Source organism: Microbacterium sp. ACRRU, from assembly GCF_022346945.1.
GTDB classification, from domain to species: domain Bacteria; phylum Actinomycetota; class Actinomycetes; order Actinomycetales; family Microbacteriaceae; genus Microbacterium; species Microbacterium mcarthurae.
Window position 1 is genome coordinate 1 of sequence record NZ_JAKRNI010000006.1, and the last position, 112,765, is coordinate 112,765.

Sequence of the window (112,765 nt, forward strand, 5' to 3'; positions counted from 1 at the left end):
GTGGGAACGGGGCGGGCGGCGGGAGAGGATGGGGGAATGACCTCCGATGTCGCCGGTCCCCCCGCTCCGGCATCCCCCCAGCCCCTTCTCTCCGTCCGCGACCTCGCGGTCGACTTCGCCACCATGGACGGTCCCGTGCGCGCCGTGGACGGCGTCGACCTCGACATCCACGCCGGCGAGACCATCGCGATCGTCGGCGAATCCGGCTCCGGCAAGTCGACGACCGCGATGGCGATCATCGGTCTTCTGGCATCCGGAGGTCGAGTCGCGCGTGGACAGATCCTGCTCGACGGCGACGACCTGACGACGTTCAGCGAAGCGCGCATGCGCCAGGTGCGCGGGCGGCAGATCGGGCTCGTGCCGCAGGATCCGATGTCGAACCTCAACCCGGTCGCCAAGATCGGCACCCAGGTCGCCGAGACGCTCCTCGCGCACGGGCTGGCCGAACGCGGCAACGTCTCGGACCGCGTCGTGGAGGCGCTCGAGGCCGCCGGACTCCCGGATGCCAAGAAGCGGGCGAAACAGTACCCGCACGAGTTCTCGGGCGGCATGCGTCAGCGTGCGCTCATCGCGATCGGTCTCGCGTGCCGTCCGCGCCTGCTCATCGCCGACGAGCCGACGAGCGCGCTGGACGTCACCGTGCAGCAGACGATCCTCGACCAGATCGACACGCAGACGAAGGAGCTCGGCGCGGCCGTGCTCCTCATCACCCACGACCTCGGACTCGCCGCCGAACGCGCCTCCCGCGTGGTGGTCATGCACCGTGGGCGGGTGGTCGAGCAGGGCCCCGCCCGCCAGATCCTCGAGAATCCCCAGCACGCCTATACGAAGTCGCTCGTCGCCGCCGCACCGTCGGTCGCCGCCGTTCGCCTGCGCCCCGAGGACTTCCGCGGCGAGCGCGACACGGCCGCCCCGCGCGATCACATCGTCGAGATCTCGAACCTCACCAAGGTGTACGCGTCCCGCGGAAAGGCCGAGGACTTCCGCGCCGTCGACGACGTGTCGCTGTCGATCCCTCGCGGCGAGACCGTCGCGATCGTCGGGGAGTCCGGCTCGGGGAAGACCACGACCGCACGCATGCTGCTGAAGGTGGTCGAGCCCACGAGCGGCTCGATCCTCTTCGACGGTCAGGACGTCGCCGCCCTCAAGGGCGACGCCCTGCGGGAGTTCCGGCAGAAGGTGCAACCGATCTTCCAGGACCCCTACTCGAGCCTGAACCCCATGTTCACGGTCGAGCGGATCATCGAGGAGCCGCTCTCCTTCTACAAGCGCGGCTCGCGCGCCGACCGCCAGAAGCGGGTGCGGAAACTCCTCGACGACGTGGCCCTGCCGGCATCCATGCTCCGCCGCTATCCGTCCGAGCTGTCGGGCGGGCAGCGGCAGCGCGTCGCGATCGCGCGGGCCCTCGCGCTGTCGCCCGAGCTCATCGTGTGCGACGAGCCGGTGTCGGCGCTCGACGTGCTCGTGCAGGCGCAGATCCTGCAGCTCCTCGGCGACCTGCAGCGCGAGTACGGCCTCAGCTACCTCTTCATCTCTCACGACCTCGCCGTCGTGCGCCTCATCAGCGACTACGTGTGCGTCATGAAGGACGGGCGGCTGGTCGAGGCGGCATCCAGCGAAGAGGTCTTCACGAACCCCCGCGATCCGTACACGCGCCGGTTGCTGGCATCCATTCCCGGCAACGAGCTCGGGCTGGCCGGGTAAGCGCGGCGCGGGGGCGCCGCTGTGCGGCAAGCGCCGCGGTGCGGGGAGCGCGGGGAGCGGTGCGGCATGTCGCCAGAACAGGGGATGCCACCACAACAGGCCCATCCGCGGCGAAACGGCCTGTACCCAGCGCATCGTCGGTTCTCGCGACCGGCACCGCACAGTCAACCCTCCGCGCCCCCTCTGCCTCCACCGGCCACCGGAGCAGGGATGCCACCGCAACAGGGGATGCCACCACAACAGGGGATGCCACTAGAACAGGGGATGCCACCACAACAGGCCCATCCGCGGCGAAACGGCCTGCACCCGCCGCATCCCCTGTTCTCGCGGCGATGAAGACGCCGCGACCCACGCGAGCCGCCGAACCCACGCGAGCCACCGAACCCGTGCGAGCCACCGAACCCACGCGAGCCACCGAACCCACGCGAGCCGCCCGCGGGGCGCGGGCTACCGCGCGCGGGTGCGGGGGTCCATCGCCTCGCGCAGCGACTCGCCCAGGAGCGTGAAGCCCAGCGCCGTCACGGCGATGCAGATGCCGGGGAGGAACGCCAGCCATGGCGCGATCGCCAGCTCGGCCTGCGCGTAGGTGAGCATGCGACCCCACTCGGCGGTCTGCGGGAGCCCGCCGCCGAGGCCGAGGAACGACAGCGCCGCCGCGTCGATGACGGCGGTGGCGAGGGTCAGCGTGCCCTGCACGATGACCGGCCCGACGCTGTTGGGCAGCACGTGCGTCATCGTGATCGTGCGGCGGCTGAGGCCGAGGGTCTGCGCCGAGAGCACGTAGTCGGCGCCGCGCTGCTGCAGCATCGACGCGCGCAACAGGCGCGCGAACACCGGAACCTGCGACGCCCCGATCGCGATCATGATCGCGAGCTGGCTCTGGCCGAGGATCGCCGCGATCGACACCGCGAGCAGCAGGTTCGGCACCGACAGCAGGATGTCGACGAAGCGCATGACGACCACGTCGACCCAGCCGCCGAACATCCCGGCGAGAAGGCCCAGCGCCATTCCGCCGAGGAGCCCCATCGCCGTGGAGATCACACCGATCTGCAACGACGCCTGGGTGCCCCAGATGAGCTTGGACAGCACGTCGCCGCCGAAGCGGTCGAGACCGAGCGGGAACTCCGGCAGCTCACCGGGACCCGGGATGTCGGTCGGGGTGATGAAGCGCTGACCGGGGAGCGACTCGGCCGGGTACGGCGCGAGCAGCGGCGCCAGCGCCGCGACGAGCAGGAACGCCACGACGATGATCGCGCCGATCCACGCGACGGGGCTGCGGCGCAGCCGCTGGAACACGTCGTGCCAGAAGCCGCCGCGCGTTTTCGCCGACAGCAGCTGACTGTCGACCACGGCGTTGTCGTCGACGGGACCGCCGCTGGGGGCGGGAGGGAGGATGCCGGAACTCAACTGACTCTCACTCTCGGGTCGATGACGCTGTACGACAGGTCGACGAGCAGGTTGATCAGGGCGTACGCGATCGCGATGAAGATGATGAAGCCCTGCAGCACCGGGAAGTCGCGCGTGAAGATCGCGCGCGCGAGGAACTGCCCGATGCCCGGGAAGGCGAACACCGTCTCGGTGAGCACCGCCCCCGCGATCAGCAGACCCGCCTGCAGCCCGACGGTCGTGATGACGGGGAGCATCGCGTTGCGCAGGATGAACCGGTTGCGCAACGTCGACTGCGCGATGCCCTTCGCGCGGCCCGTGCGCACGTAGTCGGCGTTCTGCACCTCGAGGACGGACGCGCGCGTGATGCGCACGATGATCGCGAGGGGGATCGTGCCCAGCGCGATGGCCGGCAGCACCAGGTGCAGCACGGCATCCCACGCGGCGTCGAACTCCCCCGTCATGATGCCGTCGAGCACGTACAGGTTCGTGTAGTGCGTCGCGTCGATGCGCGGGTTCTGCCGCCCGTCGGAGGGCAGCCACCCGAGCTGCACGGCGAACACGTACTTCAGGATGAACGCGAGGAAGAACACCGGGATCGTAATGCCGATGAGGCTCAGCACCACGGCGATGTGGTCCCACGCCTTGCCGTGGCGGCGTGCGGCCCAGTAGCCGAGGGGGATGCCGATGCCCACCGCCACGATCAGGGCGCCGATCGACAGTTCGAGGGTCGCGGGGAACCGGCGCCAGAACTCCTCCAGCACCGGCCGGCCGGTCTGGATGGAGGAGCCGAAGTCACCCGAGAGCAGACGGCCGAGCCACGTGAAGTACTGCACGTAGAGCGGCTCGTTGAACCCGTACAGCTCGTTGATGCGGGCGACGGCCTCGGGGGTCGCCCGCTCGCCGAGCAGCGCGACGGCGGGTCCGCCCGGCAGCGCGCGGACCCAGAGGAACAGAAGGACGGAAAGCCCGAACAGAGTCGGGACGAGCAGGAGCAGACGCCTGCCGATGGTGCGGAGCACGGGTTCTCACAGGGCTCGGGGTCGGGGGGACGCGGGAGACCGCGGGCCGACGACGACAGGGACGTCGGCCCGCGGCATCCGGATCACTCGGTGAGTTCGATCTCGTTGTAGACCTCGTCCTGCACCGGGCTGGCCGGGTAGGACTTCACGCGCGGAGCAAATGCGAGCGTCGGTACGGGGTTGGCCAGCGGCACACCGGGCAGGAACTGCGCGATCTGCTCGTTGACGTCCTGGTAGGCCGGCTCCTGCTCGTCCTCGGTCGCAAGGCCGCGGGCCGAGGTGAGGGCCGAGAACAGCTCGGCATTGTCGAAGCCCCACTCGTTCGAGGCGCCGCCGAAGAACGTGCCCACGAAGTTGTCGGGGTCGTTGTAGTCGCCGGTCCAGCCGAGGAGGTGGATGCCGTGCTGCGGACCGCCCTGGATGAGGTCGAGGTACTCGCCCCACTCGTTCGACACCGGGTTCACGACGATGCCCACGGCCTGCAGCTGCGACTGCAGGTTGGTGAAGATCTGCTCGGGGTTCGGCATGTACGGACGCGAGATGTTGACGGGGTAGTTGAACGTCAGGTTCAGCGGGGCGGCCTCGGTGAATCCGGCTTCCGCGAGCAGCGCAGTGGCGGCCTCGGGGTCGAAGTCGTACGTGGTCACGTCCGGGTTGAAGCCGATGACGCTCTCGGGCATGAACTGGGATGCCACGGTCGTGCCCTCGGGCAGCACCTGGGTGACCAGCTGCTCCTTGTCGATGGCGTGGGCGATCGCCTGGCGGACGCGCGGGTCGGCCAGCGCCGGGTCGGCCTGGTTCATGCCGAGGTAGAGGATGTTGAACGGATCGCGGTTGACGAGCATGTAGCCCGCGCTCTCGAGCGCACCGAGGTCGGCGGGAGCGACGAGGTCGTACCCGTCGATCGAGCCGGACTCGAGCGCCTGGCGGCGGGCCGTGGTGTCGCCGATCACACGGAAGATGACCTGCTGCACCTGGCCCTGCTCGCCCCAGTAGCCGTCGTACGCGCTCACGGTCGCTTCGGCGCCGGGCTCCCACGAGTCGAACTGGAAGGGTCCGGTGCCCGTCGGGTGGCCCTGCGCGTACTCGCTGAGCGTGGGGGCCTCGGAGGTGCCGCCCACGTCGTCCGCGCCGTACTCCTCGAGCGCCGTCGGGCTCTGGATCGCGAAAGCCGGAAGCGAGAGGGCGGGGATGAAGCCGGCGAACGGCTCGGTGAGGGTGATCGTGACCTCGGTGGGGCTCGCGGCGTCGCAGCCGCCGTAGATCGACGTGCCGGTGTCGGCGTAGCCGCGCATGATCTTGCCCCAGTAGTACGACAGGCTCTCGGACTGCGCGATACCGGTGAAGTTGTTCTGGCGGTCGAAGTTGAAGCACACCGCGTCGGCGTTGAACTCGGTGCCGTCGTGGAAGGTGACGCCCTCCTTGAGCTGGAAGGTGTACGACAGTCCGTCCTCGGACTGCTCCCAGCTCTCGGCGAGCATCGGGGCGGGGTCGGCCGTTCCCGGCTCCACGCCGACGAGACCCTCGAAGATCTGGCGTGAGATGCGGAACGACTCCCCGTCGCTCGCGAACGCCGGGTCGAGGCTGGACGGATCGCCCGAGGCGCCGAACACGAACGTCGAGTCGACGTCTCCGGCCGCGTCGCCGCCACCGTTGTCGTCACGCTGGCTCGTGCAGGCCGACAGGGCCAGAGCGCCGATGGCGAGCGCCGATCCGCCGATGAGCAGGCGTCGTCGAAGAGAACCTTGCATTTTCTGTTGCCTTCCGGGGGGAGAAAGGAGGAGGTCGACGGCGCTGTCCACAACGTCGTGCCGCGCTCCGTGTTGCTGTTCCCCCGACCGTACATGCAGACGCGCTTCGAGCCCATTGCCCGCGCGTATCGATCGTGTTTCGGCCGAAGCCCCGCGCGTGAGTCGCCAAGAATTGTCGCCTGGGGCGTCCCCCAGGCGACAATTCTTGGCGACTCACGCCCCAGGGTGCGGGCTAGCGTGGAGGGATGGCACGCATGCGGGTGGAACCGGACGACGCACCCACGGCGCGCCTGTCCGACGGGGCGATCGCGCGGGTCACCGCCTCGACGTACGTGTCGGGGTCGGAGCTCGTCGTCGACGGGACCCCGCAGTCGCACGTCGACCTCGACGATCCGACGCACCTGCACTTCGAGTACGTCGCGCGCATGGGTGCGGTGATCGACCGACTCCGGATGCCAGGGCAACCCCTCACCGCGGTCCACCTGGGCGCGGGGGCCCTGACGCTCCCCCGGTACGTCGAGGCCACGCGACCGGGCTCACGGCAGCAGGTCATCGAGCTGGAACCGGCGCTGTGGGACCTCGTGCGCGAGAACATCCCGCTCCCCCGCGGCGCCGCGATCCGTGTCCGCATCGGTGACGCCCGCGCGGGCCTCGGCCGGCTTCCATCGGGTCTGCACGGCGCCGTCGACCTCCTGGTCAGCGACGTCTACTCGGGCGCCCAGACGCCGGCGCACCTGACCACGGTGGAGTTCTATCGCGAGGCCGCGGCGCTGCTCGCGCCCGACGGCGTGCTGCTGGTCAACGTCTCGGACGGGCCCGGGCTGGCGTTCGCGCGCCGCCAGGTCGCGACGGTTCGCGAGGTGCTGCCCGAGGTCATCGTGCTCGCCGAAGTGCAAGTGCTCAAGGGCCGCCGGTTCGGCAACCTCGTCGTCGCCGCGTCGTCCGCGCCGCTCCCCGTCGAGTGGCTCCCGCGCCTCATGGCCGCCGGCCCCCACCCCGCGAAAGTGGCTCAGGGAGCCGAGATCGACGAATTCATCCGCGGCGCACGCCCCGCGACGGATGCCGACGCGACACCGTCGCCGAAACCCTCGGCATCCATCTTCGACCGCTGACGAGCAAGGTCCGGGAGCCGTATCGAACGTGATCCGCGGCACGCCGGTGTGGCGAGACAGAGCATCGGGCACCGGCACCGCAGACTGGAAGGCATCGGCCATTCGAGAGGAGCGACGGTGAGCTACATCCACGGGTACGACCCCGACACGTTGCGCGAGATCACCGACTCTCGCGAGTGCGCGGAGCGGCTCGAGGAGATCGGCTCGCAGCGCAGCCTCCCCGCCCTGCTCGAACGCACGTGGCTGCTGAAGGTCCTCGACCGCTTCGACGAGGCCCTGACGGTGTCGGAGCAGTCGGTGCGTGTCGCGCGCATGGCCGGAACCCGCCGCGACCTGCTGCGCGCCCGCATCCTGCACGCCACGATCCAGCAGTGCCGGGGCGCGTTCGCCGCCGCCGAGCAGGAGCTGACGACGTGTGCGGAGGAGGCCGAAGGACAGGGCTGGGCCGGGATCGCCGCCTTCGCCCTGCAGCACCGGGGCAAGGTGCACTACGACGAGGGCGACTACGAGGCCGCGCGCACCGACTTCAAGCGCGCGCTGTTCCTGCGCCAGAATGCCGGCGCCACGGATGCCGAGCTGGAGTCCACGCTCCTCGCGATCGACGCGGCGGACCGACGGCGCACCCGCGCCGTCGTCGCGAGCTGACGTCGGAGCCCCTCCCTACAGTTGCCGTCATGTCGGATCTGCAGCGCGTGCGTACGTGGGCGGAGGCATTGATCGCCCTGCACCTCGACGAGTCGTGGTCGTTCTCCTTCGACAACGCCAAGCGCCGCGCGGGGCTCTGCGATTACGGTCGACGCCGCATCAGCGTCTCGCGCTACCTCGCCGCGCGGTACGACGACGACACCAACCACCAGACCCTCCTGCACGAGGTCGCGCACGCGCTCGCGGGCGCGCCCGCGGGGCACGGGCCGGTGTGGAAGCGCGCGGCCCGCGAACTCGGCTACGTCGGCGGCACCACGCATGCGGGCGAAACCGCCAACGAGCTGGCGCCGTGGGTCGGAACCTGCCCGGCCGGACACGTCGCCTATCGGCATCGCCGCGCGACGCGGCCGACGTCGTGCGCGAAGTGCGCACCGTCCTTCGATCCGCGATTCGCCCTCACGTGGGTGCGTCGCGAGATCACCCCCGCGACGCGACTGGCGGCGGCGACGCCGCGCTGACGGCGGGGCCGGGCTGGCTACCGCGTCACGCGCGGACGAAGGTCCCGTCACGGAGCACGGGGACGACGGATGCCGCGTCGCGCTCGGCGGCGGCGAGCACGAGGTCGCGTTCGCCCGCGTCGGCCCGGAGGCGCCCGGTTCCGCTCGCGGTGAGGAGGTGCCGCACCGCGCCGCGCAGCGCGCGGAACCCCTCCCCGGCCACGGCGGCGTCGGGCGAGGCGTGGTCGATGCCGAGGTCGCCCAGGGCCGCGACGACGGCGCCCGCGCCCAGGAGATCCTCGACGGCGAACCGGGGAGCCGCCCCCTCCGCGGCGTCCGCGTCGCCCGCCGCGACGACGGCGATGCTGGTCCGGTCGCCGCGCGAACGCTGCACGTCGAGGACGTGCGCGGCCACGGCGGCGGCGTTGCGGATTCCCGCGACCACGACATGCGCCCCCGCACGTTCGGCGGCGAGCGCGATGCGCGCGGCCGGATCGCTCGACGAGGCGGTCACGCTGCCGTCGCTTTCGACGGCCGCGAGCACGCGGGCGGTCAGCCCGAGCGTCTGCACCACGACGACGACGTGCGCGGGCGCCAGTCGGCGCAGCCCCGCGTCGCCCCACTCGAGACGCACCTGGTAGTTCGCCTGCGCGAGAGCATCGGAGGTGTTCGGCATCCCTCGAGCCTACGACGAGCGGGGCGCTCCTCGTGGCCCGTCAACCCGACGGCATTCCCGCCGGGAATTGGCACAATGCGAGCATGCGCATTCTGCTGAAGTTCGAGATCGACTGCGATCCGGATGCCGCCTGGCGAGCCCTGCACTCCCCCCGTGCGGTCGCGGAACTGTACGGCCCGCTGCTCGACGTCGAGCCCCTCGAGGAGGCTCCGACGGCGTTCGAGTCCGGCGATGACGTGCCCGTGCAGATGCGCGCCGCGGGGATTCTCCCCGTGGGGCGCCAGCTGATCTCGGTCGCCGATCGCGAGACGACGGATGGGCACGGGCGCGTGCGGGTGTTCCGGGATTGGGGTGTGCCCCTGACCGGGCCGCTCGCGGCACTGGACGTGTGGGACCACCAGATGGCGGTGTCCGCGGTGCCCGGGGACCCGACCCGGACGCTGTGGCGCGAACGCCTCACGATCGGCGGCGCGGCGGCTCCCGCGCTGTGGCCGGGCCTGTGGGTGACGTGGCAGTGGCGCGCCGCGCGCATCCGCGCGCTCGCCCCCACGTGGGCGCACGACCCGGAGCTCCACCACCCGGATGCCGACGCCGCGGACTGAGCGGCGCGGTCAGACCAGGCCGTGGCGGTAGGCGAAGACCACGAGCTGCACCCGGTCGCGGAGGGACAGCTTCGTGAGGATGCGACTGACGTGCGTCTTGACCGTCGCCTCGGAGAGGAATTCGCGCGCGGCGATCTCGGCGTTGCTGAGCCCTGCGGCGGCGAGCGCGAAGATCTCCCGTTCGCGATCGGTGAGGGCCGCGTAGCTCGGCGGGACCGGCTCGCTCGCGCCCGCCTCGGCGATGTGCGCGAACAGGTCGCGCGTCGCCTGCGCGGCGATCACGGCGGATCCCGCGTGCACGGTGCGCACCGCCGACAGCAGGAACTCCGGGTCGGAGTCCTTGAGGAGGAAGCCGCTCGCCCCGTGCTGGATGGCTCGTGCGGCCGCCTCGTCGAGATCGAAGGTCGTGAGCACCACGACGCGCGGAGCACCCGGGTCGCGCAGGATCTCGGCGGTCGCGGCGAGCCCGTCCATGACCGGCATCCGAACGTCCATCAGCACGATGTCGGGGCGGGTCGCGCGGACGACCTCGATCCCTTCGCGCCCATCGGATGCCTCACCGACGACCTCGAGGTCGGGCTGCGAGTCCAGCACCATCCGGATGCCGGCGCGGAACAGCGCCTGGTCGTCGACGAGCACCACGCGGATCGGTGAGGTCATGACAGCGGCTCCTTTCGAGGCGCGGGGCGGTGTGGCATCCATGGTGACGGGTGAGGGCGCGACACTCGCCGTCCGGGACTCACGACGCGGCTCCGATCGGGAGGGTCGCCCGGACCACGAAGTCGGTTCCCTCGGGGGTCGCCGCCAGAGAACCCCCGGCGAGTTGCGCGCGTTCGCGCATGCCGATCAGACCGTGTCCGCCCGGGGCGGGCGCGGTGCCGTCCCCCCGGCGGTTGCCCACCGTGAGGTCGACCCGATCCGGATGCCACGCGAAGCGCACCCACGCCCGACGATCGGCACCGTGCCGTAGGGCGTTGGTGAGGGCCTCCTGCAGGATGCGATACAGCGCCAGCTGCACGGCGGCGGGCGGCTCTCCGGCGGGCGCCGGGTCGACGGTGGTCGTGAGTTCCATGCCGGCCGCGCGCACCTGCGCGTACAGCCCGTCGACGTCGGCGAGTGTCGGTTGCGGGCCGTCGGCCTGGCTGTGACGAAGTTGTGTGAGCAGCAGGCGCACATCGGCCAGGGCGAGGCGCGCGGTGGTCGAGATGGTCTGCAGCGCCCGAGTGGCGGCCTCGGGGTCCTGCGCGGCGGCGTAGCGCGCCCCGTCGGCCTGAGCGATCACGACCGCCAGCGAGTGCGCGACGACGTCGTGCATGTCGCGGGCGATGCGCACACGCTCTTGCTCGGCGATCGTCGCTTCTTCGGCTTCGCGCTGGGCGCGCGCGTTCTCGGACGCCCGACGCGCCGTGCGCACGAGCGCGCCCGTGACCCACGAGAGAAGGAACGCGAAACCCGAGCTCAGCAGCAGGGCGACGACGGCGAAGCCGTTGTCGGGGAAGAACACCGATGCCCCGCCGCGCAGGACGAGGTATCCGGTGACCACGACGGCACCCCCGACCGCGGAGGCCAGCCCCGCCCAGAACACCCGGCGGGTTCCGTACGCAGCCGTGCCGTAGAGCACCGCGAAGATGACGACGTCGGTGGGGGTGGGTGAACGGAGGAAGGCCATCTGGACGGCGGCCCCGGCCCACGCCAGCGTCAGCGCGAGCCCGGGCTGGAGACGACGGAACGCGAAGGCCGCCGTGAGCAGTGCCACGAAGAGCACCGCACCGAGGTTGCCGCCCACGTCACCGGTCTGCAGCTCCAGGACCACCGCGGTCAGCCCGAAGAGGCCGGCGACGACGAGGTCCACGACCAGCTGGTACCGGTGCAGGGGACGCAGGGTGATGCGCATTCGTCTCACGGTACGCGGCGGGCCGGCGTACGGCATCCGTCGGCAGATGTATCCGCGCGGTGTCAGGCCGGGAAGTCGGCCGGCTCGATCGGGCGCGCCTCGAAGAAGGTCTGCAGCACGATCGTGGTGCGCGTGTTGACCTGCGCGGCGGCCCGGATGTCTCGGATGAGCGTCTCGAGGTCGCGCGGCGTGGGGACACGGACGAACAGCATGTAGGCCGCATCGCCGGCGATCGAATGGCACGCCTCGATCGCGCTGAGGTGGGCGAGCAGCTCCGGGGCGTTGTCGGGCTGCGCAGGATCGAGCGGCGTGATCTCGACGAACGCCGCGAGCGGGCGGCCGAGCGCTTCGGCATCGAGCACCGGGCGGTACCCGCGGACGATCCCGCGCGCCTCCAGACGCCGCAGCCGTGACTGCACGGCCGATACCGACAGTCCGACCTTCTCGGACAGGTGCGCGAGGGTCGCGCGGGCATCGCGGGAGATCTCGCGCACGATGGCGGCGTCGACGGTGTCGTCGAGCCGCGCGCGGCGAACGGGGCCGTCGGACATGCGCCCGACAGTAGCAGGACCCGGGTGAGGCGCCCTGGCGGCATCCGTAAGTTTTCCGTTAGCATTCCTGTTTGACAGGAACTTTTCCCGTAGAGCCGATCGGAGGCCACCATGACCCTCGTCACACCTTCGCGTTCTGTCCACGACCTGCTCGACGGGCACACGGTCGACACGGTCGAGCACTCGCCCGCGTGGGCCCTGCTCAAGGGCGCCGCGACCGAAGTGCAGGGCCTTCAGGCCCAGGACGGCTCGGTCCCCGATCCTGCCCACCACGGGAGGGCCGCCGCGCTCGTCACCGACATCGTGGATGCCGTGACGGCGCTGACCCCTCTGTTCCCCCACGACGAGGCGTACCTGCGCGCGGTGGTCGTCGACGCCGCACGCTGGCGGGACACCGGCTTCGGCGTGCCCGACTTCCTCGATTCTCTGCAGCAGTTCCAGCCGCAGCAGCACCGCGTGGACGGCATCCGTCACCTCGTCGTGTTTCCGATGTACACGCAGAACGGCTCGCGCGACCGCCACGTCGAAGCCCTCCTCGTCGAGGTGATCTGGCCCGAGTTCATCGCCCGCCTCGAGACCGAGTACACCAACGGCCTCTTCGTCTCGTTGCGCCTGGTCGACTTCACGTCCGGGTACGACACGAACTCCGCGGTGCTCTTCCCCGAGACCGTCGCGATGCGCGAGGTGCCGACGTTCACCTGGGGCGCGATCTTCCAGGACCGCGAAGCGGCGCGCTACCGTCGCGTGACGCGCGCGGCGGCCGAGATCACCAAGCTCGACCTGCCCGAGGCCGCGGCTCGCATGCTCGACGATCAGTCGCTCACCGAGCAGACGTTCGTGATGTGGGACATCATCCACGACCGCACCCACATGCGCGGCGACCTCCCGTTCGACCCGTTCATGATCAAGCAGCGGATGCCGTACTTCCTCTACTCCCTCGAGGAACTGCGGTGCGACCTCACGGCGTTCCGGGAGTGCGTCGAGATCCAGAAGCGCCTGTCGGCGCGCGACGACCTCGACGACGCCGAGCGGGCCATGCTCGAGCACGCCGAGCTCGTGCAGTACGCCGTGATCTTCGACCGCATCTTCCGCTTCGCCATCACCGGCTCGCGCGTCCGCAACTATGACGGCCTGGGTGGCCAGCTGCTGTTCGCGTGGCTGCACCAGCGTCGCGTGCTGCACTGGACCGACACGTCGCTCGCGTTCGACTGGGACGAGGTGCCCGGTGCGGTGGTCGCCCTCGCCGACGCCATCGACGACCTGTACTGGCGCTCGATCGACCGCCCCAAGACCGCGCACTGGCTCGCCGCTTACGACCTCGTCCGCTCGGTCGTGACCCCGCACCCCGCGTCGGTGTGGGCGCGCGGGCTGCCCGACGACGTTCTCGCGGGGCTCCCCAAGGGATACACCGACGCGGTGCTCGACGACGAGTTCCCGCTGTCGATGTTCTTCGAGGCGCTCGAGAAGAAGATGCGCCCCGTGATCGCCTCCACCGAGGGCATCACCGGCCGCCAGGACGCGGACGGAGGGGCGCGGTAGGGCGCCTCACCCGATCGTGACGATCCCCGCCTGCACAGCGCGGATCAGAGCCTGAACGCGATCACGAACGCCCCACTTCGCCATCACCTGCCCGAGGTGCGCTTTCACGGTCGCCTCCGACAGGAAGAGCGCTTTGGCGATCTCCGCGTTGGACTTGCCCTGCGCGAGCAACTCCACGACGTCCCTCTCCCGGGGCGTCAACTGCTCGGACGCCCCCAGCTGCACGGAGGTCAGCGGTGGCGACTCCAGGACCGAGGACACGAGCTGGGACGTCACCCGACGAGACAGCACGTACTCGCCGTCGCGCGCCTGCCGAACGGCCTCGACGATGTCGTCGGGGTCGGTGTCCTTCACCAGAAACCCCGAGGCCCCGGCACGCAGCATCGGAATCAGGGCGCTCTCCGACGAGAACGTGGTGAGCGCGATGACATGGACCGCGGGGAAGCGCGCCTTCAGCTTCGTGGTGGCCTCGACGCCGTTCATGCGGGGCATCTGCACATCCATCAGCACGACGTCCGGGCGTGACCCCTCGATGAGCTGGAGCGCGTCGTCGCCGTCGGACGCCTCCCCCACGACGACGATGTCGTCCGCGCCCTGCAGGAAGACGCGAAGCGCGGAGCGCACCAACGCCTCATCGTCGACAATGAGCGCGCGCACCGGTGATGTCCCCATCGCGCCATCATACGAAGGTCGAAGGGCACCACGATCGAAAGTCGATCCCCTCTCCGCCCCGAGCCGGATGCGGCCCGACGCGCGGAGGAGCAGACTCTTCTCAGCAAGGAAGCCGTCGAACGACCGGCCCACTGTGATGGGGGGGACATGATGACCGTATGGACGTGGCTCTGCCAGCAACTCGGCGTGTGCTCGAACTGAGCATCGTCTCGCGCAACGGCGCCGCGGACGTCTTCCGCCCCGGCGCCGTTGCGCCTCGCCCAGGACCCCTCCGGTGCCCGGCATCGCCGGGGAGACGGGGATAATCGTTCGATGACCCCCGCGGAGACGACCTCACGTTGGCACGCGAGGGCACACGTGGAGCCCCTCGGCCGTTCCGCCCGGGTCTGGCTCCTCGTTCTCGTCTTCGCCGTCCTGGTCGCCGACTCCGTCGTGCGGGCCGTTTCCCCTTCGGATCAGTCGGTGCTGCGCGCAGCGCTGGGCACTTTCCTCACGCTTTCCGCAGGGCTGTTCGCCTGGCGGCCGCTCGTCGCCACCGCGATGCTGAGCTTCGGCATCGTGGCGGCCACCGCGGTCGGCGGAACGATCGAGTCCCTCATCGCGGGCGCCACGGTGCTCGGCCTGGTCGCCGTCACCTGCAGCGGCTCGGTGGTGACCGCCTACTCCGCCGTCATCCTCGCGTGCCTCATCACCGAACTCGTCCGCTCCCCCTCCGGACTGGATGCCGGCGGCGCCGCCGTCATCGCCCTCGTCGCCTTGACCTCCTACGTGGTCGGCGTCGGGGTGCGCGAACAGCGCGAACGCTCGCGCTCGCTCGCACGACGGCTGCACGCCGATTCCGAAGCGCTCCAGAACCAGCTCAAGGCGGAGCGGCGACGCATCGCCGACGAACTGCACGACATCGTCGCGCACGAGCTGACCATCGTGGCCATGCACGCCCGGGTCCTCGACCGCACCACCGACCCCGAGGTGCGCCACCGGTCGCAGAAGGCCATCACCGACGCGTCCACCCAGGCGCTGGCCGACATCCGCCGCATGCTCGGCGTCGCACGAGACCAGCCGAGCGACGACGACCCGTCTTCTCCGCTCACCCAGTCCTTCGAGTCGGCACTGGCGACGACGACGCGCGACCTCGAGGACGCCGGGATCTCGGTGCGCGTCGAACGCCCCGCCGATCTGGAGTTGTCGCGCAGCGTCGCCGTCGCGTTGGCCCACGTCGTCCGCGAGAGCAGCGTCAACGTCCTCAAGCACGCCACCGGCGCGCGCACCGTCACCATCTCCCTGTCCGTTCAGGGCGAAGGCGTCGTCCTCACCGTCCACGACGACTCTCCGCCCGCCCGGTCCGCCGGTCTTCCCCCCTCCGGCTACGGGCTGCGACGCATGGAGGAAAGGCTGCGGGCGCTCGCCGGCTCGCTTCGCGCCGAGCGTCGCGACGACGGCTGGTGGGTCGTCGCCTCGCTCCCGACCCAACGCTGACCCCCGCCCCGACCCCGACCGAAGTGTCGACGAAAGTCGAACGCGGGGTCCACCTTCCTCCGTACCGCCGGGCGCGACGGCATCCGAGCCTGGATGCAGCGAAGTGCACGAGCACGGCCGGAGTCTTCCGGCCACGCTCCCGAGGGCGAGGACGACAGCATGACGAGCAGCGACGACGGTGGACTCGGTCGGAACCCGGGCGCGCGGGCGCGTCTGATGACCTGGGCTTCCGGGCGCCGCCCCACGACTCTCGCCGCACGGCAGAGCGTCGTGTGTGCGAGCCCGCGCGTCGTCGACGCCATCCACGACCGCCCCGCCGTCCATCCGGACGCACTCGTCTTCGCCCCGATCGGATCCGACGCGAACGTCCGCTACAGCGGTGCGCTGTCGGAAGCGGGCGTCGAGCTCACGATCGGCGACAACTTCCTCCTGCAGACGCAGGGGTACGCCATCAGCGAGTACGTCTCGGTGATCGGGCCGACCCTCATCCGGATCAGCGACGAGGAAGACCTGCGCGCGCTCGCTGAGGACGGCCGGGCCGCGTACGAGACGGGGATGTTCCCGGAGTTCCTCACCAACCCGATCATTCAGCTCGCTGACGTCCCCGCGCTCGGCCTCCGGGGGCTCGGGAGCGGGCCGCACGACCGTCTGTGGGTGGACGAGGACGGAACGGTCTCCGTCTCTCCGGCCGGTCTTCCCCTGGGCGATCTCGACACCGACGTCGATTCTCTGCACGCGACGTGGGAGGCCGAAGGCACCGCGCACCAGGACCCGGATGCCATTGGCCGCAGCGTGCCGCGTGACGTCGTGCAGACGGTCGGCGACGGTCACCCGTTCCTCCCGCGCTTCGTCGCGGCACTGGACGGCCAGCGCAACCTCCGTGCGCGAGGCGTCGCGCTGCCGCGTGTCTCCGGGTTCGGAGGATTCCTGCGACCTGAGCTCGCGCAGATCCCGACGGAGGATCCGTCCCCCGACGCGCCGTTCGTCATGTGGAGCGAGGACCGCCACTTCCTCGTCTCCGGGGACGGGAGTCGCGTCTTCGAGGTGTCTCGGACGGCAGCGCAGGCGTTCGAGACGGTCATCGTCCACGGCGACGACCACGGCGCCGCGGACGACTCGCTCGGGGTGGATGCCGCCTCAACCGCACGGCGCGTCCTGGACGAGTCCGGCCTGAGCGCGGCGGCGCCCCGCGCGCTGATGTCGTGACGGCCACGCTCGAGGACGTGCAGCTCGGGCCCCGCGCGCGGGCGTCCGTCGCGTCCTTCTCCCACCTGGTCGTGGACGACCTCTACGGCCCCGACGGCGCCGACGCCTACGAAGCCATCGCCGGCCGCGACGCCACCGAAGTGCGCGAGATCGTCGCACACACCTCTCGGACGACGGGCGCCATCCTCGATCTGGCCGCCGGGTCCGGCCGTCTGACGCTGCCGCTGCTCACGCTGCGGCGCCCCGTTGTCGCACTCGACCTCTCTCCCGCGATGCTGGACATCCTCGACAAGAAGCTCGCGCGACGGGATTCCGCGCGGCGCCTGTGCCGGACCGTCCACGCGGACATGACCCGGTTCTCGCTCGAGGAACGCTTCGGATGCATCGTCGTCGGGACGACATCGATCTCCCTCCTCCCCGACGCCGCCGCCCGCGCTCGCCTCCTCGACTGCGTGCGCACCCACCTCGCCCCCGGCGGCACCCTCGTGCTCACGACCGTCGGCGTGTCCGGCGATCGCCGCAGCGACGAGGAGCAGGTCACAGAAGTGGCGACGGATGCCGGTGCCTACTCGGTGTTCGAGTGGCTCCCCGCCGGTTCGGACCGACGATTCATCTCGGTGGTGACGGTCACAGGGACGACGGCGCGGCTCTTCACCTCCTCGATCGCGGTACTCGATCCCGAGGATCTTCGCGCGGAGCTCGAGCGCGCGGGGTTCGAGGTGCGCGAGACCGCGCCACTCGGCCCCCCGGACGGACGCTACCGCGACACGCTTATGGTCGCGACCCTCTCTCGTCCTGCGGGGAGCAGCTGATGTCCACGGCCCTCTCCGCCGCGACGACCGCCATGCAGGCGGCGGTGACGGCGAGCGGACTCGACCGGGCCACGTCGGCGCTCTGGCCGGCGCTGCTGCCGCCGTCCGCCCACGGGGACGACGAGATCTGCATCGCGAGCGCACACGGCGTCCGAGTGCACTTCACGGACGGCTCCGACGCCGTCTGCGGAACGAGCGGTCTGTGGAACGTCCCCCTCGGATACGGGGACGAGGAGATCGCCGTCGCGATCACCGAAGCGAACGTCCGCGCGTCCTACGCCGGTGTGTTCCGCTTCGAGAACGTCGACGCCCGGCGCGCCGCGGCCGACCTCATCGACCTGACCGGAGGGCGTTTCGAGAAGGTGATCTTCACCACGTCGGGCGGATCCGCCAACGACGCCGTCCTGAAGATCGCTCGCCAGTACTGGGCCCTCGAGGGACACCCCCAGCGCAAGACGGTCCTCGGGCTCGCCGAATCCTTCCACGGTCTGACCTATGGCGCCTTCAGCGTGACCGGCGAGGATCTCGGACAAACGATGTACGGAGCCGACCGACGTCTCGTTCGGCACGTCCCCGTCAACGACCGAGAGGCGCTCCTCGCTGTCGCTCAGCAAACCGGACGCAGCCTCGCGGCGATCGTGATCGAGCCCGTCCTGGGCACCGGCACGGTTCCCCTCGACGACGCCTACCTCGCGGCCATCGCCGCGGTCGTCCGGCAGACGGGCGCGCTTCTCGTCGTCGATGAGGTGGCAACCGGATTCGGGCGGACGGGGCCCATGTTCGCCAGCGAGGACTGGCCCATCGTGCCCGACATCCTTGTCAGCTCAAAAGGTCTCACCAACGGCACGAGCGCGACGGCCGCGGTGCTCGTCGGCGCACGGATCGCCGACGCGTTCGCGGATGCCGACGCCGTTCTCTCCCACGCGGAGACGCAGGCGGGCTCGGCGGCGGGATGCGCCGCGGTGTCGGCGACGATCCGGCGCTTCCGGGAACTCGACGCGCTGGCTCGCGGGCGCGCGGTCGCCGACATGCTGAGCGACGGCTTGCAGAGCTGGATGCGGGATGACGCACGCGTCGTCCGACGGCGCGGGCGCGGATGCTTCCAATCGGTCAGCATCCTCGATGACTCGGGCGCGCCGATCGATTCCCGCACCGTCGCGCGGCTCGTCACCGCGACGCGTCGTGCCGGCGCTCTGGTGCACCCCGGACCCGGCGGAGTGCAGTTCGTGCCCCCTCTGGTGTCCACGGCCGACGACATCGACGCGCTGTTCGCCGCGGTACGGCAGGGCCTGCGCGCGGTGAGATCGTCATGACCTCCCTGGCGCCCGGCTTGTGGCTCGACGCGCGGGTCGTGGCATCCGTCCGTCCGAACGAATCGACAGACTGCCTCGTCGTCGTCGACGAGGCGCTGACCGATGCCCCCGTCCTCCACCGGCTCGAAGACGCCCTGTTCGCCGCGGGCCGATCGACGCGCACCCTGCCTCTCCCTCCCCGAGCCACGATCGAACAAGCACTGCTCCTGGCGGACGTCTTGGCCTCCACCCCGCTGGTGGTCGCCGTCGGCGGCGGGTCCGTCATCGATCTCGTCGCCATCGCGCGGGCCGCGACGAACGACGATCTGCGGCGCCGGATCACCTCGCCCCAGCGGTCGGGCGCCGTGATGCTGCCCGCCAGCGCGACACCCGCGCCGCGCTTCATCGCCGTCCCGACCACCGTCGGAACCGGGGCGGAATCCAGCGGGATCGCCACCGTCGTCGTCGACGGGCGCCGCCGCCTGGTGATCGGGCCCTGCATGCGGCCCGACGCTGCCGTCATCGACCCGCTCGCCACGGCATCCGAGCCCGCTCCCGTCCGTCGCGGGGGGATCCTCGAGATCTACCTCCGCCTCGCCGGCCCTTACCTCGCCTCCCGAGACGGAGACGCCGTCTCCGACCCCCTCCGGATCGCCTCGGCCCGCGCTCTGCTCGCCCTCGACCCGGCCCGGCCGGAGTCCGCCATCGACATCGCCCGCATCTCCGCCCTCAGCCACTCCCCGCTCCTGGCACTTCGGGACGCCCCCTTCGGAGTCCGGACCTGGTTCCTGTGCACCGACCTCGCTCAGGCCCTCGGGGTACCCAAGACCACCGTCCTCGGCGCCATCGCTCCCGCGATCTGGGCACGGATCGCCGACGGAGACGAGCGGTGGGGGAACGCGCAACGGTTGAGGGAGTTCTGGTCACGCACCGCGGGGTCGAGCGAGGGGGACGACCCCGCCGACGGCCTGCGCACCCTCGCCGTGCAATGGGGCGTCGCCTCGATCCCCGCATCGCTTGCGAAGGACCTCGACATCGACGCTCTCGCCGAGTCGACGGCACGCGCCTGGGGATGGGGCCTCCCGATGCTCCGTTCGCTTCGCCCGCGTGACATCGCCGACGTCTACCGCGACGTCCTCGATCCCCGGCATCGTGCGCACCCCGCCGCCGCGGGAGCGCGCGCGGACCTCAGACCTGTCGCCCACGGGGTGGACAGCTGGACCCGGACAACGGAGAGGGGGGAAGACGAATGACGCAGAACAGTCCCGTTCTCGAGCTCGCAATGCAGGAGCTCGAGCCGATGGAGGCTCCCGGTTGGTGGACAGCCGCCGGCGTAGCCGCCGGCGTGATCGCCAGCGCGAGCGCCGCGTACGGAAGCTATGTGCTGACCGCGGCCGCATACGCCAGCGCGATCACCTGATCACTCACTCTCGACGAAAGGAGGACGAACATGATTCAGACACCACCGACCATCGCACCGCTCGAACTCGGGCTCCAGGAGCTCGAGGCTCTCGAGGCGCCGGGGTTCTGGACCGGTTTCGGAATCGGCGTCGGCGTCGCGACCGCGGGAATCGGCGGCGCAGCCGTCTACACCGCGATCTCCGCGATCGCCGCGACCTGAACACCCCGGGGCGGGGCGAAATACCCCGCCCCGGCTTTCGTCGAGGCCTCCGCCCTGAAAGGACAATCATGCACAACCTGCGCTTCTTCCTCGGAGCACTGCTCGTCGCCGTCGTCGCCATCGTGGCCTTCGTCCTCGCGCTGACGCTCCCCGATCCCGTCAGGATCATCGCCCTCATCATCGCCGTGGTGGCCGTCGCCGGCGCGGCCGGCTTCCTCGGTATCGGGATGAAAGCCGCTCGCCGTGAGTGACGCGGTCATCTCGGTTCGCGGGCTTCGGAAAACGTTCGGCCCCACCGTCGCCGTCGACGACGTCTCGTTCGACATCCCCGGTGGCCGCATCGTGGGCCTCCTCGGTCGCAACGGCGCGGGGAAGACCACCACGATCCGGTCGATCCTGGGAATGACCCGGCCCGACGCCGGAGAGACGCGGGTGCTCGGCCAGCCCTACGCCGAGCGCCCCGACGCCGCCGCCCGCGTGGGCGTGAGCCTCGACGAGCTGGCCCTCCTGCGTTGGCTCCCCGTCGGCACCGAACTCCGCGTGTGGGCGTCCTACCTCCGCATCGCCGACGCGCGCGTCGAGGAGATCCTCGACGTCGTCGGCTTGCGCGAAGCGGCGCGCAAACCTGCGCGCGCCCTGTCCACGGGTATGCAGAAACGGCTCTCGCTGGGGATCGCCCTCCTCGCGTCGCCGGAGATCCTCATCCTCGACGAGCCGCTGAACGGCCTCGACCCGGACGGCATCCGCTGGATCCGCGGCCTCCTTCGCGCGCACGCCGACCAGGGCGGAACCGTGCTGCTGTCGAGTCACCTGCTCGCGGAGATGCAGGAGACCGTCGACGAGGTGATCGTCATGCAGCAGTCCGTGCGGTACCACGGTTCGCTCGCCGACATCACGGCCAACGGCACCGCCTCACTCGAAGACCGCTTCTTCGAGATCGTCGACCACTGACCGGAAGGACGCGACCATGTCGACAGCCGCCCCCACCCGACCCGCCTTCGCCGGAATCGTCCGCGCGGAAGCACTCAAGGCCGCCCGCAGCCGATCGCTCGTGCTCCTCGCGTGGTTCTCCCTCGTCCTGTGCGCTCTGACGGCATTCGGGTACGCTCAGCTGGGTGCCGACGACGCCGCGAGGACGACGGATGACGTGATCCGCGCCTGGATGATGACCACGCTGTTCGCCGCCCTCTTCGGCGCGATCCTGGTCGGACGGGAGTTCGACTCCCGTGTGATCTCCCGCGCGGTCCTGCTCTCCGGCACGAGGGAGCGCCTTCTCACCGCGAAGATCCTCGTCGTCGTGGGAAGCGGAATCGCTTTCGGACTGCTCGCCGTCGTCGGCGCGGTCGTCAGCGCTGTCCTCATGCCGTCGTGGACGGGAGGCGAGACGCTGTGGACGGCAGAGGCCACGGCCACGACCGTGGGCGTCTTCGTGTCCACGGTCCTCGCGGCAGCCTGGGGTGGCGCCATCGCCCTCGTCGTGCGCCACCAGCTCGGCGCCGCCCTCATCGTCGTCGGGTTCACGTTGCTGATCGACCCCGTCGTGCAACGGATCTGGCCGGAAGGGGCGAACGCCCTCTTCACGATCTCCCTGTCGTCTCTGTACCGCGATCCCAAACCCGAGCTGCTCGCCGCGCCCTGGGCGGCGCTCGTCGCCCTCGCGTGGATCGCCGTGCTCTTCGTCGCCGGTCGAGCCCTCTACCAGCGCCGGGACCTGCCGTGACCGGTCTCCCCCTCGCGGAGCGCCGCGCGAGAAAGCGCCGCACCGCCCCGGAGGTGCGCGACCTCCCCCTGGATCCCCCGGAACTCGCGCCCGACGTCCGCGTGCATCCTCCGACCAGCGAGGACCAGCCCTGGTTCCTCCAGCGCGGCACCAACCACTACTACCGGCTGACGGCCGACCTCGCTCGTCTGGTCGCCCTTCTGGATGGCACGCGACCGGTAAGGGCCATGCCGCAACGGTTGGGGGCGCCCTGGACGGAGGAGGACATCCGTCGAGCACTGGCCTTCCTGTCGGACGCCGAGCTGCTCCGCACGGCCTCCGACGCACACCGACGGCGGGCGAGCGGGCGTCTCCGACTCGTGCCCCCGTTGACCGTGCAGCTCACCCTCTTCGACCCCAGCCGCATGCTCGCCGCGGCAGCCCGCGTCACGCGATTCGCGGCGACCGGAGCGTCGGTCTGGACCGCACTGGCGATCATCGGCGCGGGGCTGCTGGCCCTGGTGATCTCCGCGGGCGACCTGCGGGCCGCGCTCGGCGAGCCCGTGCCCTACCTGACCGCGGTCGCCGTGGTCATCGGCACCCTGGCGGCCACCGGTCTGCACGAGCTCGGCCACGGACTGGTCCTCGCCTCGTACGGGGGACGGCCCCAGCGCATCGGCGTCATGCTCTTCTACCTCACGCCAGCATTCTTCTGCGACGTCTCCGACGGCTGGAGGCTCCCCTCGCACCGGCAGCGCGCCCACGTCGCACTCGCCGGGATCCTCGTCCAGGGCGCCATCGGCGGGACCCTCGCGCTCGCCGCGCTGCTGCCTCTGCCCCGCGACGTGCGACTCACGCTGCTGCTGCTGGCCGTCGTCACCCTGATCGCCTGCCTGGTGAACACGATTCCGTTCGTCAAGCTGGACGGCTACATCGCGCTCATGAGCTGGCTCGACGTCACGCACCTCCGTGACAAGGCGATGGCCGACGCCCGCAGCACCCTCTCGCACGCCCTCTTCGGCACCGAGCGCGAACGTCGCCTGCCGCAGTACGGCTGGGCCGTGCCCTTCGGATTCGCGTGCATGCTGTTTCCTCTCTTCCTCGTGGGGAACGCTCTCCTGCTGTGGTCGGACACCCTGAGTCGCCTCGGCCTCGTCGGTTCCCTCGCGACGGTCGCGATCGTCACCGTGGCCCTCTCCGGGCTCGTCCGCGAGATCGTCCGTCTGTTCCGCGAAGCGCGGGCGCAGCGCGCGGGTGCGCTTCGACGGTGGACGGTCGGTTTCGTCGGCATCGCCCTCGTCGCCGGGGCCGCGTTCGTCCCCGTGCCGCACACGATGGCCGGTGGCTTCATCGTCACGGACCGCGGTACCGAGATGATGCTGCCCACGAGCGTGGACTCCCAGCGTCTCGCCCCCGGGACGCCCGTGGAGCTCAAGCGGGGAGGACTCGTGCTGGACGAGCGCGTCGGCACGGCCGTCGTGAGCGAGACTCCCGCGCGCGAGGCATCCGCACCTCTGTCGGCGCTCTTCCCCGTCCGCGAGACCGAGCCCCTGATCCCCGTCCGCGCGATCGGTCTGCGAGAGGTCGACCTCGTCGGCGCCGCCCCGGGGATCGCCGTCGTGGACCTGGGAACGCAACCCCTTTGGCTGTGGCTGACCAGTCGCGCGGCCGATGCCTTCACCCCCTGAGAGGACACACCGTCATGGGACTGGACTACCTCGCCTACTGTGCTCCCGGCTCGCCCTTCTACGACGCACCCTCCCCCGGCGATGACGACCTCGTCGCTCACGCGGGCACCGCGCCGGAGGGGTGGCGCACCGAGATGAACGAGCAGTGGCACTCCTGGCATCCGCCCGGGGTGAACCTGCCCGGGCAGGGGTGGAAGATCCACGTCTCGGCGACGGCGTCGAACTGCCGGAGCATCCTGGACCGTGTCCTCGGCTACTGCCGCGACAACGCGGTGCCGGTGAAGTTCCTCCGGAGCACCGCGGTCCTGGCCTCCCGCAACAGCAAGTACGGCGACCGCGGCTCGAGCGGGAAGTTCATCACCGTCTACCCCCCGGAGGCATCGCGGCTGGGCCCGATCCTGAACGACCTCGACGACCTCGTGGGCGGCGAGGACGGCCCGTCGATCCTGTCCGACCTGCGTTGGCGTCGCGGTCCCGTCTACGTTCGCTACGGCGGCTTCACCCTCGTGTACGGACGTGACGCGCACGGACGCCACGTGCCCTGCATCACCGCGCCGGACGGGTCGCTCGTCCCCGACGAGCGCCGCCCTGGCTTTCACCCTCCCGCGTGGGTGGAGCTTCCGTCGGTCGTCCAGGAGGCGATGCGGTCACGCGAGAGCGGTGTGCTCGTCGATTTTCCGTTCACGGTGGATTCCGCCCTCCACTTCTCCAACGGCGGCGGCGTGTACCGGGCGACCGATACCCGCACCGGCGACACGGTGCTGCTCAAGGAGGGCCGCCCGCATGCCGGCCTCGACGAGACGGGATCGGACGCGGTAGCCCGGCTGGCGACGGAGCGGGACATGCTGCGGCGGTTGGAGGGCGCACCGGGGGTGCCTCGGGTCATCGAGGACCGCCGAGGCCACGAGCACCAGTTCCTCATCCGGGACTTCGTCGAGGGCGTGCCCCTCGTCCAGGAGATCCACCGCCGCAACCCCGCGCTTCCCGGCGCTGAATCGATGGACCCCGACGCCTACACCGACTGGGCGAGCTCGGTCCTGCGTCAGGTGCAGGCGGGGGTGGATGCCATGCACGAACGCGGAGTCGTCTTCGGCGACCTGCACCCCGGCAACATCATCGTGTCGTCCGACGGAGCCGTCGGCTTCATCGATTTCGAATCCGCCAGCCTCGCCGACGACGACCGCGCGCAGAGTATCGGCGCGCCGGGCTTCCGCGCCCCGCTCGGCTGGTCGGGGCGGTCGGTCGACGACTTCGCTCTGGCCAATCTGCGACTCGCCCTCTTCCTGCCCCTCACCGAGACACTGGCGTGGGCTCCGCACCTGCCGGAAGCGCTGGCACGGTCCATCGAGTCGATCTTCCCTCGGGCGGGCGCCCTGATCGAGCCCGCGGCACGATTCCTCCGCGCACCGGGGACGACCGACGAGGGCCCCGCCTCCCCCGTCGGGAACGGGCCCCGCGGTTCCGCGCTCGGCCGGGGAGTGCTCTCCAGCGCCACTCCGGAACGTCGCGACCGCCTCTACCCGGGCGACATCGGCCAGTTCCGCAGTCCCACGGCCGGACTCGAGTTCGCCTTCGGCGCCGCGGGCGTGCAGTGGGCCGCGCACGTGACCGGGCAGCCCGTCCCCCGGGCCCACGTCGAGTGGTTGCGTCACGCCGCGGACGACAACGAGGCCCTCGGCCCCGGCCTCTTCGAGGGGCGCGCGGGGATCGCTCTCGCGCTGATCGCCGCGGGCGAGACCGATGCCGGGGCCCGGCATCTGGACATCGCCAAATCCCACCCCGTGAAGCTGATGGACGGCAGCCTGTGGCGAGGCATCCCCGGGCTCGGCCTGTGTCTGGCGGACGCGGGGACCGACACCGCCCACGTCGTCGCCCTCGGAGCGGCGCTGCGCGATCGTGTCCGGGAGGAGAGCACCGGCGCGCCCGGCCTGTTCGAAGGCGGAGCCGGCCGCGCCCTGTTCTTCGCCCGACTCGCTGCTCTCACCGTTGACGACGAATGGATCGACGACGCGGTGCGTCAGCTCGACCGCGATCTGGGGTTGCTGGGATGGCGCCCCGGCGTCGAACCGGACGCCCGGTCGCCCTGGCACAATCCCATGCTGAGCGGGGGTGCCGCGGGGTGCGCCCTCGCGGCACGCGAGATCCTCGCCCATCGGCAGGACGACCGCCTCCGCGCGCTCGTCGAGGCGGTCCGCGACACAAGCGGGCCGCTGTGTCGCGGCATGCTCACCCACTCGGGCGTCCTGCGCGGCCGCGCCGGAACCGCGATGGCCCTGCGCACGCTGTGGCGCGGAGAGGAGATGTCCGATGCGGCGGCCGGGGCCCTGCGACGCCTCGACGACGCCATGGAGCTCTCGGTCGTCCCGCTCGCGGACGGCGGTGCGCTGGCCTTCGGCGACATGTCGTTGCGGTTGTCCGCGGACTGGGCGACCGGCGCCGCCGGGTTGCAGCACGCGTGCGCGGTGATCGACGGCGGGGCCCCCCTCCTCCCGGTGCTCTCCGCTTCGCTGCTCTCCCCGACCGCATGACACCTCGCGTCAGCGTCATCTGCCCCACCTACAACCGCGGGCCGGCCATCGCCGAGACGCTCCAGTCCGTGCGCGCACAGACCTTCGGCGACTGGGAGCTCCTGGTGGTCGACGACGGATCGACGGATGAGACCGCCGCCACCGTCTCGATGTGGGCTCAGCGCGACTCGCGCATCCGGCTCGTGACGCCCGACCAGCGCTACGGCCACCCGGCGATACCGCGGAACATCGGCGCCGCCCACGCCCGCGCCGATATCGTCGCCTACCTCGACCACGACGACGTCTGGCTCCCCGATCACCTGCGCCGCACGATCGACGCTCTGGCCTCCGCGGATGCATCCGCCGGCGGGTACGAACACGTCCGCCCCGACGGTGAGGTCATCTCACGATCGAGTCTGCTGGAGCTGGTCTGGCACCCCGAGATCGCCGAGATGGGGCCGCTGTTCGAGCCCTCCCGGGTCGCCGTGCGCCGGGACGTCCTCGATCGAGCGGGAGGATGGCGCCCCGGAGCGGGTCTCGAGGATTGGGACCTGTGGTTGCGGATCACCGATGTGGGCGGCCGGTTCGCGACGTTCGCCGCCCGGACGACGCGACTCCTGCAGGATGTCGCGACCCGACGGTACCGCGTCGTCCGCCCCCACCGTCTCGTTCTCGCCCGCTTCGACAGCCCCGCGGGAGCCGTGCGGTGTCGAGCCGCGCTCGAAGCACCCCCGGTGCAGGACCAGCTCACGCGGGCCGCGGTGGAAGACGTGACGCGCTGGTACCGGACGTTGGACGCTCACGGTGACCTCGTGCTTCCGGCCGGTGGCCCCACCGACCTCGATGAGCTGCTCGCAACGGTGGACATCACGGATCTCACCGGCGTTCTGCAGGAACTGCACCTCCTGCAACGCGGCACCGGGGTGGAGCTGTCCATGCCGCTGTGGTGCGCGAGCGAGGAAGGCGCGGCACGGGTGAGCACGCGCCTGGCTCAGGTGCACCGGCGTCAGCTGCGGCTCATCGCCGGGGTGGTGAGGGATCTGGGTGGGGTGCCCCTCGCCCTGTCCTGAGGCCCCTCAGACGGGAGTGAGAGTCCGCGCGGACGCGAGGATCTCTCGGAGATCCGCGAGCGCAGCACGGGGTCCATCGACGGTGAGGACACCGGTGGTGTTCAGGACGATCTCGTCGACACCGGCGTCGGCGTATGCACGGGTTGCGGTGAGGATCTCCTCTGCGTCGCCATACAAGAAAGCGTTCCCCTCCACGAGGCGACGCGCATCGCCCGCCGCGTCCGTACCGGTGACCGCGATCCCCGCGCGTCGCAGCATGTCGCGGTAGTGGGGAAGCGACAGGTGAGCCGCGCTCCCGGCGAGTGCCAGGCGGGCGCCGTGCCCCACCTCGTGATGAGCCCGCCGCACTCCGACCGGGACCATCGCCACGACATCCGGGCGCCGGCGGCGTCCCTGCGTTCCGTCGTCGAGCGCGGGGACGACGACGTCGCGCAGATAGTCCGGCGGGGTCAACCACGTGATCGCGGCATCCGCATGGCGCCCGGCGACACGGGCCATTCCCGGCCGCAGCACGCCCAACCCCACGTCGACTCCGGCCGTTTGAATCGACGGCAGGGCTCCGTGCATGGAGAAGTAGTCCCCGTCGGTATGGACCTCGCCGCCCCGGAGCAGCGCGGTGACGATCTGCACGTACTCCGCCGCGGCGGTGAGCGGACTGTCGTACGCGGAACCCCGCAGGGATCGTTGGAACGATTTCGCACCGGGGCCGAATCCGGCGATCATCCGGCGCCCCGTGGCGATCGCGACGGAGCGGGCCTGCAATGCCGCTTCGAAGGGATGCCGGAGGGGCATGAGCGTCACGCCGGTTCCGACGGACAGGCGCATGCCCGCCCCGGCCAGTTCGGTGAAGATCTGATGAGGCTCGGTGACGGTCGCCTGACCCTGCCACAGGCGCGAGCCCTCACCGCTGTCGACGAGTCGTGCGAAGTCGTACACCGACGAGAAGCGTCGCGGGACGAACGGAAGCATGATGGAGAACCGCATGATCGGATCAGCGTCGCATCATCGTCCCCCGCGCCACCTCCCCCGAACGTCGACACCGTTTCCGACCTCAGGCGACGTTGTCCGATGATCCGCCTGTTCCTAGACTCGCGGGATGACGTCTTCGGAGGTTTTCCCCGTCGCCCCGGTGCACGGTCGGACGGTGCTCCTCGCGGGCGGGACGAGCACCGCCGGACGCGCGTGCGCACGGGCGCTCCTCGCCGCCGGCGCCACCGTCATCGTCGTCGGTTCCCACGAAGGCCGTCTCGCCGAACTGGCGACGGACATGCCCGGCGTCCGCACCGAGAGGTGCGACCTCACGGATGCGGACGCCGTGGACGCGCTGGTCGACCGGGTGCACACCGCCCACGGCCGGGTGGACGGACTCCTGCACCTCGTCGGTGGGTGGCGCGGCGGCGGGGGCCTCGCGGGGCAGAGCGACGATGATTTCGCCTTCCTGATGCGTTCGCTCACGGCGCTGCGACTGGTGAGCCGGGCATTCGACGACGACCTGCGGGCGTCGCCCGCCGGCCGACTGGCGATCGTGTCCTCGACGTCGGTCACGCGTCCCCTCGCCGGTGGCGCGAACTACGCCGCGGTGAAGGCGGCGAGCGAAGCCTGGACGAGAGCGATCGCCCAGGGCTTCGCGAAAGACGCTCGTGACGGCGGCCGGGAACCCTCCGCCGCTGCGGTGGTGTTCCGCGTGCGGAGTCTGGCGGGACTCGAGGATGCCCTCGCCGCGGCCTTCGTCGGTTTGTGGGGCGACCCCGCGGTCGACATCAACGACGTGACGATCGAGCTCGCGGAGGCGTAACGCGAGCCCCGTGCCGACGTTACGGTGTCGTCGTCGTGTCGGGGGCGGGCTGGTCTCCGTATGCTCCGGCGTCGGGAACCCCTCCGGCCCGGGCCGCGAGTGACGACGCCTCGTCCGAGACCGGTGGCGTGACGGTCGGCGTGTCGGCGGTGCCGTCCGCCGGGGGTGTGGACGGCGTCCGGTACTGCGTGGACAGCACGCGGTACGAGCGCGTGAGGAACGCTGCTGCTCCCGCGATCACCATGATGAGCCCGGCGATCACGAACACCAGGGCGATGCCGCGCCCGATGCCGTCGCCGAGGAGCCAGCCCCACGTCGCGCGGCCGTCGGCGGCGTCCATGTAGGGGATGATGACGAACTCGGCGATGGGGGCGATGAGGAACGCGGTGATGGGCGCCGCCGCCGACTCGAAGGCCGCCGCGAACCCGAAGACGCGCCCCTGCGTCTCGAAAGGGACGACCTTCTGGATCACGGTCTGCTCGGCGGCTTCGACGGCGGGGATGAGAGCCATGTAGACCCAGATGCCGGCGACGTAGAGCCACCACCAATCGCGCAGCGTGAAGACTGCTCCGAGCAGCCCCATCGCGATGACGATCCACAGCATCGTGCGGATGGGATTGCGGCCGAGACCGAACTTGGCCACCATCGCACCGCCGATGATGAAGCCCGTCGCGGTCACGCCGAGCACCAGCCCCCAGACCTCGACCGGAAACAGTTGCAGGCCGTAGGGGTCCATGAGCGCGAGGTAGACCCCGCCGATGAGGTTGTTGAAGGTCGAGAAGATCAGCAGCGCGAAAAGTCCGCGGGCTGCGCGCACGGCCCGGATCGCCCCGCGCACGTCGACCGCGGGCCCGCGCTCCCCCGTGGTCTTCGGGCGCTCCTCGGGGATGCGGATGGTGAGGAGGTGGATGAGGGCCGCGAGGGTCAGGGCGATCGCGATCGCGAGCGTCCACCCCATGCCGAGCTGCCCGACCGACAGCCCGCTGAAGACGCTCGTCACGACGAAGGACAGGCCCTGCACCGTGCCGACGAGCCCGTTGGCGTTGGCGCGACGGTCTTCGGGAACCAGCAGCGTCACCGTTGTCGAGAGGGCGATGTTCCGCATGTTCTCGATCACGGCACCGGCCAGGACGACGCCGGAGAAGATCCAGAACCACGGCCCACCCAGGTCGAGCAGCGCGCGCTCGGGGAAAGCGAGCCACAGGGCGCCCGCCACGAGGAACGCCGCGAGGGTGACGACCCCCGACACCACCATCACTCTGTGCTTGCGATGCCGATCGACGATGGTGCCGAAGAGCATCGCGAACACCGCGAGCAGGAGCATGTAGGCGCCGCCGATGATGCCGGTCGCCAGCACCGACCGCGTCTCGAGATACACCCAGAACGTCAGCGCGAACCACAGGAAGCTCGTCGTCACGTTCGCGGCGGCGGTGTTGACGAGCACCCCGAGGAACGCTCGGCGCCCGGCCGCCGGCTCCACGATCGGTGCGCTCGCGGGAGCGGGAGAGGGCGACGTCTCGGACATGCCGCTCACGTTAGTCACCCCCTCCGACATCGGCCAGGGTCCCCGCGTCCGCGGCGCGCGCGGTGACTACGCTGGACGAGTGACCCCCTTGCATGACACGGCCGTGCGCGGCTTCGCATCCGACAACTACTCCGGCATCCACCCTGACGTCCTCGCCGCGATCGCGGCGGCCAACGAGGGGCACCAGGTCGCCTACGGCGAGGACGTCTACACCGCCCGCCTGCAGGAGCTGTTCGTCGGCCTGCTGGGTGAGGGGGTCGAGGCGTACCCCGTCTTCAACGGCACCGGTGCGAACGTGGTCGGCCTGCAGTCGATGCTTCCCCGATGGGGTGCGGTGATCTCCGCTTCCACCGCCCACATCAACGTCGACGAGGGCGGCGCTCCCGAGCGCGTGGGGGGGATCAAGCTGCTCACCGTCCCCACCGACGACGGAAAGCTCACCCCCGACCTGGTCGACCGCGAGGCGTGGGGATGGGGAGACGAGCACCGCGCGCAGCCGCTCGTCGTCTCGATCACGCAATCCACCGAGCTCGGCACCCTGTACACCGTCGACGAGATCCGTGCCCTCGCCGATCACGCGCACGGGCACGGGATGCGGCTCCACATGGACGGCGCCCGCATCTCCAACGCCGCCGCCGCGCTCGACGTGCCGCTGCGGACCTTCACCCGTGACGCCGGGGTCGACGTGCTGAGCTTCGGCGGCACCAAGAACGGCGCCATGATCGGCGAGGCCATCGTCGTCCTCGACCCCGAGGCATCCACCGGCCTGACTTATCTGCGCAAGCTCGACATGCAGCTCTCGAGCAAGATGCGGTTCGTCTCAGCGCAGCTGGTCGCCCTGCTCGAGAACGACCTGTGGCTGCGCAACGCCCGCCACTCCAACGCCATGGCCCAGCGCCTGCGCGCCGGTGTCGAGGCGGGGCTGGCCGACGGTTCGATCCGCGGAGTGGAGTTCACGCAGCCGACGCAGGCCAACGGCGTGTTCGCGACGCTCCCCGCGGGTGTCGCCGATCGCCTGCGCGAGAGCTTCCGCTTCTACGACTGGGACGAGCTGCGTCGCGAGGTGCGCTGGATGTGCTCGTTCGACACCACCGAGTCCGACATCGACGCGTTCGTCGCCGCGATCGCTCGCGAGACCACGCGCTGAACTCCCGCGCGAGCGAGGGCCGTGGCATCCCGATCCGGATGCCACGGCCCTGCGCGTCTCACTCGCCGGAGAGCCAGGCGGCGTAGGCGTCGAACGACGTCTCGCGGCCGAGGAACCCCGCGACGAGATCGCGGGCGTCGCGCGTGCCGCCCGGCTCGAGGATCTCGCGCCGGTAGCGGGTGGCCGTCTCGACGTCGAACAGGTCGTCGCCGAAGGCCGACAGCAGGTCGCGCGCGATCACCAGGCTCCACTGGTAGGTGTAGTAGCACGCGCCGTACCCCGTCAGGTGCCCGAAGCCCGCGTACGAGTGCGCGCCGTCGAGGGGCGCCACGGGGCTCGCCGCCCGGTAGTAGCCGTCGACCGCGGCCGCGAGGTCGCTGGGCCGGTCGACGTGCAGGCGGTACGACGTGGTCGCGTGGCCGAGCTGGCGCGTCACCTCGAGACCGCGGCCGAAGCCGTCGGCGGTGCGCATGCGCGCCACGAGCTCGGCGGGGATCGGCTCCCCGGCGTCGTTGACGGCGAAGGATGCCAGGGCCTCGGCATCCCATGCCCATTCTTCGAGCAGCTGGCTGGGAGCCTCGACGAAGTCCCACTCGGTGGCCACCCCGGTCCACCGGCCCCACCGCTGGTGTCCGCCCAGAATGTCGTGCACGAGGTGGCCGAACTCGTGGAAGAAGGTCACCACCTCGTCGTGCTCGAGCAGCCCGCGCGAGAAGTTGCACAGCAGCACCGATTCCGGCAGCGTGCGGCCGGTGATGCCGGGGGCGAGACCGAAGCACGCCGCGTGGCTGTACTTCCCGTCACGGGGGTGGAGGTCGAGGTGGATGCGGCCGAGGCGCTCGTCACCGCGGACGACGTCGTACGTGCGCACGTCGGCGTGCCACGACGGCGCCTCGACCGGGACGTACTGCACGTCGAGCAACCGCGCCGTCGTGGCGAGGACGCCCTCGAGCACCCGGTCGAACCGGAAGTACGAGCGCACGAGCTGCGCGTCGACGTCGTACTCCTCGCGCTTGAGGGCGCTGAGGACGTACCAGAAGTCGGCGATCGTCACCCGGTCGGCGCCGGGCTCGTCGCGTCGCAGGCGGTCGAGGACGCGCGCGTACTCGGTCGCAGCCGCGGGGGCGGCGGCATCCGCGATGCGGGTCAGGAACGAGGCGACGGCGGCACTGGAACCAATCATGCGGGTCTCGGTCTCGAAGTCGGCCCAGTCGCCGTACCCCAGGAGCGCGGCTCGCTCAGCGCGGACGGCGAGCAGTTCCGCCAGCACCGGCTCGTTGTCGGGCCAGGCCAGGTCGTTGTACGCGCCCATGAGCGCGTGGCGCACCGATCGATCGCGGGCGTACTCGCGCACCGGCATGAGGTCGGTGTACTCGGTCGTGAGGGTCACCATTCCCTCGTCGTCCGCCGGGTGCGCGTCGATGAAGTCCGCGGGAAGTCCGTCCAGCGCGGTGGCGGGCACGCGGATCGTCCGGCGACCCTCGCGGATGTTGCGCGAGAACGTGAGCGACAGCGCGGTGTCGCGATCGGTCAGTTCGCGCACGCGCTCGCGGTCGGCATCCGCCAGGTCGACGCCGCCGCGCCGGAAGTCGCGCTGCACGTGCGAGAGGAAGCGCAGCTCGTCGGGTTCGAGGTCGGCCGCGTCGGCGTCGGCGAAGACGCGCCACAGGTCTCGGTCGAGGAGCCGGCGCGACTGGGCGGCATCCACGGCCTGCGCCTGCTTCTCGGCGGCGTCGCGCACCGCGGGGTCGGGGTGCGATTCGCTGAGGAGGTGCGAGGGGGCCGCGGCTTCGGCGAGCGCGATGTCGGCCTCGTTCCACAGGGCGAGCCGGTCGCGCAACGACAGATCGGGCTCGGCGATCAGGCGCGCATCGATCGCGGCGACCCGGTCGAGCCGCTCGGCGGGCCGTTCTTCGGCGAAGCGGCGCCACTGGTCGAGGTCACGGGGCAGGGAGAGGGGGTTCAGGGGGGAATCCGGCATCCTTCGACCCTAGGCAGGGTCCGGGGAGGCCACAACGGTCGGGGCCGACGACCGTGGGCAGCGGACCCCCGTGTCCGCGCGCGGGGTCAGCGCAGGGCGCCCACCGAGGCCAATCCGAGCCGGATGAGCGTGCCGCGCCCGCCCTCCATCTCGGCGGACAGGGCGTCGGATGCCGCTTCCTCGGGCGAGAGCCACGTGACCTCGAGCGCGTCCTGACGCGGCTCGCACGTGCCCGTGACCGGGACGACGAAGGCCAGCGACACGGCGTGCTGCCGGTCGTCGTGGAACGCGCTGACACCGGGGAGGGGGAAGTACTCGGCGACCGTGAACGGTGCCGGCTGCGGCGGCAGCAGCGGGAATGCCATGGGACCGAGGTCGTTCTCGACGTGACGGAAGAGCGCGTCGCGCACGGTCTCGCCGTACCGCACGCGGCCCGAGACGAGGGTGCGCGTCATCTCGCCGAGGGGCGTGGCCCGCAGCAGGATGCCGACCTGCGTCACCGCGCCCATGCCGTCGGTGCGGACCGGCAGCGCCTCGACGTACAGCATGGGCAGGCGCCGACGCGCCTCGGCGAGTTCGACCTCGCTCAGCCAGCCGGGGTTGGTCTGCGATCCGGGGCCCGAGGGCGCACCGGAGAACGGCGTCGAGAGCGGCTCGCGCTCGTCGCCGTTGTCGCCGGGATCGGGGTCGGGGGTGCGCACGGGCATGCTCCCTGTATATCAACCGGCCGGAGCGATGCCTACGCGCCGGGCGGATGCGAAGCGGATGCCGAGAAGGCGGTGGCGCGGCGGAGCGCGGACGCGGGACGTGCGCGAGGGGCGCCGTGTCGGGGGCCTTTGCGACAATGGCGGCATGAGCGAGCGTCCGATCCTCGACCCGTCCGTCGTCCGCTGGTCGGTGCCGCCCGACGAGATCGGCGACCGCCCGGTGCTGCTCCTCCTGCACGGGTACGCGGCCGACGAACACGATCTGTTCGGACTGGTCCCGTACCTGCCCGACGGCTTCGCGATCGCGAGCGTGCGCGCACCGCTCACACCGCCCTGGCCGACGCCGGGGGCCTCGTGGTACCCGATCGAGGGGCTCAACGGTCGGGATCCGGCGGCCATCACGCTCGCCGCGGAATCCCTGCTCGCGTGGATCGCCGATCACCTGGGCGACCGCCCGGTGGGACTGCTCGGCTTCTCGCAAGGGGGCGCCGTGGCGGTGCAGACGCTGCGGGTCGCCCCCGACGCCGTGGAGTTCGCGGTCGTGCTCGCCGGCTACGCGGCCGGCGGTGAGCTCCCCGGCGATGCAGTGCTGGCCGCGCGCCGCCCGCCGGTCTTCTGGGGACGCGGTTCGCGCGACGACGTCATCCCGCCCCACCTGATCGACATGACCGCGCAGTGGCTGCCGCTGCACAGCGAGCTGACGGGCCGCGTCTACCCGGGACTGACGCACTCGGTGTCCGAAGACGAGCTGGCCGACGTCCGCGCGTTCCTCGACGCGCGTCTGACGAACCGTCCGGTGTCCCGCGAGGGTTGAGAAAGGGCGGGCCCGACGGCTATCGTGGGCAACCCCTGGTCCCGAGAACGAGGTCTCCTCCGGTGAAGAACGTCGACGCTTCCGCGCCCCTGTCCGCGCGCTGACCCGTCGACCCGCCGTTTCTCGGCCGCCCTCCGCGTACGCGGACGGGTCCGGTGTCCGCGCACCCCGCGTTCCCGGAGTCCCGTCATGCCCTCTTCCTCTCCGTCCCTCGTCTTCGATCGGGTCCACCACGTCTGGCCCGACGGCACCGTCGCGCTCGATGGCCTCTCCGGCGCACTTGGCCCCGGGCGCACCGGTCTCGTCGGCCGCAACGGTGCCGGCAAGTCGACGCTCCTGCGCGTCGCCGCGGGGCTGCTCGCCCCGACCTCCGGCCATGTCGCGGCCTCGGGCCCCGTCGCCTATCTCCCGCAACGTCTGACCGCCGACCCGCGGCTGCCGGTTTCGGCGCTTCTCGGAGTGCAGGCCGCGCTCACCGGCATCCGGGCGATCGAGGCGGGGGACGCCGACCCCCGCCATTTCGACGCCGTCGGCGACGATTGGGACGTCGAGGCGCGGGCGCAGGCCCTGCTCGCCGAAGCGGGACTCGCTCCGGACGCCCTCGATCGCACCGTCGAACAGCTCTCCGGGGGTCAGGCCGTGCTGGTGGCGCTCGCGGGCCTGCGAGCCCGCGCCGCCGATATCGTGCTCCTCGACGAGCCGACGAACGACCTCGACCGCGAGGCCCGCGCACGGGTGAGCGACATGGTGCGCGACTGGCCGGGCACCCTGGTCGTCGTCAGCCACGACGTAGGTCTTCTGGAGCAGATGGATGCCACGGCCGAGCTGTTCGAGAACAGCCTGAGCGTCGTGGGCGGGCCCTACAGCGCTTGGCGGGAGCACCGTGACGCGGAGCAGGATGCCGCACTGCGCGCCGAGCGCGACGCCGCCCGCACGCTGCGCCGGGAGCGCCGCGAACGCATCGAGGCGCACGACAAGCTCGCCGCCCGCGCCCGGACCGCACGCCGAGCCCAGGCGGAGAAGCGCGTGCCGGGGATCGTCGCGGGGCTCCGTGCGAGCGCCGCCGAGGTGAGCGCGGGCCGTCTGCGCAGCGAGTCGCGGGGAAAAGAGGACGCCGCCCGCGCGGCGCTGGCCGAAGCCGCCGCGAGGGTGCGCGACGACGACACCGTGCGCATCGACCTGCCCGACCCGCAGAACGCCGCGGGGCGGAGGCTCCTCGCGATCGCCGACGCGGAGCGCGAGTGGATCGTCACCGGCCGGGAGCGCGTGGCGCTGGTCGGGCCCAACGGCGCCGGGAAGACCACGGTGCTGCGACACCTCGTCCACGGCACGGATGGCGCCGCATCCGTCCGCGCCCGGGCGAGCACCGACCGCATCGGATATCTGCCGCAGCGGCTCGACGTCCTCGACGATGCGGCATCCGTGCTCGAGAACGTCCGGGCCGGAGCACCCGCCGTCCCGGTCGCCGAGCTCCGTGACCGCCTCGCGCGCTTCCTGCTCCGCGGCGACGCGGTGGCACGGCCGGTGTCGACGCTGTCGGGCGGCGAGCGATTCCGCGTGGCGCTCGCGCGGGTGCTGCTGACGGATCCGCCGCCACAGCTGCTGGTGCTCGACGAGCCCACGAACAACCTCGACCTCGACACGGTCGATCAGCTCGTGGCGGCGCTGCGCGCGTATCGCGGCGCGGTGCTGGTGGTCAGCCACGACGAGGCGTTCCTGGACCGGCTCGACCCGGATCTGCGGCTCGAGCTCGTCGATGACGCGCTACGGGAACTGCCGTGACCGCCTCCTCGGCGCACCGCGGGGTTCCGCGACCAGCGAAACGTCAAGCCGCCCACGATGTCGGAGGTCCGGGAGAGGATGTCGGCATGGCCGACGTTCTCGACAGGTTCGGTCCTGCGACGCAGGACTGGTTCCGCGGTGCGTTCTCGGCGCCCACGACGGCCCAGAAGGGCGCGTGGGAGTCCGTGGCCTCCGGTCGCAACGCCCTCGTGGTGGCGCCCACCGGATCGGGCAAGACGCTGTCGGCCTTCCTCTTCGCCATCGACCGCGTGTTCCGCGAGAAGACGCCCGCCGTGCCCGAGGCCGCTCCGCCGCGCCGGGGCCGTGGCGCCGCGAAGAAGCCGGCGAACACCGCGCGCACCCGAATCCTCTACATCTCTCCGCTGAAGGCTCTCGGCGTCGACGTCGAGCGCAACCTCCGCTCCCCCCTGGTCGGTATCGGGCAGTCGGCGCGGCGCCTCGGCATCGACGTCCCGTCCGTCACGGTGGGCGTGCGATCGGGCGACACCAGCTCGAGCGATCGCCGCAAGCTGGTCACCGACCCGCCCGACATCCTGATCACGACGCCCGAGTCGCTCTACCTCATGCTCACGAGCCAAGCGGCCGAGACGCTACGCGGGGTGCACACCGTGATCATCGACGAGGTGCACGCGGTGGCCGCGACCAAGCGCGGCGCTCATCTCGCCGTGAGCCTGGAGCGACTCGACGCGCTCCTGGACGCGCCGGCGCAGCGGATCGGGCTCTCGGCGACGGTACGTCCGATCCACGAGGTCGCCCGCTTCCTGGGCGGCGCGCAGCCCGTCGACATCGTCGCCCCGAAAGCGACCAAGGCGTTCGACCTGTCGGTCGTGGTTCCCGTCGACGACATGCTCAACCCGCCTCCTCCGCCCGGCGCTCCGGCGCCCGACGACGCCGGCGACGGCGAGTGGTTCTCCGAACGCCCCGAGAGCACCGAGATGGCCGGCTCCGTATGGCCCCACGTCGAGGAGGCGATCGTCGACCGCATCCTCGAACGGCGCTCGACGATCGTGTTCGCCAACTCCCGACGCCTCGCCGAGCGGCTGACGGGACGCTTGAACGAGATCTACGCCGAACGTCAGGGCATCGACGTCCCCGAGCCGACGGTCCCGGCGAGCATGATGGCCCAGGCCGGGTCGTCCGCGGGGGTCGCCGCGATCCTGGCCAAGGCGCACCACGGCTCGGTCTCGAAAGAGCAGCGCGCCCAGGTCGAAGACGAGCTGAAGTCCGGCGCCCTGCGCTGCGTCGTCGCCACGAGCAGCCTCGAGCTGGGTATCGACATGGGCTCGGTCGATCTCGTCATCCAGGTCGAGGCGCCACCGAGCGCGGCATCCGGTCTCCAGCGCGTGGGGCGCGCCGGCCACCAGGTGGGCGAGGTGAGCCGAGCGGCGCTGTTCCCGAAGCACCGCAGCGACGTGCTGCACACCGCCGTCGTCACCGAACGCATGCTGTCGGGGCGCATCGAGGCGATCGCCGTGCCGCAGAACCCGCTCGACATCCTCGCGCAGCAGACGGTCGCGGCATCCGCCCTCGGCTCGATCGACGTCGAGGAGTGGTTCGAGACGGTCAAGCGGAGCGCGCCGTTCCGTTCGCTCCCCCGATCGGCCTACGAAGCGACGCTCGACCTGCTGGCCGGGCGCTATCCGTCTGACGAGTTCGCCGAGCTGCGCCCGCGCCTGGTCTGGGACCGCGACGCGGGGACGCTCACCGGACGACCGGGGGCGCAACGCGTCGCCGTGACCAGCGGCGGCACCATCCCCGACCGCGGCCTGTTCGGGGTGTTCGTCGCCGGTGAATCGCAGAACGCCCGCGTCGGCGAGCTCGACGAAGAGATGGTCTACGAGTCGCGCGTGAACGACGTCTTCACCCTCGGCACCACAAGCTGGCGCATCGTCGAGATCACGCACGACCGCGTCAACGTCGTGCCCGCGTTCGGACAGCCCGGCAAGCTGCCGTTCTGGCACGGCGACGGCCTCGGCCGGCCCGCCGAGCTGGGCGAGGCCCTGGGCAAGTTCTCGCGCGACCTCGCCGGAGCCGATCGCGCCAAGGCCGAAGCGCGGTTGCGCGAGTCGGGGCTCGACGACAATGCCATCACCAACCTGCTGGCCTACCTCGCCGAACAGCGCGAGGCCACCGGGAGCCTCCCGACCGACCGCACGCTCACCGTCGAACGCAGCCGCGACGAGGTGGGCGACTGGCGCATCATCCTGCACTCGCCGTACGGCATGCAGGTGCATTCGCCGTGGGCTCTCGCGGTCAACGCACGCATCCGTGAACGCCTGGGGGTCGAAGGCGCCGCCGTCGCCAGCGACGACGGCATCATCGCCCGCGTGCCGGATGCCGCGGCCGAACCGCCCGGTGCCGACCTCTTCGTCTTCGAACCCGACGAGCTCGAGCAGATCGTCACCGACGAGGTCGGCGGGTCGGCGCTGTTCGCTTCGCGCTTCCGCGAGTGCGCCGCGCGCGCGCTGCTTCTGCCGCGCCTGAACCCCAACCGGCGTTCGCCGCTGTGGCAGCAACGCCAGCGATCCGCACAACTGCTCGAGGTCGCTCGACGGCATCCGTCCTTCCCGATCATCCTCGAGACCCTCCGCGAGGTTCTGCAGGACGTCTACGACCTCCCCGCCTTGTTGCGCGTCGCCCGGCAGATCGGCGAGCGCCGCATCCGCCTGGTCGAGACGACCACGAGCCAACCCTCGCCCTACGCCCGCGATCTGCTCTTCGGCTACGTCGGCGCGTTCATGTACGAGGGCGACTCGCCTCTGGCCGAGCGTCGCGCGGCGGCCCTGTCGGTCGACCCGTCGCTGCTGAGCGAGTTGCTCGGCAAGGTCGAGATGCGAGAGCTCCTCGACCCCGAGGTCATCGCGCAGTTCGAACGCGAGGCGCAGCGGCTCGATCCGGACCGCCGGGCGCGGGGCGTCGAGGGGGTGGCCGACCTTCTTCGTCTGCTGGGTCCTCTCGACGCGGGCGAGGTCGCTCAGCGCCTGGATGCCGAGGCGGATGCCACCGCCGAGGCCTCGGCGCACCTGCAGGCCCTCGTCGACGAGCGCCGGGCCATCCCGGTCACCATCGCGGGGGTCTCTCGCATCGCCGGGATCGAGGACGCCGGGCGCCTGCGCGACGCTCTCGGCGCCGCGCTCCCGGTCGGCATCCCGAACGCCTTCCTCGAACCGGTCGCCGACCCGCTGGGCGACTTGGTGGCTCGCTACGCCCGCACGCACGGCCCGTTCACCACCGACGCCCTCGCCGAGCGTCTCGGCGTGGGCGTCGCCGTCGCGCGTCTGACGCTGCAGCGACTCGAGTCGCAGGGGCGCCTGGCGAGCGGCTTCTTCCTGCCCGAAGCGGCCGACGGAAGCGGCGACGACACCGAATGGTGTGACGCCGAGGTGCTGCGTCGGCTGCGCATGCGTTCGCTCGCGGCGATCCGCGGCAGCGTCGAGCCGGTGCCGCCGTCGGCGTACGCCCGCTTCCTGCCGGTGTGGCAGCACGTGACCCGTCCGCTGGAGGGGGTCGACGGCGTGCTCGCCGTGGTCGAGCAGCTCGCGGGCGTGCCCATTCCGGCGAGCGCGTGGGAATCGCTCGTGCTGCCCTCCCGCGTCGCCGACTACACCCCCGCGCTGCTGGACGAGCTGACCGCCACGGGAGAGGTGGTGTGGTCCGGTCACGGCACGCTGCCCGGTCGCGACGGGTGGATCGCCCTGCACCCGGCCGAGGCCGCCCCCTACACGCTGCAAGACCCCGACGATCCCGCCGATCCCGCACCGGACTCGCTCGAAGCGCGTCTGCTGGCCGCGCTGGAGGGCGGCGGCGCCTACTTCGCCGCTCAGCTGAAGCAGCTGGTCGCTGCCGAGAACGAACAGTCCGTCAACGACGCCCTGTGGGCGTTGACGTGGGCGGGGCGCGTGACGAACGACACCTTCGCGCCCGTGCGCGCGCTCCTGGGCGGCGGCGGGCAGGCGCATCGTGTCGCCCGCCGCGCACCCCGCGCGCGGATGTACCGATCGGCGACGCTGCCCCGGGCGACGTCGGCACCTCGCCCGCCGTCGCTGGGCGGGCGGTGGTCGCTGCTTCCGGAACGCGAACCGGATGCCGCCGCCCGCGCCACGGCCACGGCGAGCCTGCTGCTCGACCGCTACGGCGTCGTCACCCGGGGCGCGGTGCAGTCCGAGGGCGTGCCCGGCGGGTTCGCGCAGGTCTACCGCATCCTCGCGGGCTTCGAGGAAGCAGGACACTGCCGTCGCGGATACGTCATCGAGAAGCTCGGTGCCGCGCAGTTCGCGGCGTCGGCCACGGTCGACCGGCTGCGCGAGTTCGCCGCTGTCGCCGACCCGCCACCCCTGCGGGCCGTCACGCTCGCGGCGACCGACCCGGCCAACCCCTACGGTGCGGCGCTGGCGTGGCCCGGGCTCGAGGGCGTGAGCCACCGTCCCGGGCGCAAGGCCGGAGGCATCGTCGTGCTCGTCGACGGCGAGCTGACGCTGTACCTCGAGCGCGGCGGGCGCAGTGCCCTGGCATTCAGCGAGGACGAGACGCGTTTGCAGGCCGCGGCGCGCGATCTGGCCGACACCTCCCGTCGACGCCGGCTGGACACCCTCACGGTGGAGCAGGTCAACGGCGAGTTCGTGTACGGCACAGCGGTGGGACGCGCGCTGCGCGAGGCCGGGTTCGTGGAGTCGCCGCGCGGCCTGACGCTGCGCCGCCTCACCGCCGGCGACACTCTTCGAGAGGCCGCGCGTGCCTGAGGGCGACACCGTTCACCGCGCCGCGGCGAAGCTCTCCTCGGCGTTGAAGGGTCGCGCCGTGACCCGCTTCGACATCCGCGTCCCCGGCAGCGCGACGGCCGACCTGCGCGGTGAGACCGTGCACGAGGTCGTCGCCCGAGGCAAGCACCTTCTCGAGCGCATCGGGGCGTACACACTGCACTCGCACCTGAAGATGGAGGGCCGGTGGGACGTCTACCGCCCCGGGGAGCGATGGCGACGCCCGGCCTTCAAGGCGCGCGCGATCGTCGGCGTGACGGGGGCCGAGACCGTCGGCTTCGACCTCGCGATGGTCGAAGTGCTGCCCACGGCGGAGGAAGACCGTGTCGTCGGGCACCTCGGCCCCGATCTCCTGGGGCCCGACTGGAACGAGGCCGAGGCCGTGCGTCGCGTCGCCGCCGACACCCGCCCCGCCCACGTGGCTCTTCTCGATCAGCGCAACGTGGCGGGTTTCGGCAACGTGTACGCCAACGAGCTTCTCTTCGTGCGCGGCGTCCACCCGATGACCCCCGCCGCCGATATCGACGTACCGGCCGCCATCGCCCTGGGTCACCGGATGATCCATGCGAACCTTCCGCGTCCCGAGCGCACCTTCACGGGAGACAATCGTCCCGGGCGACGCATGTGGGTGTACGGACGTGCGGGCGCTCCCTGCCGTCGATGCGGAACGCCCATTCGCGCCTCGGCGCTCGGCGCCACGGCAACGAGCGAGCGCGACGTCTACTGGTGTCCCACCTGTCAGCCCGAGTGAACTGTTTCCGCCTCCGCTGTCAACCCGCCGTCGCCGGACGCCATTGCGTGCGACAACGGTGGAAGACAAATTGGCGCAAGCCGGAAATTCTGTAATCCAACGGGAATCCGCCGGAGCGTCCGCAACGAACAACCATGCACGGGAATGAGTTGGTACCCGAATCGGTTGTCACAGAAGTCGGCTCACCCGAGAGCCGATCGGAGGGGATCGTGGGAAAGAACTACATCGACATCGAAAACGACCACGGCGAGACGCTGCGCTATCGCAAGCACGTCAACGGTCGAGGGCTCGTGGCGCACGGCGCGAAGGTCCACCCGTCGGCACTCGTGGAGAACGGCGCTTACGTCGAACCCGGTGTGCAGATCGCGGCGGGGGTTCGCGTCGGCCGCGGTGCGTGGATCGAGTCGGACGCCGTGATCGGCCCGGAGGCGCGGATCGAGCCGCACGCGCACATCTGCTCGGGTGCCGTGATCGGCGCGGGCGCGCACATCGGCGTCCGCACCCAGGTCGGGACGAATGCGCGCGTCGCGGTCGGTTCGCTGATCGGAGACGACGAGGTCATCAACGACGGGGAAGCCGTCGCCACCGACCGGCGAGGTCTCCGACTGGCCGCGTGAGGCCCCGCGTCGAGGCATCCACAGCCCGCACGTCTCTTCGGAGCGTGCGGGCTTTTCTTGTGCCAGACGAATTGCCCGCCACCCATCGGGCGAATTGTGGCAGCGCCGAGGGTGAATTTGATTCGACGTCGAGGAATTCACGCGCGGTGAATTCATTCGACGTCGAAGAATTCTTCGCCGGTATTTCGACGTCGAAGAATTCGACGGGCGGTCAGGCCAACAGCGTCAGGACGAATCCCACCGCCGGCAGCGTGCCTTGGATCACCGCCGGCCGGAGGTACTTCGCCCCGGACGTCGTGAGCACGAGGGCGGCCGCGACCATCGAGCCCAGCGAGAAGAGCAGCAGCGTCCGTCCCGCGACATCGCCCGTGCCCGCGACCGACCACAGCACGACCCCGATCCCCGCACCGACGGCGAGGAAGAGGTTGTAGAAGCCCTGGTTGTACGCCATCGGACGGGTGATGTCAGCCGCCCCCTGATCGGCGACGCCGAAGCGCTTCCACACCCGAGGCCTCGTCCACAGGACGCTCTCCATCAGGAAGATGACGACGTGCAGCAGGGCGGCGAGCCCCGCGAAGATGAGAGCCAGGATGCCGATCATGCGCTCACGTTAGCCTGGGGTCATGGCGAAGAGCGGCGGAAGCGGTGCCCGCGGGTCCCGCGGGGGTGTACGCCGTCCTCGATCGGGGGCGACCGCGCGCCCCACACGGAAGGCCACACCGAAGCCTTCTCCGACGCCCTCACCGACGCCGGCGGAAGAGCCTCGCACGTTCACTCTCGGTGCGGTCCCGGGAGCGACCCCCGGCAAATGGATCGGTCTCTGGCGCGAACGGATGGCCCACGTCCCCCTGGAACTCCGCGAGATCAGCGTGGCGACGCAGCGCAACGCTCTCGCCGAGGTCGATGCGGCGCTGGTGCGTCTGCCCGTCGAGAACGCCGACGAGCTGCACGTCATCCCCCTCTACGACGAGCTGCCCGTCGTCGTGATGTCGACCCAGTCGGCCCTCACGGCCGCCGACGACGAGGTCACCCTCGCGGATCTCAGCGGCGAGGTCGTGATCGTCCCCGCCGACGACGTGCTGACCGTTCGCATCCCGGATGCCGCCATCCCGGCCTTCGCCCCGCCGGCCGACACCGCCGAGGCGATCGCTACCGTGGCCGCCGGGATCGGGGTGGTGATCGTGCCGATGTCGCTCGCGCGCGCGCATCAGCGTCGCGACGTCGAGTACCGCGTCCTCCGTGACGGTCCGACCTCGACCGTCGCGCTGGCCTGGCCCCGCGACGCGACGACCGACGACGTCGAGACGTTCATCGGGATCGTCCGGGGCCGTACGGCGCGCTCCTCGCGCTGAGAGCGCGCGACGCCCTCAGCGCGTGTTCGTGCGGCGCACCTCGTCGACCGTCGCTCCCCCGCGCAGGCCGCGAGTCCGCGCACGGCGCAGAACGGCCTCGGCGTCGACAGGCGCTCCCTCGACGAGGGCACGCAGATCGACGCGCACCGGCGTGGGCAGACGCTTTCGCTCGCGGTCGCGCCGCGCCGCGGCCGCCGCTTCCGCTTCGTCGACCTCGTCGCCGGCGAGCGTGCGCACCTGTAGCCCGCAGTCCAGATCGGCGGCGGCGGCACGGAGGAGTGTCACGACTTCGCCGAGATTCTCGACGTCGGTGACGAGCAGAGTCGAGCTGGTCATGTCCCCATTGTCGCGGGGAGTCACAGGGAGCGGGGCCGTCGGTACGACACGCATAGAATCCCTGGGTGACCGGTGGCTTCCTCTACGTCTGCGCGCGCCCGCAGCGCGACGCGGCGACGGCGGAATGGGCCTCGTTCCGCGACGGACTCGGCGTCGCCGACGACGACCTCGTCCACCACGACCTCGTGCGCGAGCCCCTCCCCGCAGACCTCGGCCGTTACGCCGGTGTCGTCGTCGGGGGCAGCCCGTTCAACGTCACCGACACGGGCAAGACCGACGCGCAGCTCCGCCTCGAACACGACCTCGAGACCCTGGCATCCGCCGCCCTCACCGGCCGCACGCGCGCGATGTTCACGTGCTTCGGCATCGGCGTCGTGACGCGCCTGCTCGGCGGGGCGGTGACCCTCGACCATCCCGAGGGCACGGGGCCGGCCGAGATCGCGCTCACGGCCGAGGGGATGCGCGACGAACTCTTCGGCATCCTGGACCCCCGGTTCGTAGCCCTCACCGCGCACAAGGAGGGAACGGCCGCCGTGCCGCCGGGGGCGACACTGCTGGCGAGCAACGAGGCCTGCCCCGTGCAGGCCTACCGGGCGGGCGTCTCGCTGTGGGCGACCCAGTTCCACCCCGAACCCACCGCCGACGCGTTCGTGGCCCGCATGACCGTGTACCGCGCCGCGGGGTACTTCGACGCCGACGCCTTCGACGAGGTCGCAGCGCACGTGCGCACCGCCTCGGTCGAGCAGCCGACCCTGCTGCTGCGCACCTTCGCCGCGCAAGCGCTCGCCGCCTGAGCGGGCGATCGCTCCCGTCGGGTGCCCGAACCTCCGCGCCGTGTCAAGCCGCCGCGCGAAGTGTCTAGCTTTTCTAGTGTTCTCACTATGAACGCGAGAGATCACGCAACCACCACGGCGCGAGGCTCGGACCTCGCGCGGCAGATCGTCGTCCTGTCGGCGGTGTCGTTCATGCTCATCGCCGCCGTCATCGGGTCGGGCGCCTTCGGCAACACCGCCGTCGAAGACCAGCAGGGCGGGGCCCTCGACACCGACGGGTCGTACCTCGCCCCGGCCGGCCCGGCGTTCTCGATCTGGTCGGTCATCTACCTGGGCCTGATCGCCTACGCGGTGTGGCAGGCGCTGCCCCGACAGCGCGCCTCGGCTCGCCAGCGAGCGATGGGCTGGCCGATCGCCGTCACCATGGTCCTGAACGGTCTGTGGCTCGTCGCCGCCCGATTCGGCACGCTCTTCCTCACCGTGGTGGTGATCGTCCTGCTGCTGGCCGCCCTGGGCTGGGCGTTCCGCACGGCCGTCGTCACGCGCGACCCGCGCGGCGGCGTCGTCGACTCCGTCCTGATCGACGGCGTCACGGGGCTGCACCTGGGGTGGGTGACGCTGGCCACGGTCGCCAACACCGCGGCGTGGCTCACGACGGTCGTTCCGCCGTCGTGGGAGGACGCGGCCGACGCCATCGGCGTCGCCGTGCTCGTCGTCGTCGCGCTCATCGGCCTCGCGATCGCGTGGCGCAGCGATTGGCGCGTCGCTCCGGCTCTCGCGCTGGCGTGGGGTCTTTCGTGGCTCGCGGTCGAGCGACTGACCGGCGAGCCGACCAGCACGCCGATCGCGATCGCCGCGGTGATCGTCGCTCTCGTGGTGCTGCTGCCCCCGCTGGCCGTCTCCGGCCTGCGCCTGATCCGCCCCTCCATCGACTGACCGGCCGAACCGCCTCCCGCCTGCCGAAGACAAGCGACGCCCCGCCCGACCCGAAGGTCCGGCGGGGCGTTCGCGTCGTTCGTCAGAGCGCGCGAGCGGCGATGGCGCTTCCCCCGGCCGGCACCGTGAGGGTGGCATCCTCCAGAACGACGCCGTCGACGGTCGCGAGCAGGACCCCCGCCTCGGATGCGACGGGCACCGACGCCTCGGCATCCGAGAGGTTCACCACGACGACGAGGTCTCGGCGCCGCAACTCGTACACGCGTCCGCCCACGGCCTCGACGGTGCGCGCCGCGAGCCCCTCGCGCGAGGGGTCGGTGAGTTCGGGCCGCGCGCGGCGGAGCTTCGCCAACTCGCGGTAGAGCCCGAGCAGCTCGGCGTGCCCATCCGTGTCGGGCTCGGACCAGTCGAGCTTCGAGCGCTCGAACGTCTCGGGGTCCTGAGGGTCGGGGACGACCGACTCGTCCCAGCCCATCTTCTCGAACTCCGCGACACGACCCTTGGCCGTCGCCTCGCCGAGCTCCGGCTCGGGGTGCGACGTGAAGAACTGCCACGGGGTCTTCGCCCCCCACTCCTCGCCCATGAAGAGCATGGGCGTGCCGGGGGCGGTGAGTGTCAGTACGGCCGCGGCGGCGAGACGGTCGAACGACAGCCCCTGCGACAGGCGGTCGCCGGCGGCGCGGTTGCCGATCTGGTCGTGGTCCTGCGCGAAAGTCACCAGACGCCACGTGGGCACCGCGTCGGGGATGGGGTGCCCGTGCGTGCGCTCGCGGAACGACGAATAGGTGCCGTCGTGGAAGAACCCGCCCACCGACACCTTCTCGAACGCCTCGGGATCCGCGAAGTCTTCGTAGTACCCGATGGTCTCGCCGGTGAGGGCGACGTGGGCGGTGTGATGCCAGTCGTCCGACCACTGGGCGGTGAGGCCGTAGCCCCCGGCCTCGCGCGGCAGGATGAGCTTCGGGTCGTTCATGTCCGACTCGGCGATCGTGGTCAGCGGGATGCCGCGGTGCGCCGACAGGGCGTCGGTGCGCTCGGCGATCTCCTGCAGCACGTGCACCGGGCGATCGTCGAGCAGGGCGTGCACGGCATCCAGGCGGAGTCCGTCCACGTGGTAGTCGCGCATCCACATCAGCGCGTTCTCGACGATGTACGCGCGCACGGCGTCCTCGTCGAGGTTGACCGAGTCGCCCCACGTGTTGCGGCTGCCCTCGCGCAGGTACGGGCCGAACTCGGGCAGGTAGTTGCCCGACGGGCCGAGGTGGTTGTAGACCACGTCCTGCACGACGGCGAGCCCTGCGGCGTGAGCGGCGTCGACGAAGCGCTGGTACGCGGCGGGCCCGCCGTACGCCTCGTGCACCGTGTACCAGAGGACGCCGTCGTAGCCCCAGTTCCACGTGCCGTTGAAGCCGTTGACCGGCAGCAGCTCGACGTGGGTGACGCCGAGGTCGACGAGGTGGTCGAGGCGTTCGATCGCGGCATCCAGGGTGCCCTCGGGCGTGAACGTGCCGAGGTGCAGCTCGTAGATGAGGCCGCCCGCGAGCTGGCGCCCGGTCCAGGCGGCATCCGTCCAGGTGAAGGTCGACGGGTCGAACCACGCGGATGCCTCATGCACGCCGGAGGGCTGCCGTCGCGATCGCGGGTCGGGGCGCAGGTCGTCGCCATCGCCGAGGACGAAGCCGTAGCGCTCCCCGTCGGTCAGGTGCACGTCCGCGCGCCACCACCCACCGGTGCCCGCGACGAGTTCGACGTCTTCGACGACGCTCTCGCCGCTCTCGTCCAGCCGCCGCAGTCGCACCCGGTCGGCCTTGGGTGCCCATAGCTCCATGCTCATCGCATCCTCTTCCTTCGTTCTCACGCGCGAGTCGCCAGAATTTGTCGCCTCAGGCCAGCCGCAGGCGACAAATCGTGGCGACTCGCGCGGGTGGACACGGCCTCAGGGACAGGCCGGTTCGTCGACCAGCAGCGCCACGGGCAGATCCTGCAGCAGGTCCGACAGCAGCACCGGGCCGCCGGGGAAACGGCGCCCCGTCAGCACGTCGACGGCGGGCACGGCGGGACGCAGCAGCACGGTGTCGCGCCATCCCCCGGCCGCGCGCAGACCGTGCGGCAGGCGCGTCGCGACCGCCGAGACGCCGCCGCGGTCGAACGCGACGACATGGTCGGATGCCAGCCCCGCGGCCTCGAGCGGACGGTACAGCGAGAAGCGCTCGGGGCAGTCGCGCCGCACGCGCAGCGCACGCGACGTGACGAGGAGCTTCGCGCGACCGCTCTCGTCCACGGTCGGGGTGTCCGCACCGTCGGCGTCGATCTCCGCGAGCAGACGCGCCCGTTCGCCGAAGTCGACGGCGCGGCGGTTGTCGGGGTCGACGAGCGACTGCTCCCACAGCTCCGAGCCCTGGTAGACGTCCGGCACGCCGGGGCCGGCGATCTGCAGCAGCTTCGCCGCCAGGCCGTTCGACCAGCCGTCGCCGGCGATCTCATCCACGAAGGCCCGGACACGCGCCGCGGCGGGACCGGTGGCGGCATCGACCACCGCGTGCATGCGCTCCTCGAACGCCTCGTCCTGCTCCCACCAGCCGGTGACCTCGGAGGCCTCGCGTGCGGCCTTCTCGGCATACGCGTGGAGACGTTCGCGGTACTCCGCCAGCCCGTCGGAGGTGGATGCCGAAGCCGGCCACGCGCCGACGATCGCCTGCCACAGCAGCGCGTCGAACGGACCGTGCCCGGTGGAGGCGATGCCGCGGAACTCCTCGAGCACCTCGCCCCACCGCTCCGGGATCTCGGCGAGCACCGCGATGCGCGCGCGGGTGTCCTCGCCGCGCTTGGTGTCGTGCGTCGACAGCGTCGTCATGGCCGTGGGCCACGACGCCTGACGACCGGCCTGAGCAGCGTGGAATCCGGGCACGTCGAGCGAGAACTGCCCCGGGTCGCCGCCGACCTCGGTGAGCGAACCGAGACGCGTGAAGCGGTAGAACGCGGTGTCCTCCACGCCCTTGGCCATGACCGGGCCCGTGGTCTGCTGGAAGCGCCACGCGATCTCGAGGTCGGTGTCGGCGAGGACCGGGACCAGTTTCTCGATGACGTCACCGAGTTCGGGGCGGCGGACCTCCGCCTCGCCCGCGGCGGCGTCGAGGTGCCGACGGCCGGCGGGGAGGTAGGACCGGTACACGGGGAAGCACGCGAGGATCTCGGCGAGCGCGTCCTGCAGCGCCTCCGCGTCGAACTCCTCGCGCAGCGCCGCGGGCAGCCCGCGCACGATGCGCCGGATCTCGGACACCTGGATCGTGTCGGCGATGCGCCGCTTGGTGTCGTGGATGAGGTCGTGCCATCCGGTCAGCTCGGGCAGATCGCTCTCGCGGCGAAGGCGGGCATCGAGTCCGTCCAGCGCGGCTTCGCCCGCGGGGTCGGTGAGCACGCGGTCGATCTCGGCGAGCGCGTCGTAGCCGGTCGTCCCCGCGGTCTTCCACCACGAGGGCAGGGCTTCGCCGTGCTCGAGGATCTTCTCCACGAGCACGTAGCCCGCCTCGGGTCCGCCGGCCTCGGTGAGCGCCGCGGACAGGAGGTCGAGGTACCCGCCGGGGTCGACGAGCCCGTCCGGATGGTCGACGCGCAGACCGTCGGCGAGGCCCTCGCGTACCCAGCGGAGGATCTCGGCGTGCGTGGCCTCGAACACCTCGGGCCGCTCGACCCGCACGCCGGCGAGGGTCGTGACGGCGAAGAAGCGACGGTAGTTCAGGTCGGCGGCCTCGTCCTGCCAGAACCGCAGCTCGAAGTTCTGCGCCTCGAGCACGGCAGCGACGGCAGCGCGAGAGCCCGCGGCAGCGGCATCCGTCCCCGTCCCCGGAGCGACCGGGAACACGTGGTCGTAGTAGCGGATGAGACCGTCGGGGGCGTCGGGGGCGGGGGTCGGGTCGTACGAGATCTCGTCGATCACCTCGGCGAGGTCGGCACCGAGCACGGGCACCCGCACCTTGCCGTCGCCGAACTCCCAGTCGATGTCGAAAGCGTCGGCGTGCGCGGACGATCGCCCTTGCCGCAGCACGTCCCACCACCACGCGTTCGCGCGGGGGTCCGAGACGCCCATGTGATTGGGCACGATGTCGATCAGGATGCCGAGTCCCTGCGCGCGCGCCGCGTCGGCGAACCGTGCCAGCCCTTCGGCGCCGCCCCGCGCGGGGTCGACACGCGTGACATCGACGACGTCGTAGCCGTGATCCGAACCCGGCGTCGCCTCGAGAAGAGGCGACAGGTACGCCCACGACACCCCGAGGTCACGGAGATAGCCCGTGACCTCGGCGGCGGTGTCGAGGGGGAAGGATTCGCGGATCTGCAGGCGGTAGGTCGAAAGCGGATGCCGCATTCTGGATCAGAGCTCCGGTTTGGGTGCCTGCCCGGGCAGGTCGTCGGTGGCGGTGATGGCGATCTGCGCGGTGAGCGAGGCGGCGACGGTGTGGTCGACCTCGGGCTCGGGCAGGTGGTGCTCGCGCAGCACGATGAGCGACTTCGGCTCGAGCTTCAGCGCCTCGCCGGGCGCGATCGGCTCGGTGTTGGCGCGCTCGCCCGCGGTGTCGACGTACACGTCCCACTCGGGCGAGTACTGGATCGCCGGCACGTGGAAGTCGACGGCCTCGTCGCCGGCGTTGAACAGCACCAGGAAGTGGTCGTCGCTGATCGTCTCGCCGCGACGGTCGCGCTCACGGATGCCCTGGCCGTTGAGGAACACGCCCACCGCGCGACCGAAGCCGGAGTCCCAGTCCTCGGGCTGCATGAGGGTGCCGTCGGGACGCAGCCACACCACGTCGGGGAGGTTGTCGCCCTCCTCCATCTTGACGGGCCGGCCGTCGAAGAACCGGCTGCGGCGGAAGGTGGGGTGCTCCTTGCGGAGGCGCGCGAGGGCCGCGGTGAACTCCACGAGCGGGTGGTCGATGCTCGACCAGTCGACCCACGTGATCTCGTTGTCCTGTGCGTAGCCGTTGTTGTTCCCGCCCTGGGTGCGGCCGAGTTCGTCGCCGTGCAGCAGCATCGGCACGCCCTGGCTCAGCAGCAGCGTCGCGATGAAGTTGCGCTGCTGCTGCGCACGCCGCGTGAGGACCTCGGGGTCGTCCGTCGGACCCTCCACGCCCATGTTGCTGGAGCGGTTGTGCGATTCTCCGTCGTTGTTGTCCTCGCCGTTGGCGTCGTTGTGCTTCTCGTTGTACGAAACGAGGTCGCGCAGGGTGAAGCCGTCGTGGGCGGTGACGAAGTTGATGGATGCCACGGGCCGCCGGCCGGAGTGCTCGTACAGGTCGGCCGAACCCGTCAGACGCGACGCGAACTCGCCGAGCGCCTGCGGCTCGCCGCGCCAGAAGTCGCGCACGGTGTCGCGGTACTTGCCGTTCCATTCCGTCCACTGGGGCGGGAAGTTGCCGACCTGGTACCCACCGGGGCCGACGTCCCACGGCTCGGCGATGAGCTTGACCTGCGAGACCACCGGGTCCTGCTGGACGAGCTCGAAGAAGGTCGCGAGCCGGTCGACGTCGTAGAACTCCCGCGCCAGGGTGGATGCCAGGTCGAAGCGGAAGCCGTCGACGTGCATGTCGAGCACCCAGTACCGCAGCGAGTCCATGATGAGCTGCAGCGCGTGCGGGTTGCCGACGTTCAGGCTGTTCCCGGTGCCCGTGTAGTCGGTGTAGTACCGCTTGTCGTCGTCTTCGAGACGGTAGTAGGCCTCGTTGTCGATGCCGCGCATCGACAGGGTGGGGCCCATGTGGTTGCCCTCGGCGGTGTGGTTGTAGACCACGTCGAGGATGACCTCGATGCCCGCCGCGTGAAGCGCCTTGACCATGGCCTTGAACTCCTGCACCTGCTGACCGTGGTCACCGGTCGAGGAGTAGGTGTTCTGGGGCGCCAGGAACGCGATGGTGTTGTACCCCCAGTAGTTCGACAGCCCCTTCTCTTCGAGGGTGGAGTCGTTGACGAACTGGTGCACCGGCATGAGTTCGATCGCCGTCACGCCGAGCTTGCGGAGGTGGTCGATGATGGCGGGGTGCGCGATACCCGCGTAGGTTCCGCGCAGCTCCTCGGGAACGTCCGGGTGCAGCTGCGTGAGCCCCTTCACGTGCGCTTCGTAGATGAAGCTCTCGGCGTAGGGCGTCTTGGGGTGACGGTCACCGGTCCAGTCGAAGAACGGGTTGATGACCACGCCCTTCATCATGTGGGCGGCGGAGTCCTCGTCGTTGAACGAGTCCGGGTCGCCGAACTCGTAGCTGAAGACCGGCTGACCCCAGTCGATCTGCCCCTCGACGGCCTTGGCGTAGGGGTCGAGGAGGAGCTTGCTGGGGTTGAACCGCTGACCGTTCGCGGGGTCGTACGGGCCGTGGACGCGGTACCCGTAGCGCTGTCCCGGCTGGATGTTCGGGAGGTACGCGTGCCACACGAACGCATCGACGTCCACGAGCTCGACGCACGTCTCCGTCCCGTCCTCGTCGAACAGGCAGAGCTCGACGCGCTCGGCGCCCTCGCTGAACAGGGCGAAGTTCGTCCCATTGCCGTCATACGTGGCCCCGAGGGGATAACTGGATCCTGGCCATACCTGTTGCACGTCGCTCACGATAGACCAGCAAAGTTTCCGCCCGATACGGGGGCACCGTCGTTGACAGCACCCCCCGCGGGCACTATGCGCGCTCGGGCGGGTTCTGCAGCAGATCGATGCGTTCGTCGAGGTACCGAGCGAGCGGCACATAACCGCCCTGCGCGCTCCACCGCACGGCGGGCTCGTCACCGCGCAGGACGAGAACCGCACCGCCGGTCTCGGTCCCGGTGGGATCGAGGGGATGCCACCCGATGTGCACCGTCTCGCCCTCCGGTACCCCGCCCCGATGGGCGGCGGCGGCGAGCTCGGCGCGGCGCCGCTGGGATTCGGCGGCGAACCCCCGTCGGACCTCGGCATGCGAGCGGACGATCTCGCCCGTGGCCAGGATCGAGTCTTCGGTGAGCAGGAGCACACCGAGGTGCCACGCCCGGCCGCGCTCCACGATGCGAGGAGCGCGAGGGATGCCGAAGAACCGGCGTCCCTCCTGCAGCTCGCCGAGCCGTTCTCGAGGCGCATCGACGAGACGTCGACGCGCCGCGTCCAGCAGATCGGCCGTGCGGGCGGCTCCCGCCGCGGTCACGGAGTCGCCTCGTCCAGAGCCGACCGGGCCTGCTCGAGGGTGCGCTCCGCGGCGGTCGCGTCCGCGCGCGCGGATGCCGTCTGCGCCTCGGCGGCCTCGACGGCGGTGTCCGCGGCATCGGCGTCCCGCTCGACGCGCGCAAGTTCGGCCCGCAGAGCATCGACACGCTCTCTCACCCGGTCGGCCTTCTCGCGCGCGGTGGTCTCGCGCGCGCGAGCCGCCGAGAGGGCGCGCTCGGCGTCGGAGCGCGCGCGTTCGGCGTCCCGCACGGCGCGCTCAGCGGCCTTGCGGGCGCGGCGCTGCGCGAGGTCGTCCCGCTCGGGAGGAGCGTCCGCCACCGTCGGGCGGTCCGGCACCGACCCGGCCACCGCTCGCGACGGGTCGGTGTCGTCCGCGAGGTCGATCGGGACGATCAGACGCCCCGTCAGCACGAGGGCGGCGGCATCGGGGTCGATGACCGCGGCGTTGATGGTCTTCTCCACCGCGTCCCGCATGGCCGGGCTCAACGGCGAGTCGGCCTCCGCGGCGAGGTCGGCCGCGCGTCGCGCGAGAGCCGCCACCAGCTGTCGGCGCTGGCGCCCGAGGCGCGTCAGCTCGGCGGCATCCGCGTCGTCCTGAGCCTCGCGCAGTGCGTGCGACAGTTCGACGGCCTCGGCCAGCTGCCCGTCGCGCGCCAGCAGGTTGACCGCCCACGCCGCGAGGGTGGGCTTGCGCAGCTTCGCGATGCGGCGCCCGGCCGCACCGCCCACCTCCTCGGCACGGGCGTTGCGCGCCGCGGTGAACTGCGCCGGGGGAAGGGCGAGCAGGTCGGCCGCCACCTCGTCGAGGAGGGTCGCCGCGTCGCTCATCCCTCCATTGTGGCCCGCGGAATCACAGCGGGACCACCCCGGGCCGCGGCCCGCGGATCTGTCGGTGCAGGCGCTCCATGCGCGCGTCGAGCTCCGCCGCGGTGTCGGCGGCATCCTTCAGTTCGGCGAGGAGATCTTCGGGCACGAGCCGGTCGTACTTGTAGTAGATCTTGTGCTCGAGACTCGCCCAGAAATCCATCGCGATCGTGCGGAACTGCACCTCGACGGGCACGTCGACGCGACCTGTCGACAAGTAGACGGGCACCTCGACGATGACGTGCAGGCTCTTGTACCCGTTCGCCTTCGGGCGGGCGATGTAGTCCTTCACATCGCGCACGGTGATGTCGTCCTGCTGGGTCAACAGCCGCGAGAGGCGGTACGCGTCGTCGACGAAACTGCACGTGATCCGGATGCCGGCGATGTCGGTGATCGCGCTACGGATGGCGTCGAAGTCGGGCTCGATCCCCTTGCGGCGCACTTTGTCGACCAGGCTGTCCGGCGACTTCACGCGGCTGGAGACGTGCTCGATCGGGTTGTAGGCGTGCATCTCCTGGAACTCCTCGCGGAGGATCGAGATCTTCGTCTCGACCTCGGCGAGACCGAAGCGGTACTCCATGAGGAAGCGCTGGAACTCGTCGCGCAGCGCACGCAGGGACGCACCGGACACCGTGATCTGCTGCTCGTCCAGCGGGTCGGACATGGCCCCGACGGTACCGATCGCGCCTACGAGGGCGCTGAGAGCTCACCCGCTCTGCGGAGTGGCATCCCGGGGGATGAGCTCGCCGTCCACCACGTCGATCGCCGTGAGCTGAGCGAAGATCTCGGGGAGCTCGCCCGGGTCGTCAGGGTCGGGAACAGAGGGGAGGCGGGGGTCGCGCACGGTGGCATCCTTCCGTGGTTGCCCCCACGATCGCAGAGCGGCAGGGCGCAGCGGGTGGCCTTGACACCCCGCTGCCGGACGCTTAGCCCCCGGGTGAACCGCCGGTATCGTGGTGGGCATGGGCACGATCTTCTACGGCGGAGGCGGCACGTCGGTCCACATCGAGGACCGCGCGCTGGCACACCTCAAGGTCGTCATCTCGACGAAGCTGCGTCGCGGCGAGAGCTTCACGCTCTCGTGGCAGCACCCCGAAGACCAGCCGCGGGGGCGCAGCACGCTGTGGCTGCATCCGGCGATCCCGCTCCGCTTCGTGTTCGACGAAGCCGAGCCCACCACCCTCAGCCGCGAGTGGATCGAACGCCTCGCGGAGTCGGCGAACTCATCGGGCGGCATCATGCTCGTGCCCGAGGACGTGGCGCCCGCCGAAGAAGCGCCCCGGCGCTGAGGTCAGCCCTCTTCGACGAGGGTGTCCTCCGAAGGTTCGGGCGTGATCGACAGGCCATTGGGACCGGATGCCGCGAGCATGAGGTCTTCCACCCAGACCCGGTTGATCCGCGGCTGACGGCTGCCGTAGAAGTGGAACTGGATCGGCACCGACGGGTGCATCCAGAAGCTGCGGCGACCGCTTCCGTCTCCGACCTCGACGTCGAACATGAACGACTCGGAGCGGCGCAGCTTGTTCATGACCACGATTCGCAGGTGCGCCAGCGTGCGGTCATCGATGTCGACGGCGTTCGCGACGGTGTCGTAGATGAATCGGCCCATGACAGGGAGCCTATCCGAGAGCGGTGTCCTGCCGCTGTGCGGTGCCACGTCACGGTCCTCGGAATCAACCCCCGGCGGAACGGCCCGACCCGCCGATACCGTGAAGCAGTGGGAACGCTCTACTACGGGGACATTGCGACCCCCATCGAGATCGAGGATCGTGCGCTTGCGCACGTGAAAGTCGTCATCGCGACCAAGCTCCGGCGCGGGGAGAGCTTCACGCTTTCCTGGACGCATGGGCCGGGTCAAGAGGTCGGTCGCAGCACGGTGTGGCTGCACCCCTCGATCCCCCTGCGTTTCGTCTTCGACGACCCCGAGCCGGCGCTGCTCAGCCGCGCGTGGGTGGAGGAACTGGCGAACTCCGCCAACTCCTCCGGCGGGTTGCTCCTCGTCCCCGAGCCGGGGACCGAGGAATCGAGCGCCTGAGTCAGGCGCTGCGCTGATCGAGGATCTCGCGCGCGCCCTCTTCGACGGCCGTGGGGATGACCAGTGGCCGCCCGGCCGAGAAAGCCTCCCACTCACGCAGCACGACGGTTTCGACATGCGCGGGGTCTTCGCCGGGGTAGTCACGACGCAAGCGCGAGACGACGGAGCGGAGGGATGCCACCGGCACACCATCGACCGCGTGGACGGCGTCGACGGCGGTCACGCGAGTGCGCGGCTCAATGGCGTTGTCGTCCATGCCCTCATGGTTTCACGGACCGAACACTATTCCTAATACTCAGAATTAAACTAGGCTTCCTAGTTTCTTATGCGGCGCGGGTATCCGTCACAGGGCCGCGTCGGCGTCGACCGGAACGCCCGCCCCTTCGGGGTGGGGGTCGACCTGGTCGACGGCATCCTGCAGACGCGCCAGGCAGGCGATCACCGTCGCGCACTCCTCGGGCGTCATGTCGACCACGGCCGCCATCATGCGGGAATGCATCGAACCGAGCGTCGCGCGCACCTCGGCATCGCTGGCCTCCGTGGCGACCACGTGGATGCTGCGACGGTCGGTGGGGTGGGGCACGCGCGTGACGTGGCCGGACTTCTCCAGGCGATCGATGATGGCGGTGGTCGACGCCGTCGAGACGCCGAGGTAGCGCGTCAGTTCGCTCGGTGAGACCAACCGGCCCTGGCCGGTGGCCCGGAGGAGATAGCGCAGAACGAGCAGCTCGTTCTCGCCCATCGACATCGATTCGCGCGTGCGACGCCGCATCGCCACCTCTGCCGCGCGGTACACGCGGAAGGCCTGCAGCACCTCGACGGCACGTCGACGGCGGTCTTCCTCGGTCACGCCGTACCAGTAGCGCGACGAATGCGAGCCGTTCTCCACCTCGGCATCCTATGTCAGAGAGGCACGAAGAGGCCCCTGTCTGTACGCGTGCCTGACAGGTACGATGGTGAATATATCGGAAATCTACTTGATCGAGACAAGAGATACACGGAACACGAGATATCCCGTCCGGGGGTGACGAAGCGAATGACCACCGAGCACGACGTGGTGAAGGCGATCGACAACCTTTCCGAATCGGGCGCCGCATCCGAGCGCATCGCTCTGCAGTCACTGGGCATCGGCCCCAACGACGCCAAGGTTCTGCGCTTCCTGCTCGACCGTGATCACAGCGGGGAGCAGGTGACTCCCCGCCTCCTCGCGGAAATGCTGGGGATCTCGTCTGCGGCCACCACCGCCCTCATCGACCGCCTCGCCGACGCCGGCTGGGTGGAGCGCATCCCCTTCCCGGGGGACCGTCGTTCCATCGTGGTGCGCGCCACGATCGACGAATCCTCGCCGGCGCGACGCCTGCTGTCCGTGCGCCGGGCGTCGGTGGCCGCGGCCGCGGCCCAGTTGGGCGCCCCCGAGCGCCGCGTCGTGAGGGAGTTCCTCGATGAGGTCGCCCGGGTCGAGACGCGAGAGATCGCCCGGCTCCGCCCCCGCGAGCAAGAAGCCCGCCCCGCCTGACCGGCGGGACGGGCGTCCGCTCATCCGTTCGTGCGGCCGGTCTCCTGCTGCAGGCGCTCGATCTGCTCGGACGCCTCCGCCTTGGTCAGATCGGCGGGGATCTCCTCCCCCGCCTCGCGGGCGAGAGTGTCGATGTAGCTGCGCTGCGGCGCGGTCATCGGCTCGTCGCCGGTGACCCAGTCGGACGGGTCCTTCTCCGCCGGGTTGGCTCCCTCACGGGGTGCGCCGAGAGTCTCTTCTTCGTGGTCACGAGGGGCATCGGTCATGGCGCCAGGCTAGGCGTCGGGTCATGGCGCTCCACCGGGATTGACAGGTGCGCTCGACGAGTGCGGCATCCTGGTGTGATGCCCGAGGACGACCGCCCCGCCCACGTCGAGGTGGAGACCTTCCGACAGGGAACCGCCCAGACGAGAGTGACGATCGTGTCGACGGGAGCCGCGAGAGACCGGGCCTTCGTCCTGATCGCCGGCATCGGCGTCGCCGCGAGCTACTTCGAGTTCCTCGCGCCCCTGCTCGCGGAGCACGGCGACGTCTACGCGCTGGATCTGCCCGGATTCGCCGGGATGCCGCCCTCCGGAGACGAACCGACCGCGGCATTCTTCGCCGACCAGGTCGAGGGCGTCCTGGAGAGGTATCGGTTGGAGAACCCCGTGCTCCTCGGCCACTCGATGGGAACCCAGGTGGTGACGGAGGTCCTCGCCCGTCGCGGCGACCTCACGCACGCGGTGCTGGTGAGCCCCGTCGTCGACGAGGCCGAGGCGTCGGCCCTCGTGCAGGCAGTGCGCTTCGTCCAATCGACGGCACGGGAATCACTGCACATCGCGGTGATGGCGGCCTCGGCCTACCTGTTGTGCGGTTTCCTGTACTTTTTCGAGGTGCTGCCCCACATGCTCCGCTACCGCATCTCGGACCGCATCGGCGCGGCTCGCGCGCACCTCCTCCTGATCCGGGGCGAGTACGATCGCCCGTCACCTCGGCGGCTGCACTCCCGCCTCGCGGCTCGCGCGCGAGACGCCCGCCGATGGGAGATCCGCGGAGCCGCCCACTCCATCGTGAACGGGCACGCCGTCGGCGTCGCCCGCCTCGTGATGCGCCACCTCGACGACGAGCTGCCCGCTCGGGGGCGCCTGTCGGCCGCCGAAGCGCGCGTGCCCCCCGCGCGTCACACGGACGTGCGGATGATCCTGGATGCCACCGCCAGCCGCATCGCGGAGTGGGTCAGCGCCCTGCGCCGCGACGAGCGCGGGGTCGAGCGGGCCAAGGCCCGGCACGCCCGGCTGCTATGGCGTGCGTACGTGTCGCGACGCTGACCGCCGCGGGCTACCCGCCGCCGACACGGTGATCAAGCCCGTGACCGCGGACACGCTCATTCGCGACGATGGGGAAATGGCTTCCCTCGTTCGCCCGCGGTGGAGAGAGGCGGCGTCCGCCGACCGCCTCCTTCTCGCTTTCAAGACGGCGGGCGCCGCGGCGCTCGCCTGGTACCTGGCCCCGCTGGTCCCCTTCGCGCAGAACGAGTACTCCTATTACGCCCCGCTGGGCGTGCTGGTGAGCATGTACCCGACGATCGCCCGATCGGCGTTCAGCGGGCTGCAGACCCTCATCGGTCTCGCCGTCGGTATCGGTCTCGGTCTCGGGGCCCAGGCGCTCGTGGGCATCGGGATGCCGCGGATCATCGCGGTGGCGGCGGTCGTCGGCTTGGGCGTGCTCCTGGCGGGTCTCCGCTCGCTCGGGTCCGGCCGGGAGTGGGTGGCGATCGCGGGCCTCTTCGTCCTCCTCCTGGGCGGGGCCGATCCCGACGGCTACTCGTCGTCGTATCTCATCACCGTGGCATTCGGCGTTCTCGTCGGCGTCGTGGTCAACCTCGTCGTCATCCCGCCCCTTCACCTCCGCCAGGCGGAGGATCGACTGGTGGCGCTTCGCGCGGGCCTCGGCGACGCACTGCGCGAGATGGCCGACGCGCTCGCCGGACATGCCTTCGACCCCGAGCCCGCCCGTGCGGCCGCCACGCGGCTCGCAGACGCGCTCGCCGACGTGCGGGAAGAGGTCGAGCTGGCCGACGAGAGTCGCCGGTACAACCCGCGGGGTCGCCGATCGAGCCTGCCGCGCGATGCGCATCAGCGACGCCTGGAGGCCCTGGCCGTCGCCGCCGAGGCCACCCGTGAGCTGACCGCCGCGGTGGCAGAGCTCACCGAAGCCGATGACGTCGACGAGCGGCTGCCCACCGACGTCCGGCACTCGCTGGCGACGACGATCCGAGCGGTCGCCGGCATGGTCTCCGACCGCGCGGGGACCGACACCGCCGCGCTCCGGCTGGACGATGCCGATGCCGCGCTCGACGACTACGTCGCCCGCGTGAGCAGGATGGGCGTCGAGAACAGCGAGGACCGCGCGGTGACCCTCGATCGCTGGGATGCGGGCGTCATCCTGCGGCGGGTCATTGATGCCTGCCGCCCGCTCGCGGAGAGAGCGGAGGACCGCCCGCGGGGCTGACCGCCTCGCGCGGAGGCCGTCACGCCGTCGGCGTGACCGCGTCCAGCGCCCGCGCGACGGCGACCTCGGCCGCGATCCGCGCCGCCGCCGGGACCGCGGCGAGAAAGCCCCCGACGAACGTGTCGCCGAGGCCGATCGTCGTCGGGCGGGCGACATCCACGACGTAGCCGGCGACGCCGGCGGACGGCATCCGCCGTTCGACCTCGGCGACCACGACCGCGCCGACCGGGTGGCGCGGCAGCCGCGCGGTGTCGTCGAGGTCGGCGGGTGTGCAGCCATCGCCGACGCGGTAGCGCGTCGCGGCGGTGCGGACCGCGCTCTCCAGGCTCGCACGATGCCGGCCGGCGGCGGGTCCGACCGCGACAGCCCAGCACGCGGTGTGCACGACCAGGGCCGGCACCGGAATGAGGGCGTGCACCTCGGCGAGCGCGGCGATCACATCCTCCGGCGCGAGCAGGTCGACCGGGCGCCCCAAGTACTCCTGCAGCTCGTCCTCGTTCATGCCGTAGACGTCGATCCGATCGAGCAGCCGCCGGCGCACGTCTGCCGCGAACGAGCGGTGGTAGAACCCCGCGTCCTCGTAGTAGACGAGGGCTTCGCGTGGCAGGCGCTGCATCGCCGCGACGAGGTCGTCGAGACGCCGATCGAGCAGGGCGGCATCCTGCATCGTGTTGAATCCCGAGATCAGGAACGCCGCCGCCCCGGCGAGGGCGTCCCCGAGGCCGTCGGCGATCGCCATCTCGCGGTTCGGTGCGTCGTTGGCGAGGATGACGCGGTTGGCCGCGGGGGCCGTCACCGTCGTGTCCGCGAGCGCGACGGTCGTGCCCGCCGGGTACTGGACGATGAGGTGAGGGTCGAGCGTGTCGCGGGTGGCGGAGGACACCACCCGCATCGAGCGGGGAAGGAGGCGCCGCACGGTGTCGTCGATGCTCACCAGGTGCTGGACGGTGGGCACACCGATCCGGTCCAACGCGATCCCGGCGCGCACCCCCGTTCCGCCGAGCGTCACCGCGGTGTCGAAGCGGGCGGCGAAGCGCTCGATGATCTCCGAGCTCAGGACGAACCGCTCGCCTCCCCCGCCGGTGGCGAGGAAGGCGAGCACGGTCACCACGAGCGCCCGCTCGTCGATGATCGGCGTCGTGCTGTTCAGTTCGTCGCGGTGGATTTCGTACTCCGCCGCGAGGGCGCTGAGCACGGCGGCATCCCACCGGATCTCGTAATCGACGGTTCCGCCGAGCCCGAGGACGAGGTCTTCAGCCATGACGGCGATCCTCCCCGATCAGTAGAGGCCGGCCTTACCGGCGGCGCCGAACAGGTCGATCTTCTCCGCCGCCGTGACCTTCATCGCGGCGATGGGCTCCGGCTGGATCGCGTTCGGCTCGCGGAGGCGCCGGTCGGTGCCGAGCACCTCGCGCATCCGGTCGTGGTACGCGACCTTGATGTCGCTGGAGATGTTGATCTTGTTCACGCCCAGTTCGACGGCACGGCGCAGCTCGGCGTCGGGGTTGCTCGAACCCCCGTGCAGCACGAGCGGGATGCCGACGGCGGCCTTGATCTCCTCGAGCAGGTCGTGCCGCAGCTCGGGGTTCTTGTCGGCCGGGTAGAGGCCGTGCGAGGTGCCGATGGCGATCGCGAGGCTGTCGACCCCGGTCTGCTCGACGAAGCGCACCGCGTCTTCCACGTTGGTGTAGATGATCTCGGCCGCGCCGGACTCGCCGTAGCTGTCGTTCGCCCCGATCGTGCCGAGTTCGCCCTCGACCTGGATGCCGGCGGCGTGCGCCGCTTCGACGACCTTGCGCGTGAGGGCCACGTTCTGCTCGAAAGGCTCGAGAGACGCGTCGATCATCACCGAGGTGAAGCCCGAGTGGATCGCGGTGATCATCTGGTCGAAGGACCCGCCGTGGTCCCAGTGGATCGCGACGGGAACGCTCGACCGGTGCGCCCGCGCGTGCATCGCGGGGATGAGGTCGGTCGTGATGTGCGAGACCTCGTCGGGGTGGATCGCGATGATGACCGGAGCGTTCTTCTCCTCGCTGATGTCCATGATCCCGGTGAACATCGCCCAGTCGCTGATGTTGAAGGCCGGGATGGCGAAGCGGTGGGCGTTCGCCACGTCGAGGATGGACTTGCCGGTGTAGAGCACGGATTTCTCCTTGTTCGGGGGTGGGTAGGCGGGATCAGCTCTTCACCGAGCCGGCCGTGAGGCCGCTGATGAAGAAGCGCTGGAAGAAGAGGAAGAGCACGAGCACCGGGATCGAGCCGAGGATGCTCATCGCCATGATCTGGTTCCACTCGTACGAGTGCTGGCCCATGAGCAGCTGGATGCCGATGGGCACCGTGCGCATGTCGATGGTGCGCGTGAGGGTCAGCGCGAACAGGAACTCGTTCCACGCGATCATGAACGTGTAGATGCCGACCGAAACGATGCCGGGGATGGAGATCGGCACGAGCACCCGCCATAGTGCGGTGAACGAGCCGGCGCCGTCGACGCGGACGGCTTCGTCCAGTTCTTTCGGCAGGGTGTTGAAGTACCCGGTCATCATGATGATCGCGTACGGCAGCGTGAACACCATGTACGTGAGGATCAGCCCCGGGTAGGTGTTGTACAGACCGAGCGTCACCATGAGGCCGAAGTACGGGATGAGCAGCGTGATCGGCGGGACGGCCTGGACGCTGACGATGATCACGTTGACGATGCGCTTCCCGCGGAACTCGAAGCGGCTGAAGGCGTAGGCGGCCTGGATGGCGACGAGCAGCGTGAGGACCGTCACCGCTCCAGCCACGACGTAGCTGTTGATGAAGAAGCGCACCGTCTCGGGCGTGGTGAAGATCTGCACGTAGGCGTCGAACGAGAAGGTCTCGGTGATCAGCCGGGGCGGCAGCTCGAAGATCTGCGTGTTCGACTTGAACGAGCTCGAGAGCATCCACAGGACCGGCCCGGCGGCGAACACCGCTCCGAGCACGAGCCCGACGAAGACCCCGGTCCTGGCGACGCGCGTACGCGTCAGGGTGGTCATGGCCATGTCAGTCCCTCGCCTTCTGGTGGCGGACGTAGAGCACCGCGAGGATCATCGACATCGCCAGCACGAGGACCGCCGAGGTCGACGCGAGCGAGAAGTCGTAGGTCGCGAACGCGAGCTTGTAGGTGTAGGTGCTGAGCATCTCGGTCACGTCGATCGGACCACCGCCGGTGGTGAGCCAGATCAGCGCGAACTGCTGAGAGGTCCAGATGAGGTCGAGCAGGACGAGGCTGACGATGATGGGCCGCAGCTGCGGGATCGTGACGTTCCAGAAGCGCTGCGCCGGGCTCGCGCCGTCGACGGTGGCCGCCTCGTAGAGATCGCTCGGGATGCCCTGGAGCCCCGCGAGCAAGCTGACCATGAAGAACGGGTAACCGGCCCAGATGTTGATGAACGTGACCGTGCCGAGGGCCAGCTGCGGCGAGGCGAGCCACTCGATGTCGGTGCTGGCCAGGAAGTTCACGATGCCGTTCGGCGCCAGGAGCATGCGCCACAGCACGGCGATCACGGCGACGGTGAACAGCCACGGGAGCACGTACAGACCGCGGAAGATCGCCCGCGGCACGGCCCCGATGAGCCGGCTGTTCAGGAGCATCGCGAAGGTGAGCCCGAGGACGAGGTGGGCGGCGACGCTGGTGAGCGTGAAGAACAGGGTGTTGCCGGTGGCCTTCCAGAAGCCCGGGTCGGTCAGGACCGTGACGTAGTTGTCGGCACCGACGAACTCGGGGTTCCTGTTGGTGATGACGTTGTCCTGGAAGGAGTAGCCGATGACCATGACGATCGGCACGATCATCAGGACGAACAGCAGGATCAGGGTCGGCGACAGGAAGGCGTACGCCTCCGAGGCCTTGCGGAGCTGACGGGTGCGCCGCGAGGCCGGACGACCCGTGACGATCAGCTCGGTGTCGGGGGGTGTGAGAGTGCGCATGGTCATGGTGTGGGCCTTCCTGACGGGGATGCCGCACCGCGGACGGTGGCGGTGCGGCATCCCGTGTCAGCGTCGGTTCAGAACTTCGCGGCCCATTCGTCCTGGGCCTTCTCGAGCGCGTCGCTCATGGACTGCTGTCCGTCCAGTGCCGACTGGAACTGCTCCCCGAACAGACGCATGAGCTCCTCGGCGACGGGCAGGCCGGTGAATTCATTGGCCGGGTAACCGTCCTTGTAGATCTCGAACGCCGTCTGGAACAGCTCGTCGTCCTGGACGAAGGTCGGCTCCGACTCGGTGTTCCCGGGGAACGCCTTGGCCATCGTCGACAGCTCGGAGTTGACGTCCGTGCCCATCAGGAACTCGACGAGCTTGAAGGCGGCATCCTTGTGCTCGGAGTTCTCGGCGACGCCGATGCCCCACGACGCGTACGGGATGCCGCGCTCCCCGGAGAAGCCGTCCTCGGCGGGGATGGCCGAGATCGAGAACGCGAGGTCGGGGTTCGATTCGCGGATGAGGTTGATGTGCGCGAGCGAGTCGATCATCATGCCGACACGTCCGTTGGTGAACTCCTCGACCTTGTCCTGCTCCTTCATCGTGAACGATCCCGGTGCGATGACGCCGTCGTCCCACAACTGCTGGACGTAGTCGGCCGCCGAGGTCACGTCGGCGCCGGTGAGGTCGGGCTGTCCGTCCTTGAGCATGGAGCCGCCCGAGGCCCAGACCCAGGACATGACGTCGTTCTGCACACCGTTGGGGGCCTCGAGCGAGAGCGGCAGCACCCACCCGGAGACGTCTCCGCCGAGGGCCGCGATCTTCTTCGCCGCGTCGGCAAACTCGGTGCGCGTGGACGGCGGGGCGGTGACCCCCGCCTGCGCGAGCAGCGCGTCGTTCGTGAACATCGGGTACACGAAGTTGACGACGGGGATCATGTAGGTGCTGCCGTCGACCTGGATCTGGCTGGCCAGTTGACTGTCGTCGTACCCGGCGTCGCTCATGAGCTGGGACAGATCGGCGATGACGCCCTGCTGAGCGAAGTCGCTCACCCACGCACCGTCGAGCCCGACGACGTCCGGCATCGTTCCCGAGGCCGCGCCCGCGAAGAGCTGTTCCTTGGTCGAGGCGTACGGACCGCTGACGAGCTCGACCGTGATCCCCGGGTTCTCCTCCTCGAACTGGTCGATGAGCGCCCGGAATTCGCCGTCGGGCAGCTCGGGCTCCCACCACTGGGCGAATTCGAGCGTGACATCGCCGTCGCCTTCGGGAGCGGCCGAGTTCGACGAGCATCCCGCCATGGCCAGGAGGGTCGTGGCCGCCGCGGCGGCACCGACGAGCTTGATGGCGTTCCTACGCCCGCGCCCGCTGTTGTCCATCGTTTCTCCTCATTGAGATCTGCTGTATTTCGCGCTGTTCTGCGCGTTCTTGCATCTTTCAGCATGAGTATGCGCGGAAGTGCGGCACTCGTCAAGCGAGCGATGCAGATTCGTGATCTTTTCGGCACGCAACGGCACAAAGGAGGCGCGGTTACCGCAAATTTATGCCGTTTCATGCCGAAATCGGCGGAAAACTGTCGTGCCGTTTGCCGCACTGTGCTAGAGATGACGGCATGGAGGGCACCACGAACACCACCAAGAGACGACTTCCGGCGGGGAGAAAGGCAGAGCTCGCTGCCTACGTCGCCCAATCGGGTCAAGTGACCGTCGTCGATCTCGCATCGCACTTCGGCGTCTCGATCGACACGGTCCGTCGCGACCTGGATCAACTCGACCGCGAAGGCATCGTCGTCCGCACCCACGGAGGAGCCGTCAGTGCGATGTCGGTTCCGGGACGCGACCGGGGGCTCGACGTCCGCCTCCAGATGCAGATCGCCGAGAAGGAGAAGATCGCCGGCATCGCCGCGGACCTCATCGAAGACGGCTCCGTGGTGATGCTGAACGCCGGTACGACGACGCTGGCCGTCGCACGCGCGCTGCGCAATCACCGCAACCTCACGATCGCGACGAACAATCTGCGGATCCCCGCCGAGATCTCGCCTCAGGTGTTCCGCGACCTGTTCATCTTCGGTGGGGCTGTCCGCACGATCACGCAGGCCACGACGGGCCCGGTGACCTTGGCCTCGTCCTCGCACAGCCCCGACGTCGACATCCGGTGCGATTACGCGCTCATCGCCGTGGGAGCGGTGGATGCCTCGGGCTACTCCACCAGCAACCTCGGCGACGCCACCATGATGAGCGAGATGATCCAGCGCGCGGATCGCACCGCGATCCTGGCCGACTCGACCAAGCTCGACCGGCGCCTGTTCGCCCAGGTCGCCTCTCTCGAGAAGGCGGACTACCTCATCACCGACGCCGCGCCGGCACCGGATCTCGCGGCGGCTCTGGCGGAAGCCGGTGTGACGGTGCTCACGCCCTGATCAGCCCGAGGTCAGCGGTACGCGCAGGATCGCGTCGTCGTCGCCGCCACCGCGGTCGGTGTTGCTCGTGATGATCCACAGGGTGTCGTCGGGGGCGACGACCACGTCGCGAATGCGACCGTACTGGCCCACGAAGAACTCTCGCGCGGCGGCCGGCTCGGCCGTCGGAACGACCCGCACCCGCTGGCCGCGGAGGTTCGCGATGACCACCGAGCCGTCGACGACCACGAGGCCGCTGGGGCTGGCATCCGCGGGCGCCCACTGCTGGACGGGGTTCACGAAACGGTCGTCATAGCTGAGGCCCTCGACCTCCGGCCAGCCGTAGTTCGCGCCGGGTTCGATGACGTTGAGCTCGTCCCACGTGTTCTGGCCGAACTCCGAGGCGAACATCGTGCCCGCCGCGTCCCAGCCGATCCCCTGCGGGTTGCGATGACCGAGGCTCCACACCGGCGAACCGGGGAACGGGTTGTCGGCGGGCACCTCGCCCTCGGGGGTGACGCGCAGGATCTTGCCCCCCAGCGACTCCGGATCCTGGGCGCGCGCGGGATCGGCGGCGTCGCCCGCCGTGATGTAGAGCATGCCGTCGGGTCCGAAGGCGATCCGGCCGCCGTTGTGAATACGGGCCGAGGGGATGCCGTCGACCACCGTCTGCGCAGTGCCCAGAGCGAACGACCCCGGTGCGCCGTCGAGGGGGAACCGCATCACCCGGTTGCCGTCGATCGTCGTCGCGTAGGCGTAGAGGTAGCCGCCGGCGTGGGCGATGCCGAGCAGCCCGCCCTCACCGCCCGGGGCGACGCCGGGAACCTCCCCGACGACGCGGGTGCCGTCCCCGATGATCTCGAGGATCTCCCCCGTGTCGCGCTGGCTCACCAGCGCCGCCTCGCCGACGAAGGCCACCGACCACGGCGTGGTGAATCCGGATGCCACGACTTCCGGCTCGCCGTCCGGCACGACGAACGCGGGCGCCGGGGCCTGTGGCGACGACGTGGACACCGGCGGCGCGGGGGAAGAGGAGGGCGGAGGCACGGCATCCGTCTCGCGTTCGCCCGTGCACCCGGCAAGGACGGCCAGGGCCAGGGTGAGACCGGCCGCGAGGCCCGTACGGCGTGTGGTCGAGGGGCTCATGGCATCGTCAGCAGCACCTTGGTGGCGCGACGCTCGTCCATCGCGCGGTAGCCCTCCGCGGCTTCCTCGAGCGGAAGAGTCAGGTCGAACACCGCACCCGGGTCGATCTCGCGGTCCCAGATGAGCTGGATCAGCTCGGGCAGGAATCGGCGCACCGGCGCGGGTCCGCCGTGGAGGTGCACGGCCGAACGAAACAGCTCCTGTCCCTCGAGCGTGACGTCGTGCGAGACCCCGACGAAGCCGACGTGCCCGCCGGCGCGTGTGGAGCGGATCGCCTGCTCCATCGACTGCTGCGTGCCGACGGCCTCGATCACCGAGTGCGCACCGAGTCCGCCGGTGAGCTCCTTGACCCTCGCGATGCCCTCGTCACCGCGCTCCTCGACGATGTCCGTGGCGCCGAACCGCCGCGCGAGCTCCTGCCGGTCGGCGTGGCGCGACATCGCGATGATGCGCTCGGCACCGAGCTGCTTCGCGGCCAGGATGCCGAGCAGCCCGACGGCACCGTCACCGACCACGGCCACCGTCTTGCCGGGACCGACCTCGGCCGCGACCGCGGCGAACCACCCGGTGCCGAGCACGTCCGAGGCGGCTAGGAGCGAGGGGATGAGGTCGTCGTCGGGCTGGCCCGGGGTCGCGACGAGCGTGCCGTCGGCGAGCGGGATCCGGGCGAACTCGGCCTGCGTGCCCACGCGCCCCATGGGCACCACGTGCACGCAGCGCGACTGGTAACCCGCCTGGCAGATCTCGCACGTGTTGTCGGATGCCATGAACGAGCCGACGACGAAGTCACCGACCTTCACGTTCTCCACCGCATCGCCGATCTCGGTGACCACCCCGACGTACTCGTGGCCCATGGGCGTGGCATCCACCTCGTCGGATCCGCGGTAGGGCCACAGGTCGGAGCCGCAGATGCACGACGCGGCGAGACGGATGATGGCATCCGTCGGTTCCTGGATGATCGGGGCGTCCCGGTCTTCGACGCGTACGTCTCCGGCGGCGTGCATGATGACTCCACGCATGGCAGTTCCTTTCGGGCGGAGGGATGTCTCCCTCCGGTCTACTCCTCCGACCCGACCGCGATGCGGGGCTTGCGCGGTCAAAAGCCCGTGGTCAGCACCCGATCGAGCATGTCGACGAAGTAGTCCGCGGACTCCCGTGAGATGCACAGCGGTGGCTTGATCTTGAGCACGTTCTGGTGGTCACCGGTCGGCTGCATGATGACGCCGAGGTCGAGCAGGCGGTCGCAGATCGCGGCGGTCTCCTCGGTCGCGGGCTCGAGGGTCTCGCGGTCGCGCACGAACTCCAGGCCCAAATACAGCCCTGCGCCGTGCACGGTCCCGACGAGCGGATGCCGCTCCCCCAGCGCCGCGAGACGCGTCTTCAGGTGGGCGCCGACGACGCGCGCGTTCTCTTGCAGCCCCTCGTCCTCGATGATGTCCAGCACCGTCGAGCCGACGACGGACGACACCGGAGAACCCCCGGTCGAGGAGAAGAAGTATCCCTGCGTGCGGTAGCGGTCGGCGATCTCGCGCCGGGTGATGACGGCGCCGAGCGGGAAACCCCCTCCGATGGACTTCGCCACCGCCACGATGTCGGGCACGACCTCCTGCTGCCGGAAGCCCCAGAACCATGACCCCAGCCGCCCGAAACCCACCTGCACCTCGTCGGCGATCGCGAGACCGCCGAGGTCGCGGACGGCCGCGTACACCTCGCGCAGGTAGCCGTCCGGGAGCGCGACGCCGCCGGCGTTGCCGTAGAACGTCTCGCTGAGGAAAGCCGCGGGCGCGTGCCCCTCGGCGGCGAGCGCGCGCAGCTTCGCCGCCGCCTCGGGCGCGTAGCGGGCGGCATCCGCGCCGCGATGACGACCGCGGTACGCGTTCGCCGCGTCGACCGTGTGCACCCACTCCGGCCGGGTCTCGAGGGCGTAGGGATTGTCGGCGATCGAGGTCGAGACCGCATCGCTCGCGTACGTCCAGCCGTGGTAGGCCTCGGCCATCGCGACGACGTCCTGCCGACCGGTGGCGGCCATGGCGAGGCGGATCGCGAGATCGACGGCCTCGGACCCCGAGTTGACGAAGAACACCGTGTCGAGCTCGTCGGGCAGGGTGGCCGCGAGCCGCTCGCCGTACTCGGTGATCGCGGCGTAATGGAACCTCGAGTTGGTGTTGAGCAGCCGGGTCTGGCGAGACACCGCGGCGTGGATCCGCGGGTGCGCGTGGCCTACCGAGGCGACGTTGTTGACCATGTCGAGGTAGACGCGACCGTCGACGCCGATGAGGTACTCGCGCCAGCCGCGCTCGATCTGCGGCGGGCGTGAGTAGTAGTGCTCCTGCACCTCTGCGACCACCGCTTCGCGACGCTCGAGGAGGTCGTCGGGCGCTCCCGCCGGGGCCGCGAGGCCCAGCGCGCGGGTGGCGTCTCCGACGACGGCGCTCCATCCGGGGACATCGCTCGGGCGCACGGCGTCGGGCACCTCGACGGCATCGAGCGAAGTCAGCAGCACGCGCACGCGCGTGCGCGCGGGCACCTCCGCCGACGACGAGGAGACGCGCAGGATGCCACCGGTCGCGGGCACCGCGATCTCGCCGCCGCGCGATTCGGCAGCGGCCGGGAGCACGAGGGTCGTCGGGACGGCGAACCACACCGACGCCGCCGTCGGCACGGTCGTCGGCTCCTCGGGGGTGCGGGAGGGGGCACCGAGCAGCGCGGGCACGAGCGCGGGGAGGACGACGGCGTCGGCACCGTCCTCGAGCAGGCGCTGCGCCGCCCGTTCGAGAGCATCGTCGTCGAGCCACGCACCCTCATCGGCCGCGGGCGAGATCGTGCGGGCATCCAGGATGACCGCGCGCACCGCGTCGGGAACGATCGACGCGTTCTGCCAGACCGGGGCGGGCGTGCCGGCACGCCCCAGCGCGTGACGGATGCGGGCGGTCGCCACGTCGATGGGGACCGCGATCGCCCGACGCAGGATCTCGAACTCGCGGTCGAGCGCGCCGCTGGCGTAGTCGTTCGCGTCATCGAGCCGCACCTGCTGGCGACCGCTCAGCACGAGCACCACCCCGCGCAGGACCACGAGCGGCCACAGGGCCGTGATCTCGTCGTCGGACAGCGGGCGCCGGCGATCGCGGCGTTCGACCGCCGGCAGCGTCGAGGCGTAGGTCGCGCCGTCGTGATGCAGCACCGACGACACGGTCACGGCGATTTCGCCGACAGCCCACGAGTCGATGACGTCGCCGAAGTCGATGACCGCATCCGGGAGAGTGCCCACTCCGTGCGGACGCAGCACGTTGTCGTCGGTGACATCGAAGTGGCCGAGCTGTCGCGGCAGCGCATCCACGACGGGGGCTAGGGCGGCGAGAGCCGCGGCCGCGGCTGTTGCGCAGTACTCCCGAACCTCGGGGTCGGGCTCGGTCGCGGCGATCTCGGCGATCACGCGCTCGGCGTGCCGAAGGTCCCATTGCAGCACCCGCCCCGACGCGGGGTGGGTCTCGCTCGCCAGCGCCACGCTCACCGCGGCAGCCAGCTCACCGAGCCGCTCGACCACGCGCGGCGCGAGGTAGCCCGAGCCGGTCAGGGTCGCGCCCGACACGAACGAGATGACCCGCGCGTGCAATCGCCCCTGACTCGTCTCCCACCACCCGGTCATCGGTCCTCGCGGGCCGTTCACGATCTCGGGAATCCGCAGCCCGGGTTCCGCTTTCGCCACCGCCGCGGCCGCGGCATCTTGCATCTCGATCTCCGTCTCGCTGAAGACCGGATTGCTGATCTTCAAGACCCCCAGGGGTTCCCCATCGCCGACCGGTCGCACGAGGAAGTTCTGGTCCTGCTGGCTGCCGAGTGACTGCAGATCGACATCGAGGCCGTAACTCTCACGGAACAGTGCGACGGCCTCGTCGGTGGGAAGCGTCGGCGTCGGCAGCTCACCCGCGGTGAAGTAGTCGAACAGCGTGTCGGTCATGCGGAGCTCCATGGGGCGCGGAACGGGGTGAGGCGGTGCCGGCCCACGACGGGCGACGCCGAAAACTCTAGGACGATGCGTTGTCGCCATGCGCGCGCTCGGGGTGGGAATCTTCCCGAACCGATGGCGTCCGCGCTCGTCTCAGACCAGGAGCCCTCGGCGGGCCGGGGGAATCCGCGGGCGAATTCGGGCGGGAAGAACCGACGAATCGGTCGGCCGCGCAAATCGTTCGTCCCCATGCGGCGCCTCTCATCCACCCGTCGACGGGCAGCACATCAGCCGGGCGCCGGGCGGCAGGGCAACGGTAGACCGGGAAGCCCGTATCGCTCGCACCACACAGGAGTAGTTGTGTCCTCCCAGAGTTCCACCCCGTCTCGTCGTCGTCGACTTTCCCTGCCCATCCTGCTCGCCGGAAGCATCGGTTCGCTCCTCCTCGCTCTCGGGCTCTCGCCCACGGTTGCAGCCTTCACCGCGCAGATCCGCAACACCGTCGACACCGCGGGCACCGGAACGCTGATCATGCAGGAGACGAACGCCGACGGCTCGGTCATCTGCAACAGCACGGACGGCGGCTCGGTCTCCACCAACACCGCGACATGCGCGACGATCAACAAGTACGGCGGCAACCTCACCATGGTTCCCGGGCAGACGGTGTCGACCGACATCAAGATCAAGAACACCGGCACCGCGGCCGCGAAGGCGTTCACGCTGACGCCCGGCGCCTGCACGCAATCGAACAACGGCACCCCGAACGGCACCGCCACGAACCTGTGCGCCACGATGACCCTCGTCGTCACCTCCGGCAGCACGACGATCTACTCCGGCCCGCTCTCCGGCTTCACCGCAAAGGTCGACATCCTGTCGAAGCTGACCGCGTCCTCCGTGGCGGCGGGCGCGACCATCCCGTTCACGTTCGCGGTGACGGTTCCCAGCTCGGCGGGCAACACCTACGCCGGTCTCCAGGTCTCGCAGCCGTTGACCTGGGACTTCAGCACCGACGCCTGAGTTCCCGGTCCGTGAGTCTCCGAACCGCGGCGACCGTTCGTCGCGCGGAGGGCAGACGCGCGATCGTCCTCGCGGTCGCCATCGCCCTTCTCGCCGCCACGGTCGCCGCGGCCTTCGCCGTCACCGGCATCCGTCTGTTCAGCGTCGAAACCCCGAGTATGGGCCAGGCGGCTCCGGTGGGAACGCTCGTGGTGACCGCGCCCGCCGGTTCTTACGCGGTGGGGGACGTCATCACGTTCACGATGGCCGACCGCACCGTGACGCATCGCATCGTCGAGGTCGGGCCCGACGGATACACGACGCGCGGCGACCTCAACGGAGCCCCCGACGGGTGGACGGTCGTGCCGGCGCAGGTCATCGGACGGGCGATCACGCTCCTCCCGGGCGTCGGCTTCCTCCTGACCGCGGCTCCTTGGCTGCTTCTCGGGGCGGTCCTCACCGAAGCCGTCACGTGGGTCCGGCGAGCCGACCTCGGGTGGACCTGGAGCGTCCGGCTGACCGGATGGGCATCGACGATCACGCTGGTCACGTTGTGGTTGCGTCCCTGGTTCGACGTGCGGCTGCTGAACTTCCGCGGAAACGACGACGGCACCGGCGCTCTCATGCACGTCGTGAACACCGGCATCCTGCCCGTCGTCGCGGGTTCCGCACGCATGACCAGCGGGCAGGACGCCGTGGTGGAAACCACCCAACGCCTGGCGACCGGAGCCTTCTCCCTCACGCCCGTCCCGGATCCGGACCTCTTCGCGCGCATCCTCCTCATCACGGTGTGCTTGCTTCCGCTTGGGGCGGCACTCCTGGTGCGTGATGCCGACCCCGTCGTGTCCGGACTGCGCGCGCGCCCCGACCGTCGCGCGCGCCGCGTCCTGGTTCCGGTCGTCGTTCTGACCGTCGTCGCGGTGCTCCTCGTGACCACGGTCACGACGTCGACCGCGGCGTTCGGAGCCCGTGTGAGCAACACTCGGGACACCGCCGGAACGAACCCGTTCTTCACGTGCCGGGCCGCTGCACTCTCGGTCACCGCCGCGCAGACGAAGGGCGCGTACGCCCTGTCGGCGACCAACGTCGCGGGCCGGACCGAGGACGACCTGTCGGGAACGACGTCGCGGAGAGCGACGTACGCGGTGCGGCCCACGACCGAGTCCTCGGTCGGCTGTGTCCGTGACAGTCCCGTCGCTGCGGTGCGCTTCGACGGTACGCAGTGCCTCTTCGTCCCGGGACAGGTGCAACGCCCCACCACCTTCACGCTGGAGGCGTGGTTCCGCACGACGACGACCTCCAACGGGAAGATCATCGGGCTCGGGAACGCCAACGGTTCGGCCTCCGACAGCCAGTACGACCGGCACATCTACCTCGACAAGGATGGCCGCGTCGTGTTCGGCGTTTATCCGGGTCGCGTGATCACGATCTCCACCCCGGCAGGACGCTCGTACGCCGACGGCCGGTGGCACGCCGTCGTCGCGTCGCTGTCCTCGGCGGGGATGGCGTTGTACGTCGACGGTCAGCTCGTGGCGACCAACACGGCGGTCACGACCGCCGAGGATTACTCGGGGTTCTGGAAGATCGGGTGCGGCAACCTCGGAGGGTGGGCCCACGGTACCGCCGACGGCGACACCGGCTACTCGGGGCCGTCCTTCTTCACCGGCACCATTCAGTACGCGGCCATCTACACCCGGGCTCTCAGCGCCGACGAAGTCCGCTGGCATTACTTCGCCGGCCGCTGACGCTCACATACGGGCGTAACGCGCGCGAGCGAAGCAGAAGAGGCCGTAGACGACGAGCCCCGCACCGACCAGCCACAGCACGAGCTGCCCGAACGGCAGGCCCGCGAGCGATCGCAGCGCGCCGTCGAGACCGCTCGCGGCGTTCGGGTCCTGCGTGAGCGCCGCCACGATGAACAGGATGCCGGCGACCCCGACGGCGATGCCCTTGGCGATGTAACCGACCGTGCCGAAGATGCGGATGCCACGCCCCGCGGCCCCGCCTGGGACAGACAGGTTTTTCAGGAAGGCGCGGGTGATGCCGCGCACGACGAACGCGACGCCGACGACGGCCACGACGAGTCCGACGAGGACGAGGAGGAAGACGCCGCCCGGCGCGGCCAGCAGGCTCGCACTGAGGCTTCGCGTCGACTGCGACGAGTCCGAACGCCCACCCAAAGCGACCGTGAGCGCGGTGCCCGCGATCGCCGCGTACGCCACCGCCGTGCCGACGAACTTCGCGCGGTATCCCCAGCGCTTCTTGGCATCCGGGTTCCGCTCCACGACCGCTTCGGTGACCTGCCAGATCGCCAGGGCAACGAGTGCGACCACGATGACCCACAGCAGCGCCATGCCCGCGGGGGCGGATGCCACCTGGGCCAGCGCGCCCGACTGATCGGCGCTCCCACCTCCCCCCGTGGCGATCGCGATGGCGATCACCCCGATGAGCAGGTGCAGGAGTCCCAGGACGACGTAGCCGACCCGTGCGGCGATGCGGAAAGCGGTCGAATCCTGGACCTTGTCGGCGGCGGCGCTCGCGGATGTCATCCGGAAACGGTAGCGCTCACCCCGTCGTCGCCGCAGCCCGTTGCGCTCGGCGCTCGCGCGCCACTTCGATCGCCGACCACACGAGGGTCGCGACGACGACGCCTTCCAGGGCCCCCGCCACGACGTCCGACAGCCAGTGCGCGTGCAGGTAGGTGCGGCTCCACATCATCAGCAGCACCCACGCCGTTCCGGCCACCCACACCCACCGCCGACGCAGGATGAGGGCGAGCGTCAGCGCGATCGTCGTCGCCACGGCCGTGTGCCCGGACGGGAACGAGGTCGCGACGGTCTCGGCTAGCGAATGGGAGGGGCGTGATCGGGCGATGACCGCGGCCATCGGAGCGCCCACGAGGACGACGAGAGCGATGGATGCCGCGACGTTGAGCCCATCCCAGGGACGTCCCCGCACGAGGAAGACGATCGTCGTGGCGACCCCGATGAGGATCATGCCGATCGTCCCCCCGACGATCGCGGGCACCCACGCGATCACGACCCCTACCGGCGACGCCAGCGTCGACATCGCGTCATCCCACCAGACGTCGACGGGCAGCGGGGCGGAACCCGTCAACGCCACGACGAGCCTCAACGCGACGAACACGAACGTGGCGACCACACCGACGATGAGGGCGGGGGCGCGGCGGGCGTCCGGGTCGATGTCCGGAGGGGTGGCCGCCGCCTCCTCGGGAGCGAGTTGCATACGTCGATGGTGCCAGGAGGCAGGGGCGGGATTCGGGGATTGCGCACGGGTCGGGACGTCGTCCCACGTCCCGACCCGCGTTCTGCGCGCTCCCCGCTACGCGCCGTGCCCGGCGTCCTCCACGGGCACCACATCGGCGGTGTGGTACGCGAAGACGAGGCGCGCCGGGACGCTTCCCGCCAGAACCTCCTCGACCGAGCGGTTCACATCGGAGAGGTCGCGGGTCTCGGTGATGACCTTCGTGCGTCCGAGTGCATGGAGCGCGAACACCTCGGCGAGGTCCTGCCGCGTTCCGACGATCGAGCCGATCACGCTGATGCCCTTGAGCACCGTGTCGAAGATCGGGATGGTGAGCTCACCGTCCGCCGGCAGCGAGACGAGGACGAGCCGCCCACCGCGGTTCAGGGAGTCGAATGCCTGGCGGAACACGGAAGGGGCGACCGCGAGCACGATCGCGGCGTCCGCACCGCCGTACTGCCGGATCGCTTCCACCGGATCCGTGGTGAGCGCGTTCACCACGTGATCCGCCCCCAACTCGGAGGCGAGCCGCAGCTTCGCATCGGTCACGTCGACCGCGATGACCTTCGCCCCCACGAGCCGCGCGTACTGCACGGCCAGGTGCCCGAGACCTCCGACGCCGAACACCACGACGGTCTCGCCCGGGGTGACATGAGCGTTCTTCACTGCGGCGTACGTGGTGACGCCGGCGCACGTCAACGGTGCCGCGTCCAGCGGGGTGACGCTGTCGGGCACCGGGACGGCGAATCGCGCGTCGGCGAGCATGTACTCGGCGTACGCTCCATCGACGCCGTAGCCGTTGTTGTACTGCTGCTCGCACAGGTTCTCCCGCCCGTCGACGCAGTACCGGCATTCCCCGCAGGCGTGACCGAGCCACGGCATCGCCACCCTTTGTCCGACGGCCCGCGTGGTCACACCCGCGCCGAGCTCTTCGATGATGCCGACGCCTTCATGGCCGGGGACGAGCGGCAGACCCGGCTTGACGGGCCAATCGCCCTTCATCGCGTGGATATCGGTGTGACACAGCCCACAGGTCTCGAGCCGAACCAGCACCTGTCCCGGCCCGGGGTGAGGTATCGGTCGTTCCTCCACCTGCGCGGCGGAACCGAACTGTTCGACGACTGCTGCACGCATCATCTCTCCTTGGATCGTTTGCCTGGTCCGAGTCTTCGCCGGTCGCTCTCGTCGCGGCGGGCCGAAGGTCCCGCGGGATGCGCACGAGCGGCGAGACCATCGGGATGAGCAGATCATCGACACGGGCGAAGGAGCGATCATGAACGGAACCATCGCGGTAGGGGTCACCGATGCGTTCGGGGCTCAGGGGGCCCTGCACTGGGCGATCGAGCGCGCTGCCGGACGACGAGAACGGCTCCTGTTGATATCCGTCGTCGGGTCGGCGTGGGGCATCGGCGGAGAGGAGACGCTGATCGAGCGCGCGACACAACGCGCGGGGGCGCTCCTGGAGACAGCGGCCGCACAGGCTCAGGAAGCCGGGGTGGATGCCGAGACGCTCCTCGAACGCGGAGACCCGGTGGCGCGCCTCATCGACGTGTCCCATCGCGCCGATCTGCTCGTCCTCGGAAGCGACTTCGCGCGGGACGGGTCGCGGCTGCGCGGCGTCCGCGGTGTGCGGATCACCGCCGGCGCGCACTGCCCGGTCGTCGTCGTGCCCGAGGGGGGCGCGCAAGGCCGGACGGGGGTGGTGGTGGGCGTCGACGGTTCCGAGGCGTCGGAGAAGGCCGTCGCGTTCGCCGCCGCGGAAGCGGACCGGACGGGAGACACGCTCACGGCGGTCATGACGTGGTCGCCGGTCCCGGTGCCGTTCGAGTTCGACGACTATCCCCAGAACTATCTGGAGCGCATGCAGGACCTCACGGCGGAGGAGCTCGCGATCTCGCTCGCGGGTCTCCGCCAGGACTACCCGGATCTCACGGTGAAGACCGTCGTGGAGTCCGGCTACCCGGGCGCGGTCCTCGGGAGAACGGCACGCTCGGCCAGGCTGCTGGTCGTCGGGAGTCACGGGCGCGGACCGCTCACGCGGTTCTTGCTCGGCTCGACCAGTCAGGCGGTGCTGTCGCACCCGCCGACCGTGACGGCGATCGTCCGGTGAGGACCCCGGCGTCCCGCACGGCGCGCACTACTTCGAGAAAAAGTCTCGTCTGGCTGTCGATTCGGCGGCAGGCTGTTCGTCGTCAGAGATGACGGAGCCGGACAGACCGGCCCGCGACTCAGTGCAGGAGGCACTCATGGCCAAGTACGCGATCCTCATCTACGAAGACCCGACCTTCTACGCGAACATGTCGCCCGAGGCGTGGGGCGCAGTGATCGACGCGCACAACGCGTTCACCGCGCAGGTGTACGAGCTCGGGGGGTCCATCGAGAGCGGCGGCGCACTCGCGTCCACGACGACCGCGACCACCATCAAGGGCGGCGGAACCGTCACGGACGGCCCGTTCGTCGAGACCAAGGAAGCATTCGGCGGCTTCTACGTGGTCGAGGCGCGTGACCTCGACCACGCCGTGGAGATCGGCAAGCTGTGCCCCGCCCCCGGCGGCGGCGTCGAGGTGCGACCGGTCGTGGACCCGACGACGACGAACCCGTTCTGAGCGCCCGGGGAGACGAGCCGACCGCGTCCGCCGCGCAGGCGGACGCGGTCGTTGCCGCGCTGGAACGGGCCCATCGCTCCGAATGGGCCTCCGTGCTCTCGGCCACGGTGCGCGTCGCGGGCGACCTGGATCTCGCGGAGGAGTGCGCGCAAGAGGCCTATGTCAGCGCCCTCGGGGCCTGGGCCCGAGATGGCGTTCCGGAGCGGCCCGGCGCGTGGCTGACCACGGCGGCGCGGAACCAGGCGCTGGACCGGCTGCGGCGCGAGGTCACCCTTCGTCGCAAGCTCCCGCTGCTCGTGGAACCGGCGACCGCCGATCCGGACGACCCGGACGGCAGGGACGGCAGGGACGGGCTTGACGCTGCAGTACCGGACGACCGGCTCCGGCTGGTGTTCACGTGCTGCCACCCCGCCCTCTCCCCCGAGGCCCGCATCGCGCTCACTCTGCGCCTCGTCTGCGGCGTTCCCACCCCCGATGTCGCTCGAGCCTTCCTGGTGCCGGAGCCGACGATGGCGGCGCGGATCACGCGCGCCAAGAAGAAGATCTCGCAAGCGCGCATCCCGTTCCGGGTACCGGGACCCTCGGAGCTTCCCGAGCGCGTGGACAGCGTGCTCACCGCCGTCCATCTGCTCTTCAGCACCGGACACACGGCCGGGGAGGGAGATGCGCTCGTCCGGGAGGAACTCTGCGACCGGGCTCTGCACCTTGCCCGCACCCTTGCCGCGCTCCTCCCCGAGCAAGCGGAGACCCGGGGTCTGCTCGGTCTGCTCCTCCTCACCGACGCGCGCCGGGCGACCCGGACCGACGAGCAGGGGCGACTCCTCCTCCTCGGCGACCAGGACCGGACGCGGTGGAATCAGCGGGCGATCATGGAGGGTCTCACCGTGACCGCCGGGGCGCTGGCATCCGGCCCGCCGGGGCGATTCACCCTTCAGGCGGCGATCGCCGGCGTGCACGCCGTGGCGCCGTCGTTCGACCGGACCGATTGGCCTCGCATCGTGCACCTGTACGACCTTCTGCTGGCGGTGTGGAATACCCCCGTCGTCGCGCTCAACCGCGCCGCCGCCGTGTCGTTCGCTGACGGTCCGACCGCTGCTCTGCCCCTCCTCGATGATCTGGCGGCCGATCCGCGGCTCGCGAACTATCCCTACCTCTACGCGACGCGCGCCGACCTGCTGCAGCGTCTCGGCGACACGGCTGGGGCGGCCTCGTCCTACCGTCGCGCGATCGAGCTCACCGCGAACGCCGCGGAACGGGCTTTCCTTCAGCAGCGCCTCGCCGAGATCGGTCACGCAGACCCCGCGTCCTGCTAGACACGGCGACGCGCGCCACCGCGCCCTTCACGGTGAGCGACCTGGCGCCGGGCATCACGCGTCCGCGCGCGGCGGGATTCCCGCGATCGGGTACGGCGGTCGAGCCACGGCGGGGACGGAGTCCTCCCGGGGACGGAAGATGCGCGAACGCAGCGGATCGTCCCGCTCGCCCATGGCGCGCTCCGTGAACCGGCGCCCGGTGATGCTCCGCGGGGAGATACGGACGACATAGGGCTTGGGCGTCGGGCTCATCGACCGCAACGCCGTCTCGCGACTGCGGCGGATCTCGGCATCCATCTCGACGGGTGCGGCGTTGCCCCGCACGACGACGCTCCACCGGTCCCCGGCATCCTCCCCGTCGATCTCGAACGCAACCGCTGGGCGCGAGCGCAGAAAGCGCAGCTTCGCGTCGTCGGCGCTGCGCACGTAGAGCGCGCCGTCGCGGGTGGCGAAGTTCACCGGGTAGATGCGGGGCTCGCCGGACGCGTCCACGAGCGCCAGGCGTCCGAGGCTCTGCGACTCGAGGAGCCGCCAGCTCTCCGCGGTGCCGAGTTCGACGACGGGCGGGGTGGGGCTCTGATCGTGGGTCATGGCACACCTCCTTCTTCCAGTGCATCGCGTCACGTCACCGACCGGCGGGTCGAAAGTCCCGGCGTCCCTGGTCAGGCACGGGTGCCGGTCGTAGATTGAAGGGCGGGGAGAGGGGGAACGGATGCCGAGTGGGGATCATGTCGCGCGCGATGCGGAAGCGGGACACTCGGGCGTCGGACCATCGTCCTCGCAGGACCGCCTGCGCGGCCTCCTCCGCGCCGTCGAGACGGTGGTCGGGGAGATCGAACTGCCGATCGTGCTGCGTCGCGTGGTCGAGGCGGCCGTCGAACTGGTGGATGCCGAGTATGGCGCGCTCGGCATCATCGCCGCCGACCGGGTCTCGCTCGACCAGTTCGTCCATGTCGGGCTCGACGCGGAGGCCGCGGACGCCATCGGCCACCTCCCGCGCGGGCGCGGGATCCTCGGCGCGCTCATCGCGCACCCCGAGCCCATCCGCCTGGATCACCTCGGCGAGGACCCGCGCGCGGCCGGATTCCCCGCGCATCATCCGCGCATGGACTCCTTCCTGGGCGCACCCGTGCGCGTGCGCGGTGAGGTGTTCGGCAACCTCTACCTGACGAACGCGCGGCGCGGATCGTTCACGGCAGAAGACGAAGAGCTCGTCCGCGGTCTGGCATCCACCGCGGGCTTTGCGATCCAGAACGCCCGACTCTTCGACGAGGCCCGAACGCGCGCGACGTGGATGACGGCGACGGCAGAGCTGTCGGCGGCGATCCTCTCGACTCCGACGGACACCATCTTCGACCTGCTGGCAGGACGCGTCGCCGACCTGGCCGGAGGACCCCTCGTGACCGTCCTCGTGCCCGTCGACGACTCACCCGTGCTGCGCGTCGCTGCGGCGCGAGGCCCCGGCGAGGACGAGATCCTGGGCACGCTCGCCGGGGGAACCGGCGGCATCGCCGGAGCGGCCATGGAGACAGGAGGGGTGCGGGTGGGCACCGCGCCTCGTGCGGTGGGCGACATCGACCCGGCGATGAACGCCAGCGGGGACGAGACCGGCCCGGCGATGGCCGCGCCGCTGCGGACGCGCCAGCAGACGTGGGGGGCGCTGTGCGTCGCGCGCGCGCCCGGCGAGCGCGGCTTCACGCCCGTGGAGCTCGAGGTGCTCAGCGACCTCGCATCGCAGGCGAGCATCGCGCTGGAGCTCGCGCACGCCCGGCGGGACCAGCAGAAGGCGATGCTCAGCGAAGAACGCGCTCGCATCGCCCGCGACCTGCACGACCATGTCATCCAGCAGGTCTTCGGTGCGGGGCTTACTCTGCAGTCGGTGGCCGCGACGCTGGGAGACACCCGTGACCGCCACCGGATGCAAGAGGTCATCCGGCAACTCGATGACGCGATCGCACAGATCCGGACCGTCGTCTTCGCCCTCTCCGCCCGGGACGGCGGCTCGCTCCGCCACCGGCTCATCGACGTCGTCGCCGAGTCGTCGGGGACGTTGCGCAGACCTCCCTCGCTGCGTTTCTCGGGCGCCGTCGACAGCACGGTCCACGGGTCGCTCGCGGATGACGTCGTCGGGGTGGCACGCGAGCTGCTCACCAACAGCGTTCGCCACGCGAGCGCCGACTCCATCTCGCTCGACGTGGGGATCGGGGAGCGAGACGTGTGGGTCGTCGTCGCCGACGACGGTTCCGGCATCCGCGACGATCGTCGTAGCGGTCTGGCCAATCTCGCGGAGCGCGCGGGTGCGCGCGGCGGGGCGTTGACGCTCGAGACCGGAGCCGGGGGAACGCGAGCCGAGTGGCGCGCTCCGCTCGACGCGGAAAGGACGACGCAGTGATCCGTGTCTTCCTCGTCGACGACCACGAGATCGTGCGACGCGGGCTGTCCGACCTCATCGACGGCGCGGAGGGCTTCGAGGTGGTGGGCGAGGCCGGCTCCGTTCGTCAGGCGCTCGCACGCATCGAGGCCGCCCGGCCCGACGTGGCGGTCCTCGACGTGCGCCTCCCGGACGGGAGCGGCATCGACCTGTGCCGCCAGATTCGCTCGTCAATGCCCGAGGTCGCGTGCCTGATCCTCACCGCGTACGACGATGACGCCGCGACGTACGCGGCCGTCCTCGCGGGGGCGTCGGGCTATCTGCTCAAGAACATCGCCGCCATGCGACTCCTCGAAGACATCCGCGCCGTCAGCACCGGGCGTTCACTGTTGAACACCGCGGCGGCCACGCGCGCCGCGTCGAGTCTGCGCGACGGCGCCGGCGACGACGATCCGCGGTGGGGCTCGCTGGGCCTGCGCGAGCGGCAGGTGCTCGCGCTGATCGCCGACGGCATGACGAACCGTCAGATCGGCGAGCGTCTGGGCCTTGCCGAGAAGACGGTCAAGAACTACGTGTCGTCGCTGCTGATGAAGCTCGGAGTCGAGACGCGGACGCAGGCGGCGGTCCTCCGTCTCGGCCACCCCGACCTCTGATCCGCGGGACCTTCGGCCCGTTCCGCGCCGGTTCGCCCTTCTTCGCTCCGGGCGTCCGGGACCCTGCCGAGCGGGTGAGTACCGGGTGGATCGCGGCGGCCCCGTTCGGGGCGCTTATCGGACTCTCGATCGTTGCGTGCACCGGTCATAGGTCGATCATGCAAACGACCAAGGTCGGCGTGAGTACCTCTACTCCATGACGGCAACATCTACGGTACCCAGTTCGGAATCGCCACGCATCGAAGCCCTTGACGTTCTGCGCGGCATCGCCATTCTCGGCACACTCGCAAGCAACATCTGGATCTTCGCGGCTTTCATCGGTTCATCCGGTGATCCGGTGACGCCTGAGCCGATCACGGTGGCCGCCGCATGGTTACCCAACGGGAAGTTTCTCGGTCTCTTGACGATCATGTTCGGGATTGGCATCGAGATCCAGCGTCAAGCCGCGCGACGCGCGGGCAGGTCATGGCCTGGAACATATCCGATACGTGCGGGCTTACTTTTCCTCGATGGCCTACTGAACTATGTGTTCGTCGTCCAATTCGATGTTCTTCGGGCGTATGCCGTCACCGGACTCATCGTTGCCTTCCTACTGCTGACAAGCGAGCGAGTGCAATGGTGGGTGATCGGCATCATGATTCCTTTGCATCTTTCCATGCTGGTCATGAAGGGAACCGTCCTCCCCTCCGGCCCCACGAAGCAAACCATCTCGATGCCGTCAGACGGGTCACTGTCGGGCGCGCAGCCCTCTTCGTACTGGGATGACGTCGTCGGCAACCTCACGCACATCGGTGCCGGGTTCTCGTTCGGATCCGAATTCTTCACCATCATACTGATGGGCGTCGGACTGTTCTTGCTCGGAGCGAACCTGTACCGACTGGGCATCTTTGAGCCGCGCAGGCGGATCTTGAGGCGATGGCTCATGGTCGCGGGTTTTGCGATCGGAGTTCCGCTCGACGCATTCTTTGCTTTCGTCGCTCCCGCAGATTCGGGCGGGGCGCTCGCGCGCTACGGCGCAGCACCGATCGTTGCCATCGGTATCCTCGCTGCCGTCGCTGAGTTCTACCAGCAGCGCCGACCCGGCCGAATCGGCAGGAATTTGGCCGCTGTTGGGAAAATGGCACTCAGTTGCTATCTGTTGCAGAACATTCTCGGCGTGATCTTCCAGAAGAATTCCGCGAGCCTTCCCCTCTTCGCCGAGATGGACGGCCTCCTCGGCACGTTGGGCCTCTTCGCCATCATCAGTGTCGCGCTCGTCGCTTTCGCTCGTCTCTGGTCTCGTCGCTTTCGGAGAGGACCCTTCGAACTCATTTGGGACTGGTGCTACCGCGCGCTCACTCGGCGACGCGAATCGGCACCCGCCGCGCGGCCGGCATGAACCAGAACGACGCAGAATCGGCGCTTTGCGGGCATTCTGCGGTTCTGCCGAGATCACGATCGCCCGAGAGCATCGCCGCGATGCGACTCCTCGAAGACATCCGCGCGGTGCGGGACCTTCGACCCGCCCCGCGCCGGTCCGCCCTCCTACGCTCGGGGCGTCCGGGAGGAGTCCCCCATGGAGCGAGTGGTTCTGGGCTACGACGCGAGCCAAGCGTCCGAGGCCGCCCTGGAGTGGATCGCCCACCGCGCGCGCGGCCGGCGGACGGAGCTCGACATCGTCCTCGTCACGAACATGTTCCTCTCCGACCGCATCGAGGCGGATTCCGTTCTCAATGCCGCCGCCCGACGGTGGCGGGACCTCGCCCCGGAGTCACCGGCCAACGTCGTCCGGCTCGACGGAGCCATGCCCGCGACGCTCTCGAACGCCGCCCGCGGCGCGGACCTGCTCGTGCTCGGCGTGCACCCCGGCTTTCGCACGCGGACCATGCTGACCGGGTGGGTACCGCTTCGGGCGGCCGCGCGGTCGGGGGTTCCCACCGGGCTCATTCCCGTAGGCTGGTCGGTCTCCGACGCACCGGTCACCGTCGGCCTGGACGATGACGATTCCTCGGCCGCGGCGGTTCTCTTCGCGGCGCAGACCGCCTCGTCGTCCGGCGTCCCCCTGCGGGTGGTGCATTCCTGGCTGATGGCCAACGCCGAGCCGCGCTGGTCGGACGAGCACCCTCGGCGCCCGCGCGATGTCGCCGACGCGCACGAGCGCATCCTGCGGGCCGCCGTCGAGCGTGTCGGCGAAGCGCAGCCGGACGTCGTCGCGTCGGCGGAGCTGGTGCGCGACAACCCCACGTCGGCCCTCACGCGGGCCGCCGAGCGCAGCAGTCTCCTCGTCATCGGCACGCACGGACGCAGCGTCGTCGCGGGCGCATTCCTGGGGTCCGTCGGGATGGACCTCATCGGGACGCTGCACTGCCCGATCTGTGTCGTGCCGAGCACATCGGCGACGGCGTGACAGCCGTCCGGCGGAGGCGAGGGATGCCGTCTGTCCGGTGTACCGAGAGGACGCGGGCCTGACCTCTTATCCGGGGCGCCGCGGCCCTGGCATCCGGAATCGGTACGCCCGCACCCGGGCGGCCCGTCCGGACGGGTCCACGCGACTCATCGCGATCCGCGGGCGGGGAAACCCGCCGACGGCACCACGACGATGGGGCACCCCGCCCTCCAGAGGATGTCCTGGGCGACGGAGCCGAGGTACCCGCCGGCGAGCACTCCTTCGCGGTGGGTGCCGATGACGATCATCGTGGCGGTCGGGGCGTGATGGAGCAGCGCCTCGGCGGCGGGGGCGCGGACCAGGTCGGACTCCATGTGCACCCGCGGGAACCGGCGGTGCAGAGAATGCGTCGCCGCCTCCAGAAGGTCGCGGTGCTCTCGAAGGAGCCGCTCCGGCCGCACCAGCAGAGCCGCCGAACCGTCGATGGCAGGTTCGGGCAGGTGCCAGGCGTGCACGATGCGGAGTCGCCGCGAAGTCTCGTCCGCCTCCTTCGCCGCGAACGCCAGCGCCTCTTCCGACGAGGAGTCATCGTCCAGGCCGGCCGTCACGCTTCCCTCCCGCGGCGCCCACCCCGCGGGAACGATGCACACCGGCGGAACCGACCGGGCGATCACACGGACGGGCAGCCATCCGCCGAGCGCCGCGCGCAACGGGTGGGCGGGGTCGACCCCGATGACCAGGAGGTCCGCCTCGGCCGACATCGCGGCGAGCGTGCGTGCCACTCCGCCCTCGGCGCGATGGAACTGGACGGCCTGCTCGGGAGCGGCCTCGTGGAGGATCCGTTCGGCGTCGGCGAAGGCCGCGACGGTGCGCGTGAGTAGCCCCGACGGATCCCCCACCACGTGCACGACGTCGACGTTCGCGGCGTGTGTCGCGCAGCGGCGACCGACCCAGGCGAGGGCGGAACGCGACGCCGCGCTGTCATCGACGCCGACGACGATGTTCTCCATGACTGCCTCCCCGAACGGTGTCCGTGCTGTCACGGTAGAGCGCGGCGGCGCGAGGGGTGAGGCCGAAGGTCCCACGGCGGGCGAGAACGGTGCGGGGCACTCGCAGGAGAAACAGGTCAGCCCCGCTCGAAAGCGGGGCTGATCTGATGAAAGTGGCGGTGACGGTGGGATTTGAACCCACGGTAGGGGGTTACCCTACACAACTTTTCGAGAGTTGCACCTTCGGCCGCTCGGACACGTCACCGCCGACCAGCTTACGACACTCGACCGGATGCCGCGAATCCGTGCGTCGTCGGCTGTTCGGCATCCGGTCCTCCATCGTCGAAGAACCGTTCTGGTGGGGGTCTTCCCGCGGTGCCAGGATCAGATCATGAGCGTGATCGAGAACTCGAAACTCACCGTCGTCGGCGCGGGGAGCGTGGGGGCCAGCGTCGCGTACGCCGCCCTCATCCGCGGGTCGGCCCGACACGTCGCCCTGTACGACATCGCCGAGGCGAAGGTCGAGGCCGAGGTGCTCGACCTCGCGCACGGCACCCAGTTCACCGGCTCGAGCGACATCACCGGTGGCAGCGACGTCTCGGTCGCCGAGGGCTCGCACGTCGTCGTCATCACCGCGGGCGCCAAGCAGAACCCCGGCCAGACCCGCACCGAGCTCGCCGCGACCAACGCGGGCATCATCCGCCGCATGATGCCGGAGCTGCTCGAGGTCGCACCCCACGCGATCTACGTCATCGTCACCAACCCGTGCGACGTGCTCACGGTGCTCGCGCAGCAGGCGACGGGCCTGCCCACGCGCCGCATCTTCGCCTCGGGCACCGTGCTCGACACGTCCCGGCTGCGGTGGAAGATCGCGCAGCGCGCGGGCGTGGCGACCTCGAGCGTGCACGCGTGGATCGTCGGCGAGCACGGCGACACCGAGTTCCCCCTGTGGTCCACCGCGACCATCGGGTCGGTGCCGATCACCGAGTACGACCTGCCCGACGGCACCCGCTTCGACGAGGCCGAACTGGATGCCATCGCCGTCGACGTCCGCGACGCGGCCTACAAGGTCATCCAGGGCAAGGGCGCGACGAACTACGCCATCGGCCTGTCGAGCGCACGCATCGTCGAGGCGATCCTGCGCGACGAGCACGCGATCCTCCCGGTGAGTACGGTGCTCGAGGGCTTCCACGGCATCGACGGGATGGCCCTCTCGGTACCGTCCGTCGTCAGCTCGCGCGGCGCGGTGCCGCTGTCCGGCACCCCGTTCTCCGACCGGGAGCTCACGCTCCTCCGCCGCTCCGCCGACGCGTTGACGACGGTCGCCGACTCGCTCCGCGACTGACCCGCGGGGCGTGGGCACTCGCCTCGCGCCCGCGCCCGGGGCCGTCACGCATAAACGCGATTCGCGCGGGGAAACGCGTGGTCACCGCGTTTATGCCCGCAGATCGCGTTTATCGGGATGCCGTTGAGGCCCCACGCGAGCGATGTCGGAGGCCGCGCGTACCCTGGGCGCATGGCATCCCGTCGTCCCGCTCCCACCGCCGCCCCTTACCGGTGCACCGAGTGCGGGTGGACGACGCTGAAGTGGGTCGGCCGATGCGGCGAGTGCCAGTCCTGGGGCACGGTGGTAGAAGCCGCCGCGCAGACGGGCATCACGCGCTCCGTCACCGCCGTCGCTCCGGGAGTGGCGCGCGCGGCGCGGCGCATCACCGAGATCGACACGCAGGACGCCCCGCGTCGCACGAGCGGCGTCGGCGAGTTCGACCGGGTGCTCGGCGGCGGCATCGTTCCGGGGGCCGCGATCCTGCTGAGCGGTGAGCCCGGCGTCGGCAAGTCCACGCTGCTTCTCGAGGTCGCGGCCCAGAGCGCACGAGCCGGGCGGCGCGTGCTGTACGCGAGCGGCGAGGAGTCCGCGGCACAGGTGCGTCTGCGCGCCGAACGTACCGGCGCGCTGCACGACGAGCTGTACCTCGCGGCCGAGACCGACCTCGCGACGATCCTCGGCCACATCGACCAGGTCGAGCCCGACCTTCTCGTCGTCGACTCGGTGCAGACGGTGTCGTCGGCGCTCAGCGACGGCGCGGCCGGTCAGCCGGCGCAGGTGCGCGAGGTGGCATCCACGCTCATCCGCGTCGCGAAAGAGCGAGGGCTCCCCGTGGTGATCGTCGGACACGTCACCAAAGACGGCACGATCGCGGGCCCGCGCGTGCTCGAGCACCTCGTCGACGTGGTCTGCCACTTCGAGGGCGACCGCCAGACGTCGCTGCGGTTCGTCCGTGCGCTCAAGAACCGCTTCGGCCCGACCGACGAGGTCGGGTGCTTCGACATGACCGGGAGCGGCATCGCCGAGGTCAGCGACCCCAGCGCCCTGTTCCTCGGGCACGGTGACCCCGAGCCCGGCACATGCGTGACGATCGCGATGGAGGGACGGCGCGCCCTGCCGGTCGAGATCCAGGCGCTCGCGGTGAAGCAGACCGCCCCCAATCCGCGCCGCATCGTCAACGGCGTCGACTCGTCGCGCGTGGCGATGGTGCTCGCGGTGCTCGAGAGCCGCATCGGCGTGTCCCTCGCCGACAAGGATGTCTACGTTTCGACCGTCGGGGGCGTGCGGCTGGTCGAGCCGGCGGCCGACCTGGCGATCGCGATCGCGGTGGCCAACGCCGTGCAGAACCGAACCGTGTCCAAGAGGCTCGCGGCGATCGGCGAACTCACCCTGACCGGCGAAATTCGCAACGTGACACAGGCGGCGCAACGCGCGTCCGAGGCCGCGCGCCTCGGCTATCACACGGTGCTCGACTCGCGATCCCGCAAGCTCGCGCAGGCCCTCAACGAGTTGAAGGTGCGCGGGATGCCACGCGACGACGTCACGCCCGCGTTCTGACGCATCGTCGCCGCCGACGCGGGAGGCCGCGTGACGGCGGTGCACCGGTGTCCTTGCGCGTCTTCGCCGTCGTGCGGCCGCGGCACGAAAGGGCTGCGGAGACTCCGTCGCCTCAGTGGCCGGGCGGTGCCGAGCGGCGGCGGCGGTGTGGGGACGTGTAGCCCAGCACCGCGGGGATCACGAGTCCGGCGGCGCACACGGCACCGGCGATCAGGTACTCCATGCCTCGAGTCTTACACGGGCGTCTCACCCGCGCGACCCCGGTAACTCACCCTCCTGATGTCCACCGGGCGGGGCTGGCATCCGTTTGCACGTCGCTTCGCGGTCGGAGCGCGCACAACTCCTGCACACTCCGCACGCCACCCGTGCAACCACCGCCCGCTGCCACAACCCGCAGGAGTTATGCCGCGGAGCGGACGAACCACGTCGCCGCGCCGCGCCTGAGCCCCCTCAGCAGCGCGGGGGCTCAGGCGTCGAGCGCGGCCAGCAGATCGACCGGGCTCGCCTGGATCGGGTGAGGGCCCGCGATGTCGATGAACACGGTCGTGATCTCGTCGCGGTGGCGGTCGAGGAACGCGCGCAGCCACTGCGGCGACTGCAACGCGATGTGCGGAGGCAGAGTCTCGGGCTTGTGGGCGGCGTCGCTGAAGAGAAGCAGCGCGATCTCGCCGGTGTTCGGATCGCGGTAGGTCCACACCTCGCCGACGTCGCGGGGGTCGTCGGCGTCACCCGGGCGCATGAGCGGCACGACGGTGGGCCCATGCCTCAGGGCGAACGCGATCGCCGCCATGTCCTGCGTCTGCAGGGCGTCGGTGAGAGCGGTGTTCTTGAAGTCCACGTCGAGCTTCTTCCCCTTGCGCTTCTTGCCGCCGGCCATCCCCCGAGCCTAACCGCGGCGCCCCCGCCCTGTCGCTTCGGCGTAGATCGCCGAAACCCGAGCCCGCCTGGCCTCCTCCCCCCTGGCACGCTCCGGACCGCCACCCGACCGGGGCGCACCGAGTGCACCGGGGCGGTCATCGCGCGCCGGTGCACCGATCGCGCCCCGGCGCGACGCTCATCGCACACCCGGGTGCACCGATCGCGCCCCGGCGCGACGCTCATCGCACGCCCCACTCGCGGCGAGCCCGCGCTCCACCGAGAGCGGGCACCCCGGTCACTGCAAGATGAATGACACCGTCCCGGCTGACGGGATGCCGCCGATCGAGACGCTCAGGTGATACGTCGCGCCACCGCCCGGGGCGAACGGCCGCTCACCGTCGCACGAGCTGACCGACGACCGCGTGCGATCCCAGGTGAGGGGCGCCGCGCTCGTGACCTGCTGACCCGCGGCGAGTGTGACCTCCATGTCGCTGGGCTCGGTCTGGCAGTCGGTCGATCGCCACCACACGTCGGAACCGCTCGTGACGGTGAAGGACTGCGCGCTCGTGCCGACGTTCATCGTGCACGGGTTCGCGGACGTGTTGGTGAGGCGAATGGACAGCTGAGGATTCTCGCCCTGCCCGTACTCGCCCTTGTCGGCGACCGCCTCCACGGTGATGTCCGCGGGGCTGCACTCCACCGGACCGGCGGGCGCCGTCGGTGTCGGGGTGGCCGTGGGCGTGGGCGTCGGCGCGGACTCCGCCGCGGAGGGCGCGGGGGCAGACGAGCTCGTCACCGGCGACGGATCGGCCGCGGGGGCGGAGCGCCACGGCGGCGCCGCGACGAGCCAGACGACAAGTCCGATCACGAGCAGCGCGAGGAGCGCGGCGGCAAGACGGCGTCGACGGTAGACCGCCGGGGACTGCCGCCGCCTGCGGGGGGCATCGGTCATCGTTCCAGCGTAGGCGGCGCCGCCGGGCGCTCGCGCCATGCCGCGCTCACAGGTGCTTGAGCATTCGCGTGTTGCCGAGCGTGTTCGGCTTCACGTGGGCGAGGTCGAGGAACTCCGCCACGCCTTCGTCGGGGCTCCGCACGAGCTGGGAGTACACGTCGGGGTCGACGACCTGCTCCCCGATGGGCGCGAATCCCCGGCGCGTGAAGAAGTCGACCTCGAAGGTGAGGCAGAACAGCCGCGTGACGCCGAGTTCGCGCGCGTTCTCCTCCAGCACCTCCACGATCGCGCGGCCCACCCCGTGGTGAAGCCAGTCCTCGTGCACGATGAGCGTGCGGATCTCGCCGAGGTCCTCCCACATGACGTGGAGGGCGCCGCAGCCGATGACCTCGCCGTCGACCTCGGCGACGACGAACTGCTGCACCGAGCCGTACAGCACCACGAGGTCCTTGCCGAGCAGGATGCGCTTCTGCACGAGCGGCTCGAGCAGTTCGTGGATGCGTCGGACGTCGCTGGTTCCGGCGGGGCGGACGACGAACGGCACGGCATCGGTCATCGTCCCAGCGTACGACGGGGGCCCGGATGCCATGGCATCCGGGCCCCCGTGGTGTTCCTTCGTCAGTTACCGGCGACGATGTCGGGAGTGGCCGCGATCTCTCCGGCCGTGCCGACGCCGATCGCGACCTTGTCGCCGCGGGGGCCGCTCTCGAAGGTGAACTGGCCGTTCTCGACGCCCACCTTGACGTGGTCGCCCGACTCGAGCTCTCCGTGCAGGATCTTCTCGCTGAGGCGGTCTTCGACCTCGCGCTGCATGGCGCGGCGCAGCGGGCGGGCACCGAGCGTCGGGTCGAAGCCGATCTCGATGAGCTTGTCCTTGGCGTCGTCCGACAGCTCGACGGTCATGTCGCGGTCGAGCAGGCGGTCGGCCAGGCGCTTGACGAACAGACCGACGATCTGGCGCAGCTCGTCCTTGTTCAGCTGCGGGAAGACGATGACGTCGTCGACACGGTTGAGGAACTCGGGCTTGAAGTGACGCTTGAGCTCCTCGTCGACCTTGCCCTTCATCCGCTCGTAGCTGGTCTGCGAGTTGCCCTCGACCTGGAAGCCGACGGGACCACCGGCGATCGCCGACGAACCGAGGTTCGTCGTCATGATGATCACGGTGTTCTTGAAGTCGACCACGCGCCCCTGACCGTCGGTCAGACGGCCTTCCTCGAGGATCTGCAGGAGCGAGTTGAAGATGTCGGGGTGCGCCTTCTCGATCTCGTCGAACAGCACGACCGAGAACGGCTTGCGGCGCACCTTCTCGGTGAGCTGGCCGCCCTCTTCGAAGCCGACGAATCCCGGAGGGGCACCGAACAGACGCGAGACGGTGTGCTTCTCACCGAACTCCGACATGTCGAGGGAGATCAGCGCGCCCTCGTCGTCGAAGAGGAACTCGGCGAGCGCCTTGGCCAGCTCGGTCTTTCCGACGCCCGTGGGGCCGGCGAAGATGAACGAGCCGCTCGGGCGCTTCGGGTCCTTCAGACCCGCACGCTGACGACGGATCGTCCGCGACAGCGCCGCGATCGCCTCTTCCTGGCCGATGACCCGCTGGTGCAGGGCCTTCTCCATGAACATGAGGCGGCTGGACTCCTCCTCGGTGAGCTTGAACACCGGGATGCCGGTCGCCTGGGCGAGCACCTCGGCGATCAGGCCCTCGTCGACGACCGCGTGGGAGGCGACGTCGCCGGAGCGCCACTGCTTCTCGAGGCGCAGACGCTCCGCGAGAAGCGACTTCTCCTCGTCGCGCAAAGCCGCGGCCTTCTCGAAGTCCTGCTCCTCGGAGGCCTGCTCCTTCTGCTCGCGGACCTTGGCGATCTTCTCGTCGAACTCGCGCAGCTCGGGCGGGCTGGACAGGATCGACAGGCGCAGGCGTGCACCGGCCTCGTCGATCAGGTCGATCGCCTTGTCGGGCAGGAAGCGGTCGCTGATGTAGCGGTCGGCGAGGTTCGCCGCGGCCACGATCGCGCCGTCGGTGATCTGCACCTTGTGGTGCGCCTCGTAGCGGTCGCGCAGCCCCTTCAGGATGTTGATCGCGTGGGGCAGGCTCGGCTCGGCGACCTGGATCGGCTGGAAGCGGCGCTCGAGCGCGGCATCCTTCTCGAAGTGCTTGCGGTACTCGTCGAGCGTGGTGGCACCGATGGTCTGGAGCTCACCACGGGCGAGGAGGGGCTTGAGGATGGATGCCGCGTCGATCGCGCCCTCGGCGGCTCCCGCACCCACGAGGGTGTGGATCTCGTCGATGAAGACGATGATGTCGCCGCGCGTGCGGATCTCCTTGGTGACCTTCTTCAGGCGTTCCTCGAAGTCACCGCGGTAGCGGGAGCCGGCGATGAGCGAGCCGAGGTCGAGCGAGTAGACCTGCTTGTCCTTCAGCGTCTCGGGCACATCGCCCTTGACGATGGCCTGAGCGAGTCCTTCGACGACCGCCGTCTTTCCGACACCGGGCTCACCGATGAGGACGGGGTTGTTCTTCGAGCGGCGCGACAGGATCTGCATGACCCGCTCGATCTCCTTCTCGCGCCCGATGACGGGGTCGAGCTTGTTGTCGCGCGCGGCCTGCGTGAGGTTGCGACCGAACTGGTCGAGCACGGCCGAGCCGCCCTGCGCGCCCGAGGACTGCTGCTCGCCGGCGCCGGTGGCGACGCCCGCGGGCTCCTTGCCCTGGTAGCCCGACAGGAGCTGGATGACCTGCTGGCGCACCTTGTTCAGGTCGGCGCCGAGCTTGACGAGCACCTGAGCCGCGACGCCCTCACCCTCGCGGATGAGGCCGAGCAGGATGTGCTCCGTGCCGATGTAGTTGTGGCCGAGCTGAAGGGCCTCGCGCAGCGACAGCTCCAGCACCTTCTTCGCGCGCGGCGTGAAGGGGATGTGACCGGTCGGCTGCTGCTGGCCCTGGCCGATGATGTCCTGCACCTGCTCGCGCACGGCGTCGAGCGAGATGCCGAGGGACTCGAGCGCCTTGGCGGCGACACCTTCTCCCTCGTGGATGAGGCCGAGGAGAATGTGCTCGGTCCCGATGTAGTTGTGGTTGAGCATCTTCGCCTCTTCTTGGGCGAGCACAACCACGCGACGGGCACGGTCGGTGAATCTCTCGAACATCCTCAGTCCCTCCAGGAATGGGCTGACAGGCACGCCTCCGCGCGCCGTACATCGAGAGTAACCAGCGGTCGGATGCCACGGACGCGTGTTCGCCGTGGGCATACCCGGCGCACGGGGGGACTTGTGCACCCCATCGACATTCGATAACTTATCGACAACCGATAACATCGACTTTCGATAAGGACACTGTCATGACATCCCCCGTCCGACCACCCGCATCCTTTCCCGCGGTGACACCGTCGGTTTCCTCTTCTTCATCGTGCTCGGCGCGGGACTGGCCGTCTGGGCGGTCGTGCACAGCGTCATCACGATCGTGCAGGCCCTCCCCAACCGCGATGTGCCGGTGGCACTGCCCTTCCTCGACACCGTCGCCCAGGCACCACTCGGCCCCGACGGCGCCCCCGTCCCCGTCGAACTCGGGAGCGGAGTCCTCGTCGCCCCGGAGCTGCCGATCGCGTCGCTGTGGGCGCTGGTCATCGCCGAGGTACTCTTCGCCACAGTGGTGGTGGCCGTCGTCGTGCTGTTGCTCCTGCTCACCGCCGACATCCTGCGCGGCCGCATCTTCAGCAAGCGCAACACCGGCATCGTCACGACGGTCGGAATCGTCGCCCTGGTGGGGTTGGCCGGGGTGCCGTTCTTCCGCAACATGGTCGCCAACGGCGCCCTCGCCTGGATCTCCGACTACACCTACGAGCGGGGGCTGGTGCAGACCATCGACCTTCCCGTGCTCTTCGGAGCCGCGTTCATCGCCGCCCTCGCGGGCACCGTGTTCTCGGTCGGCGACCGTCTGCAGCGTGACACGGAGGGTCTCGTATGAGCCCGGCGACCGATGACGACGGGCCCAGCGGCATCCACTGTCGACTCGACGAGCTGCTCACCGAGCGGGGGATGACGCTGACCCGGCTGAGCGAACTGGTCGGGGTCAGCATCGTCAACCTCTCGGTGCTCAAGAACGACCGGGCACGAGCAATCCGCTACTCCACACTCGCCGCGATCTGCCGTGCGCTGGACTGCGAAGTCGGTGACCTCCTGGTGGTACAGGAGTAGGTAGCCGTCGCCCGGGCGCGGAAGCGCGTTCAGCGCCCGAGCAGCGGGATGGGTCCGTCGGAGGCGACGTTTCCGCCGACCAGCGTCAGTTCCACGGGTCCTTCCGCGACGATCCCGGTGAGATCGGCGAGGGTCACGCGGGGAGCGAGGTCCATGGTGCAAACCTGGTCGGCGGGTGGATCGGCGAACGTCACGACGGCGCCGCCCTCAGCAGAGGTCACGGCCTCCACCTGGGGGCGGCATCCCGAACTCCCCCACGTGAGGATCGCCGCGAGGCCATCACCGGCCCAGCCGGCGCTCGGCGCGAACTCGGCCACGGGGGCCGGGGCGGATCCGAGGCCTTCGAGCGAGACGGATGCCGTGACCGCCCCCGTGACCGCGACGTCGAGACCCGTCGTCGCGTCGACGCCCTGCGGGAGCGGAACGTACGTCGCCCGCGGTGCCATGTCTCGCGTGCAGGGCCCGTCGGTGGTGTCGATGAGCTCGACGGTGAGCGTGCCAGCGTCGAGCGCGGACTCCCCCGCCGCCGGCACACACGAGGAACTCCCCCACGTCACGACGGCGACACCTCGGCCCGCATCGAGCCACGCGACGCGCGCCTCCGCCTGCTCGGCGGACACCGTGGCATCCGGCGTCTCTTCGGGTGCCGAGGCGGGCCCGGTCGCGCATCCGACGAGGACACCGACGGACAGGATGCCAAGGCCCACCAGGGCGAAGAGCGAACGACGCGTCACGGGGTCCTCCGATGGAGTATGTGGGCGGCGCTCACTGCAGCGCCGAGGTGAGCCGAGCGAGGTTGTCGAGGATCGTCGAGCGCAGCGGTTGGCGTCGCCACTCCTCGATCGTCAACTCGCGGCTGAGGGTGCGGTAGACGTCTTCAACGCGACGCATGTCGCTGACGAACTCCTCGCCGCGCACGAGCATCGAGATCTCGAGATTCAGACCGAACGACCGCATGTCCATGTTGCTGGAGCCGATCACCGCGACCTCGTCGTCGATGGTCAGGCTCTTGCTGTGCAAGATGAAGGGTTTGCGGTACATCCAGATCTTGACGCCGGCGTGCAGCAGCGCTTCGTAGTAGCTGCGCTGCGCGTGATACACCATCGCCTGGTCGCCCTCTTCCGAGACGAAGAGCTCGACGTGCACGCCTCGCTGACAGGCGGTCGTGATGGCGAGTAGAAGCGCCTCGTCGGGGACGAAGTAAGGGCTGACGATGATGATGCGTTCGCGAGCGTTGAAGAGCAGTCCCAGGAAGAGCTTCAGGTTGTTCTGGAAGTCGAAGCCGGGGCCGGACGGAACGATCTGACAATCGAGGTCGCCGGGGCCCGACTCGACGCTGAACAGATCGATCTCGTCGGCCAGGGTCTCGTCGGTCTCGCTGTACCAATCGCTGAGGAACACCGCGTTGACGCTAGCGACGACCGGCCCCTCCACCCGGACCATCAGATCGACCCAGTGCAGCCCCCGTCGGATGTTCTTGCGCAGGTTGTACGACGAGTCGGTGACGTTCTGCGAACCCATGAACGCGACATCGCCGTCGATGACCAGCAGCTTGCGGTGGTTGCGCAGGTCAGGGCGCTGATAGCGCCCGCGCAGAGGCTGGACCGGAAGCAGCAGATGCCAGTGCGCGCCCATCCTTTCGAGGCGGCGCAGGGTCTGCCGGTAGAAGGGCTTGCCACGGTTGGCCCAGTGGTCGAGCAGAACGCGCACCACCACGCCTCGGGCGGCGACCTCTTCGAGCGCGCGGAAGAAGTTGTCGGTCGACGCGTCGGACTGGAGGATGTAGAACTCGACGTGCACGTACCGCTGCGCACGGCGGATCTCGTCGGCCATCGCGTCCAGGCTCTCCTGGTAGTCGGCGATGAGGGTCGCGGCGTTGTCGCCGGCGATGGGCATGGCGCCGAGGTTCCTGTTCAGACGCACCAGGGCGCGGAACCAGTCGGGCGCGTGGGGCCGCAGGGTGCCGAAGTCGAGCGACGCGCTCGTGTCGTGGATGTACCGGTTGATGTCGGCTTGCTTGCGACGGCGTTTGCGCGGCAGACGCGGGTTGCCGATCAGGAGGAAAAGGAACACCCCGACGAACGGGATGAAGTAGATCGCCAGCAACCACGCCATCGCCGCGGTCGGACGACGGTTGCGCGGCACGATGATGACGGCCGCGATGCGCACGACGAGATCGATGACGAACAGTGCGATGACGAGCCAACTCGCCTCGAACGTGGTATCGATCACGGGGCCTCCTGCGCGGGATGTCCCCTCAGCGTAGTGACCGGGCCCGACACTCGCGGACGCTGGGCTCAGCGAGCAGTGGTGTCCGAGGCGGGGAGACCGCGCTTGGCGCGCTCCTGGGCCTCGATGCGCGCGTACGCCTTCCGCTCGGTGCGGTCCATCCGGATCACGCTCCGCAGGATGAAGAAGAAGGCCGCCGAGACCACGATGGTCGGCAGGATCGCCCACAGCACGGCAGCCCACATGTTGTCCACACCTCAAGGATACGTGCGCCGCCTGAGCGCCGGGCGGGAAGGTGCCCCTTCTCCCCCGTGCGGCATTCACCCGGATCCTCCACCGATGTCTCCCCGCGGCTCTCGACGGCCACCCCGGCTCGGCCAGGCTCGTCGCCATGTCAACGATCGTCCGCGCCACCTCTCCGGCCGAGTTCCTCGCTCTCGTCCCCCATCTCCTCGGTTGCACGCCCCGGAACAGCCTCGCTCTCGTGACCTTCGCCGGGGGCCGGTCGCTGGGCGCCCTGCGGATCGACCTCCCCGGTCCGGACGCGGTCTCCGACATCGAGAACGTCGCCGCGACCGTCATCGGAATGGCGTGCAAGGTGCCCCGGACGGATGCCATCGCCGCCGTCGTGTACACGGAGACGAAGCTGGCGGATGCCGAGGCCGCCCCGCATCACCCCCTCGTCGAGGCCCTGCTGGCGCGAGCGGACATCTGCGGCCTGCGCGTGCAGGATGCCCTGATCGTCGGATCCGACGGGTGGGACAGCCTCCTCGCTCCCGGTGTGGACGGCGCGCGGTCGCTCGACGAGATCGCTCCCCTTCCGCACCTGCCGGCGGACGGCGAGATCGAAAGCGACCAGTTCGCGGCGGCGCAACTGCCCGCCGTTCCCCCCGCAGAGGCGACCGCGGTCCACCGCCTCCTGACGGACGCAGCGCACCTGTTATCACCCGAGGGGGAGCGCCGGCGGCTGCCCGGCCGTCGGCACGCCGCTGCCGAGGCGGTCGCCGAGGACCTCGCCGACCCGCCGGCCCTCTTCGAGACATTCCTTGATCCGGCGACTCCTCCCGATGTTCCGCGGATCGCGGCGGTCTCGTTCTGTCTGCAACGCGCCGTCCTGCGGGACGTGGCGTTGGTGCAGGCCGTCGGCGACCTCGCCACGGGCGACGCCGCTTACGCCGTCCTGTGCGCGTACGCCGACGGCCGACCGCTACCCGCAGAAATCGGCCGGCTGATGTGCGGGGAAGGAACGCGCCCCGACCCGCCTCGGCTGCTCCGTGCGCTCGAGCGCTGTCGCCGCGTGGCCGCGGCGACACCGCGCGCGGGCCGGGCGGGCCCCCTGGCCGCCTGCGCATGGCTCGCCTGGGCCACCGGACGATCCACCCACGCCGCGGTGTACGCGACGCAAGCGCTCGCTATCGATCCTCACCACGGCCTCGCCGAGATCGTGCGGACGATGACCGATCAGGGACGCGTGCCCGAGTGGCTGTTCGACCCCCGGCCGATCACTTCACCAGGGGAAACAGGATCGTCTCGCGGATCCCGAGCCCGGTGATGGCCATGAGCAGCCGGTCGATTCCCATGCCCATACCCCCCGTCGGAGGCATCCCGTGCTCGAGCGCGCGCAGGAACTCCTCGTCGATGGGCATCGCCTCGTCATCGCCGCGCGCCGCCAGCTTCGCCTGCTCGGTGAACCGTTCCCGCTGGATGACCGGGTCGACCAGCTCTGAGTACCCCGTGGCCAGTTCGAAGCCCCGCACGTACAGGTCCCACTTCTCGACCACGCCCGCGACGGAGCGATGCTCACGGACCAGGGGGCTCGTGTCGACGGGGAAGTCCATGACGAACGTCGGACGCGTCAGCCCTCCCTTGACGAAGTGCTCCCACAGCTCCTCGACCCACTTGCCATGCGTCTCGTGAGCGGGGGCGTCCACTCCCGATTCCGCACCGAAGGCGCGCAGTTCGTCGAGAGTCGTCTCGGGAGTGATGGAACGGCCCGCGGCCTCGGACAGCGAGCCGTACATCGAGATGCGATCCCACTCCCCGCCCAGGTCGTACTCGGTGCCGTCCGCCCACGTCACGGTCGTCGAACCGGCCACGGCGACCGCGGCGTCCTGGATAAGGGTCTGGGTGAGGTCGGCGATGCCGTTGTAGTCGGTGTACGCCTGGTACGCCTCGAGCATCGCGAACTCGGGACTATGCGTGGAGTCTGCGCCCTCGTTCCGGAAGTTCCGGTTGATCTCGAACACGCGGTCGATACCACCGACGACGGCGCGCTTGAGGAACAGCTCCGGAGCGATACGCAGGTACAGGTCGGCGTCGAAGGCGTTGGAGTGGGTGATGAACGGGCGGGCGCTCGCGCCACCGTGCTGCACCTGAAGCATCGGGGTCTCGACCTCGACGAAGTCGCGCTCGGCGAAGGTGCGACGGAGGCTCGCGTTCACCTTGGCGCGCGCCAACACGGTCTCGCGGGCGCGGTCGCGGACGATGAGATCGAGGAACCGGCTGCGCACGCGGCTTTCCTCGCTCAACTCCGAGTACATGTTCGGCAGGGGCAGGACGGCCTTGGCGGCGATCGCCCAGTCCGACACCATGATCGACAGCTCACCGCGGCGGCTCGAGATCACTTCGCCCGAAACGAACACGTGATCGCCGAGGTCGACGATCTCCTTCCACGCCTGGAGAGAGTCCTCGCCCACATTCGCCAGCGACACCATCGCCTGAATGCGACTGCCGTCCCCCGACTGCAGGGAGGCGAAACAGAGCTTGCCGGTGTTGCGGCTGAAGACCACACGGCCCGCCACGCCGACGGTGATGCCGGTCTCGGCTCCCGCCTCAAGGTCACCGAAGCGCGCGCGCAGGTCGGGGATCGTGTCGGTCACGGGAACGGTGACCGGGTACGGCCCGCCGGCCGCGTCCGGCCGCTCCTGCAGCAGGCGCTCCCGCTTGGCGAGTCGGACCGCCTTCTGCTCGAAGACGTCGTCTTCGGTGGGTTCGGCGTCGTTCGCGGGCGCGTCGGTCATCGTGAAGGCTCCTCGGGGTCTCCACGAGTTTATCCGCGCGGCGCCGCCGCCTCTCCCGGTGCGACCGCGGGGTGCCGAGCGGGAGCGATCAGGGTGGAACCGTCAGGCGATGGCCTCCGCCAGGAGTGCCTCGGCCGCCGCCCGGGGTTTCGACGACCGCCGCCCGCGGCCTCAGCTCAGCGAGATCTCCGCGTTGTCGATGAATCGGTGCCCGCCGACGGTGGCGGCGATCAGCGCGATCGCGCGCCCGCGGTGTCCATCGTCGACGGGAAGGAACGTCTCGGGGTCGACGACCGAGAGATACTCCAGGGTGATCCGGGACTCTCCCATCAGCGAGGACTGCGCCGCGGCGATGCACGCGTCCACGCCCCGATCGGCGTTGGATGCCGCGGCATCCAACGCTCCCGTGAGCTTCGTCGCGGCGCGGCGGTCGGCCTCATCCAAAAGCCCCACGCGACTGGAGACCGGCAGACCGTCTTCGGCGCGGACCGTGGGGACCAGGACCGTTTCGATGCCGAAGTCGAGATCGCGGATCATGCGCCGGACGAGGAAGGCCCTCTGCAGGTCGCGCTCACCGTAGACGGCGAGGTCGGGGCGGATCAGGTGGAACAGCTTCGCCTCCACCGTCAGGACGCCGTCGAAGTAGAACGGGCGCACCCGCCCCTCGTACCTCAACCCCAGATCGCCCGCGGACACGCGCGTAGTCGCGGTACCCGCGGGCAGGAAGTCGGCTGCCGCGGGGGCGAAGACGACGTCGATGCCCAGTTCGTCGAGCAAGTCGGCATCCGCGTCGGGCGTGCGAGGGTACGCGGCCGTCTCGTCCGCGGTACGGAAGCGCAGGGGGTTGACGAACGTCGACACCACCACGACGTCGGCGCGCTCACGAGCTGCGCGAATGAGATCGACGTGACCGTCGTGCAGGGCCCCGAGCGTGGAGACGAGAGCAACGCGCGCGGCACCGCCCGGTCGATCTTCGTCTCTGACCTCGGCCAACCGGGTACGCAGACCGTCGATGGTGCGGATCATCCGTCGATCGTAGCGTCGGGCGGAACGGTGTCCGACGCCGTCGGTCCGGCTCCCTCGATGAGAGCCTGGTCGACGCTCGAACGCACCAGCGCCGAGAGGTACGCCCCCGTGTTCTCGACGCCCACCCCCGCCAGTAGCGTCGCCGACTGGCGCACGATCGAACGGGAGAACTGCGTCGCCGTCTCCACCGCCTCCGCGTATGCGATGCGGTCCGCCTCGGCGATCACCACGGGCTCGCAACCGAGCTCGACGGCGAGGGCTTGCGCGATCGGCAGCACGGGGCCCGGCGCGGTGACGGCGGCGTACGCCTGCGCGAGCTGGCGCAGGTCGATCGACGATGCCCCGGTGAAGACGATCGCCGGATGGATGGCGAGAGGAATCGCTCCGCGCTGCAATGCCGGCGTGAGTACCTCGACGCCGTACGCCGGGTCGGTGTGCAGGACGAGCTGTCCCGGCTGCCACGCGCCGAGGTCCGCCAGCCCTGCCACCAGTCCGGGCAGCTGGTCGTGCGGGACCGCGATGACCACGAGCTCACTGCGGCGCACGACCTCCTCCGGCGACAGCACAGGGAGCCCGGGCAGGATCGCCTCGACCCGGTCGTCGTCCGACCCGGACGTGATGCCGGTCAGCGCGTGGCCCGCGCCGGCCAGGGCTGCACCGATAACCGGCCCGACGCGCCCCGCCCCGATGATGCCGACCCCGAGCCGGCCGTCGCGACCGCCGCTCATCCGGCCCACCGGTGGCTGCGGTCGCCCGCCGCGGCGCCGATCGTGGCCCGCGTGGTGTCCTCGAACAACGCCACGGCGTCGTCACGGTCGAGAGCCCCCACCGACGTCTGCACCGCCCCCGCGATGACGTGCGCGGCGAGAGTGGCCGTCCGAGTCGCGCGAGCGAGAGGCCCCTGTTGCACGCCCACCGACTGCAGGCGCGCCAGCGGCACGACCGTGAGTGTTCGTCGCGCCCATCCCCGCCGAAGGAAGAGGGCATCCGCCGTGAGCACCGCACCATTGCGCCGCCACGACAAGGGGCGCAGCAGACGCACCCGCCGCGGCGTGATCACGTAGGGGTCGTCATCGGCCGGGCCAAGGATGCCGTGGCGGAACACGTACGTCCATTCCTCCGGTGGCAGCGCCGGGGCGAGAATGCGCAGAACCTTCTCGACATCGTCGCGCGTACCGATGGGCAGCACCGCGGCGAACAGGTCGGCACTGGAATCCGTGGAGCCGCGGCCGGAAAGGCGGTTGATCGAAATGCTCCACCACCCGAACGGACGCCACAGCAACGGCTGGTGCACCTCGATCGCGTGCACGCGTCCGGGAGGCACCACCTCGCTGATCGTCGTGAAGAGGCCGAAGGTCAAGCGCACGCCGTCGGCACTCGGGGCGATCGAGTAACGGAGTCCGCGTGCGATCGAGCGGACGTAGTAGGCCCCGAAGGCCAGGAAGGCGGGCACCACCGTGAACAGCAGCCACACCGTCGACAGCGCCGCCGCCACGGCGATCACGACGACGAGTCCAACGAGCATGATGGTCGACCCGCTCAGCACCCGTGAGGCCACGAGTCGACCGAGCGGGATACGCACGATGCTCTCCGGCTCGGCATCCGAGATGTCCTCACCGTCGACGATGCCCTGGATACCGGCCGCGACCGCGTCAGCCGCCTTGCGCACGGGCGAACCCGACGCTCCCGGCGCGACGCCCCGCTCCGCGAGGCGACGACCGGATGCCAGCCGGAGGATGTCACCGCGAACCGTCTCGGCGGCATTGGCCGAGAGGTACTCGAGCTTCACGTTCGAGTCCAGCCCGGCGCCGACCACTTCGAGCTTCGCCAAGCCGAGGAGGCGAGCCACCATCGGGCGCGTGAGGTTGACCCCCTGCACACGATCCAGCGGCGCGCGGCGGTGCGTGCGGAAGAGAACTCCCGAACGGACTTCGACGTCGTCGTCGCTGATGCGGAAAGTGTGGAACCGCCACGACAGTCGGAATGCGACGAGCAGCACGACCAGCACCACCAGGGCGCCACCTGCCGCGAGAAGGATCAGGTTGTTCGAGAAGAGGAAATCGACGGGGTCCGGCGGGAGGACGCCGGGCGGCAGGTCCGTCACCGAGGGGAGGAAGAACTCGAGCAGACGTTCGCGCATATTCGCGATGATGACGCCGACGATCACGAGGAGGAACAGTCCACCCCGCAACAGCGGCGTGAGGGGGTGCAGGCGCTGCCACTCGCCATCGCTCAGCGGCGAGCGCACGAGAGCTCGGGCCGGCGAGTCAGCGGCGACACCCGGCGATGGGGCGGTGCCCGCGACCGAGTCAGCGGCAAGGCCGGGCGTCGGAACGGTGCCCGCGACCGAGTCAGCGGCAAGGCCGGGCGTCGGAACGGTGTCCGCGACGGAGTCAGCGGCGACACCGGGCGCTGGAACGGTCTCCGCGACCGAATCGGCGGTCGGCGGCTTCCACGCCGGATCCGGCGCCGAGCCTGCCCCGGCCGGCGCCCGGCCCGACGCCGCGGCCGCCCCGGCCTCAGCCCCGCCCGCCCCGGTCTCGGCCGCCTCGCTCTCGCGCCGGTTCGCCTGCGAGGCGTCGGCGCCGTTGGCGTCGCGCTCCGACCACGTCGGCTCGCTCACAGCCCGGTCCGGCGGGTCTCGGCGACATCGATGAGGGTGTCACGCAGTTGCTCGGCCGCGCGCTGCGTCAGGCCCGGGATCGTGACGCCCGACGACGCTGCGGCGGTGACGAGCTTGAGCTGGGCGATCCCGAAGCCGCGGTCAAGCGGACCATGGGTGATGTCGACGAGCTGCATTCGTCCATACGGAACCGCCACCACCCGCTGCCACAGGATGCCGCGACGGAAGACCAGATCATCGCGCCGAAGCTGATACCCGAAGGAGCGGGCCTGCCGCGGCGTGATGACGATGCCGATCGCGGTGACCAGCAGGATGACGCCGACCGGGATCCACTGCCACGTCACGCCGGTGATGAGCTGAGCGACGATGGCCGCCGCCAGCACCAGCAGGAACACCGCGCCCTGTGAGATGAGCTGCACCCTCACATAAGCGCGGGCCAGCTGGTGCCACGTGCCGTCGCCGATCGGCAGGCGCCCGGAACCGCGCGGCTCGAGAATGCGGTCGTAGGTGGCGTCGTCGAGGACGGAGGCCGCGGACTCAGCCGACGGTGGGACCGGCGTCGGGCGCTCCGGCAGATCCGGGGTGTTCGTCATCGTCGTCCTTCCGGATGGTGCACAACTGCTCGGCCACGAGTCCCGCGACGACGAGGGCGGCACCGCACACGGCCGTCGCGATGATCGACCCCAACGAGCCTAGCGACGGAGTGAACGGACGTGTGAAGACGAAGCCCAGCAGCCCCAGCGCGAAACCGGTCGATGCGGCACCGAGGATCGACGAAGCCTTCGCGAGCATCGCGATCCGCAGCGCCCGGAAGGGGTCGATGCGACGATCGCTGCGGCCCCGTGAGGCACGGAAAACCGGAACGGCGACCACGACGACGACCGCGCCCAGCAGCGCCAGAATGGTCGGGAGACTCGCCGCCGGCACGAACGTCGGCCGCCCCGTCGAGGTGAGGGCGGTGTCGAGCAGGAACCCGACCACGGCGCCGACGAGTGCCGCCACGACGAGGATCGTCACTCCCGTCCGCTTCACGATGCGCCGTCCTCGAGCCCGGCCAACAGGGCGTCGACCCGACCACGGCCGGGGATGATGGCATCCGGATCCACGTCCAGCCACGGCCGGAGGACGAATGCGCGTTCGTGCGCGCGCGGATGCGGCACAGTCAATCGTTCGTCGTCGATCCGCTCGTCGCCGTAGGCGATGAGGTCCAGATCGAGAGTGCGATCCCCCCACCGCTCGCGGCGCACTCGCCCGTGGTCGCTCTCGATGCGGTGCAGCTGGTCGAGAAGCGTCGCCGGCGCCAGGCGGGTCTGCAGCAGCGCGACGGCGTTCAAGTAGCGGGGCGCGTTCTCGTCCTCACCGCTGAGCGTGAGGGCGACCGTCTCGATCGGGGCGGACACCCGCACGTCGGTCGTCAGCGGCAATCGGCGCAGGGCCGCGACGGCGGCGTCGAGGGTCTCGGCCCGCGCGCCCAGGTTCGCGCCGAGAGCCACGACCGCGGACACGGGACGATCCGCGGGGGGATCGCCGATGCCGTGCGCGAGACGCACGCTCATGCGCGACCCCGCCGGATCGTCACCGACACGTCACCGAAAGGCACGGTGATCGGCGCCTGCGGCTTGTGCACCGTCACCGTCACCAGCATGACGCGCTCGTCGGCGAGCACGTCGTCCGCGATGCGTTGTGCGACGGTCTCGAGCAGGTCGGCCGGGTCGCCCTGCACGATCGCGACGATGCGCTCGGCGAGTTCGCCGTAGTGCACGGTGTCGCGAACGTCGTCGGACTCCGCCGCCGGACGCAGCGAGAGCTGGAGGACGACGTCCACGACGAAGTCCTGCCCCTCACGCTTCTCCTCGGGGTACACGCCGTGGAATCCGTGCGCGCGCACCCCCGTCAGGGTGATCTCATCGGCGAAGTCCATCAGGCCTCCCAGGCGCGGGCGACGGCGAGCGCGTCGCGAGTGGTCGGGATGTCGTGCACGCGCACCGCCCACGCCCCGGCACGAAACGCCAGGACGCTCGTCACGGCGGTGGCGAGATCGCGGCGCGTGAGGTCGGCGTCCTCGCCGATCGCCTCGCCGAGGAAGCGTTTGCGGCTCGTTCCCACCAGAACACGACAGCCGAGGTCGATTACACGCGGCAGCCCACGCAACGTCTGCCAGTTCTGCGCCCCGCGCTTGCCGAAGCCGATGCCCGGGTCCACGACGATCCGTGCGCGGGAGATGCCCGCCGCCTCGGCTCGCGCGATGCGCTCCCCCAGTTCCGCGGTCACCTCCGCCGCCACGTCGCCGTAGTCGGCGCGCGCGTACATCTCGGACGAGGGTCCACGCCAATGACCGAGAGCGATGTCGGCATCGGTCTCGGCGACGGCAGAGAGCATCTCGGCGTCGGCGAGGCCGCCGGACACGTCGTTGACGAGCGCCGCACCGGCTGCGACGGCGGCGCGCGCCGTCGACGCGTTCATCGTGTCGATGCTGACGACCAGGCCCTCGGATGCCAGGGCCTCGACGACCGGGAGGACGCGCTGCTGCTCGACCCTCGGCGCCACTCGCTCCGCCCCCGGCCGGGTCGACTCGCCACCCACGTCGAGGATGTCCGCACCCTGTTCGTGGAGATGGCGAGCGTGGGCGATGGCCGCGTCGGGATCGAGGAAGCGGCCGCCGTCGCTGAACGAGTCGGGGGTGACGTTGACGATCCCCATCACGAGCGTCACGGGCGGCTCCGACCGATCAGAGCGACCAGCTCCCCGCGCGCGACGGGGTCGGTGTAGACGCCGCGCGCGGCGATCGTCACGGTCGAGGCGTCGGGCTGACGCCCGCCCCGCATCGTGACGCACTCGTGCTCGGCGTCCAGGACGACGAGCACGCCCCGCGCATCGAGGGCACCGGCGATCGTGTCGGCGACCTGCTCACCGAGACGCTCCTGCACCTGCGGGCGAGCGGCCAGGATGTCGATGACGCGGGGAAGCGCGCCGAGCCCCACGACCTCTTCACCCGGCAGATACGCCACGTGGGCGTGGCCCCGGAAGGGGAGCAGGTGGTGCTCGCACATCGAGCGGAAGGCGATGTCGCGCAGCATCACCGCCCCGGAGGGCAACGTGTCGGGCGCCGGGCCGCGGCTCACCGAGATGGTGTGCTGCAGGGGCGCACCGGCATCCTGTCCCACTCCGCCGAAGAACTCGGTCCAGGAGTCCGCCACCCGCGCCGGGGTCTGCCGCAGCCCGGGGCGATCGGGATCCTCACCGATCGCCTCGAGCAGCTGGCGTACGAGCGCGGACACGCGCTCCCGGTCGACGGCCACGGGGCCTTACGCGGTGGCCGGACGCGTCTGTCCGCTCGGCCGGCGCTGCGGCTGGGCCGCGGTCTGCGCGTCGGCCTCGACGGACGCGGCCACGCCCGCGGGGGCCTGGCGGCGCGGAACCTCCACCGGGGGCAGGGTCGACACCGGGCGGTCGCCCGACGACAGCCACTGCGGGCGCGGGGGAAGACGCTTGACGTCCTTGAAGATCTCGGCGAGCTCGAGGTGGTCGAGCGTCTCCTTCTCGAGGAGAGCGAGCGCGAGACGGTCGAGGACCTCGCGGTTGTCGTTGATGACCTGGTACGCCTCGTTGTGCGCCTGCTCGATGAGCGCACGCACCTGCGCGTCGACGCGCTCGGCGATGCGCTCGGAGAAGTCGCGGCCGTGACCCATGTCGCGCCCCATGAAGACCTCGCCCGACGACGATCCGAGCTTGACCGGGCCGACGTCGGTGGTCATGCCGTACTCGGTGACCATCTTCCGGGCGATGCTCGTGGCCTTCTCGATGTCGTTGGAGGCTCCGGTCGTCGGGTCGTGGAAGACGATCTCCTCCGCGACGCGACCACCCATGGCGTACGTCAGCTGGTCCTGCAGCTCGTTGCGCGTCACGGAGTACTTGTCGTCGAGCGGCAGCACCATCGTGTAGCCGAGGGCCTTGCCGCGCGGGAGGATCGTGACCTTGGTCACCGGGTCGGTGTGGTTCATCGCCGCCGCCGCGAGCGCGTGTCCGCCCTCGTGGTACGCCGTGATGAGCTTCTCCTTCTCCCTCATCACACGCGTCCGGCGCTGCGGGCCGGCGATGACGCGGTCGATCGCCTCGTCGAGAGCGCGGTTGTCGATGAGCTGCGCGTTGGAACGCGCGGTCAGCAGCGCGGCCTCGTTGAGAACGTTGGCCAGGTCGGCGCCGGTGAATCCGGGCGTCTTCCGAGCCACGACCTCGAGGTCGACGGAGTCCGACAGCGGCTTGCCGCGACCGTGCACCTCGAGGATGCGCTGGCGTCCCTTGAGGTCGGGAGCGTCGACACCGATCTGGCGGTCGAAGCGCCCCGGACGCAGAAGCGCGGGGTCGAGGATGTCGGGGCGGTTCGTCGCCGCGATGACGATGACGTTGACCTTGGGGTCGAAGCCGTCCATCTCGACGAGCATCTGGTTCAGAGTCTGCTCGCGTTCGTCGTGACCGCCGCCCATACCGGCACCGCGGTGGCGCCCGACGGCGTCGATCTCGTCGATGAAGATGATCGCGGGCGAGTTCTCCTTGGCCTGGTTGAAGAGGTCGCGCACGCGGCTCGCGCCGACGCCGACGAACATCTCGACGAAGTCCGACCCCGAGATCGAGTAGAAGGGCACGCCCGCCTCCCCCGCGACAGCGCGAGCGAGGAGGGTCTTGCCGGTTCCGGGAGGGCCGTACAGCAGCACGCCCTTCGGGATGCGCGCACCGACCTCTTCGAACTTCTTCGGGTCCTTGAGGAATTCCTTGATCTCCTCGAGCTCTTCGATCGCCTCGTCCGAGCCCGCGACGTCCTGGAAGGTCACGGTGGGCGTCTCTTTCGTCACGAGCTTCGCCCGCGACTTGCCGAACTGCATCACCTTGCTGCCGCCGCCCTGGGCGCTGGAAAGCAACCACCAGAACAGCAGACCGAGCAGCACCAGGGGCAGGATCAGCGAGAGGAACCCGTCGAACCAGCTGGGGCGCGGCACGACGTCGTTGAACCCGTCGGCCGGTGCGGCCGTGTCGATCGCGGTCGCCACCTCGGCGGCCCGCGCCGTGCCGTAATAGAACTGCACGGTCTCGGCGCCCTCGTACGGCTGCGAGAGCTTGAGATCGACGCGCTGGTCGACGTCGTTGGTCGTCGCCTGGGACACCGTGCTGCCCTTGAGCAGCTCGAGGCCCTCCTGGGTCGAGATCTGGCGTGCCCCGCTGAGGTTGGAGATCAGCGAGAAACCGATGACCAGAAGCAGACCGACCAGCAGAACGTAGATGATCGGATTGCGCGTGATCTTCTTGAAATTCATGGTGGGCGAGCCCAGCCCTTTCGTGATCCGCCCGGAAGAAGCGGTGTCAATCAGGGTAACGCGCGCCGACTATGCCCGGCCTGTGCGTTCGTCGTGGGCGTACCGGGCGAGGGATGCCGCGCCGGGGCGCTCGGCATCCGATCGCGGATCAGGAGTAGACGTGCGGCGCGAGCACGGCGACGTCGCGCAGGTTGCGGTACTTCTCGGCGTAGTCGAGGCCGTAGCCGATGACGAAGTCGTTGGGGATGTCGAAGCCGACGTAGCGGCAATCGACCTCGACCTTCATGGCATCCGGCTTGCGCAGGAGCGCGAGCACCTCGACCGACTCGGCCCCGCGGGAGGCGAAGTTCTCCAGGAGCCAGCTCAGGGTAAGGCCGGAGTCGATGATGTCTTCGACGATGAGCACGTGCTTGCCCGTGATGTCGGTGTCGAGGTCTTTGCGGATCTGGACGACACCGCTCGAGCGGGTGCTGGCCCCGTACGACGAGACGGCCATCCAGTCCATGGTGATGTGCGAGGGCAGGTGGCGGGCGAAGTCGGCCATGACCATGACCGCGCCCTTGAGGACGCCCACGAGGACGACGTCGCGTCCGGCGTAGTCGGCCGCGACCTGCGTGGCCAGTTCGGCGAGCTTGCCCTGGATCTGCTCCTCGGTGAGGAGGACTTCGCTGATGTCGTCGGAGATGTCGGCCGCGCGCATTCGACAAGTCTACGCAGGACGCTTCAGGATGCCGCCCGCGCGACGATCTCGATCCGACCGCCGACGCGGCGCGCACGGCATCCCGGCAGGTCGATGGGTCCCTGCCCGCGCCACTCGGTCGCCAGGCGCGCGACCTCGAGCGTCTGCGTCCGTGTCAGAGCGACCCCGAACTCACTGTCGACGACGTAACGGATGATGCGGTTGCGCAGCGCCGCGGGGTTCGCGGCCAGGGCCGCGACCGACACCGAGATCCCGGCTTCGGCGTGCTCGACGATGTCTTCGATCGTCTCGTCGATCATGTCCTGGAACGCCGCCGCGTCCTCCCGGAGCTGCTCGGCGGTGCGCGCGAGGGCTTCGGCCACGCCCGGCCCGAGCTCGCGCTCCAGAGTGGGCAGTACGGTCTCGCGGACGCGAACCCGCGCATACGCGGGGTCGAGGTTGTGGGGGTCGCGCCACGGGTCGAGTCCTTCCGCGGCGCACGCGGCCGCGGTGACCTCGCGACGGACGCCGAGCAGGGGACGCACCCACGCCGGGCCGGTGGCATACCTCCGCTCCGGCGGCATGCCGGACAGGCTCGCCGCCCCCGACCCCCGCGCCAGCCCGAGCAGGACCGTCTCGGCCTGATCGTCGAGCGTGTGCCCCAGAAGCACCGCATCCGCGCCCGTCTCGGCGGCGGCACGGGCGAGACCGGCGTACCGCGCCTCGCGCGCCGCCGCCTCCGGACCGTTGCCGGCATCGCGCACGTCGACCGCGACGACCCGCGCGGCGAGCCCGAGCCCGCGGGCGAGCTCCGCGGCGCGCTCGGCGATCACGGGCGATCCCTCCTGCAGGCCGTGGTCGATCACCACGGCCTCGGCCCGGATGCCATGACGCGGGGCTTCGAAAGCGGCCGCGGCCGCGAGGGCGAGCGAATCCGCGCCGCCGGAAAGCGCGATCACGACGGCACCCTGCCGCCCCTCCAGGCAGGCACGTACGGCACGTCGCACCTCGGCGACGGCGGGGTCGAGTCCAGGTCGCCGCTCCTGCATGGCATCCACGCTATCCGCCGAGGCGCGGCCTCACCCCACGGACACAACGCAGGGCCCCGCGGGAGCGAGAACGCCCCGGCTAGGCTGGGCGGGGAAACCCACAGACCTAAGGAGCACGAGTATGGGCGCGTACGACGCCGTCATCGAGATCCCGCGCGGCAGCCGCGTGAAGTACGAAGTCGACCACGGCACGGGCCGGGTCTTCCTCGACCGCATCCTGTACACGGTGTTCGGCTACCCGGCCAACTACGGCTTCTTCGAGAACACCCTCGGCGAGGACGGCGACCCCCTCGACGTGCTCGTCCTGCTCGATCGTGACCTCTACCCCGGCATCCTCGCCAAGGTCCGCCCCGTCGGCGTGCTCAAGATGAGCGACGAGGCCGGCGGCGACGACAAGGTCGTCGCGGTACTCGCGAAGGACCCGCGTTGGGACCACATCCAGGACGTCGGCGACATCGACGAGTGGACCAAGAAGGAGATCGCGCACTTCTTCGAGCACTACAAGGACCTGGAGCCCAACAAGTGGGTCAAGGTCGACGAGTGGGCGGATGCCGCCGAGGCCGAGCGCCTGGTCGGCGAGGCGTTCACGCGCTTCGAGGAGCACGACGCCCAGACCAAGACGCAGGGTGAGGGCGAAGCCCCGAACACCCTCTGACCACTTCGGTCACGAGGAAGCCCCCCGGTCCGGGACCGGGGGGCTTTCGCGTGGGTCAGACCCAGACGCCGCGGTCACGCAACCACGTCGCGGGGTTGGTCGTGCCGCCCCACGGGGGGTAGACCTCGAAGTGGAGGTGGCATCCGAACGAGTTGCCGGTCTGGCCGGTCGCAGCGATCTGCTGCCCCGCCGAGACACGCTGGCCGTTGGAGACGTAAATGCCGCCCCCCACGATGTGCGCGTAGCCCGTGGCGGACCCGTCGTCGTGCTGGATGCGCACATAGTTGCCGTAGCCGCCGTTGTAGCCGGCGTAGGTCACGCGACCGGCTGCCGCGGCGTAGATGGGAGACCAGCATCCCGCGCCGAAATCGAGGCCGAGATGCCAGGTGCTCGCGCAATAGCTGGGGCCGCACTGACCGGTGCGGGGGCCGTATCCGGAACTGGTTCCCGCCGAAGAGGGGCGAGCCCATCCGGACCCGCCGACGGAGCCGCCGCCACCACCGCCG

109 protein-coding genes and 1 tRNA gene are annotated in these 112,765 nt (G+C 70.3%); 50 read left to right on the top strand and 60 right to left on the bottom strand.

Features of this window, described 5'->3' with window-relative positions; all coding sequences use genetic code 11:
* The first annotated feature begins 36 nt into the window (after positions 1 to 36).
* On the top strand, positions 37 to 1,704 hold the full coding sequence (locus MHY30_RS05150; protein WP_239275707.1) for an ABC transporter ATP-binding protein: 1,668 nt from the start codon (positions 37 to 39) through the stop codon (positions 1,702 to 1,704).
* Positions 1,705 to 2,151: 447 nt separating this feature from the next.
* Here MHY30_RS05150 and MHY30_RS05155 read toward each other — a convergent pair whose 3' ends face one another.
* The 3 genes from MHY30_RS05155 to MHY30_RS05165 form a co-directional block, all read right to left on the bottom strand.
* Positions 2,152 to 3,111 (bottom strand): ABC transporter permease, encoded by a 960-nt coding sequence (locus MHY30_RS05155; protein WP_275438083.1) that lies wholly within the window; start codon positions 3,109 to 3,111, stop codon positions 2,152 to 2,154.
* Complete coding sequence (locus tag MHY30_RS05160; protein ID WP_239275709.1) at positions 3,108 to 4,112, bottom strand: ABC transporter permease; 1,005 nt, start codon at positions 4,110 to 4,112, stop codon at positions 3,108 to 3,110. The genes MHY30_RS05155 and MHY30_RS05160 overlap by 4 nt, the downstream gene beginning before the upstream one ends.
* 83 nt (positions 4,113 to 4,195) lie before the next feature.
* A complete protein-coding gene (locus MHY30_RS05165) occupies positions 4,196 to 5,863 on the bottom strand; it encodes an ABC transporter substrate-binding protein (protein ID WP_239275711.1) in 1,668 nt (555 codons plus the stop codon).
* Between the two features lie 245 nt (positions 5,864 to 6,108).
* Between MHY30_RS05165 and MHY30_RS05170 the strand changes: the two genes are divergently transcribed.
* The 3 genes from MHY30_RS05170 to MHY30_RS05180 all read left to right on the top strand — a co-directional run bounded on the left by MHY30_RS05170 (position 6,109) and on the right by MHY30_RS05180 (position 8,138).
* Entirely contained in the window at positions 6,109 to 6,975 is an 867-nt protein-coding gene (locus MHY30_RS05170; RefSeq protein WP_239275712.1) for a spermidine synthase, read from the top strand.
* A 117-nt stretch (positions 6,976 to 7,092) separates the two neighbouring features.
* Entirely contained in the window at positions 7,093 to 7,620 is a 528-nt protein-coding gene (locus tag MHY30_RS05175; protein WP_239275714.1) for a tetratricopeptide repeat protein, read from the top strand.
* 29 nt (positions 7,621 to 7,649) lie between these two features.
* A complete protein-coding gene (locus MHY30_RS05180) occupies positions 7,650 to 8,138 on the top strand; it encodes a SprT-like domain-containing protein (RefSeq protein ID WP_239275716.1) in 489 nt (162 codons plus the stop codon).
* 25 nt (positions 8,139 to 8,163) lie between these two features.
* On the opposite strand, the gene MHY30_RS05185 is transcribed toward MHY30_RS05180, so the two are convergent.
* Positions 8,164 to 8,793: a 2-phosphosulfolactate phosphatase gene (locus MHY30_RS05185; RefSeq protein ID WP_239275718.1), complete on the bottom strand. Its 630-nt coding sequence runs from the start codon at positions 8,791 to 8,793 to the stop codon at positions 8,164 to 8,166.
* 83 nt (positions 8,794 to 8,876) lie between these two features.
* On the opposite strand from MHY30_RS05185, the gene MHY30_RS05190 reads away from it, so the two are divergent.
* Positions 8,877 to 9,395 (top strand): hypothetical protein, encoded by a 519-nt coding sequence (locus MHY30_RS05190; protein ID WP_239275720.1) that lies wholly within the window; start codon positions 8,877 to 8,879, stop codon positions 9,393 to 9,395.
* Positions 9,396 to 9,404: 9 nt separating this feature from the next.
* On the opposite strand, the gene MHY30_RS05195 is transcribed toward MHY30_RS05190, so the two are convergent.
* The 3 genes from MHY30_RS05195 to MHY30_RS05205 form a co-directional block, all read right to left on the bottom strand.
* Positions 9,405 to 10,055: a response regulator transcription factor gene (locus MHY30_RS05195; RefSeq protein ID WP_239275722.1), complete on the bottom strand. Its 651-nt coding sequence runs from the start codon at positions 10,053 to 10,055 to the stop codon at positions 9,405 to 9,407.
* A gap of 79 nt (positions 10,056 to 10,134) precedes the next feature.
* The gene (locus tag MHY30_RS05200; RefSeq protein ID WP_239275724.1) at positions 10,135 to 11,289 is read right to left on the bottom strand and encodes a sensor histidine kinase; all 1,155 of its coding nucleotides are present in this window, start codon (positions 11,287 to 11,289) and stop codon (positions 10,135 to 10,137) included.
* Positions 11,290 to 11,351: 62 nt separating this feature from the next.
* Complete coding sequence (locus tag MHY30_RS05205; protein WP_239275726.1) at positions 11,352 to 11,840, bottom strand: Lrp/AsnC family transcriptional regulator; 489 nt, start codon at positions 11,838 to 11,840, stop codon at positions 11,352 to 11,354.
* A gap of 111 nt (positions 11,841 to 11,951) precedes the next feature.
* On the opposite strand from MHY30_RS05205, the gene MHY30_RS05210 reads away from it, so the two are divergent.
* Positions 11,952 to 13,379: a DUF6421 family protein gene (locus MHY30_RS05210; RefSeq protein WP_239275728.1), complete on the top strand. Its 1,428-nt coding sequence runs from the start codon at positions 11,952 to 11,954 to the stop codon at positions 13,377 to 13,379.
* A 6-nt stretch (positions 13,380 to 13,385) separates the two neighbouring features.
* On the opposite strand, the gene MHY30_RS05215 is transcribed toward MHY30_RS05210, so the two are convergent.
* On the bottom strand, positions 13,386 to 14,051 hold the full coding sequence (locus MHY30_RS05215; protein WP_239275730.1) for a response regulator transcription factor: 666 nt from the start codon (positions 14,049 to 14,051) through the stop codon (positions 13,386 to 13,388).
* 312 nt (positions 14,052 to 14,363) lie between these two features.
* On the opposite strand from MHY30_RS05215, the gene MHY30_RS05220 reads away from it, so the two are divergent.
* From MHY30_RS05220 to MHY30_RS05280, 13 genes are all read left to right on the top strand, one after another.
* The gene (locus MHY30_RS05220) at positions 14,364 to 15,527 is read left to right on the top strand and encodes a sensor histidine kinase (protein ID WP_239275732.1); all 1,164 of its coding nucleotides are present in this window, start codon (positions 14,364 to 14,366) and stop codon (positions 15,525 to 15,527) included.
* A 159-nt stretch (positions 15,528 to 15,686) separates the two neighbouring features.
* Positions 15,687 to 16,733 (top strand): daptide biosynthesis RiPP recognition protein, encoded by a 1,047-nt coding sequence (mpaB, locus tag MHY30_RS05225; protein WP_239275734.1) that lies wholly within the window; start codon positions 15,687 to 15,689, stop codon positions 16,731 to 16,733.
* On the top strand, positions 16,730 to 17,545 hold the full coding sequence (mpaM, locus tag MHY30_RS05230) for a daptide-type RiPP biosynthesis methyltransferase (protein WP_239275736.1): 816 nt from the start codon (positions 16,730 to 16,732) through the stop codon (positions 17,543 to 17,545). Before mpaB ends, mpaM begins: the two co-directional genes overlap by 4 nt.
* Entirely contained in the window at positions 17,545 to 18,858 is a 1,314-nt protein-coding gene (gene mpaD / locus MHY30_RS05235; protein WP_239275738.1) for a daptide-type RiPP biosynthesis aminotransferase, read from the top strand. Before mpaM ends, mpaD begins: the two co-directional genes overlap by 1 nt.
* A complete protein-coding gene (locus tag MHY30_RS05240) occupies positions 18,855 to 20,090 on the top strand; it encodes an iron-containing alcohol dehydrogenase (RefSeq protein WP_239275740.1) in 1,236 nt (411 codons plus the stop codon). Before mpaD ends, MHY30_RS05240 begins: the two co-directional genes overlap by 4 nt.
* A complete protein-coding gene (locus tag MHY30_RS05245) occupies positions 20,087 to 20,257 on the top strand; it encodes a daptide-type RiPP (RefSeq protein WP_239275741.1) in 171 nt (56 codons plus the stop codon). Before MHY30_RS05240 ends, MHY30_RS05245 begins: the two co-directional genes overlap by 4 nt.
* A gap of 30 nt (positions 20,258 to 20,287) precedes the next feature.
* Complete coding sequence (locus tag MHY30_RS05250; protein ID WP_239275743.1) at positions 20,288 to 20,458, top strand: daptide-type RiPP; 171 nt, start codon at positions 20,288 to 20,290, stop codon at positions 20,456 to 20,458.
* A 68-nt stretch (positions 20,459 to 20,526) separates the two neighbouring features.
* Positions 20,527 to 20,709 (top strand): hypothetical protein, encoded by a 183-nt coding sequence (locus tag MHY30_RS05255; protein WP_239275745.1) that lies wholly within the window; start codon positions 20,527 to 20,529, stop codon positions 20,707 to 20,709.
* Positions 20,702 to 21,409, top strand: coding sequence for an ABC transporter ATP-binding protein (locus tag MHY30_RS05260; RefSeq protein WP_239275747.1), 708 nt, complete (start codon positions 20,702 to 20,704; stop codon positions 21,407 to 21,409). The genes MHY30_RS05255 and MHY30_RS05260 overlap by 8 nt, the downstream gene beginning before the upstream one ends.
* A 16-nt stretch (positions 21,410 to 21,425) precedes the next feature.
* A complete protein-coding gene (locus MHY30_RS05265; RefSeq protein WP_239275749.1) occupies positions 21,426 to 22,178 on the top strand; it encodes an ABC transporter permease in 753 nt (250 codons plus the stop codon).
* Positions 22,175 to 23,845: a daptide biosynthesis intramembrane metalloprotease gene (gene mpaP / locus MHY30_RS05270; protein ID WP_239275751.1), complete on the top strand. Its 1,671-nt coding sequence runs from the start codon at positions 22,175 to 22,177 to the stop codon at positions 23,843 to 23,845. Before MHY30_RS05265 ends, mpaP begins: the two co-directional genes overlap by 4 nt.
* 14 nt (positions 23,846 to 23,859) lie before the next feature.
* Entirely contained in the window at positions 23,860 to 26,373 is a 2,514-nt protein-coding gene (gene lanKC, locus MHY30_RS05275) for a class III lanthionine synthetase LanKC (protein WP_239275753.1), read from the top strand.
* Positions 26,370 to 27,422: a glycosyltransferase family A protein gene (locus tag MHY30_RS05280; protein ID WP_239275755.1), complete on the top strand. Its 1,053-nt coding sequence runs from the start codon at positions 26,370 to 26,372 to the stop codon at positions 27,420 to 27,422. Before lanKC ends, MHY30_RS05280 begins: the two co-directional genes overlap by 4 nt.
* A 6-nt stretch (positions 27,423 to 27,428) precedes the next feature.
* On the opposite strand, the gene MHY30_RS05285 is transcribed toward MHY30_RS05280, so the two are convergent.
* Positions 27,429 to 28,406 carry an LLM class flavin-dependent oxidoreductase gene (locus tag MHY30_RS05285; RefSeq protein ID WP_239275757.1) on the bottom strand — a complete coding sequence of 326 codons (978 nt, stop codon included), beginning with the start codon at positions 28,404 to 28,406 and terminating at the stop codon, positions 27,429 to 27,431.
* 112 nt (positions 28,407 to 28,518) lie between these two features.
* On the opposite strand from MHY30_RS05285, the gene MHY30_RS05290 reads away from it, so the two are divergent.
* Positions 28,519 to 29,217 (top strand): SDR family oxidoreductase, encoded by a 699-nt coding sequence (locus tag MHY30_RS05290; RefSeq protein ID WP_239275759.1) that lies wholly within the window; start codon positions 28,519 to 28,521, stop codon positions 29,215 to 29,217.
* 19 nt (positions 29,218 to 29,236) lie between these two features.
* Here MHY30_RS05290 and MHY30_RS05295 read toward each other — a convergent pair whose 3' ends face one another.
* On the bottom strand, positions 29,237 to 30,742 hold the full coding sequence (locus MHY30_RS05295) for an MFS transporter (protein ID WP_239275760.1): 1,506 nt from the start codon (positions 30,740 to 30,742) through the stop codon (positions 29,237 to 29,239).
* Positions 30,743 to 30,821: 79 nt separating this feature from the next.
* Between MHY30_RS05295 and MHY30_RS05300 the strand changes: the two genes are divergently transcribed.
* Positions 30,822 to 31,889, top strand: a complete 1,068-nt coding sequence (locus tag MHY30_RS05300; protein WP_239275762.1) for a low specificity L-threonine aldolase — start codon at positions 30,822 to 30,824, stop codon at positions 31,887 to 31,889.
* 58 nt (positions 31,890 to 31,947) lie between these two features.
* Here the strand turns inward: MHY30_RS05300 and MHY30_RS05305 are convergent, their stop codons facing one another.
* Entirely contained in the window at positions 31,948 to 33,870 is a 1,923-nt protein-coding gene (locus MHY30_RS05305; protein WP_239275764.1) for a M3 family metallopeptidase, read from the bottom strand.
* 86 nt (positions 33,871 to 33,956) lie between these two features.
* On the bottom strand, positions 33,957 to 34,577 hold the full coding sequence (locus tag MHY30_RS05310) for an NUDIX hydrolase family protein (protein ID WP_239275766.1): 621 nt from the start codon (positions 34,575 to 34,577) through the stop codon (positions 33,957 to 33,959).
* Between the two features lie 145 nt (positions 34,578 to 34,722).
* Here MHY30_RS05310 and MHY30_RS05315 point away from each other — a divergent pair, with 145 nt between their 5' ends.
* From MHY30_RS05315 to MHY30_RS05335, 5 genes are all read left to right on the top strand, one after another.
* Entirely contained in the window at positions 34,723 to 35,391 is a 669-nt protein-coding gene (locus tag MHY30_RS05315; RefSeq protein WP_239275768.1) for an alpha/beta hydrolase, read from the top strand.
* 189 nt (positions 35,392 to 35,580) lie between these two features.
* Complete coding sequence (locus MHY30_RS05320) at positions 35,581 to 37,173, top strand: ABC-F family ATP-binding cassette domain-containing protein (RefSeq protein ID WP_239275770.1); 1,593 nt, start codon at positions 35,581 to 35,583, stop codon at positions 37,171 to 37,173.
* Between the two features lie 86 nt (positions 37,174 to 37,259).
* Positions 37,260 to 41,933, top strand: a complete 4,674-nt coding sequence (locus MHY30_RS05325; RefSeq protein ID WP_239275772.1) for an ATP-dependent helicase — start codon at positions 37,260 to 37,262, stop codon at positions 41,931 to 41,933.
* Positions 41,926 to 42,702, top strand: a complete 777-nt coding sequence (locus MHY30_RS05330) for a DNA-formamidopyrimidine glycosylase family protein (protein WP_239275774.1) — start codon at positions 41,926 to 41,928, stop codon at positions 42,700 to 42,702. Before MHY30_RS05325 ends, MHY30_RS05330 begins: the two co-directional genes overlap by 8 nt.
* 209 nt (positions 42,703 to 42,911) lie before the next feature.
* Positions 42,912 to 43,319 (top strand): transferase, encoded by a 408-nt coding sequence (locus tag MHY30_RS05335; RefSeq protein WP_239275776.1) that lies wholly within the window; start codon positions 42,912 to 42,914, stop codon positions 43,317 to 43,319.
* Between the two features lie 211 nt (positions 43,320 to 43,530).
* Here MHY30_RS05335 and MHY30_RS05340 read toward each other — a convergent pair whose 3' ends face one another.
* Positions 43,531 to 43,920 (bottom strand): DUF1304 domain-containing protein, encoded by a 390-nt coding sequence (locus MHY30_RS05340; protein ID WP_239275778.1) that lies wholly within the window; start codon positions 43,918 to 43,920, stop codon positions 43,531 to 43,533.
* Between the two features lie 211 nt (positions 43,921 to 44,131).
* Here MHY30_RS05340 and MHY30_RS05345 point away from each other — a divergent pair, with 211 nt between their 5' ends.
* Positions 44,132 to 44,671 carry a LysR substrate-binding domain-containing protein gene (locus tag MHY30_RS05345; RefSeq protein WP_374204590.1) on the top strand — a complete coding sequence of 180 codons (540 nt, stop codon included), beginning with the start codon at positions 44,132 to 44,134 and terminating at the stop codon, positions 44,669 to 44,671.
* A gap of 15 nt (positions 44,672 to 44,686) precedes the next feature.
* On the opposite strand, the gene MHY30_RS05350 is transcribed toward MHY30_RS05345, so the two are convergent.
* On the bottom strand, positions 44,687 to 45,007 hold the full coding sequence (locus MHY30_RS05350) for a hypothetical protein (RefSeq protein ID WP_239275782.1): 321 nt from the start codon (positions 45,005 to 45,007) through the stop codon (positions 44,687 to 44,689).
* A gap of 65 nt (positions 45,008 to 45,072) precedes the next feature.
* On the opposite strand from MHY30_RS05350, the gene MHY30_RS05355 reads away from it, so the two are divergent.
* Positions 45,073 to 45,801, top strand: a complete 729-nt coding sequence (locus MHY30_RS05355) for a GMP synthase (RefSeq protein WP_239275784.1) — start codon at positions 45,073 to 45,075, stop codon at positions 45,799 to 45,801.
* An 87-nt stretch (positions 45,802 to 45,888) separates the two neighbouring features.
* Entirely contained in the window at positions 45,889 to 46,716 is an 828-nt protein-coding gene (locus MHY30_RS05360) for a tryptophan-rich sensory protein (protein WP_239275786.1), read from the top strand.
* An 82-nt stretch (positions 46,717 to 46,798) separates the two neighbouring features.
* On the opposite strand, the gene treZ is transcribed toward MHY30_RS05360, so the two are convergent.
* From treZ to MHY30_RS05395, 7 genes are all read right to left on the bottom strand, one after another.
* Entirely contained in the window at positions 46,799 to 48,550 is a 1,752-nt protein-coding gene (gene treZ, locus MHY30_RS05365; RefSeq protein ID WP_239275787.1) for a malto-oligosyltrehalose trehalohydrolase, read from the bottom strand.
* A 102-nt stretch (positions 48,551 to 48,652) separates the two neighbouring features.
* Positions 48,653 to 51,079 carry a malto-oligosyltrehalose synthase gene (gene treY, locus MHY30_RS05370; protein ID WP_239275789.1) on the bottom strand — a complete coding sequence of 809 codons (2,427 nt, stop codon included), beginning with the start codon at positions 51,077 to 51,079 and terminating at the stop codon, positions 48,653 to 48,655.
* 6 nt (positions 51,080 to 51,085) lie between these two features.
* Positions 51,086 to 53,308, bottom strand: a complete 2,223-nt coding sequence (gene glgX, locus MHY30_RS05375; RefSeq protein WP_239275791.1) for a glycogen debranching protein GlgX — start codon at positions 53,306 to 53,308, stop codon at positions 51,086 to 51,088.
* A 64-nt stretch (positions 53,309 to 53,372) separates the two neighbouring features.
* Positions 53,373 to 53,870 (bottom strand): glutaminase, encoded by a 498-nt coding sequence (locus tag MHY30_RS05380; protein ID WP_239275793.1) that lies wholly within the window; start codon positions 53,868 to 53,870, stop codon positions 53,373 to 53,375.
* Positions 53,867 to 54,718 carry a transposase gene (locus MHY30_RS05385; RefSeq protein WP_239275795.1) on the bottom strand — a complete coding sequence of 284 codons (852 nt, stop codon included), beginning with the start codon at positions 54,716 to 54,718 and terminating at the stop codon, positions 53,867 to 53,869. Before MHY30_RS05385 ends, MHY30_RS05380 begins: the two co-directional genes overlap by 4 nt.
* A 22-nt stretch (positions 54,719 to 54,740) precedes the next feature.
* On the bottom strand, positions 54,741 to 55,418 hold the full coding sequence (locus MHY30_RS05390; protein ID WP_239275797.1) for a GTP pyrophosphokinase family protein: 678 nt from the start codon (positions 55,416 to 55,418) through the stop codon (positions 54,741 to 54,743).
* Between the two features lie 42 nt (positions 55,419 to 55,460).
* Positions 55,461 to 55,598, bottom strand: a complete 138-nt coding sequence (locus MHY30_RS05395) for a hypothetical protein (RefSeq protein WP_239275799.1) — start codon at positions 55,596 to 55,598, stop codon at positions 55,461 to 55,463.
* Positions 55,599 to 55,716: 118 nt separating this feature from the next.
* Between MHY30_RS05395 and MHY30_RS05400 the strand changes: the two genes are divergently transcribed.
* Entirely contained in the window at positions 55,717 to 56,043 is a 327-nt protein-coding gene (locus MHY30_RS05400) for a hypothetical protein (protein WP_239275801.1), read from the top strand.
* A gap of 2 nt (positions 56,044 to 56,045) precedes the next feature.
* Here MHY30_RS05400 and MHY30_RS05405 read toward each other — a convergent pair whose 3' ends face one another.
* On the bottom strand, positions 56,046 to 56,363 hold the full coding sequence (locus MHY30_RS05405; protein WP_239275803.1) for an ATP-dependent DNA ligase: 318 nt from the start codon (positions 56,361 to 56,363) through the stop codon (positions 56,046 to 56,048).
* 108 nt (positions 56,364 to 56,471) lie between these two features.
* On the opposite strand from MHY30_RS05405, the gene MHY30_RS05410 reads away from it, so the two are divergent.
* Positions 56,472 to 56,789: a hypothetical protein gene (locus MHY30_RS05410; RefSeq protein WP_239275805.1), complete on the top strand. Its 318-nt coding sequence runs from the start codon at positions 56,472 to 56,474 to the stop codon at positions 56,787 to 56,789.
* 1 nt (position 56,790) lies between these two features.
* Here MHY30_RS05410 and MHY30_RS05415 read toward each other — a convergent pair whose 3' ends face one another.
* Together MHY30_RS05415 and MHY30_RS05420 are read right to left on the bottom strand one after the other, a co-directional pair.
* Positions 56,791 to 57,045, bottom strand: a complete 255-nt coding sequence (locus MHY30_RS05415; RefSeq protein WP_239275807.1) for a three-helix bundle dimerization domain-containing protein — start codon at positions 57,043 to 57,045, stop codon at positions 56,791 to 56,793.
* Between the two features lie 87 nt (positions 57,046 to 57,132).
* Positions 57,133 to 57,678, bottom strand: coding sequence for a MarR family winged helix-turn-helix transcriptional regulator (locus tag MHY30_RS05420; RefSeq protein WP_239275809.1), 546 nt, complete (start codon positions 57,676 to 57,678; stop codon positions 57,133 to 57,135).
* Positions 57,679 to 57,825: 147 nt separating this feature from the next.
* Between MHY30_RS05420 and MHY30_RS05425 the strand changes: the two genes are divergently transcribed.
* Positions 57,826 to 58,305 (top strand): MarR family transcriptional regulator, encoded by a 480-nt coding sequence (locus MHY30_RS05425; RefSeq protein WP_239275811.1) that lies wholly within the window; start codon positions 57,826 to 57,828, stop codon positions 58,303 to 58,305.
* A gap of 20 nt (positions 58,306 to 58,325) precedes the next feature.
* Here the strand turns inward: MHY30_RS05425 and MHY30_RS05430 are convergent, their stop codons facing one another.
* Positions 58,326 to 58,571 (bottom strand): DUF3072 domain-containing protein, encoded by a 246-nt coding sequence (locus MHY30_RS05430; RefSeq protein WP_239275813.1) that lies wholly within the window; start codon positions 58,569 to 58,571, stop codon positions 58,326 to 58,328.
* 78 nt (positions 58,572 to 58,649) lie between these two features.
* Between MHY30_RS05430 and MHY30_RS05435 the strand changes: the two genes are divergently transcribed.
* Positions 58,650 to 59,615 carry an alpha/beta fold hydrolase gene (locus MHY30_RS05435; RefSeq protein ID WP_239275815.1) on the top strand — a complete coding sequence of 322 codons (966 nt, stop codon included), beginning with the start codon at positions 58,650 to 58,652 and terminating at the stop codon, positions 59,613 to 59,615.
* 76 nt (positions 59,616 to 59,691) lie between these two features.
* A complete protein-coding gene (locus MHY30_RS05440; RefSeq protein WP_239275817.1) occupies positions 59,692 to 60,798 on the top strand; it encodes an aromatic acid exporter family protein in 1,107 nt (368 codons plus the stop codon).
* Positions 60,799 to 60,817: 19 nt separating this feature from the next.
* Here the strand turns inward: MHY30_RS05440 and MHY30_RS05445 are convergent, their stop codons facing one another.
* From MHY30_RS05445 to MHY30_RS05465, 5 genes are all read right to left on the bottom strand, one after another.
* Entirely contained in the window at positions 60,818 to 62,059 is a 1,242-nt protein-coding gene (locus tag MHY30_RS05445) for an ADP-dependent glucokinase/phosphofructokinase (protein ID WP_239275819.1), read from the bottom strand.
* A gap of 18 nt (positions 62,060 to 62,077) precedes the next feature.
* The gene (locus MHY30_RS05450) at positions 62,078 to 62,941 is read right to left on the bottom strand and encodes a ketose-bisphosphate aldolase (RefSeq protein WP_239275820.1); all 864 of its coding nucleotides are present in this window, start codon (positions 62,939 to 62,941) and stop codon (positions 62,078 to 62,080) included.
* A 34-nt stretch (positions 62,942 to 62,975) separates the two neighbouring features.
* The gene (locus MHY30_RS05455; protein WP_239275822.1) at positions 62,976 to 63,821 is read right to left on the bottom strand and encodes a carbohydrate ABC transporter permease; all 846 of its coding nucleotides are present in this window, start codon (positions 63,819 to 63,821) and stop codon (positions 62,976 to 62,978) included.
* A gap of 1 nt (position 63,822) precedes the next feature.
* The gene (locus tag MHY30_RS05460) at positions 63,823 to 64,752 is read right to left on the bottom strand and encodes a carbohydrate ABC transporter permease (protein WP_239275824.1); all 930 of its coding nucleotides are present in this window, start codon (positions 64,750 to 64,752) and stop codon (positions 63,823 to 63,825) included.
* A 71-nt stretch (positions 64,753 to 64,823) separates the two neighbouring features.
* Positions 64,824 to 66,116: a sugar ABC transporter substrate-binding protein gene (locus MHY30_RS05465; RefSeq protein ID WP_239275826.1), complete on the bottom strand. Its 1,293-nt coding sequence runs from the start codon at positions 66,114 to 66,116 to the stop codon at positions 64,824 to 64,826.
* Between the two features lie 233 nt (positions 66,117 to 66,349).
* Here MHY30_RS05465 and MHY30_RS05470 point away from each other — a divergent pair, with 233 nt between their 5' ends.
* Positions 66,350 to 67,156, top strand: coding sequence for a DeoR/GlpR family DNA-binding transcription regulator (locus MHY30_RS05470; RefSeq protein ID WP_239275828.1), 807 nt, complete (start codon positions 66,350 to 66,352; stop codon positions 67,154 to 67,156).
* Here MHY30_RS05470 and MHY30_RS05475 read toward each other — a convergent pair whose 3' ends face one another.
* From MHY30_RS05475 to MHY30_RS05485, 3 genes are all read right to left on the bottom strand, one after another.
* The gene (locus tag MHY30_RS05475; protein WP_239275830.1) at positions 67,157 to 68,281 is read right to left on the bottom strand and encodes a sorbosone dehydrogenase family protein; all 1,125 of its coding nucleotides are present in this window, start codon (positions 68,279 to 68,281) and stop codon (positions 67,157 to 67,159) included.
* The gene (locus tag MHY30_RS05480; protein ID WP_239275832.1) at positions 68,278 to 69,300 is read right to left on the bottom strand and encodes a zinc-dependent alcohol dehydrogenase family protein; all 1,023 of its coding nucleotides are present in this window, start codon (positions 69,298 to 69,300) and stop codon (positions 68,278 to 68,280) included. Before MHY30_RS05480 ends, MHY30_RS05475 begins: the two co-directional genes overlap by 4 nt.
* A gap of 77 nt (positions 69,301 to 69,377) precedes the next feature.
* On the bottom strand, positions 69,378 to 72,239 hold the full coding sequence (locus tag MHY30_RS05485) for an aminotransferase (RefSeq protein WP_239275834.1): 2,862 nt from the start codon (positions 72,237 to 72,239) through the stop codon (positions 69,378 to 69,380).
* 348 nt (positions 72,240 to 72,587) lie between these two features.
* Here MHY30_RS05485 and MHY30_RS05490 point away from each other — a divergent pair, with 348 nt between their 5' ends.
* Both MHY30_RS05490 and MHY30_RS15310 read left to right on the top strand, forming a co-directional pair.
* A complete protein-coding gene (locus MHY30_RS05490) occupies positions 72,588 to 73,244 on the top strand; it encodes a hypothetical protein (protein WP_239275836.1) in 657 nt (218 codons plus the stop codon).
* A gap of 11 nt (positions 73,245 to 73,255) precedes the next feature.
* Positions 73,256 to 74,968 (top strand): LamG-like jellyroll fold domain-containing protein, encoded by a 1,713-nt coding sequence (locus tag MHY30_RS15310; RefSeq protein WP_239275838.1) that lies wholly within the window; start codon positions 73,256 to 73,258, stop codon positions 74,966 to 74,968.
* A gap of 3 nt (positions 74,969 to 74,971) precedes the next feature.
* Here MHY30_RS15310 and MHY30_RS05500 read toward each other — a convergent pair whose 3' ends face one another.
* The 3 genes from MHY30_RS05500 to adhP form a co-directional block, all read right to left on the bottom strand.
* Positions 74,972 to 75,772 (bottom strand): DUF1206 domain-containing protein, encoded by an 801-nt coding sequence (locus MHY30_RS05500; protein WP_239275840.1) that lies wholly within the window; start codon positions 75,770 to 75,772, stop codon positions 74,972 to 74,974.
* 16 nt (positions 75,773 to 75,788) lie between these two features.
* Positions 75,789 to 76,469, bottom strand: coding sequence for a phosphatase PAP2 family protein (locus MHY30_RS05505; RefSeq protein ID WP_239275842.1), 681 nt, complete (start codon positions 76,467 to 76,469; stop codon positions 75,789 to 75,791).
* Positions 76,470 to 76,565: 96 nt separating this feature from the next.
* Positions 76,566 to 77,621, bottom strand: a complete 1,056-nt coding sequence (adhP, locus tag MHY30_RS05510) for an alcohol dehydrogenase AdhP (protein ID WP_239275912.1) — start codon at positions 77,619 to 77,621, stop codon at positions 76,566 to 76,568.
* Between the two features lie 139 nt (positions 77,622 to 77,760).
* Between adhP and MHY30_RS05515 the strand changes: the two genes are divergently transcribed.
* The 3 genes from MHY30_RS05515 to MHY30_RS05525 all read left to right on the top strand — a co-directional run bounded on the left by MHY30_RS05515 (position 77,761) and on the right by MHY30_RS05525 (position 80,406).
* Positions 77,761 to 78,597 carry a universal stress protein gene (locus MHY30_RS05515; RefSeq protein WP_239275844.1) on the top strand — a complete coding sequence of 279 codons (837 nt, stop codon included), beginning with the start codon at positions 77,761 to 77,763 and terminating at the stop codon, positions 78,595 to 78,597.
* A 136-nt stretch (positions 78,598 to 78,733) separates the two neighbouring features.
* The gene (locus MHY30_RS05520; RefSeq protein ID WP_239275846.1) at positions 78,734 to 79,093 is read left to right on the top strand and encodes a YciI family protein; all 360 of its coding nucleotides are present in this window, start codon (positions 78,734 to 78,736) and stop codon (positions 79,091 to 79,093) included.
* 92 nt (positions 79,094 to 79,185) lie between these two features.
* Positions 79,186 to 80,406 (top strand): RNA polymerase sigma factor, encoded by a 1,221-nt coding sequence (locus MHY30_RS05525; protein WP_239275847.1) that lies wholly within the window; start codon positions 79,186 to 79,188, stop codon positions 80,404 to 80,406.
* Positions 80,407 to 80,460: 54 nt separating this feature from the next.
* Here the strand turns inward: MHY30_RS05525 and MHY30_RS05530 are convergent, their stop codons facing one another.
* Positions 80,461 to 80,997 (bottom strand): pyridoxamine 5'-phosphate oxidase family protein, encoded by a 537-nt coding sequence (locus tag MHY30_RS05530; protein ID WP_239275849.1) that lies wholly within the window; start codon positions 80,995 to 80,997, stop codon positions 80,461 to 80,463.
* 121 nt (positions 80,998 to 81,118) lie between these two features.
* On the opposite strand from MHY30_RS05530, the gene MHY30_RS05535 reads away from it, so the two are divergent.
* From MHY30_RS05535 to MHY30_RS05550, 4 genes are all read left to right on the top strand, one after another.
* Positions 81,119 to 82,798, top strand: coding sequence for a GAF domain-containing protein (locus MHY30_RS05535; RefSeq protein WP_239275851.1), 1,680 nt, complete (start codon positions 81,119 to 81,121; stop codon positions 82,796 to 82,798).
* Positions 82,795 to 83,430 (top strand): response regulator transcription factor, encoded by a 636-nt coding sequence (locus tag MHY30_RS05540; RefSeq protein WP_239275853.1) that lies wholly within the window; start codon positions 82,795 to 82,797, stop codon positions 83,428 to 83,430. Before MHY30_RS05535 ends, MHY30_RS05540 begins: the two co-directional genes overlap by 4 nt.
* 196 nt (positions 83,431 to 83,626) lie before the next feature.
* The gene (locus MHY30_RS05545) at positions 83,627 to 84,808 is read left to right on the top strand and encodes a DUF418 domain-containing protein (RefSeq protein WP_239275855.1); all 1,182 of its coding nucleotides are present in this window, start codon (positions 83,627 to 83,629) and stop codon (positions 84,806 to 84,808) included.
* A gap of 177 nt (positions 84,809 to 84,985) precedes the next feature.
* A complete protein-coding gene (locus MHY30_RS05550; protein WP_239275857.1) occupies positions 84,986 to 85,816 on the top strand; it encodes a universal stress protein in 831 nt (276 codons plus the stop codon).
* Positions 85,817 to 85,962: 146 nt separating this feature from the next.
* Here MHY30_RS05550 and MHY30_RS05555 read toward each other — a convergent pair whose 3' ends face one another.
* Both MHY30_RS05555 and MHY30_RS05560 read right to left on the bottom strand, forming a co-directional pair.
* The gene (locus tag MHY30_RS05555) at positions 85,963 to 86,805 is read right to left on the bottom strand and encodes a universal stress protein (protein WP_239275859.1); all 843 of its coding nucleotides are present in this window, start codon (positions 86,803 to 86,805) and stop codon (positions 85,963 to 85,965) included.
* Between the two features lie 153 nt (positions 86,806 to 86,958).
* Positions 86,959 to 87,049: transfer RNA gene (locus MHY30_RS05560), tRNA-Ser, on the bottom strand.
* A gap of 126 nt (positions 87,050 to 87,175) precedes the next feature.
* On the opposite strand from MHY30_RS05560, the gene MHY30_RS05565 reads away from it, so the two are divergent.
* Both MHY30_RS05565 and radA read left to right on the top strand, forming a co-directional pair.
* Positions 87,176 to 88,129: an L-lactate dehydrogenase gene (locus tag MHY30_RS05565; RefSeq protein WP_239275861.1), complete on the top strand. Its 954-nt coding sequence runs from the start codon at positions 87,176 to 87,178 to the stop codon at positions 88,127 to 88,129.
* A 171-nt stretch (positions 88,130 to 88,300) separates the two neighbouring features.
* Entirely contained in the window at positions 88,301 to 89,668 is a 1,368-nt protein-coding gene (gene radA / locus MHY30_RS05570; RefSeq protein ID WP_239275863.1) for a DNA repair protein RadA, read from the top strand.
* 466 nt (positions 89,669 to 90,134) lie between these two features.
* Here radA and MHY30_RS05575 read toward each other — a convergent pair whose 3' ends face one another.
* From MHY30_RS05575 to MHY30_RS05590, 4 genes are all read right to left on the bottom strand, one after another.
* Positions 90,135 to 90,545 (bottom strand): dehydrogenase, encoded by a 411-nt coding sequence (locus MHY30_RS05575; RefSeq protein WP_239275865.1) that lies wholly within the window; start codon positions 90,543 to 90,545, stop codon positions 90,135 to 90,137.
* Positions 90,546 to 90,821: 276 nt separating this feature from the next.
* Positions 90,822 to 91,478, bottom strand: coding sequence for a hypothetical protein (locus MHY30_RS05580; protein ID WP_239275867.1), 657 nt, complete (start codon positions 91,476 to 91,478; stop codon positions 90,822 to 90,824).
* A 46-nt stretch (positions 91,479 to 91,524) separates the two neighbouring features.
* Complete coding sequence (locus MHY30_RS05585; RefSeq protein ID WP_239275869.1) at positions 91,525 to 92,034, bottom strand: amino-acid N-acetyltransferase; 510 nt, start codon at positions 92,032 to 92,034, stop codon at positions 91,525 to 91,527.
* 62 nt (positions 92,035 to 92,096) lie between these two features.
* Entirely contained in the window at positions 92,097 to 94,622 is a 2,526-nt protein-coding gene (locus MHY30_RS05590) for an ATP-dependent Clp protease ATP-binding subunit (protein WP_239275870.1), read from the bottom strand.
* Between the two features lie 259 nt (positions 94,623 to 94,881).
* Between MHY30_RS05590 and MHY30_RS05595 the strand changes: the two genes are divergently transcribed.
* Together MHY30_RS05595 and MHY30_RS05600 are read left to right on the top strand one after the other, a co-directional pair.
* Complete coding sequence (locus tag MHY30_RS05595) at positions 94,882 to 95,439, top strand: hypothetical protein (RefSeq protein ID WP_239275872.1); 558 nt, start codon at positions 94,882 to 94,884, stop codon at positions 95,437 to 95,439.
* Complete coding sequence (locus MHY30_RS05600) at positions 95,436 to 95,669, top strand: helix-turn-helix transcriptional regulator (RefSeq protein WP_239275874.1); 234 nt, start codon at positions 95,436 to 95,438, stop codon at positions 95,667 to 95,669. Before MHY30_RS05595 ends, MHY30_RS05600 begins: the two co-directional genes overlap by 4 nt.
* 29 nt (positions 95,670 to 95,698) lie before the next feature.
* Here MHY30_RS05600 and MHY30_RS05605 read toward each other — a convergent pair whose 3' ends face one another.
* The 3 genes from MHY30_RS05605 to MHY30_RS05615 form a co-directional block, all read right to left on the bottom strand.
* Positions 95,699 to 96,403, bottom strand: a complete 705-nt coding sequence (locus MHY30_RS05605; RefSeq protein WP_239275876.1) for a hypothetical protein — start codon at positions 96,401 to 96,403, stop codon at positions 95,699 to 95,701.
* A gap of 31 nt (positions 96,404 to 96,434) precedes the next feature.
* Positions 96,435 to 97,898, bottom strand: a complete 1,464-nt coding sequence (gene cls, locus MHY30_RS05610; RefSeq protein ID WP_374204591.1) for a cardiolipin synthase — start codon at positions 97,896 to 97,898, stop codon at positions 96,435 to 96,437.
* A gap of 68 nt (positions 97,899 to 97,966) precedes the next feature.
* A complete protein-coding gene (locus MHY30_RS05615) occupies positions 97,967 to 98,152 on the bottom strand; it encodes an olfactory receptor family 2 protein (RefSeq protein WP_239275880.1) in 186 nt (61 codons plus the stop codon).
* A 137-nt stretch (positions 98,153 to 98,289) separates the two neighbouring features.
* Between MHY30_RS05615 and MHY30_RS05620 the strand changes: the two genes are divergently transcribed.
* Positions 98,290 to 99,450: a DUF4192 family protein gene (locus tag MHY30_RS05620; RefSeq protein ID WP_239275882.1), complete on the top strand. Its 1,161-nt coding sequence runs from the start codon at positions 98,290 to 98,292 to the stop codon at positions 99,448 to 99,450.
* Here MHY30_RS05620 and lysS read toward each other — a convergent pair.
* The 13 genes from lysS to tilS form a co-directional block, all read right to left on the bottom strand.
* Positions 99,401 to 100,918 carry a lysine--tRNA ligase gene (lysS, locus tag MHY30_RS05625; RefSeq protein ID WP_239275884.1) on the bottom strand — a complete coding sequence of 506 codons (1,518 nt, stop codon included), beginning with the start codon at positions 100,916 to 100,918 and terminating at the stop codon, positions 99,401 to 99,403. The genes MHY30_RS05620 and lysS overlap by 50 nt on opposite strands.
* 171 nt (positions 100,919 to 101,089) lie before the next feature.
* Positions 101,090 to 101,944 carry a pantoate--beta-alanine ligase gene (panC, locus tag MHY30_RS05630; RefSeq protein ID WP_239275886.1) on the bottom strand — a complete coding sequence of 285 codons (855 nt, stop codon included), beginning with the start codon at positions 101,942 to 101,944 and terminating at the stop codon, positions 101,090 to 101,092.
* The gene (locus MHY30_RS05635) at positions 101,941 to 102,672 is read right to left on the bottom strand and encodes a DUF2520 domain-containing protein (RefSeq protein WP_239275888.1); all 732 of its coding nucleotides are present in this window, start codon (positions 102,670 to 102,672) and stop codon (positions 101,941 to 101,943) included. Before MHY30_RS05635 ends, panC begins: the two co-directional genes overlap by 4 nt.
* Entirely contained in the window at positions 102,669 to 104,567 is a 1,899-nt protein-coding gene (locus tag MHY30_RS05640; protein ID WP_239275890.1) for a PH domain-containing protein, read from the bottom strand. Before MHY30_RS05640 ends, MHY30_RS05635 begins: the two co-directional genes overlap by 4 nt.
* A complete protein-coding gene (locus MHY30_RS05645) occupies positions 104,564 to 105,160 on the bottom strand; it encodes a PH domain-containing protein (RefSeq protein WP_239275892.1) in 597 nt (198 codons plus the stop codon). The genes MHY30_RS05640 and MHY30_RS05645 overlap by 4 nt, the downstream gene beginning before the upstream one ends.
* A complete protein-coding gene (locus MHY30_RS05650) occupies positions 105,105 to 105,599 on the bottom strand; it encodes a DUF3180 domain-containing protein (RefSeq protein ID WP_239275894.1) in 495 nt (164 codons plus the stop codon). The genes MHY30_RS05645 and MHY30_RS05650 overlap by 56 nt, the downstream gene beginning before the upstream one ends.
* The gene (gene folK / locus MHY30_RS05655) at positions 105,596 to 106,123 is read right to left on the bottom strand and encodes a 2-amino-4-hydroxy-6-hydroxymethyldihydropteridine diphosphokinase (RefSeq protein ID WP_239275896.1); all 528 of its coding nucleotides are present in this window, start codon (positions 106,121 to 106,123) and stop codon (positions 105,596 to 105,598) included. The genes MHY30_RS05650 and folK overlap by 4 nt, the downstream gene beginning before the upstream one ends.
* Complete coding sequence (folB, locus tag MHY30_RS05660; protein ID WP_239275898.1) at positions 106,120 to 106,488, bottom strand: dihydroneopterin aldolase; 369 nt, start codon at positions 106,486 to 106,488, stop codon at positions 106,120 to 106,122. Before folB ends, folK begins: the two co-directional genes overlap by 4 nt.
* Positions 106,488 to 107,279: a dihydropteroate synthase gene (gene folP / locus MHY30_RS05665; protein ID WP_239275900.1), complete on the bottom strand. Its 792-nt coding sequence runs from the start codon at positions 107,277 to 107,279 to the stop codon at positions 106,488 to 106,490. Before folP ends, folB begins: the two co-directional genes overlap by 1 nt.
* Positions 107,276 to 107,866: a GTP cyclohydrolase I gene (folE, locus tag MHY30_RS05670; RefSeq protein ID WP_239275902.1), complete on the bottom strand. Its 591-nt coding sequence runs from the start codon at positions 107,864 to 107,866 to the stop codon at positions 107,276 to 107,278. Before folE ends, folP begins: the two co-directional genes overlap by 4 nt.
* A gap of 6 nt (positions 107,867 to 107,872) precedes the next feature.
* Complete coding sequence (gene ftsH, locus MHY30_RS05675) at positions 107,873 to 109,876, bottom strand: ATP-dependent zinc metalloprotease FtsH (RefSeq protein WP_239275904.1); 2,004 nt, start codon at positions 109,874 to 109,876, stop codon at positions 107,873 to 107,875.
* Between the two features lie 148 nt (positions 109,877 to 110,024).
* Positions 110,025 to 110,576 (bottom strand): hypoxanthine phosphoribosyltransferase, encoded by a 552-nt coding sequence (gene hpt / locus MHY30_RS05680; protein ID WP_239275906.1) that lies wholly within the window; start codon positions 110,574 to 110,576, stop codon positions 110,025 to 110,027.
* A gap of 23 nt (positions 110,577 to 110,599) precedes the next feature.
* Entirely contained in the window at positions 110,600 to 111,604 is a 1,005-nt protein-coding gene (gene tilS, locus MHY30_RS05685) for a tRNA lysidine(34) synthetase TilS (protein WP_239275908.1), read from the bottom strand.
* Between the two features lie 121 nt (positions 111,605 to 111,725).
* Between tilS and MHY30_RS05690 the strand changes: the two genes are divergently transcribed.
* Complete coding sequence (locus MHY30_RS05690; RefSeq protein WP_239275909.1) at positions 111,726 to 112,259, top strand: inorganic diphosphatase; 534 nt, start codon at positions 111,726 to 111,728, stop codon at positions 112,257 to 112,259.
* A 55-nt stretch (positions 112,260 to 112,314) separates the two neighbouring features.
* On the opposite strand, the gene MHY30_RS05695 is transcribed toward MHY30_RS05690, so the two are convergent.
* On the bottom strand, positions 112,315 to 112,765 hold a 451-nt coding region (locus MHY30_RS05695; RefSeq protein WP_239275910.1), incomplete at its 5' end, for a M23 family metallopeptidase.

Excerpts from the sequence above, each read along its gene's own strand:
- MHY30_RS05200 (WP_239275724.1), bottom strand. The coding sequence starts at position 11,289 with ATGCGCATCACCCTGCGTCCCCTGCACCGGTACCAGCTGGTCGTGGAC.
- MHY30_RS05475 (WP_239275830.1), bottom strand. The coding sequence starts at position 68,281 with ATGAGCCCCTCGACCACACGCCGTACGGGCCTCGCGGCCGGTCTCACC.
- MHY30_RS05485 (WP_239275834.1), bottom strand. The coding sequence starts at position 72,239 with ATGACCGACACGCTGTTCGACTACTTCACCGCGGGTGAGCTGCCGACG.
- MHY30_RS05440 (WP_239275817.1), top strand. The coding sequence starts at position 59,692 with ATGGCTTCCCTCGTTCGCCCGCGGTGGAGAGAGGCGGCGTCCGCCGAC.
- MHY30_RS05515 (WP_239275844.1), top strand. The coding sequence starts at position 77,761 with ATGAACGGAACCATCGCGGTAGGGGTCACCGATGCGTTCGGGGCTCAG.
- MHY30_RS05505 (WP_239275842.1), bottom strand. The coding sequence starts at position 76,469 with ATGCAACTCGCTCCCGAGGAGGCGGCGGCCACCCCTCCGGACATCGAC.
- adhP (WP_239275912.1), bottom strand. The coding sequence starts at position 77,621 with ATGCGTGCAGCAGTCGTCGAACAGTTCGGTTCCGCCGCGCAGGTGGAG.
- MHY30_RS05250 (WP_239275743.1), top strand. The coding sequence starts at position 20,288 with ATGATTCAGACACCACCGACCATCGCACCGCTCGAACTCGGGCTCCAG.
- hpt (WP_239275906.1), bottom strand. The coding sequence starts at position 110,576 with ATGCGCGCGGCCGACATCTCCGACGACATCAGCGAAGTCCTCCTCACC.
- folK (WP_239275896.1), bottom strand. The coding sequence starts at position 106,123 with ATGAGCGTGCGTCTCGCGCACGGCATCGGCGATCCCCCCGCGGATCGT.
- MHY30_RS05585 (WP_239275869.1), bottom strand. The coding sequence starts at position 92,034 with ATGACCGATGCCGTGCCGTTCGTCGTCCGCCCCGCCGGAACCAGCGAC.
- MHY30_RS05315 (WP_239275768.1), top strand. The coding sequence starts at position 34,723 with ATGAGCGAGCGTCCGATCCTCGACCCGTCCGTCGTCCGCTGGTCGGTG.
- MHY30_RS05400 (WP_239275801.1), top strand. The coding sequence starts at position 55,717 with ATGGGCACGATCTTCTACGGCGGAGGCGGCACGTCGGTCCACATCGAG.
- MHY30_RS05635 (WP_239275888.1), bottom strand. The coding sequence starts at position 102,672 with ATGAGCGGCGGTCGCGACGGCCGGCTCGGGGTCGGCATCATCGGGGCG.
- mpaD (WP_239275738.1), top strand. The coding sequence starts at position 17,545 with ATGTCCACGGCCCTCTCCGCCGCGACGACCGCCATGCAGGCGGCGGTG.
- MHY30_RS05415 (WP_239275807.1), bottom strand. The coding sequence starts at position 57,045 with ATGGACGACAACGCCATTGAGCCGCGCACTCGCGTGACCGCCGTCGAC.
- MHY30_RS05500 (WP_239275840.1), bottom strand. The coding sequence starts at position 75,772 with ATGACATCCGCGAGCGCCGCCGCCGACAAGGTCCAGGATTCGACCGCT.
- MHY30_RS05215 (WP_239275730.1), bottom strand. The coding sequence starts at position 14,051 with ATGGGGACATCACCGGTGCGCGCGCTCATTGTCGACGATGAGGCGTTG.
- MHY30_RS05210 (WP_239275728.1), top strand. The coding sequence starts at position 11,952 with ATGACCCTCGTCACACCTTCGCGTTCTGTCCACGACCTGCTCGACGGG.
- MHY30_RS05405 (WP_239275803.1), bottom strand. The coding sequence starts at position 56,363 with ATGGGCCGATTCATCTACGACACCGTCGCGAACGCCGTCGACATCGAT.
- MHY30_RS05565 (WP_239275861.1), top strand. The coding sequence starts at position 87,176 with ATGAGCGTGATCGAGAACTCGAAACTCACCGTCGTCGGCGCGGGGAGC.
- MHY30_RS05470 (WP_239275828.1), top strand. The coding sequence starts at position 66,350 with ATGGAGGGCACCACGAACACCACCAAGAGACGACTTCCGGCGGGGAGA.
- MHY30_RS05150 (WP_239275707.1), top strand. The coding sequence starts at position 37 with ATGACCTCCGATGTCGCCGGTCCCCCCGCTCCGGCATCCCCCCAGCCC.
- MHY30_RS05255 (WP_239275745.1), top strand. The coding sequence starts at position 20,527 with ATGCACAACCTGCGCTTCTTCCTCGGAGCACTGCTCGTCGCCGTCGTC.
- MHY30_RS05430 (WP_239275813.1), bottom strand. The coding sequence starts at position 58,571 with ATGACCGATGCCCCTCGTGACCACGAAGAAGAGACTCTCGGCGCACCC.
- MHY30_RS05385 (WP_239275795.1), bottom strand. The coding sequence starts at position 54,718 with ATGAGCGACGCGGCGACCCTCCTCGACGAGGTGGCGGCCGACCTGCTC.
- MHY30_RS05310 (WP_239275766.1), bottom strand. The coding sequence starts at position 34,577 with ATGCCCGTGCGCACCCCCGACCCCGATCCCGGCGACAACGGCGACGAG.
- MHY30_RS05350 (WP_239275782.1), bottom strand. The coding sequence starts at position 45,007 with ATGACCAGCTCGACTCTGCTCGTCACCGACGTCGAGAATCTCGGCGAA.
- MHY30_RS05305 (WP_239275764.1), bottom strand. The coding sequence starts at position 33,870 with ATGCCGGATTCCCCCCTGAACCCCCTCTCCCTGCCCCGTGACCTCGAC.
- MHY30_RS05575 (WP_239275865.1), bottom strand. The coding sequence starts at position 90,545 with ATGGCCGGCGGCAAGAAGCGCAAGGGGAAGAAGCTCGACGTGGACTTC.
- MHY30_RS05205 (WP_239275726.1), bottom strand. The coding sequence starts at position 11,840 with ATGTCCGACGGCCCCGTTCGCCGCGCGCGGCTCGACGACACCGTCGAC.
- MHY30_RS05550 (WP_239275857.1), top strand. The coding sequence starts at position 84,986 with ATGGAGCGAGTGGTTCTGGGCTACGACGCGAGCCAAGCGTCCGAGGCC.
- MHY30_RS05280 (WP_239275755.1), top strand. The coding sequence starts at position 26,370 with ATGACACCTCGCGTCAGCGTCATCTGCCCCACCTACAACCGCGGGCCG.
- lanKC (WP_239275753.1), top strand. The coding sequence starts at position 23,860 with ATGGGACTGGACTACCTCGCCTACTGTGCTCCCGGCTCGCCCTTCTAC.
- ftsH (WP_239275904.1), bottom strand. The coding sequence starts at position 109,876 with ATGAATTTCAAGAAGATCACGCGCAATCCGATCATCTACGTTCTGCTG.
- MHY30_RS05195 (WP_239275722.1), bottom strand. The coding sequence starts at position 10,055 with ATGACCTCACCGATCCGCGTGGTGCTCGTCGACGACCAGGCGCTGTTC.
- MHY30_RS05480 (WP_239275832.1), bottom strand. The coding sequence starts at position 69,300 with ATGCGTGGAGTCATCATGCACGCCGCCGGAGACGTACGCGTCGAAGAC.
- MHY30_RS05445 (WP_239275819.1), bottom strand. The coding sequence starts at position 62,059 with ATGGCTGAAGACCTCGTCCTCGGGCTCGGCGGAACCGTCGATTACGAG.
- MHY30_RS05265 (WP_239275749.1), top strand. The coding sequence starts at position 21,426 with ATGTCGACAGCCGCCCCCACCCGACCCGCCTTCGCCGGAATCGTCCGC.
- treZ (WP_239275787.1), bottom strand. The coding sequence starts at position 48,550 with ATGAGCATGGAGCTATGGGCACCCAAGGCCGACCGGGTGCGACTGCGG.
- MHY30_RS05460 (WP_239275824.1), bottom strand. The coding sequence starts at position 64,752 with ATGACCATGCGCACTCTCACACCCCCCGACACCGAGCTGATCGTCACG.
- MHY30_RS05520 (WP_239275846.1), top strand. The coding sequence starts at position 78,734 with ATGGCCAAGTACGCGATCCTCATCTACGAAGACCCGACCTTCTACGCG.
- radA (WP_239275863.1), top strand. The coding sequence starts at position 88,301 with ATGGCATCCCGTCGTCCCGCTCCCACCGCCGCCCCTTACCGGTGCACC.
- MHY30_RS05455 (WP_239275822.1), bottom strand. The coding sequence starts at position 63,821 with ATGGCCATGACCACCCTGACGCGTACGCGCGTCGCCAGGACCGGGGTC.
- MHY30_RS05245 (WP_239275741.1), top strand. The coding sequence starts at position 20,087 with ATGACGCAGAACAGTCCCGTTCTCGAGCTCGCAATGCAGGAGCTCGAG.
- MHY30_RS05325 (WP_239275772.1), top strand. The coding sequence starts at position 37,260 with ATGGCCGACGTTCTCGACAGGTTCGGTCCTGCGACGCAGGACTGGTTC.
- tilS (WP_239275908.1), bottom strand. The coding sequence starts at position 111,604 with ATGCAGGAGCGGCGACCTGGACTCGACCCCGCCGTCGCCGAGGTGCGA.
- MHY30_RS05530 (WP_239275849.1), bottom strand. The coding sequence starts at position 80,997 with ATGACCCACGATCAGAGCCCCACCCCGCCCGTCGTCGAACTCGGCACC.
- MHY30_RS05690 (WP_239275909.1), top strand. The coding sequence starts at position 111,726 with ATGGGCGCGTACGACGCCGTCATCGAGATCCCGCGCGGCAGCCGCGTG.
- MHY30_RS05290 (WP_239275759.1), top strand. The coding sequence starts at position 28,519 with ATGACGTCTTCGGAGGTTTTCCCCGTCGCCCCGGTGCACGGTCGGACG.
- MHY30_RS05295 (WP_239275760.1), bottom strand. The coding sequence starts at position 30,742 with ATGTCCGAGACGTCGCCCTCTCCCGCTCCCGCGAGCGCACCGATCGTG.
- MHY30_RS05180 (WP_239275716.1), top strand. The coding sequence starts at position 7,650 with ATGTCGGATCTGCAGCGCGTGCGTACGTGGGCGGAGGCATTGATCGCC.
- MHY30_RS05580 (WP_239275867.1), bottom strand. The coding sequence starts at position 91,478 with ATGACCGATGCCCCCCGCAGGCGGCGGCAGTCCCCGGCGGTCTACCGT.
- MHY30_RS05360 (WP_239275786.1), top strand. The coding sequence starts at position 45,889 with ATGAACGCGAGAGATCACGCAACCACCACGGCGCGAGGCTCGGACCTC.
- MHY30_RS05535 (WP_239275851.1), top strand. The coding sequence starts at position 81,119 with ATGCCGAGTGGGGATCATGTCGCGCGCGATGCGGAAGCGGGACACTCG.
- MHY30_RS05240 (WP_239275740.1), top strand. The coding sequence starts at position 18,855 with ATGACCTCCCTGGCGCCCGGCTTGTGGCTCGACGCGCGGGTCGTGGCA.
- MHY30_RS05425 (WP_239275811.1), top strand. The coding sequence starts at position 57,826 with ATGACCACCGAGCACGACGTGGTGAAGGCGATCGACAACCTTTCCGAA.
- lysS (WP_239275884.1), bottom strand. The coding sequence starts at position 100,918 with ATGACCGACGCGCCCGCGAACGACGCCGAACCCACCGAAGACGACGTC.
- MHY30_RS05185 (WP_239275718.1), bottom strand. The coding sequence starts at position 8,793 with ATGCCGAACACCTCCGATGCTCTCGCGCAGGCGAACTACCAGGTGCGT.
- MHY30_RS05620 (WP_239275882.1), top strand. The coding sequence starts at position 98,290 with ATGTCAACGATCGTCCGCGCCACCTCTCCGGCCGAGTTCCTCGCTCTC.
- MHY30_RS05390 (WP_239275797.1), bottom strand. The coding sequence starts at position 55,418 with ATGTCCGACCCGCTGGACGAGCAGCAGATCACGGTGTCCGGTGCGTCC.
- MHY30_RS05165 (WP_239275711.1), bottom strand. The coding sequence starts at position 5,863 with ATGCAAGGTTCTCTTCGACGACGCCTGCTCATCGGCGGATCGGCGCTC.
- MHY30_RS05645 (WP_239275892.1), bottom strand. The coding sequence starts at position 105,160 with ATGACGAACACCCCGGATCTGCCGGAGCGCCCGACGCCGGTCCCACCG.
- treY (WP_239275789.1), bottom strand. The coding sequence starts at position 51,079 with ATGCGGCATCCGCTTTCGACCTACCGCCTGCAGATCCGCGAATCCTTC.
- MHY30_RS05220 (WP_239275732.1), top strand. The coding sequence starts at position 14,364 with ATGACCCCCGCGGAGACGACCTCACGTTGGCACGCGAGGGCACACGTG.
- MHY30_RS05600 (WP_239275874.1), top strand. The coding sequence starts at position 95,436 with ATGAGCCCGGCGACCGATGACGACGGGCCCAGCGGCATCCACTGTCGA.
- MHY30_RS05285 (WP_239275757.1), bottom strand. The coding sequence starts at position 28,406 with ATGCGGTTCTCCATCATGCTTCCGTTCGTCCCGCGACGCTTCTCGTCG.
- MHY30_RS05465 (WP_239275826.1), bottom strand. The coding sequence starts at position 66,116 with ATGGACAACAGCGGGCGCGGGCGTAGGAACGCCATCAAGCTCGTCGGT.
- MHY30_RS05320 (WP_239275770.1), top strand. The coding sequence starts at position 35,581 with ATGCCCTCTTCCTCTCCGTCCCTCGTCTTCGATCGGGTCCACCACGTC.
- folB (WP_239275898.1), bottom strand. The coding sequence starts at position 106,488 with ATGGACTTCGCCGATGAGATCACCCTGACGGGGGTGCGCGCGCACGGA.
- MHY30_RS05555 (WP_239275859.1), bottom strand. The coding sequence starts at position 86,805 with ATGGAGAACATCGTCGTCGGCGTCGATGACAGCGCGGCGTCGCGTTCC.
- MHY30_RS05590 (WP_239275870.1), bottom strand. The coding sequence starts at position 94,622 with ATGTTCGAGAGATTCACCGACCGTGCCCGTCGCGTGGTTGTGCTCGCC.
- MHY30_RS05545 (WP_239275855.1), top strand. The coding sequence starts at position 83,627 with ATGACGGCAACATCTACGGTACCCAGTTCGGAATCGCCACGCATCGAA.
- mpaB (WP_239275734.1), top strand. The coding sequence starts at position 15,687 with ATGACGAGCAGCGACGACGGTGGACTCGGTCGGAACCCGGGCGCGCGG.
- panC (WP_239275886.1), bottom strand. The coding sequence starts at position 101,944 with ATGATCCGCACCATCGACGGTCTGCGTACCCGGTTGGCCGAGGTCAGA.
- MHY30_RS05190 (WP_239275720.1), top strand. The coding sequence starts at position 8,877 with ATGCGCATTCTGCTGAAGTTCGAGATCGACTGCGATCCGGATGCCGCC.
- MHY30_RS05435 (WP_239275815.1), top strand. The coding sequence starts at position 58,650 with ATGCCCGAGGACGACCGCCCCGCCCACGTCGAGGTGGAGACCTTCCGA.
- MHY30_RS05170 (WP_239275712.1), top strand. The coding sequence starts at position 6,109 with ATGGCACGCATGCGGGTGGAACCGGACGACGCACCCACGGCGCGCCTG.
- MHY30_RS05340 (WP_239275778.1), bottom strand. The coding sequence starts at position 43,920 with ATGATCGGCATCCTGGCTCTCATCTTCGCGGGGCTCGCCGCCCTGCTG.